Annotated in this window: 92 protein-coding genes, 1 tRNA gene, 2 pseudogenes and 1 riboswitch; of the genes and pseudogenes, 42 read left to right on the top strand and 53 right to left on the bottom strand. The window is 60.1% G+C overall.

The window, feature by feature from the left end; all coding sequences use genetic code 11:
• The first annotated feature begins 417 nt into the window (after positions 1 to 417).
• From ATY80_RS12970 to ATY80_RS13050, 17 genes are all read left to right on the top strand, one after another.
• The gene (locus ATY80_RS12970) at positions 418 to 753 is read left to right on the top strand and encodes a hypothetical protein (protein ID WP_088692827.1); all 336 of its coding nucleotides are present in this window, start codon (positions 418 to 420) and stop codon (positions 751 to 753) included.
• Positions 754 to 890: 137 nt separating this feature from the next.
• On the top strand, positions 891 to 1,097 hold the full coding sequence (locus tag ATY80_RS12975; protein ID WP_007787687.1) for a hypothetical protein: 207 nt from the start codon (positions 891 to 893) through the stop codon (positions 1,095 to 1,097).
• 180 nt (positions 1,098 to 1,277) lie between these two features.
• On the top strand, positions 1,278 to 2,084 hold the full coding sequence (locus tag ATY80_RS12980) for a pseudouridine synthase (protein ID WP_088692828.1): 807 nt from the start codon (positions 1,278 to 1,280) through the stop codon (positions 2,082 to 2,084).
• Positions 2,085 to 2,088: 4 nt separating this feature from the next.
• A complete protein-coding gene (locus ATY80_RS12985) occupies positions 2,089 to 2,784 on the top strand; it encodes a phosphoribosyltransferase (RefSeq protein WP_088692829.1) in 696 nt (231 codons plus the stop codon).
• 99 nt (positions 2,785 to 2,883) lie between these two features.
• A complete protein-coding gene (locus ATY80_RS12990; RefSeq protein ID WP_088692830.1) occupies positions 2,884 to 4,635 on the top strand; it encodes an SLC13 family permease in 1,752 nt (583 codons plus the stop codon).
• Between the two features lie 81 nt (positions 4,636 to 4,716).
• Positions 4,717 to 5,661, top strand: a complete 945-nt coding sequence (locus ATY80_RS12995; protein WP_088692900.1) for a phosphoribosylaminoimidazolesuccinocarboxamide synthase — start codon at positions 4,717 to 4,719, stop codon at positions 5,659 to 5,661.
• Between the two features lie 102 nt (positions 5,662 to 5,763).
• Positions 5,764 to 6,366: a TetR family transcriptional regulator gene (locus ATY80_RS13000; protein WP_088692831.1), complete on the top strand. Its 603-nt coding sequence runs from the start codon at positions 5,764 to 5,766 to the stop codon at positions 6,364 to 6,366.
• Positions 6,367 to 6,503: 137 nt separating this feature from the next.
• Entirely contained in the window at positions 6,504 to 7,721 is a 1,218-nt protein-coding gene (locus tag ATY80_RS13005; protein WP_088692832.1) for an efflux RND transporter periplasmic adaptor subunit, read from the top strand.
• 43 nt (positions 7,722 to 7,764) lie between these two features.
• Positions 7,765 to 10,860, top strand: a complete 3,096-nt coding sequence (locus tag ATY80_RS13010; protein ID WP_088692833.1) for an efflux RND transporter permease subunit — start codon at positions 7,765 to 7,767, stop codon at positions 10,858 to 10,860.
• 164 nt (positions 10,861 to 11,024) lie between these two features.
• Positions 11,025 to 12,449: an efflux transporter outer membrane subunit gene (locus tag ATY80_RS13015; RefSeq protein ID WP_088692834.1), complete on the top strand. Its 1,425-nt coding sequence runs from the start codon at positions 11,025 to 11,027 to the stop codon at positions 12,447 to 12,449.
• 157 nt (positions 12,450 to 12,606) lie between these two features.
• Entirely contained in the window at positions 12,607 to 13,632 is a 1,026-nt protein-coding gene (locus ATY80_RS13020) for a LacI family DNA-binding transcriptional regulator (protein ID WP_088692835.1), read from the top strand.
• A gap of 19 nt (positions 13,633 to 13,651) precedes the next feature.
• Entirely contained in the window at positions 13,652 to 14,674 is a 1,023-nt protein-coding gene (locus ATY80_RS13025) for an ABC transporter substrate-binding protein (RefSeq protein WP_088692836.1), read from the top strand.
• A gap of 60 nt (positions 14,675 to 14,734) precedes the next feature.
• Positions 14,735 to 15,562, top strand: a complete 828-nt coding sequence (locus ATY80_RS13030) for an ABC transporter permease (protein WP_088692837.1) — start codon at positions 14,735 to 14,737, stop codon at positions 15,560 to 15,562.
• Complete coding sequence (locus ATY80_RS13035) at positions 15,559 to 16,338, top strand: ABC transporter permease (protein WP_088692838.1); 780 nt, start codon at positions 15,559 to 15,561, stop codon at positions 16,336 to 16,338. Before ATY80_RS13030 ends, ATY80_RS13035 begins: the two co-directional genes overlap by 4 nt.
• Positions 16,331 to 17,356: an ABC transporter ATP-binding protein gene (locus ATY80_RS13040; protein ID WP_088692839.1), complete on the top strand. Its 1,026-nt coding sequence runs from the start codon at positions 16,331 to 16,333 to the stop codon at positions 17,354 to 17,356. The genes ATY80_RS13035 and ATY80_RS13040 overlap by 8 nt, the downstream gene beginning before the upstream one ends.
• 4 nt (positions 17,357 to 17,360) lie before the next feature.
• Positions 17,361 to 18,281, top strand: coding sequence for a nucleoside hydrolase (locus ATY80_RS13045; RefSeq protein WP_088692840.1), 921 nt, complete (start codon positions 17,361 to 17,363; stop codon positions 18,279 to 18,281).
• Positions 18,278 to 20,065 carry an adenine deaminase C-terminal domain-containing protein gene (locus tag ATY80_RS13050; protein WP_088692841.1) on the top strand — a complete coding sequence of 596 codons (1,788 nt, stop codon included), beginning with the start codon at positions 18,278 to 18,280 and terminating at the stop codon, positions 20,063 to 20,065. The genes ATY80_RS13045 and ATY80_RS13050 overlap by 4 nt, the downstream gene beginning before the upstream one ends.
• A 78-nt stretch (positions 20,066 to 20,143) precedes the next feature.
• On the opposite strand, the gene ATY80_RS13055 is transcribed toward ATY80_RS13050, so the two are convergent.
• The 6 genes from ATY80_RS13055 to ATY80_RS13080 all read right to left on the bottom strand — a co-directional run bounded on the left by ATY80_RS13055 (position 20,144) and on the right by ATY80_RS13080 (position 26,243).
• Positions 20,144 to 21,319 carry a M20 aminoacylase family protein gene (locus ATY80_RS13055; RefSeq protein ID WP_088692901.1) on the bottom strand — a complete coding sequence of 392 codons (1,176 nt, stop codon included), beginning with the start codon at positions 21,317 to 21,319 and terminating at the stop codon, positions 20,144 to 20,146.
• A 103-nt stretch (positions 21,320 to 21,422) separates the two neighbouring features.
• Positions 21,423 to 22,184 carry an SDR family oxidoreductase gene (locus ATY80_RS13060; RefSeq protein WP_088692842.1) on the bottom strand — a complete coding sequence of 254 codons (762 nt, stop codon included), beginning with the start codon at positions 22,182 to 22,184 and terminating at the stop codon, positions 21,423 to 21,425.
• A 12-nt stretch (positions 22,185 to 22,196) separates the two neighbouring features.
• Positions 22,197 to 23,006 carry an ABC transporter permease gene (locus ATY80_RS13065; RefSeq protein WP_088692843.1) on the bottom strand — a complete coding sequence of 270 codons (810 nt, stop codon included), beginning with the start codon at positions 23,004 to 23,006 and terminating at the stop codon, positions 22,197 to 22,199.
• A complete protein-coding gene (locus tag ATY80_RS13070) occupies positions 23,006 to 23,872 on the bottom strand; it encodes an ABC transporter permease (RefSeq protein ID WP_088692844.1) in 867 nt (288 codons plus the stop codon). Before ATY80_RS13070 ends, ATY80_RS13065 begins: the two co-directional genes overlap by 1 nt.
• 83 nt (positions 23,873 to 23,955) lie before the next feature.
• Positions 23,956 to 25,119, bottom strand: coding sequence for a spermidine/putrescine ABC transporter substrate-binding protein (locus ATY80_RS13075; protein ID WP_088692845.1), 1,164 nt, complete (start codon positions 25,117 to 25,119; stop codon positions 23,956 to 23,958).
• A 23-nt stretch (positions 25,120 to 25,142) separates the two neighbouring features.
• The gene (locus tag ATY80_RS13080; protein WP_088692846.1) at positions 25,143 to 26,243 is read right to left on the bottom strand and encodes an ABC transporter ATP-binding protein; all 1,101 of its coding nucleotides are present in this window, start codon (positions 26,241 to 26,243) and stop codon (positions 25,143 to 25,145) included.
• A 193-nt stretch (positions 26,244 to 26,436) separates the two neighbouring features.
• Here ATY80_RS13080 and ATY80_RS13085 point away from each other — a divergent pair, with 193 nt between their 5' ends.
• Positions 26,437 to 27,252, top strand: coding sequence for a LuxR C-terminal-related transcriptional regulator (locus ATY80_RS13085; RefSeq protein ID WP_088692847.1), 816 nt, complete (start codon positions 26,437 to 26,439; stop codon positions 27,250 to 27,252).
• A 60-nt stretch (positions 27,253 to 27,312) separates the two neighbouring features.
• On the opposite strand, the gene ATY80_RS13090 is transcribed toward ATY80_RS13085, so the two are convergent.
• A complete protein-coding gene (locus ATY80_RS13090; protein WP_088692848.1) occupies positions 27,313 to 28,284 on the bottom strand; it encodes a DMT family transporter in 972 nt (323 codons plus the stop codon).
• Between the two features lie 175 nt (positions 28,285 to 28,459).
• Between ATY80_RS13090 and ATY80_RS13095 the strand changes: the two genes are divergently transcribed.
• The 3 genes from ATY80_RS13095 to ATY80_RS13105 all read left to right on the top strand — a co-directional run bounded on the left by ATY80_RS13095 (position 28,460) and on the right by ATY80_RS13105 (position 30,850).
• Entirely contained in the window at positions 28,460 to 29,110 is a 651-nt protein-coding gene (locus tag ATY80_RS13095; protein WP_088692849.1) for a glutathione S-transferase family protein, read from the top strand.
• A 111-nt stretch (positions 29,111 to 29,221) separates the two neighbouring features.
• Complete coding sequence (locus ATY80_RS13100) at positions 29,222 to 29,884, top strand: sulfite oxidase-like oxidoreductase (RefSeq protein ID WP_088692850.1); 663 nt, start codon at positions 29,222 to 29,224, stop codon at positions 29,882 to 29,884.
• A gap of 276 nt (positions 29,885 to 30,160) precedes the next feature.
• A complete protein-coding gene (locus ATY80_RS13105) occupies positions 30,161 to 30,850 on the top strand; it encodes a helix-turn-helix transcriptional regulator (RefSeq protein ID WP_088692851.1) in 690 nt (229 codons plus the stop codon).
• On the opposite strand, the gene ATY80_RS13110 is transcribed toward ATY80_RS13105, so the two are convergent.
• Genes ATY80_RS13110 through ATY80_RS13120 form a run of 3 tightly spaced genes read right to left on the bottom strand, consistent with a single transcriptional unit; the run spans position 30,847 to position 32,469 of the window.
• Positions 30,847 to 31,458: a hypothetical protein gene (locus ATY80_RS13110; RefSeq protein WP_088692852.1), complete on the bottom strand. Its 612-nt coding sequence runs from the start codon at positions 31,456 to 31,458 to the stop codon at positions 30,847 to 30,849. The two genes, ATY80_RS13105 and ATY80_RS13110, sit on opposite strands and share 4 nt — an antisense overlap.
• Positions 31,459 to 31,501: 43 nt before the next feature.
• Complete coding sequence (locus ATY80_RS13115; protein ID WP_088692853.1) at positions 31,502 to 32,245, bottom strand: CbtA family protein; 744 nt, start codon at positions 32,243 to 32,245, stop codon at positions 31,502 to 31,504.
• Between the two features lie 14 nt (positions 32,246 to 32,259).
• Positions 32,260 to 32,469: a CbtB domain-containing protein gene (locus tag ATY80_RS13120; RefSeq protein ID WP_088692854.1), complete on the bottom strand. Its 210-nt coding sequence runs from the start codon at positions 32,467 to 32,469 to the stop codon at positions 32,260 to 32,262.
• A 28-nt stretch (positions 32,470 to 32,497) separates the two neighbouring features.
• Positions 32,498 to 32,649: riboswitch (cobalamin riboswitch) on the bottom strand.
• Between the two features lie 43 nt (positions 32,650 to 32,692).
• On the opposite strand from ATY80_RS13120, the gene ATY80_RS13125 reads away from it, so the two are divergent.
• From ATY80_RS13125 to ATY80_RS13135, 3 genes are all read left to right on the top strand, one after another.
• Positions 32,693 to 33,256, top strand: coding sequence for a histidine phosphatase family protein (locus ATY80_RS13125; protein ID WP_088692855.1), 564 nt, complete (start codon positions 32,693 to 32,695; stop codon positions 33,254 to 33,256).
• A 364-nt stretch (positions 33,257 to 33,620) separates the two neighbouring features.
• On the top strand, positions 33,621 to 35,186 hold the full coding sequence (locus tag ATY80_RS13130; RefSeq protein WP_088692856.1) for an EAL domain-containing protein: 1,566 nt from the start codon (positions 33,621 to 33,623) through the stop codon (positions 35,184 to 35,186).
• 212 nt (positions 35,187 to 35,398) lie between these two features.
• On the top strand, positions 35,399 to 36,022 hold the full coding sequence (locus ATY80_RS13135; protein WP_088692857.1) for an outer membrane protein: 624 nt from the start codon (positions 35,399 to 35,401) through the stop codon (positions 36,020 to 36,022).
• Positions 36,023 to 36,118: 96 nt separating this feature from the next.
• Here ATY80_RS13135 and ATY80_RS30015 read toward each other — a convergent pair whose 3' ends face one another.
• Positions 36,119 to 37,492 carry a hypothetical protein gene (locus ATY80_RS30015; RefSeq protein WP_189637145.1) on the bottom strand — a complete coding sequence of 458 codons (1,374 nt, stop codon included), beginning with the start codon at positions 37,490 to 37,492 and terminating at the stop codon, positions 36,119 to 36,121.
• A gap of 201 nt (positions 37,493 to 37,693) precedes the next feature.
• Between ATY80_RS30015 and ATY80_RS13150 the strand changes: the two genes are divergently transcribed.
• Positions 37,694 to 38,281 (top strand): transglutaminase-like cysteine peptidase, encoded by a 588-nt coding sequence (locus tag ATY80_RS13150; protein WP_088692902.1) that lies wholly within the window; start codon positions 37,694 to 37,696, stop codon positions 38,279 to 38,281.
• Between the two features lie 64 nt (positions 38,282 to 38,345).
• Here the strand turns inward: ATY80_RS13150 and ATY80_RS13155 are convergent, their stop codons facing one another.
• The gene (locus tag ATY80_RS13155) at positions 38,346 to 38,606 is read right to left on the bottom strand and encodes a hypothetical protein (RefSeq protein WP_007802691.1); all 261 of its coding nucleotides are present in this window, start codon (positions 38,604 to 38,606) and stop codon (positions 38,346 to 38,348) included.
• A gap of 681 nt (positions 38,607 to 39,287) precedes the next feature.
• Here ATY80_RS13155 and ATY80_RS13160 point away from each other — a divergent pair.
• A complete protein-coding gene (locus ATY80_RS13160) occupies positions 39,288 to 39,734 on the top strand; it encodes an acyltransferase (protein WP_088692903.1) in 447 nt (148 codons plus the stop codon).
• A 5-nt stretch (positions 39,735 to 39,739) separates the two neighbouring features.
• Here ATY80_RS13160 and ATY80_RS13165 read toward each other — a convergent pair whose 3' ends face one another.
• The 3 genes from ATY80_RS13165 to ATY80_RS28935 form a co-directional block, all read right to left on the bottom strand.
• Entirely contained in the window at positions 39,740 to 40,477 is a 738-nt protein-coding gene (locus tag ATY80_RS13165) for a membrane-anchored protein (protein ID WP_088692858.1), read from the bottom strand.
• A 1,085-nt stretch (positions 40,478 to 41,562) separates the two neighbouring features.
• The gene (locus ATY80_RS13175; protein WP_141105558.1) at positions 41,563 to 42,309 is read right to left on the bottom strand and encodes a hypothetical protein; all 747 of its coding nucleotides are present in this window, start codon (positions 42,307 to 42,309) and stop codon (positions 41,563 to 41,565) included.
• Positions 42,310 to 42,332: 23 nt separating this feature from the next.
• Positions 42,333 to 42,767 carry a hypothetical protein gene (locus ATY80_RS28935; RefSeq protein WP_189637146.1) on the bottom strand — a complete coding sequence of 145 codons (435 nt, stop codon included), beginning with the start codon at positions 42,765 to 42,767 and terminating at the stop codon, positions 42,333 to 42,335.
• A 684-nt stretch (positions 42,768 to 43,451) separates the two neighbouring features.
• On the opposite strand from ATY80_RS28935, the gene ATY80_RS13190 reads away from it, so the two are divergent.
• On the top strand, positions 43,452 to 43,766 hold the full coding sequence (locus ATY80_RS13190; RefSeq protein ID WP_245306840.1) for a DUF982 domain-containing protein: 315 nt from the start codon (positions 43,452 to 43,454) through the stop codon (positions 43,764 to 43,766).
• Between the two features lie 348 nt (positions 43,767 to 44,114).
• A complete protein-coding gene (locus tag ATY80_RS13195) occupies positions 44,115 to 44,393 on the top strand; it encodes a hypothetical protein (protein WP_088692904.1) in 279 nt (92 codons plus the stop codon).
• Between the two features lie 104 nt (positions 44,394 to 44,497).
• On the opposite strand, the gene ATY80_RS13200 is transcribed toward ATY80_RS13195, so the two are convergent.
• On the bottom strand, positions 44,498 to 44,794 hold the full coding sequence (locus ATY80_RS13200) for a hypothetical protein (RefSeq protein WP_245306841.1): 297 nt from the start codon (positions 44,792 to 44,794) through the stop codon (positions 44,498 to 44,500).
• Between the two features lie 646 nt (positions 44,795 to 45,440).
• Here ATY80_RS13200 and ATY80_RS13210 point away from each other — a divergent pair.
• A complete protein-coding gene (locus ATY80_RS13210; protein ID WP_189637147.1) occupies positions 45,441 to 45,947 on the top strand; it encodes a hypothetical protein in 507 nt (168 codons plus the stop codon).
• A gap of 12 nt (positions 45,948 to 45,959) precedes the next feature.
• On the opposite strand, the pseudogene ATY80_RS13215 reads toward ATY80_RS13210, so the two are convergent.
• The 5 genes and pseudogenes from ATY80_RS13215 to ATY80_RS13235 all read right to left on the bottom strand — a co-directional run.
• Positions 45,960 to 46,352, bottom strand: a pseudogene (locus tag ATY80_RS13215) (IS481 family transposase); the annotation flags it as partial.
• A gap of 12 nt (positions 46,353 to 46,364) precedes the next feature.
• Positions 46,365 to 46,441, bottom strand: a tRNA-Met gene (locus ATY80_RS13220).
• Between the two features lie 109 nt (positions 46,442 to 46,550).
• The gene (mnmA, locus tag ATY80_RS13225) at positions 46,551 to 47,750 is read right to left on the bottom strand and encodes a tRNA 2-thiouridine(34) synthase MnmA (RefSeq protein ID WP_088692866.1); all 1,200 of its coding nucleotides are present in this window, start codon (positions 47,748 to 47,750) and stop codon (positions 46,551 to 46,553) included.
• A gap of 179 nt (positions 47,751 to 47,929) precedes the next feature.
• On the bottom strand, positions 47,930 to 49,339 hold the full coding sequence (chrA, locus tag ATY80_RS13230) for a chromate efflux transporter (protein ID WP_088692867.1): 1,410 nt from the start codon (positions 49,337 to 49,339) through the stop codon (positions 47,930 to 47,932).
• 1 nt (position 49,340) lies between these two features.
• A complete protein-coding gene (locus tag ATY80_RS13235) occupies positions 49,341 to 50,156 on the bottom strand; it encodes a sulfurtransferase/chromate resistance protein (RefSeq protein ID WP_088692868.1) in 816 nt (271 codons plus the stop codon).
• A 321-nt stretch (positions 50,157 to 50,477) separates the two neighbouring features.
• Here ATY80_RS13235 and ATY80_RS13240 point away from each other — a divergent pair, with 321 nt between their 5' ends.
• Positions 50,478 to 51,686, top strand: a complete 1,209-nt coding sequence (locus ATY80_RS13240) for an MFS transporter (RefSeq protein WP_088692869.1) — start codon at positions 50,478 to 50,480, stop codon at positions 51,684 to 51,686.
• Positions 51,687 to 51,889: 203 nt separating this feature from the next.
• On the opposite strand, the pseudogene ATY80_RS30020 reads toward ATY80_RS13240, so the two are convergent.
• The 6 genes and pseudogenes from ATY80_RS30020 to ATY80_RS13250 form a co-directional block, all read right to left on the bottom strand.
• Positions 51,890 to 52,537 (bottom strand): annotated as a pseudogene (locus ATY80_RS30020) (EAL domain-containing protein); the annotation flags it as partial.
• Positions 52,538 to 52,549: 12 nt separating this feature from the next.
• Entirely contained in the window at positions 52,550 to 52,828 is a 279-nt protein-coding gene (locus ATY80_RS30025) for a diguanylate cyclase (RefSeq protein WP_280950681.1), read from the bottom strand.
• Positions 52,825 to 53,049, bottom strand: coding sequence for a GGDEF domain-containing protein (locus tag ATY80_RS30030; protein WP_348626634.1), 225 nt, complete (start codon positions 53,047 to 53,049; stop codon positions 52,825 to 52,827). Before ATY80_RS30030 ends, ATY80_RS30025 begins: the two co-directional genes overlap by 4 nt.
• Positions 52,986 to 53,243, bottom strand: a complete 258-nt coding sequence (locus ATY80_RS30035; RefSeq protein WP_280950682.1) for a diguanylate cyclase — start codon at positions 53,241 to 53,243, stop codon at positions 52,986 to 52,988. The genes ATY80_RS30030 and ATY80_RS30035 overlap by 64 nt, the downstream gene beginning before the upstream one ends.
• Positions 53,219 to 53,848 (bottom strand): PAS domain-containing protein, encoded by a 630-nt coding sequence (locus ATY80_RS30040; RefSeq protein ID WP_348626635.1) that lies wholly within the window; start codon positions 53,846 to 53,848, stop codon positions 53,219 to 53,221. The genes ATY80_RS30035 and ATY80_RS30040 overlap by 25 nt, the downstream gene beginning before the upstream one ends.
• 290 nt (positions 53,849 to 54,138) lie before the next feature.
• Complete coding sequence (locus ATY80_RS13250) at positions 54,139 to 54,561, bottom strand: helix-turn-helix domain-containing protein (protein WP_088692870.1); 423 nt, start codon at positions 54,559 to 54,561, stop codon at positions 54,139 to 54,141.
• A gap of 71 nt (positions 54,562 to 54,632) precedes the next feature.
• Between ATY80_RS13250 and ATY80_RS13255 the strand changes: the two genes are divergently transcribed.
• Positions 54,633 to 56,894, top strand: coding sequence for a heavy metal translocating P-type ATPase (locus tag ATY80_RS13255; RefSeq protein ID WP_088692871.1), 2,262 nt, complete (start codon positions 54,633 to 54,635; stop codon positions 56,892 to 56,894).
• Between the two features lie 34 nt (positions 56,895 to 56,928).
• On the opposite strand, the gene ATY80_RS13260 is transcribed toward ATY80_RS13255, so the two are convergent.
• Positions 56,929 to 58,107, bottom strand: coding sequence for a transporter substrate-binding domain-containing protein (locus tag ATY80_RS13260; RefSeq protein ID WP_088692905.1), 1,179 nt, complete (start codon positions 58,105 to 58,107; stop codon positions 56,929 to 56,931).
• A gap of 281 nt (positions 58,108 to 58,388) precedes the next feature.
• Here ATY80_RS13260 and ATY80_RS28940 point away from each other — a divergent pair, with 281 nt between their 5' ends.
• Positions 58,389 to 58,712 (top strand): hypothetical protein, encoded by a 324-nt coding sequence (locus ATY80_RS28940; protein WP_088692872.1) that lies wholly within the window; start codon positions 58,389 to 58,391, stop codon positions 58,710 to 58,712.
• Positions 58,713 to 58,773: 61 nt separating this feature from the next.
• Here the strand turns inward: ATY80_RS28940 and ATY80_RS13270 are convergent, their stop codons facing one another.
• From ATY80_RS13270 to ybgC, 15 genes are all read right to left on the bottom strand, one after another.
• Positions 58,774 to 58,932, bottom strand: coding sequence for an entericidin (locus ATY80_RS13270; RefSeq protein WP_088692873.1), 159 nt, complete (start codon positions 58,930 to 58,932; stop codon positions 58,774 to 58,776).
• 95 nt (positions 58,933 to 59,027) lie between these two features.
• Positions 59,028 to 60,623, bottom strand: a complete 1,596-nt coding sequence (gene serA / locus ATY80_RS13275) for a phosphoglycerate dehydrogenase (RefSeq protein WP_088692874.1) — start codon at positions 60,621 to 60,623, stop codon at positions 59,028 to 59,030.
• An 84-nt stretch (positions 60,624 to 60,707) separates the two neighbouring features.
• Positions 60,708 to 61,886 (bottom strand): phosphoserine transaminase, encoded by a 1,179-nt coding sequence (locus ATY80_RS13280; RefSeq protein WP_088692875.1) that lies wholly within the window; start codon positions 61,884 to 61,886, stop codon positions 60,708 to 60,710.
• Positions 61,887 to 62,026: 140 nt separating this feature from the next.
• Positions 62,027 to 62,839: an outer membrane protein gene (locus ATY80_RS13285; protein ID WP_088692876.1), complete on the bottom strand. Its 813-nt coding sequence runs from the start codon at positions 62,837 to 62,839 to the stop codon at positions 62,027 to 62,029.
• A 181-nt stretch (positions 62,840 to 63,020) separates the two neighbouring features.
• On the bottom strand, positions 63,021 to 63,788 hold the full coding sequence (locus ATY80_RS13290; RefSeq protein ID WP_088692877.1) for an outer membrane protein: 768 nt from the start codon (positions 63,786 to 63,788) through the stop codon (positions 63,021 to 63,023).
• Positions 63,789 to 63,966: 178 nt separating this feature from the next.
• Positions 63,967 to 65,319: a phosphoglucosamine mutase gene (gene glmM, locus ATY80_RS13295; protein WP_088692878.1), complete on the bottom strand. Its 1,353-nt coding sequence runs from the start codon at positions 65,317 to 65,319 to the stop codon at positions 63,967 to 63,969.
• A gap of 235 nt (positions 65,320 to 65,554) precedes the next feature.
• Positions 65,555 to 67,486, bottom strand: coding sequence for an ATP-dependent zinc metalloprotease FtsH (gene ftsH, locus ATY80_RS13300; protein WP_088692879.1), 1,932 nt, complete (start codon positions 67,484 to 67,486; stop codon positions 65,555 to 65,557).
• 98 nt (positions 67,487 to 67,584) lie between these two features.
• On the bottom strand, positions 67,585 to 68,910 hold the full coding sequence (gene tilS / locus ATY80_RS13305; protein WP_088692880.1) for a tRNA lysidine(34) synthetase TilS: 1,326 nt from the start codon (positions 68,908 to 68,910) through the stop codon (positions 67,585 to 67,587).
• A gap of 11 nt (positions 68,911 to 68,921) precedes the next feature.
• Positions 68,922 to 69,926, bottom strand: a complete 1,005-nt coding sequence (ybgF, locus tag ATY80_RS13310; RefSeq protein WP_088692906.1) for a tol-pal system protein YbgF — start codon at positions 69,924 to 69,926, stop codon at positions 68,922 to 68,924.
• A 160-nt stretch (positions 69,927 to 70,086) separates the two neighbouring features.
• Entirely contained in the window at positions 70,087 to 70,617 is a 531-nt protein-coding gene (gene pal / locus ATY80_RS13315; protein ID WP_007802639.1) for a peptidoglycan-associated lipoprotein Pal, read from the bottom strand.
• A 156-nt stretch (positions 70,618 to 70,773) separates the two neighbouring features.
• Positions 70,774 to 72,084, bottom strand: coding sequence for a Tol-Pal system beta propeller repeat protein TolB (gene tolB, locus ATY80_RS13320; RefSeq protein ID WP_088692881.1), 1,311 nt, complete (start codon positions 72,082 to 72,084; stop codon positions 70,774 to 70,776).
• 22 nt (positions 72,085 to 72,106) lie between these two features.
• Positions 72,107 to 73,243 (bottom strand): hypothetical protein, encoded by a 1,137-nt coding sequence (locus ATY80_RS13325; RefSeq protein ID WP_088692882.1) that lies wholly within the window; start codon positions 73,241 to 73,243, stop codon positions 72,107 to 72,109.
• An 8-nt stretch (positions 73,244 to 73,251) separates the two neighbouring features.
• Positions 73,252 to 73,707, bottom strand: coding sequence for a protein TolR (tolR, locus tag ATY80_RS13330; RefSeq protein WP_028749423.1), 456 nt, complete (start codon positions 73,705 to 73,707; stop codon positions 73,252 to 73,254).
• A gap of 29 nt (positions 73,708 to 73,736) precedes the next feature.
• Entirely contained in the window at positions 73,737 to 74,456 is a 720-nt protein-coding gene (tolQ, locus tag ATY80_RS13335) for a protein TolQ (protein WP_016557208.1), read from the bottom strand.
• A gap of 426 nt (positions 74,457 to 74,882) precedes the next feature.
• Entirely contained in the window at positions 74,883 to 75,347 is a 465-nt protein-coding gene (gene ybgC, locus ATY80_RS13340; protein ID WP_016557207.1) for a tol-pal system-associated acyl-CoA thioesterase, read from the bottom strand.
• A gap of 119 nt (positions 75,348 to 75,466) precedes the next feature.
• Here ybgC and ATY80_RS13345 point away from each other — a divergent pair, with 119 nt between their 5' ends.
• The 7 genes from ATY80_RS13345 (at position 75,467) to ATY80_RS13375 (ending at position 81,661) form a co-directional block, all read left to right on the top strand.
• Positions 75,467 to 76,687, top strand: coding sequence for an NAD-dependent epimerase/dehydratase family protein (locus tag ATY80_RS13345; RefSeq protein ID WP_088692883.1), 1,221 nt, complete (start codon positions 75,467 to 75,469; stop codon positions 76,685 to 76,687).
• A complete protein-coding gene (locus ATY80_RS13350) occupies positions 76,684 to 77,505 on the top strand; it encodes a glycosyltransferase (RefSeq protein WP_088692884.1) in 822 nt (273 codons plus the stop codon). Before ATY80_RS13345 ends, ATY80_RS13350 begins: the two co-directional genes overlap by 4 nt.
• Entirely contained in the window at positions 77,502 to 78,386 is an 885-nt protein-coding gene (locus ATY80_RS13355) for an NAD(P)-dependent oxidoreductase (protein WP_088692885.1), read from the top strand. The genes ATY80_RS13350 and ATY80_RS13355 overlap by 4 nt, the downstream gene beginning before the upstream one ends.
• A gap of 76 nt (positions 78,387 to 78,462) precedes the next feature.
• Positions 78,463 to 79,194, top strand: a complete 732-nt coding sequence (locus ATY80_RS13360; protein WP_088692886.1) for a hypothetical protein — start codon at positions 78,463 to 78,465, stop codon at positions 79,192 to 79,194.
• Between the two features lie 96 nt (positions 79,195 to 79,290).
• Positions 79,291 to 79,878, top strand: a complete 588-nt coding sequence (locus ATY80_RS13365; protein WP_189637148.1) for a 5-formyltetrahydrofolate cyclo-ligase — start codon at positions 79,291 to 79,293, stop codon at positions 79,876 to 79,878.
• A gap of 2 nt (positions 79,879 to 79,880) precedes the next feature.
• Entirely contained in the window at positions 79,881 to 80,705 is an 825-nt protein-coding gene (locus ATY80_RS13370) for a TIGR00282 family metallophosphoesterase (RefSeq protein WP_016557201.1), read from the top strand.
• 119 nt (positions 80,706 to 80,824) lie between these two features.
• Positions 80,825 to 81,661, top strand: a complete 837-nt coding sequence (locus ATY80_RS13375) for an MBL fold metallo-hydrolase (RefSeq protein WP_088692888.1) — start codon at positions 80,825 to 80,827, stop codon at positions 81,659 to 81,661.
• Positions 81,662 to 81,690: 29 nt separating this feature from the next.
• On the opposite strand, the gene ATY80_RS13380 is transcribed toward ATY80_RS13375, so the two are convergent.
• Entirely contained in the window at positions 81,691 to 82,194 is a 504-nt protein-coding gene (locus ATY80_RS13380; protein ID WP_088692889.1) for a pyridoxamine 5'-phosphate oxidase family protein, read from the bottom strand.
• Positions 82,195 to 82,367: 173 nt separating this feature from the next.
• On the opposite strand from ATY80_RS13380, the gene ATY80_RS13385 reads away from it, so the two are divergent.
• A complete protein-coding gene (locus tag ATY80_RS13385) occupies positions 82,368 to 83,114 on the top strand; it encodes a YebC/PmpR family DNA-binding transcriptional regulator (RefSeq protein ID WP_088692890.1) in 747 nt (248 codons plus the stop codon).
• A gap of 61 nt (positions 83,115 to 83,175) precedes the next feature.
• Here the strand turns inward: ATY80_RS13385 and ATY80_RS13390 are convergent, their stop codons facing one another.
• Positions 83,176 to 83,991: an anti-sigma factor gene (locus ATY80_RS13390; protein ID WP_088692891.1), complete on the bottom strand. Its 816-nt coding sequence runs from the start codon at positions 83,989 to 83,991 to the stop codon at positions 83,176 to 83,178.
• The gene (locus ATY80_RS13395; RefSeq protein ID WP_088692892.1) at positions 83,981 to 84,799 is read right to left on the bottom strand and encodes a sigma-70 family RNA polymerase sigma factor; all 819 of its coding nucleotides are present in this window, start codon (positions 84,797 to 84,799) and stop codon (positions 83,981 to 83,983) included. Before ATY80_RS13395 ends, ATY80_RS13390 begins: the two co-directional genes overlap by 11 nt.
• A gap of 208 nt (positions 84,800 to 85,007) precedes the next feature.
• Between ATY80_RS13395 and ATY80_RS13400 the strand changes: the two genes are divergently transcribed.
• Both ATY80_RS13400 and ATY80_RS13405 read left to right on the top strand, forming a co-directional pair.
• Positions 85,008 to 85,982 (top strand): MBL fold metallo-hydrolase, encoded by a 975-nt coding sequence (locus tag ATY80_RS13400; RefSeq protein WP_088692893.1) that lies wholly within the window; start codon positions 85,008 to 85,010, stop codon positions 85,980 to 85,982.
• 22 nt (positions 85,983 to 86,004) lie between these two features.
• On the top strand, positions 86,005 to 86,502 hold the full coding sequence (locus tag ATY80_RS13405; protein ID WP_088692894.1) for a tetratricopeptide repeat protein: 498 nt from the start codon (positions 86,005 to 86,007) through the stop codon (positions 86,500 to 86,502).
• Positions 86,503 to 86,560: 58 nt separating this feature from the next.
• Here the strand turns inward: ATY80_RS13405 and ATY80_RS13410 are convergent, their stop codons facing one another.
• The 7 genes from ATY80_RS13410 to ATY80_RS13440 all read right to left on the bottom strand — a co-directional run bounded on the left by ATY80_RS13410 (position 86,561) and on the right by ATY80_RS13440 (position 92,712).
• A complete protein-coding gene (locus ATY80_RS13410; RefSeq protein ID WP_024315402.1) occupies positions 86,561 to 86,896 on the bottom strand; it encodes a cytochrome C oxidase subunit IV family protein in 336 nt (111 codons plus the stop codon).
• A 9-nt stretch (positions 86,897 to 86,905) separates the two neighbouring features.
• Complete coding sequence (locus ATY80_RS13415) at positions 86,906 to 87,631, bottom strand: heme-copper oxidase subunit III family protein (RefSeq protein ID WP_088692895.1); 726 nt, start codon at positions 87,629 to 87,631, stop codon at positions 86,906 to 86,908.
• 10 nt (positions 87,632 to 87,641) lie between these two features.
• Positions 87,642 to 88,352, bottom strand: a complete 711-nt coding sequence (locus tag ATY80_RS13420; protein WP_088692896.1) for a cytochrome c oxidase subunit 3 — start codon at positions 88,350 to 88,352, stop codon at positions 87,642 to 87,644.
• Positions 88,349 to 90,124, bottom strand: a complete 1,776-nt coding sequence (ctaD, locus tag ATY80_RS13425; protein ID WP_088692897.1) for a cytochrome c oxidase subunit I — start codon at positions 90,122 to 90,124, stop codon at positions 88,349 to 88,351. The genes ATY80_RS13420 and ctaD overlap by 4 nt, the downstream gene beginning before the upstream one ends.
• Before the next feature lie 55 nt (positions 90,125 to 90,179).
• Positions 90,180 to 90,989: a cytochrome c oxidase subunit II gene (locus ATY80_RS13430; RefSeq protein WP_088692898.1), complete on the bottom strand. Its 810-nt coding sequence runs from the start codon at positions 90,987 to 90,989 to the stop codon at positions 90,180 to 90,182.
• Positions 90,990 to 91,134: 145 nt separating this feature from the next.
• Positions 91,135 to 91,521: a cytochrome c family protein gene (locus ATY80_RS13435; RefSeq protein ID WP_088692899.1), complete on the bottom strand. Its 387-nt coding sequence runs from the start codon at positions 91,519 to 91,521 to the stop codon at positions 91,135 to 91,137.
• A gap of 189 nt (positions 91,522 to 91,710) precedes the next feature.
• Positions 91,711 to 92,712, bottom strand: a complete 1,002-nt coding sequence (locus ATY80_RS13440) for an LLM class flavin-dependent oxidoreductase (RefSeq protein WP_088692907.1) — start codon at positions 92,710 to 92,712, stop codon at positions 91,711 to 91,713.
• Positions 92,713 to 92,944 lie beyond the last annotated feature (232 nt).

A 92,944-nucleotide genomic window follows, 5' to 3' on the forward strand; every position in this document is an offset into this window, starting at 1 on the left:
GCAACCAATCAGCATCTCAGCCAATCTTAAAAGAAACCTTAGAGCGAAGGACTTCGTCGCCAGCAGCGCCGCCGCCCTCGTCAGTGATCGGGCTTATAGACCCTGCCCCTTTTCTAAGTCAACACCGCCAAACAAAGTTTTTTGACATTTTTGTAACAGATTGAAATGAAAGAGGGATTTTCAAGAGTGGGTGCTTTGGCCGCGGAACCGCGCCCAGGCAGCCCTCGAGATTCCTTTATCAAACGGTCAAAATTCGGTGTTCCCGCCGTTTTTAGTCCGACCCAGACTGCGCAAAAGCGGTGTTTGAGGGTTGAAACCCGGCGAAAGAGGATCATTTGCCCCCTACGGCATCAAATCGCCCGGAACCTAACGCAGCTCTCTCGTGTTCTCGTTCGTGTAAAAGAAAGGAGAAAGGACATGGCTGCCAATACCGACGACATCAGAGCGTCCGTCAGCAAGGACATCGCTTCCCTCCAGCAGGAGGTGTCGCGCCTGCAGAAAATGATCTCGGCGCAGGGTGCTGAAGCCTACTATGAAGTGCGCGACCGTGCCGGCAAGGCATATGAAGATGCCCTCCCCCGCGCGAAGGGCGCCGTCGCCCATATCCGGGCAGAGGGCATGGCCGCGGCAGGTGCCGCCCGCGAGCACGCGGCTGCGACGACGACCGCGCTGGCGCTCGCCGGTGCGATCGGTTTTCTAGCCGGCTATCTCTTGAGCGGCAGCCAGCAGCCGCCACACCACTGGTGGCGCTGATACAGCTCCGGCGGAAACCCTCCGCTTTTATCGCGAGCCGCCTGATCCGAACGTCAATGCGGCTCGTAATACTTTGGTCTTAGAAAAACCAAGTTTAGTCGTTATGGCTGCGGCCAAAATGGGCGGGAGTACTATTCATGGAGAACCAGAAAGCGCATTTTATAGTCGAAGTCAGTGTTGATGGGGTCAACGGCCGCAAGGCAGTCGGTATCATGAACATGCGCCAAGCCCTTGAATTGCCTGAATTGCCTTGCCTGGCCTATACCCATCCGGACCCCGCCAAAGCAGCCGCGGGTGTCGTTATCAGCCGGCAGGAACTCGCCGGCTTCATGGCTTGCCACTAGGGCTTGCCGATCTCTCCCCGAATATGTGACGGCGCACAAAGCGCCGTCTGGCTTCTTGAGCTTCTTTGCTCTCCCCACCTTGAGCGTCTCATTTTTCCCCGCGTTTTGTCCGCGACTTGCTGGCATCGGGAAAGTGTTCGTGTCAGAACCTGCTCAACGGAACTGACGGGATGGAACAGAGTGAGGCAACGGCGCTCACCTCAGAGATCGCGCGAGCGCGCGAGACCGAACGGCGAAACGCCCAGCAAGCGGGTAACCCTGCCGCGTGCGCTGTCAAAGCTCGGCCATTGCTCGCGGACGCAGGCTGAACGGCTGATCCTGGAAGGTCGCGTCTCGGTCGATGGCCGCAAAGTCACCGACATCTCCGCATGGATAGACCTGGCATCGGCCAAGATCCGCGTCGACGGCACGGATGTGATCGCCGAGGCGAAGATCTACCTGATGCTGAACAAGCCGCGAGGGCTGGTAACGACGCGTGATGATCCGGAAGGCCGGCCAACCGTCTACGACTGTCTCAACGACTTTCAAGCGCCACATCTCTCGCCGGTCGGGCGATTGGACAAGGCGAGCGAGGGCTTGCTGCTCTTTACCAACGATACCCTCTTCGCCCAAGCACTGCTTGATCCCCTCACCCATGTCACCAAGACCTACCATGTCCAGGTCAACCGGATCATGGACAGCGAGATGCTGGCTGCGATGACTTATGGCGTCCGCCACGATGGCGAAGTCCTGAAGGCAACATCCGCGACGCTATTGAGGAGCGGCGACAAGAACGCCTGGATCGAGGTCGAACTCGATGAAGGCCGCAATCGCCAGATCCGCCGCATGCTGGAAGCGCTTGGTGTCGAATGCCTTCGCCTCGTGCGGGTTGCGATCGGTGGCCTGGCGCTCGGTGAGCTGCCGAAGGGCGCAGTGCGCGCGTTGACGGATGCGGAATTGAAGGAACTGCGCCGGAGCGCAGGTGTGGAAACGGCAAGACGGAATTGAGTGCATGACGGAACTGGCTGCGCACGAGTTTTGGCAGGAGATCCACACCGCGGGCACCTTTGAGCGCGATGGCGATTTCTCGACATCCTATGTCGCCGAGCTGGACGACGGGCGGCAGCTTCGCCTGCCCGTACGCATACTGGCAGACGGACAAGACGCACTGGCCTCTCTGATCATCAATCAGGCAAGCTTCGAGGTTCTCGATGTACTGGCTCGATCTCTGGCCGAGAGGCTCAAGCTTTTCCAGGTTGAGGTTGTCGCCGGTCTGCCGACACTTGGGCTGACGCTTGCCGCTGCAGTAGCGCAGAAACTGGGGCACACACGATATGTGCCGCTCGGGACGTCCCGAAAATTCTGGTACCGCGACGACCTGTCCGTGGCGCTCTCGTCGATTACCACCCCCACCAAGCAGAAGCGTCTCTATATAGATCCCCGCATGCTGCCGCTCCTGGAGGGGCGACGCGTGGCCCTGATTGACGATGTCATTTCCAGCGGTACCTCGATCGTTTCCGGGCTGCGGCTTCTTGCCGGCTGCGGCATCGAGCCTGTTGCGATCGGTGCCGCGATGCTGCAGTCACGCCGCTGGTGCGAGACCCTTGATGCTGCCGGATTGCAATGGCGGGAAAGAACAGTGGGCGTGTTTTCCACCCCGATGCTGGAGATGACCGAGACCGGCACCTGGCGCCGGTCTGCGGTCTGAGCGCAAGGTCGGCATGGAGCGCGGATTGCGACATTTCGCTCTATACAGCGCGAGCCGAACCGCTACAGTCTCGCGATGGACTGAGGTTTGGGGCAAACCATGACGTTCGAGCAAGCATCCTTGCTGATCCTCCTGCTCGCGATGCTGATCCTGTTTTCATTGGAGCGCTTCCGTATCGAGGTGGTTGCAATCGCTGGACTGCTCGCCGGCTATGCCCTTCACCTTTATTCCGCCGAACAGGTCTTCTCCGGCTTTGCCAGTCCTGTCGTTGTCACCGTCGTCGAGATTCTGCTCATCGTTCAAGTCCTTGCACGGGCGCAACTTTTCGATCAGCTCGCAGACTTTTTTGTACGGGCCAGGTTTTCCGATATCGCGGTCATCGCCACATTGTCGGGCGCGACCGGCTTTATCTCAATATTCATGAACGACATCGGCGCGTTTTCAATCGCCTTGCCGGCAACGCTGCGCGTGAGTGACGCGCTCGCGATCCCCAAACGACAGTTGATTATGCCAATCTCCTTTGCTGCGCTCTTGGGCGGGATCGTATCGCTGATCGGCACGCCAGCGAACATGCTCGTCAGCAACGCCTGGGCAGAGGCAAACGGCACCGGCTTTCGACTTTTCGACTTTGCCTATGTCGGTCTGCCGGTCGCCATCGTCGGCATCGTCATGACCGCATGGCTCGCGCCGTGGCTATTTCCGAAGACAGACGGAGAGGCGCTTTCCGCCGCACCTGTCTCCCCACCGAGACGACGGATCACGGAACGACATATCCCTGCGGGCTCCTTGCTAATCGGTGCCCGGCTCTCAGACTTGCCGGGCCGATTCTCGCTGCAGCCGCACACGCTCGTTCGCGACGACAAATTCATCTTTGGCACGCCCGACAAACTGGTTGTCGAGGCGGGTGACCTGCTGTTGGTCGAGGCGGACGAGACCGTATTTGACGGGCTTCAAGCATCCGGAACTTTGCTTCCGCAGCGAGATCCGAGCGCAGCCACTGCCGGCCCGGATTATGTCGAGGCCGTCGTCATGCCGGAAAGCACGTTGGTCGGCTCGCGACTGCGTTCGCTTGAGGTGTTCAGCAGCCGTGATGTCACGATCTCAGCCCTCTCCATGCGCTCACCGCGGATAGAAGGGCGCTTTGGCGATTTGCAGCTGTCGATTGGTGACATTCTGGTGTTGGAAGGCGAACAACGGGCGATCGCTGAAGCGCTTGAGGAGTGCGAGTGTCTGCCGCTGGCGTCGCAGCCGCCATCCCGAATGTCGGCATCATCTTGGCAGCCCTTTGCCATTTTCGCTGCAGGCGTCGCCACGACGGCCTTCGACCTCGTCACGCCTGACATTGCGTTTGCGGGCGTCGTGCTTGTCCTGGCACTCCTTGGTTACCTGAACATCCGCCAGGCAATGGCCGACCTCAACTGGCCAATTATTATCATGCTTAGCGCGATGATCCCGATCGGTTCCGCAGTCGCGACAACAGGCACCGCCCAGGTCATCGCGGCAGCGCTCGGTTCCATGGTGTCGTTGACCGAACCGACCGTGGGGGTCGCGCTTGTTCTATTTCTGTCGATGCTACTGACGCCTTTTGTCAACAACGCGACAGTCGCGATCGTGATGAGCCCCATCGCCGTCGCCTTCGCAGCAACCGGGCATCACTCTCCATCTACCTATCTGATCGCCGTCGCAGCAGGCGCCTCGCTGGATTTTCTGACACCCTTCGGCCACCACAACAATACTTTGGCCATGGGGATCGGAAGCTACCGCTTCAGTGACTTTCTGAAAGCCGGCGCACCGCTGACAGTGTTGAGCTATGGCCTTACCCTGATTCTTGTCTATCTCTTCTGGCTTTAGGAGCGGGTTTGCTTGACATCCCCGATGATGGAACTAGAGCAGGGGAAACTTCACGATCAATGCAGAAGGATGGTCGAGCCCGTGCGAATCCTCTCCGAAGCCCATTTCCCAGAGCTCCCAAATTATTACCGTGGCAAGGTTCGCGAGAACTATGACCTGCCGGACGGCCGCCGCATCATCATCAGCACAGACAGACTGAGCGCCTTCGACCGGATCCTCACCTGCATTCCCTACAAGGGCCAGGTCCTCACGCAGACGGCACGCTATTGGTTCGAGGCGACCAAGGACATCTGCCCCAATCACGTTCTCGACTATCCCGATCCGAACGTTGTCATCGGCAAGCGTCTCGATATCCTGCCCGTCGAGATCGTCGTTCGCGGTTACCTCGCCGGCACGACGGGAACCTCGATCCTCACTCTTTATAAGAAGGGTGAGCGCGAGATGTACGGCATGCAACTGCCGGACGGGATGCGCGACAACCAGAAACTTCCAACGGCGGTCATTACGCCCACCAGCAAGGAATTCGACGGCGGCCACGATGAGCCGCTGACGCCTGCCGAAATCATCGAACGCGGACTCTTGACCAAGGCGCAATGGGATACGCTTTCGCGTTACGCGCTGGCACTTTTCGCGCGCGGCCAGGAACTCGCGGCCCAGCGGGGGCTCATCCTCGTGGACACCAAATACGAGTTTGGCACGGACGAGAATGGCAACATCATTCTCGCGGACGAAATTCACACACCTGACAGCAGCCGCTACTGGCTCGCCGACAGCTACCAGCCAAGTTTCGAGGCAGGAACGCGCCCGACAAGCTTCGATAAGGACTTTGTTCGCGCTTGGGTCGCGGAGCGCTGCGATCCTTATAAGGACGAAATCCCAGAAATTCCCGTCGAGTTGATCCAACAGACCTCTGAGGTCTACATCAAGGCCTACGAGAGCATCACGGCGAAAAAGTTCGTTCCGGATGACAGCGGAGCAACGCCGGTCGAGCGCATCCGCAAAAATCTCTCCGCCTACTTCACTTAAGGTCGCCGGACAGGAAGCCTGCAACATTGGCTTGCAGGCTTTCAGTCGTTGGCGCTAGCATTCGCAAAACTAGGTGCCGGCCTCGGGCCGGCGGGGGAATGGATGGCACGTAGGCCAAGACGCAAGGCCGAAGAGACTCGCGAAGACATTCTGTCCATGGCAGAATTGTTGTTCCGCCAACGCGGTTTCGTCGCCGTTTCGATTGCCGACATTGCCGCCTCGCTCGGCATGTCGCCTGCCAACGTCTTCAAACATTTCCGTTCGAAAACCGCCCTCGTCGATGCGATCGCGGAACGCCATCTGGGTGACGTAGCAGATCGCTTCGCCGCCTTTGACGATGAGTTGCCGCCAAACGAGCAGCTGCTGCGCTTCGTGTTGCGCCTGCTCGACAGCCACCTGCAGGACATCCAGCAGAACCCCTACATCTTTGAAATGGTCCTGATGACGGTGCAGGCCAAGTTTGAGGCCGGCAATCGATACAGGGAGCGCATCATTCGGAAGCTGGACGAGATCATACGGGTGGGCATTGCCGAGGGGCGCTACCACTGCAGCAGCCCCGAAGATGCCGCCGGTACCGTTGCCGATGTCCTGGCGAGCGTCCTACATCCGGTTCTGATCGCCCGTGATGACAAGGACACACTTGTCCACCGCGCACAGCAGATCGTCATTTTCGTCGATGCCGCACTGCAAAATAGCGCTTGCTAAGTGACGATTCATAACTTACGTCACTTCGTAAAGTCTTTCTTAAATTCGGATCAGTGGCATTTGATTCTGGATCGATGAACGGCCTCGTTGTTGATGAAGGTCATCGGTTCGGACGCCACCGCACAAGGAATTCCATAATGATACGGCGCATCTTCCTCGTTTCTACCGCTCTTGCCATCGGCGGCGTGCTTGCCGCGTGCAGCGACAGCGGTAACAAGCAGGGCGCGGCCGGTGCAACAGGTGCAGCCGCTCAGCAGGCCGCCCCGGTTGGCGTCATATCGCTGGCAAAGGCGAGCTTCCCCGTCACCACGATCCTGCCGGGCCGCGCCGAAGCTTCGCAGATTGCCGACATTCGCCCGCAGGTGAGCGGCATCATCGAGGAGATCCCCTTCAAGGAAGGTGGCGAAGTCAAGAAGGGTGACGTTCTTTATCAGATCGAAGATGCCCCCTATCTGGCAACCGCTGCGCAGGCGCGCGCCGCCATCGCCAAGGCAGAAGCCAGCGTTCCGAGCGCGCAGAGCAATTTCGATCGCTATCAGCGCCTTGTCGGCTCAGGCGCGACGCAGATCGAGCTTGAGACGGCGCGCACCAACCTTCTGCAAGCGCAGGCCGAGGTCGAATCCGCAAAGGCGGCCCTGACCGCCGCCGAAATCGATGTCGACCACACGAAGATCATTGCACCATTCGATGGCGTAATCGACCAGACGGCATATAACGTTGGCAACGTCGTCGCGGCCAACCAGACGACGGCGCTCACGACCGTACGTCAGCTCGATCCCGTCTATATCCTGCTGACGGAGTCGAGTACCAACCTGCTACGGCTTCGCGACGCGATCAGAAGCGGAGAAGTCAAGGGCAATGCCGGCAACGCCGCCTTCCGTCTGATCCTGGAGAACGGCAAGGAATATGACCAGAAGGGCACGCTCGACATGTCGAAGTCCGTGGTCAGCGAGACGACCGGCACCTTTATTATCCGCGTGCGTTTCCCAAATCCCGACCATGTTATCCTGCCCGGCATGTACGTGCGCGCGACGCTCGAGCTCGGCGCAGAGGTCGGCTACGCGCTGCCGCAGCTTGCCACCAGCCGAAATGCAAATGGCGAGCTGACCGCGCAGTTCGTCTCCGCCGATGGCAAGGTCGAAACCCGCATCTTCGAAAATGCATCGCCTTCCAACAACGCATGGCTCGTGACCGACGGCATCAACGACGGCGACCAGCTGATCGTCAGCGGCCTGCAGTCGATTACGGCAGGCATGCCCGTTAAGCCAATGCCTATGAAAATCAATGATAAGGGCATCGTTGTGCCTGCTGATCAGGCCGCATCCGGTGAAGCACAGAAGCCCGCCGCGAAGTAATCGCGACGAACCGTGATCAGAGCCGCACAGGAACAGTAAGCCAATGGCCAAGTTTTTCATCCGACGCCCGATCTTTGCTTGGGTCATCGCGATCACGATCATGCTCGCGGGCTTGCTCGCAATCTTCACGCTGTCGATTTCGCAATACCCTGATATCGCGCCGACCACCGTGCGCATCAACGCGACCTATCGCGGGGCGAGCGCCGAAACCGTCGAAAAATCGGTGACGACCATCATCGAAGACGGCATGACCGGCCTCGACGACCTGACCTATATGACGTCGACCTCGTCGACCGGGTCTGCCAGCATCTCTCTGACGTTCGGCACCAGCGCCGACCCCGACATCGCGCAGGTTCAGGTCCAGAACAAGCTCCAGCTAGTCCAGTCCCAGCTGCCGAGCGACGTCATTGATGCCGGTATCAGCGTCACCCGCTCGACCTCGAGCATCCTGCTCGTCGGCTCACTCGTTTCGACAGACGGCAAGCGCAATTCCGTGGACCTCGGCAACATAATGTCGACGTCCATCGAAGATCAGATCCAGCGGCTGGAAGGCGTTGGCAGCATCAACATCTTCGGCTCCGGTTACGCCATGCGCGTCTGGCTCGATCCGTACAAGCTGCTCAAATACCAGCTTACAACCGGCGACGTTACCTCCGCAATCGAAGCGCAGAACACCCAGGTTTCAGTCGGATCGCTCGGGGCGCAGCCGTCAGTCGACGGTCAGCAGCTCAACGTGACCATCACCGCACAGAGCCAGCTCACCACCGTTTCCGACTTCGAGCACATCATTCTAAAGGTTGAAAAGGACGGTTCCACCGTCCGCCTCAGCGACGTAGCTCGCATCGAGATTGGCCAGGAAAGTTACGGCGGCTCCTCCCGCTACAACGGCCAGCCGTCGAGCGGCTTTGCCGTCAACCTCGCCATCGGCGCCAACGCCATCGATACGGCCGCCCGTGTGCGTTCAGCCCTCGACACGATCGGTCGCGGCCTGCCGGAAGGCGTGGAAATCACCTATCCGTACGACACGACACCGTTCGTCGAACTGTCGATCGAGAAGGTCGTTCACACGCTGATCGAAGCCATCGTTCTCGTCTTCATCGTATTGCTGGTCTTTCTGCAGAACCTTCGGGCGACGCTTATTCCAACAATCGCCGTGCCGGTGGTACTGCTGGGGACGTTCGGCATTCTCGCCATGGCTGGTTATTCGATCAACACGCTGACGATGTTCGCCATGGTCCTCGCGATCGGCCTTCTCGTCGACGACGCGATCGTCGTCGTCGAAAATGTCGAGCGCATCATGACGGAAGAGAAGCTGTCACCGCTGGAGGCGACAGAGAAGTCGATGGGCGAAATTACCGGCGCTATCGTTGGTATCGCGCTCGTCCTTACCGCCGTGTTCATCCCGATGGCGTTCTTTGGCGGTTCGACCGGCATTATCTATCGCCAGTTCTCCGTAACGATCGTCTCCGCGATGCTGCTTTCGGCCCTGGTCGCGATCGTCCTGACGCCGGCACTTTGCGCGACCATGCTGAAGCCGGTGACCGAACACAAGAAGCACCGGATCGGTGACTGGTTCAACCGTAACTTCACGCGCTCTACCAACGGCTATGTCCGGAGCATCGGCTATCTGCTGAAGCGGCCGATCCGTGTCATGCTGGTCTTCCTCCTGATCGGCGTCGGCTGCGCCTACTTGTTCAATCGCCTGCCAAGCTCCTTCCTTCCGCAGGAAGACCAGGGTGTGTTGCTGACGATCGTCACAACGCCTCCCGGCTCGACGACGCAGCAGACCCAGGCCGTCGTCGAAAAGGTCGAGAACTACTACCGCGAGAACGAGAAGGACGCCGTGCAGTCCGTCTTTGGCGCCCTTGGCTTTGGCTTCAACGGTTCTGGCCAGAACAGCGCCATCGTTTTCACGAAGCTCAAGGATTTCTCTGAGCGTACGGATCCGAACCTGCATGCGCAGGCTGTCGTGACGCGGGCGCTGAAGACCTTCTTCACCTTCCGTGAAGCCCAGGTCTTCGCGCTGCTGCCGCCCGCGATCCAGGGTCTCGGCGTCTCGAGCGGCTTTTCCATGTATCTCGTCGACACCGGCGGTCATGGCACCGACGCTCTGGACGCTGCTTCGAAGCGCTTGATCCAGGCCGCAAACTCCAGCGGCAAGGTCGTTGCACTGCGCAGCAACAACAAGGAAGTCGAGCCGCAGATGAAGATCGTCATCGACCAGGAGAAGATCGGCGCGATGGGCGTCGATATCTCCGCGGTCAACTCGATGCTTTCGGTCATCTTTACCGGCCGCGACGTCAATGACTTCACGCTGAATGGCGAGATCAAACCGGTCTACGTACAAGGTGACGCGCCGTTCCGCATGCAGCCGGATGATCTCGATCACTGGTATGCCCGTAACTCGAGCGGCGAAATGGTCCCCTTCTCTGCTTTCACCCGCACCGAATGGGTCAAGGGCGCCCCGACGCTGGCCCGCTTCAACGCAGTGAGCGCCATCCCGCTCGACGGCGCATCGGCGCCGGGCGTGAGTTCGGGTGACGCCATGAACGAAATGGAAGCTTTGACGGAACAGCTGGGCGGCGGCTATACCGTCGCCTGGCAGGGTATCTCCTACCAGGAGCGCCTGTCGGGTTCGCAGGCACCGATGCTTTATGCGATCTCCGTCCTCGTCGTCTTCCTTTGCCTTGCGGCGCTTTACGAGAGCTGGTCGATCCCGTTCTCGGTCATCATGGCCGTGCCGGTCGGTGTTCTCGGCGCCCTTGCCGCTGCAACGCTCTTCGGCCAGGCGAATGACGTCTACTTCAAGGTCGGCCTGCTCACAACCATAGGTCTCGCGGCGAAAAACGCGATCCTGATCGTGGAATTTGCGAAGGACCGAATGGAAACAGGCATGGGACTATTCGAGGCGACTCTTGAGGCGGCGCGCCTGCGTCTGCGCCCGATTATCATGACATCGCTTGCCTTCATTCTGGGTGTCGTGCCGCTGGCAATCGCAACCGGAGCAGGCTCTGCGGCGCAGAACGCAATCGGTATTGGTGTGCTCGGCGGCATGCTTGCAGCGACCGCTCTCGGCATTTTCTTCGTGCCCTCGTTCTTCGTTGTGATCCGCCGCGTCTTCTCGCGGGCCCAAAAATGAAGCGTGAGTGTTGTATAAATGCACTGTGAGAAAATGAGACTCGTTGTTACATTGCCGCCAACTGCTTCGGGATGGTGTTTCTCGTACGAGCGAAGCGCGGCCGATAGCGAAGCCATGAAGGCTTCTGACAAGAATAGATTTGGTCGAGTTACAGGAAGATTTTAATGGCATCTTTTCGCTTTGCCTCTCCGGCGCTTCTGCTTTTGCTCGCGGGCTGTGTCAGCGGCCCGGATCATGTACCTCCGGAGATGCCGCTTCCGGCGAAGTTCAGCGAGGGCGGCGCCAAGGACATTGGCGACGTGTCGACGGCGGCCTGGTGGACGGCTTATCGTGATACCAAACTGAACGGTCTGGTGGGCCAGGGGCTGAACGAGAACCTCTCGGTGCTGCAAGCGCTGGAACGCATCAATGCGGCCGCTGGCGACGTCACCGTAGCCGGCGCCGGTTCGCTGCCGAGCCTGCTGGTCGGCGCCAGCCAGACCACGAGCGGCAAGATGGGCGAGCTAAGCGCCTCTGGCGGCGCCACTAACGTCAGTGCCGGCGAAGCCAACGTCTCCTGGCTGCTCGATCTGTTCGGCCAGTACCGCCGCGCCAAGGAAAGCGCCCAGGCAAGCCTCGATGCCGCCTATTCCAGCGCCGACGTCGCCAAGCTCACCTATCTGCAGGATCTGGTGAACTCCTACATCGACCTGCGCTTCTACCAGGAGCGTCTGGCACTGTCGCGCGCCAACCTGAAGTCGCGCCAGGAAACCTACGAGCTGACCAAGTTCCAGCTCGAGGCCGGTGCTGCCTCACGCCTCGACGTCGTCCAGGCCGAAGGTCTGGTACAGTCGACGCAGGCTGAAATCCCCGGCCTGGAAACCAATATCCGCGTTGCCGCGCACCACATCGCCACGCTGCTTGGCCAGCCAGCCGGATCGCTGCTCGGCGAACTCTTGAAGGGTGCGCCGCAGCCGATCTTCCGCGGTGGCATCGCCTCGGGCGTCCCGGCTGACCTGATCCGCAACCGGCCCGACATTCGCGTCGCCGAGCGCAATCTCGCCGCCGCCACCGCTAACATCGGCGTTGCGATTTCGCAGCTTTACCCGACGATCACCCTGTCGGGTTCGATCTCGCCGACCTACACCAAGGTGGCCGGCGTCTCCGGCGGCAGCCTGACCAGTTGGTCCTTCGGCCCGACGCTGACGCTGCCGATTTTCGATGGCGGCCGCCTGCGCGCCAATGTCGATATCGCCAAGTCGGATGCCAAGACGCAGTATCTCGCCTGGAAGTCAACGGTGCTGGACGCCGTCGAAGAGGTCGAGAACGCGCTCACTGCGGTGCGCCGCGATGCCCAGACTGTGGAAGCGCTGCGCGCCCAGGTGAAGACGACGCAGGAAACCTTGGAGCTGTCGACCGCCAGCTACAAGGACGGCGCCTCTTCGCTCCTCGACGTGCTTGACGCGCAGCGCCAAGTGTCGCTCGCTCAGGCAAGTCTCGCCGCCTCCATCCAGCAGATGGCCAAGGACTACGTCTCGCTCAACGTCGCCATCGGCGGCGGCTACAATCCGGGCGCTCCCAAGACCACCGCGCCCCCCAAGGCAAGCTGAGCGACATGAGACAAGAAGCCCCGCTTTTGCGGGGCTTTTTTATTACTGTCACCGCTTCAATGCGGATAAGTGACCACGGTGGCAACTTTGGATTCGACAAGGTCAATGGCCTGATATACGCAATGATTAAACGATTAATCTACGCACGTCGGAAACCATGCCTCCAGCACGACCTGGACCGAATCTGAGCAGGATTGCAACGTCGCTTGGCGTCTCCGTCGCGACGGTGTCCAATGCGCTGTCAGGCAAGGGCCGTGTTTCCGAGCAGCTGGCGGAGAGGATCAAGGAACATGCGGCCGAACTCGGCTATGTTCCAAGCCAAGCCGGTCGCGCGCTGCGGACTGGTCGCAGCGGCGTCCTTGGGCTTGTTCTGCCAGATATCGCCAACCCGCTCTTCCCCAAGCTCGCGCAGGCCATCGAATTCGCCGCAAGCGCTGCCGGCTATGGCGTCCTGATCGCCGACTCCCGAGGCGACGTTACCACCCAGACCGAGGCGATCAATCGGCTGATCGAGCGCGGCGTCGAAGGCATGGTGATCGTACCGCGCCGCGCGACTCGAATTTCCGCCGCCGCCTGTCCGGTTGCTGTCATCGATACGGCCTCCACACCAGGCAACACGGTTGCTGCCGATCACATGCAAGGCGGCTGGGTGATCGCCAAACATTTGGCCGAGCTTGGACACCGACGTATCCTCATCATCGGCAATAATCCCGGTTCGAACGTGCAGAATGACCGAGCAAGCGGAATCCGTTCGGGTCTCCGTGCCGGGATGAGTTCTGCAACCCTCTGGATCGAGACGTTAGAGCGACAAAACGGCAGCGGATGCAGCCTCGGCCTCGCTGAGAAGGTGCGTGAGGGCTTTACGGCGTTTGCGGCGCTCTCCGACCTGCAAGCGCTGCGAGCCCTCACCGAATTGCAGCGAGACGGCATCGACGTGCCCGACATGGCAAGCGTTACCGGCTTCGATGACCTCATCTGGTCACCGGTCATCACCCCGCCATTGACCACGGTGGCGATGGACATGCACACGATCGCGGAAATTGCCATCTCGTCATTGCTGCGGACCATACAGACGCGCGGTAGCCGCGAGGGCGTGCTTGTTGCATCCGAGACCGACCGCGTTCCGATGCAATTGATCGTTCGCCAGTCCTCCGGACCGGCGGACCCGACAAGAATATCCTGACAGACGGAGAACAGCTGACATGAAGAATGCCCTTATCGCTGCGGCCGCGCTATTGGTGCTGTCGCCCCTCGCCGCAAAGGCAGAGGAGAAGACGCTGACGATTTCCGTCTATGCCTTCGCTCAGGATGACTTCAAGACCATCGTCTACGCCCCCTTCGAGGCGAAGTGCGGCTGCAAGCTGGTCGTCGAGACCGGCAACAGCGTCGAGCGTCTTGCCAAGATGGAGGCCAACAGGGCGAACCCCGTCATCGACATGGCAGTTGTCTCCATGGCCGATGCCCTGGCGGCCACCCGCAAGGATCTGATCGATAAGGTCGACACCTCGAAGCTCTCCAACTTCGGCAAGCTTTACGACCTCGCCAAGGACCCGAACGGCGACGGCATGAGCGTCGGCTACACCTTCTACGCCACCTCGATCGCCTATCGCTCCGACAAGATGAAGATCGAGTCCTGGGCCGACCTGTTGAAGCCGGAATATGTCGGCCACGTCGCCTTCCCGAACGTCACCACCAACCAGGGTCCGCCAGCGCTCTACATGCTCGGCCAGGCACTCGGCAACGACAGCCCGGATCTGAAGGCGCCGATCGAGGCGCTGGGCGAGAAGAAGGACGAGGTTGTCACCTTCTACGAGAAGTCCTCGCAGCTCGTGCAGCTGATGCAGCAGGAGGAAATCTGGGCGGCTCCGATCGGTCGCTTCTCCTGGGCGGGCTTCACCAAGCTCGACGTTCCCGTCGCATGGGCAACGCCCAAGGAAGGCCAGACCGGCGGCATGAACGTCATGGTCGTGACCAAGGGCTCGAAGAACCGCGATCTAGCCCTGCAGTTCATGGATTTCTGGCTCTCCACTGAAATCCAGACGAAGCTTGCTGAAAAGCTGGTCGACAGCCCGGCAAATAAAGAGGTCAAGCTCTCCGAGGAAGCCGCCAACAACCTGACCTATGGCGAAGAAACCGCCAAGAGCTTGAAGCTCATCCCCTCCGCAGCCGCGCTCGACAACCGCGCCGCCTGGCTGAAGGAATGGAACGAGAAGGTCGGCCAGTAATCTCCAGGCCGGCTCGGCAATTTGTCGGAGCCAGCCCTTCCATCCGTCGAAAGTCGCTTCATGTTTCAGAACCGCGCAGAAGCCCTGGCGCTTGCCCTGCCTGCAGCAGTTTTTGCCGTGCTGGTCTTCCTGCTGCCCGTCGTCATCCTTCTCTCCGAAGGATTCCACATCGATGGCAGCTGGACGCTTGGTGCCTACACCGGCTTCTTTTCCGAGTCGCTGAACCGCACCGTCTTTTTGCGGACCTTCCGCCTGGGGCTTGAGGTGACGGCGGTTTCGGCTGTCATCGGCTATGCCGCAGCCTTCGCAATCGTCAACCTGCCGCCGAAGGGCAAGGGCAGGATGATCGGCCTCATCACTCTGCCACTGATGATCTCGCCGGTCGCCCGCACCTATGCATGGATCGTCATCCTCGGCCGCACCGGCATCGTCAACCAGGCCATCACAGGCCTTGGCCTGAGCGATACACCGCTGCGCCTGCTGTTTACAGAAACCGCAATCTTCATCGGCCTGCTGCAACTTTTCCTGCCTCTGATGATCCTGTCGCTGATCAGCGCCCTCGAAAACATGCCGAAGGATGCCATTCCCGCCGCCCGCGTGCTCGGCGCCAACTGGCTCCAGGTGTTCTGGAAGGTGATTCTGCCACTCACCCGTGAGGGCCTCGTCGTCGGCGGCACGCTCGTCTTCACCGGATCACTGACAGCCTACATCACGCCTGCCGTGCTTGGTGGCTCGAAGGTGCTGATGCTGGAAACGCTGCTCTATCAGCAGGTATCTGTCGCCAACAATTTCGTCTCGGCAAGCGTCATCGCCTTCATTCTGATCGTCATGAGCTTTGCCGCCAATATCCTGCTCAAGCGCGTTGCCACCGCGAGGAACAAGAGATGACCGCGCGTATTCTATCTCCGCTTGTTCTTGCCCTGCTGCTGATCTTCTTGATCGGCCCGTTCCTGATCATCATCGCCGCATCGCTCTCGGCAGGCGACACGCTCGCCTTCCCGCCGCAGGGTCTTTCCCTGACATGGGTCGCCAAGGTCTTCACCATCGACAGCTTCCGCGAGAGCTTCGCCATGTCGATGTTCCTCGCCGTCGTCGGTACGCTGACGGCGCTCTTCCTCGGCATTCCCGCCGCCTATGCGCTGTCGCGCTACAAGCTGCCCTTAGGCGAAACCGTCCGCACCATCGTATCCCTGCCGATCATCGTGCCCGGCATCATCGTCGGTCTGGCGCTGCTGCGCTATCTCGTCGTGCCCTTCGGCTTCAACATCACGCTGGCCCTGTTCATGGCGCACACGGCGCTTGTGCTCCCCTACGCCGTGCGCGTGGTATCCGCCAGCCTCAACAACCTGCGCTCGGATATGGAGGAAGCAGCCGTCCTGCTCGGCTCGTCGCGAACAGGCGCCTTCTTCCGCGTCGTCATGCCGAATATTCGCGGCGGCATCCTGGCGGCCTTCATCCTCGGCTTCGTGACGAGCTTCAATCAGGTGCCGGTCTCGCTCTTCCTCTCCGGTCCCGGCGTGCGCACGCTGCCGATCGACATGCTGGGCTACATGGAGACCACCTACGATCCGTCGATCGCGGCACTCTCCTCGCTGCTCGCCTTCCTTTCCATCGGCATCGTCTTCCTTGCCGAACGCTTCCTGGGATTCTCTCGCTATGTCTGACGCCTATCTCAAACTCGACAAGCTGACGCTTGCCTACGGCGATACGGTCGCGGTGAAGGATCTCGACCTGTCGATCGCCAAGGGCGAGCTCGTCGCTTTGCTCGGCCCCTCCGGATGCGGCAAGACGACGACGATGCGCTCAGTCGCCGGCCTGCTTGCCCCCGCATCCGGCCGCATCACGCTCGATGGAGACGAGATCACCCGCGTTTCTCCCAACAAGCGCAATGTCGGCCTAGTCTTCCAGTCCTACGCCCTCTTCCCGCATCTGACGGTCTATGAAAACGTCGCCTTCGGCCTGCGCCTGAAGGGTATCGGCGGCAAGGATCTCGATGCAAAGGTCAGCGCCGGCATCAAATCCGTCGGCCTTGCCAAGTTTACTGATCGTAAGCCCGCCGAACTCTCTGGCGGCCAGCAGCAGCGTGTGGCCCTTGCCCGCTCCATGGTCATGGAGCCGAAGGTTCTCCTGCTGGATGAACCACTCTCCAACCTCGACGCCCGCCTGCGCCTCGAAATGCGTGCCGAGCTGCAGCGTGTCCAGAAGGAAACCGGCGTCACGATGATCTTCGTGACACACGATCAGATCGAAGCGCTCGCACTCGCCGACCGGATCGTCGTGATGCTGAACGGCGGCATCGAGCAGATCGGCACGCCGGAGGAAATCTATAACAAGCCCGTCTCGGCCTTCGTCGCCGATTTCGTCGGCTTTGAAAACGTCTTTGCGCTGGAGAACGGGAAGCTCGCGACATCCAACAATCTCGTCGAGCTTGCCGGTCCAGCGCCGCAGGCCGCAAAGGGCCTGGCCTGGCGTCCGCGCATGGTGAGCCTTGGTTCAGGTCCTTACCAAGGCACCGTGCGCGGCACCTCGTTTGCCGGGAACACCCGCGAATATCTGCTCGACACGCCGCTTGGCCCCATCAAGGCAGAGGTCGATGCCGAGCTGCCGACACATGCGATCGGCACGGCGCTTCCCTTCGACCTGCCGCTTGCCGCTGCAGCGCCCCTCTCACGTTACAGGTAACATCATGGGCGTCTGGATCGACACCGACATGGGCTTTGACGATATCGCCGCGATCCTCGTGGTGACCCACGCAAAGCTCGACATATCAGGCGTCTCGCTCGTCTTCGGCAATACGCCGTTGCCGCAGGTGCGCGTCAACGCAGCAGGCGCCGCCAAGGCCTTCGGCTGGACCTTCCCGATCCACAGCGGCCGCGCCATGCCCGTCCTCGGCTCGCTCGAGACCGCGCAGGCGATCCTCGGCGAAACAGGCATTCCGACCGCAGGCCAGGGTCTGCCCATCGCGCCTGCCTTGCCGGAGAGCGACGCGTTCACCGCGCTCTGCCGCTGGCTGGAAACCGAAGGTCCGCACCGGATCCTGGCGCTTGGCCCGTTGACAAACCTCGCCGCTCTCGCCCTGGCACGCCCGGACCTCGCAGCCCGCATTACAGAACTGACTTGGATGGGTGGCGGCGTCACTGCAGGCAATCACACGGCATCCGCCGAGTTCAACGCGCTGGCCGACCCGGAAGCGCTCGCCATCGTTCTCGCCCATAATCTGCCGCTGCGCATGGTCGACCTCGATCTCTGCCGCAAGGTCATCACAACGCCTGACGACGTTTGCCCGGTGCGAAACGCCGGTGGTGCCAATGCGACGCTGCTCGCCGATGTGCTCGACGGCTACATCGGCATCGGCACGAGCCGCGGCAGGCCCGGAATGGCGATCTACGACCCTTCCGCCGCCGTCGCCTTCGTCGCACCCGAGATCGTTAGCTTTCGACCTGCACGGATCGACGCGGAACTGCAGGGGCAGCACACCCGCGGTCGCACCGTTGTAGAGACGCGGGCCACGCATGCCGCATTCAATGCGGAATGCGCGGTCGACATCGACGTCGAGAAGGCTCACGCCATCATCTTCGACGCACTGATCAAGGAAGCCAGCCGATGAGCGCACTGGAGCCGATGGACCTCAACGACCCAGCGCTTCGCACCCGCGCCGTTGCCGCCGCGCGCGGTGATGCGCCTTTCGACCTGCTGATCTCGGGCGGCCGCCTGCTAGATGTCGTCACCGGACTGATCCGCGAGGCCGACATCGGCATCGTCGGAGCGCTGATTGCAAGCGTCCACGCGCCGGGTAGCCGCACCGACGCAGCCAAGATCGTCGATGCAGCAGGCAGCATCATTTCACCCGGCCTCATCGATACGCACATGCACATCGAAAGCTCGATGGTGACGCCCGCCGCCTATGCGGCAGCCGTCGTTCCACGCGGCGTCACGACTGTTGTCTGGGATCCGCACGAGTTCGGCAACGTGCATGGTCTCGACGGCGTGCGCTGGGCGATCGAAGCGTCTCGCTGCCTGCCGCTCCGCACGATCGTGCTTGCGCCTTCCTGCGTTCCTTCCGCTCCGGGGCTTGAAGTCGCCGGCGCCGATTTCGACGCATCGGTCATCGCCGAAATGCTGCTGTGGCGGGGCATTGGGGGCGTTGCGGAAGTGATGAACATGCGCGGCGTCATCGACGGCGATCCACGCATGACCGACATTGTGAATGCCGGCCTCGCTTCAGGAAAGCTGGTCTGCGGCCACGCGCGCGGACTCGAAGGCGCTGACCTGAACGCCTTCATGACGGCCGGTGTCAGCTCCGATCACGAACTGACCTCCAGCGCAGATCTGTTGCAAAAGCTGGCCGCCGGGCTGACGATTGAGCTGCGCGGCTCGCATGACCATTTGCTGCAGGAATTCGTAACCGCTCTCAGCGGCATCGGCCATCTGCCATCGACGGTCACACTCTGCACCGACGACGTCTTCCCGGATGAACTGAAGGACGGCGGTGGTCTCGACGACGTCATCCGCCGGCTCGTCCGCTATGGAATGAAGCCGGAATGGGCGTTGAGAGCCGCCACCTTCAATGCAGCGCAGCGATTGAAGCGCTCGGATCTTGGCTTGATTGCCGCCGGCCGACGCGCCGATATCGTGCTTTTCGAAGATCTCGTTGGCTTCGCCACGAAGGCCGTCATCGCCAACGGCGTGATCGTCTCGACATCAGGCGAAATGAACGCCCAGTTGCCCTCGTTCGAGACTGTGGCGCTGCAGAATTCGGTCAAGCTGACGGCCCTGACGGAAGATGACTTCAGGGTTCCCACCACCGGCAGGCGCGTTCGCGTCGCCACGATTGACTGTCCCCGTTTCACGCAATGGGGCGAGGCGGAGACCGACGTCAAAGACGGTTTCGTCGTACCTCCGGCCGAAAGCACCATGATCGCGGTCGCGCATCGGCACGGAAAGGCCGACTGCCGGCCGCGTGTCGGCTTCCTCACAGGTTGGGGAACATGGCGGGGGGCCTTCTGTACGACAGTATCCCACGACAGCCACAACCTCACCGTTTTCGGCGGCAACGCGGGCGACATGGCAGTCGCTGCCAATGCGGTGATCGCCGCGGGCGGCGGCATGGCCGTGGTGAGAAGCGGCCAGGTTGAAGCGCATCTGCCGCTGCCGGTATCCGGCCTCATCACCGAGGCCTCCTTGGAAGAAACAGCCGCCTCCTTCAAGGCGATCCGAAAGGCAATGGAGATGATCGTCGATTGGAAGCCGCCCTACCTCGTTTTCAAGGCCTGCTTTGGCGCAACGCTTGCCTGCAATGTCGGCCCGCATCAGACGGATCGCGGTATTGCGGACGTGACGACCGGAAAGGTGCTGGAAAACCCGGTGATCGAGATCCTCGAGCGCGAATAGTGGCCGCCGCCGCCGGGCGCCCTCGCCGCGGCTACGCTCGACTACACCGATAGATTATCAGGCCAGAAAGCCAGTGATTTACGGCGCAGCCTTCAGCTCGCGCTCGACCAGCGTTGTCCAAAAGGCCGCTCCGTAGCCGATCGCATTGTCGTTGAAATCATACGCGGTGTTGTGATGCAGGGCGCCATCGACAGCTGGCCCGTTCCCGAGCCAGACATAACAGCCAGGCGCATTTTGGCCGAAGAAGGCGAAATCATCGCCTGCCGTCGAGGGCGGGAAATTCGTGCGCACCTTCTTCCCGAAGACAGCACTCGCCGCCCCGAGCGCACGCGCGGTCGCGTCGCTACTGTTGACGACGGGCGGGATGCGCCGTTCGAACTGGTAGTCGACCGCAATGCCGAACATCGCCGCTGTGCCCTTCGCAAGCCGGCCGATTTCTTCCTCGAGCTGGTCGCGGACCTCAGGCGAATAGGCCCGGGCGGTCCCCCCGATTTCGACGATATCGGGTATGACGTTCAGCGCCTTGGGGTCACCGGCCTGCAGCGAACAGGCGCTGACGACCGCCGGCTGCAGAGGATCGACGACACGCCCGACGATCGTCTGCAACGACGCCAGGAACGTGCCGGCAGCCGTAATCGGATCCTTGCCGAGATGCGGCTTGGCGCCATGCGTTCCGACACCGCGAAAGGTCACGCGCCAACTGTCCGAGGATGCCAATTGGGGACCCTCGACGACGGCGATCTCATCGACGGCTAGGCCCGGCATGTTGTGAAGGCCGTAGACGGCATCGCACGCGAACAACTCGAACAGCCCCTCCTCGACCATCTTCCGCGCGCCGCCCCTGCCCTCTTCGGCTGGCTGGAAGATGAAATGCACGGTTCCGGAGAAGTCGCGTGTTGCCGCGAGATGCCGTGCTGCGCCAAGCAGCATCGTTGTATGCCCGTCATGTCCGCAGGCATGCATCTTGCCGGCAAATTTGGACTTATACGGACGATCCGGTGTCTCCGGCATCGCAAGCGCATCCATATCCGCCCGCAATCCGATCGTCCGTGTCCCGTTGCCGACCTGCAGCGTACCGACAACGCCGGTGCCACCGAGGCCGCGATGCACCTTGATACCTGCCTCTTCCAATAGCTGCGCGACGATGCCACTCGTACGCTCCTCCTCAAAGCCAAGCTCGGGATGGGCGTGCAGATCGCGACGCAGCTCGGTCAGGAAGCGTAGATCGTGCTCGATCCGGGCGGGAATGGGCATGAGCCAGGATGTCCTGTAAATGCAAGCGGGCGCCAGAACGGCGCCCGTCATAGTCCATCTGTTATTTAACAGTTGGCCCAAGAATTCAACCTTCTCAACCGGGTTAGACCACAGTCTCGCCGCCGTCGACGACCAGGATCTGACCCGTCATATAAGAGGAGCGGTCCGATACGAGGAAGAGGATCGGCTCGGCGATTTCCGACACGTCTGCCCAGCGCCCAAGCGGAACCTTCTCGGCAATATAGGCCTCGATCGCGTCACGCCCGCCCATCTGGGCAATAAAGGGTTCGTTGAAAGGCGTGTCCACCCAGCCGGGGCAAAGCGCATTCACACGGATGCCGAATTTGGCGTAATCGCCGGCTATCTGCCGTGTCATGGCGATAACGGCATGCTTTGTTGTCGTATAGGCGATCATCTCGCGATCGTAGAGAACGCCTGACGAGGATGAGGTGTTGAGGATGACCCCTTTGCCTGCCTTCCTCATGACGGGCATGACGAAGCGCGCCGCCATGAAGTGTGCACGGACATTCAGGCTCCAGGACTTGTCGAAACCGTCGATCGCCACTTGCTCCAGATCGCCGGCGACCTGCGCACCGGCATGGTTGTGCAGGATGTCGATGCGACCGTGACGCTCGACCACCCCGGCAATACCTGCCTCGAGGGCATTATCGTCGGTCACATCAAGCACAATGCCCTCAGCGCTGCCGCCAAGCCCACGTATCCGGCTGACGGTCTCCTCGGCATTCATGAAGTCGATGTCAGCGACGATGACATGGGCGCCCTCTTTCGCCATCACGAGCGCGCCGGCCTGACCGATGCCGGACCCTGCGCCGGTGACGATTGCAACACGGTTCTTGAGGATCATGGTATTTCCCACTTAGGCTGTTGTCCTTTCGCGCATCAGGAAACGCGCGATGAGAATGAGGGCAAGCGATGCGATGAGCACCATGGTGGCAATCGCGTTGATCTCCGGCGTCACGCCGCGGCGGATCGAGGCAAAGACGTAGATCGGCAGCGTCGTATTCGATCCGGCGACGAAGAACGCGATGATGAAGTCATCGAAGGAGAAGGTGAAAGCGAGCAGGAAACCCGCCAGGATCGACGGCAGGATCTGCGGCAGCACGATCTGGCGGAAGGTCGTCAGCGGCGTCGCGTAGAGATCGCTCGACGCTTCGACGATGTCGCGCCCGAGGCTGGCGATGCGCGCCTTTACGATCATTGTCACCAAAGCCATGGTGAAAAGCCCGTGTGCGGCGATGATCGAACCGTAGCCGAGCGTCAGCTTCGGCGGTTGGTCGCCGGGCCAGATCGCCGCCAGGGCCGGGTTGATGAAACCGAAGACTTCAACGAGGGCGACCAGCGTCGCGATGCCTATCACGACGCCCGGAACGACGATTGCAGTGGCAAACAGGCCATCGAATACGGCTCGCGTCCGGGCTCCAAGCCGCTCCATGCCGAGCGCGGCCATGGTGCCGAAGAGCGCCGCGAGCGCCGCGCTGGTGAGCGCGATGATAAGGCTGTTTTGCAGAGCCTCCATGAGGAAGGTGTTGGAGAGCGCCTTACCGTACCATTGCGTGGAAAAGCCCGTGAAATCCGACGCGTTGCGGCCAGCATTGAACGAGAACAAGACCACCAGCGCGATCGGGGTATAGAGAAACAGATAGACTGCCGTAACAAGCCCACGCATCAGACAAGATCCACCTGGCGGGTGCCCGCAACGCGCCAGGCAATGCGCATGGCGACGAGAAGCACGATGACGACGACGACAACGAGGGTGACGGCGATCGCGGAGCCGAACGGCCAGTTGCGCGATTGCAGGAAGAGGTCGACCAGTGCGTTGCCGATGAAGAACACCTTGCCGCCGCCCAGCAGCTGCGGGATCAAGTACTCGCCGAGCAACAGGATGGTGACCAGCGCCACGCCGGTCATCACGCCCGGCAACGACAGCGGCAGCGTTATGCCGAAGAAAGTCGATAGCGGTCTTGCTCCAAGGTCCGCAGAAGCTTCCAGCAACCGGCGGTCCAGCTTTTCCAGGCTGACATAGATCGGCATGATCATCAGCGGCAGGTAGCCATAGACGATGCCGAGAAGGACAGCGCCCGGCGTGTTCAGAAGCCGCACATTCTCAATGCCGACAAATTCCAGCAGATGCGGGATGCCGCGCGCGCCGAGGATATACATCCACGCATAGGTGCGAACGAGAAGACTGGTCCAGAAAGGCACCACGACGAGTGACACCAGTAACAGTCGATGCTGCGGGCTTGCCTTCACCGCCAGGTAATAGGCGACCGGATACGCGACCAACAGGCAGACGAAAGATCCAATCGGCGCAAGCACCAGCGTATTCTTGAAGGCGGCCGCACGGGATCCGAGATTGGCAAACTGGGCCAAGGTAAATGCCGCCTGGTAACCACCCTCCGGCGCCCGCTCGCCGAAGGAAAAGACAACGATTGCAATGAACGGCAAGACCAGGAACACGAACAGCCATGCGCTTGCCGGCGCGACGAGCGCTGTGGTGATCAGGCGTCTTCTGGTGTCCGGGGACAGAGCCATTCTGGAGGTTCGCTGGTTGGTGGCCACGAGGAGGCTTGCCTCCTCCCGGAACCGGGAAGAGGCATTGCATGACGACAGGCTGGTCACGCCGACTTGAACCGCGCCATCAGCTCGGCACGACCCGGATCGGTCAGGGTTACAGCGGCGCCGAACTCCAGCGGCGTCAACGATGCTTCATCCGGATAGACGATCTTGTTCGAGGTGATCTCCTTCGGCAGCAACGAAATGACGCGGCTGTCGGTGGTCGGCGCGCCGTTGGCGATATGCTCCTTCACCGCGTTCGCGGGATCCATCAGGTAGTTAAGAAGAGCATAGCCGGCCGCCTTGTTCGGAGCGTCCTTCGGGATCGCATAGTAGTCGGTCCAGATTTCGCCGCCGTCCGTCCCGAGGATGTAGGCAAGCTCCGGCATATCGCGGTTAAGCTGCGCACCGTCGTTCGTCCAGCACATCGTCATCCAGGCATCCGTCGCACGCATGGCCGGCTGATAGTCGGAATTGATGGCGAAGAGATGCGGCTTCACCTTGATCAGCAGTTCCTCGGCCTTCGCCAGTTCCTCCGGCTTGATCGAGTTGAAGCCGTAGCCCAGCGACACCAGCGCGCTGCCGATCGTCGTCAGCTGGTAGTCGTGCACCATCGCCCGACCATCGGCCTCCGTCTGAGCGATCTCGAAGAAATCCTTCCAGGTCGTAGGCTTCGACTTGATCTTGGAGGTGTTGACCGAGAATCCGGTCGTGCCCCAGTTCTTCGGCAAGGCGTAGGTCTTGCCGTCGATCTGGCCTTCCTTGGTAAAACGTGGGCTCTCCGTCGACTGGCTGAAATTGGCAATCTTCGAAAGGTCCAGTTCGTCAATCAGACCGAGCTTGTGGTAGGTCGAGATCGTGTAGTTGGTCGGCACGAAGAGCGACCAGCCGGAAGCGCCGGCCTGCAGCTTCGCTAGCATTTCCTCGTTCGAACCGAACACATTGACTTCGACGGCAACGCCAGTTGCCGCCTTGAAGTTCTCGAATGTCGCCGGATCATGGTAGTTCGGCCAGGTCGCGATCGACATCTGCGTGCCGAGGTCTTCGCCGGCATAGGCGGGTGTCGACAAGGCACCCGGGAAGCGTGACATCACGGCGGTCGCAAGACCGAGGCCGGTGATGCCGAGGAAGTGGCGGCGGCTGACAGAGCCACGCTTGAGCCGCATGAACTCGTCCATGAAGCCTTCGGCAGAAATGGGAAGATTATCCTTATAGTCTTTGCTCACGATGCTGTTCCCTTGTTTTGATTTTAGGCTGCACTTGATGCTGAGAAGACATGGGCCGCACTGGGATCAAAGCCGAGGTAGACGGCCTCGCCGGGCTCGACCAGATCGCTTTCATTCATGTTGCGGCGGTCGGCGGTCACCAGAAAGTCGCCGAGCCCAGGTACCGTGACGGCATATTCCGCCGACGAGCCTAGGAAGATACGGTGGGTTACCGTGCCCTTGAAGTTCGCCACATCAGGCGCCTGGGTGCGTGTCAGGCGGATCGATTCCGGGCGGATCGCGACGATTGCCTCACCGGTCGAAATACGCGTCCGGCCCCCCGCGGCGATTGCGGAACCGTCCGCAAGGCGCAGCGTCGCGCCGTCCGCTTCCATTGTCGCCTTCACCCGGTTGGTCTTGCCGACGAAATCTGCAACGAACAGATCGGCGGGGCGGTCATAGACCTCCTGCGGCGAGCCCAGCTGCCGAATCCGCCCTGCGCTCATCACGCAGACAATATCCGCCATCGAGAGCGCTTCTTCCTGATCATGGGTGACCAGAACAAAGGTGATGCCGAGTTCACGTTGTAATGTCTGCAATTCGATCTGCATGGCCGAGCGCAGCTTCTTGTCGAGGGCAGCCAACGGCTCGTCCAGGAGCAGCACCGACGGGCGGTTGACGATTGCGCGCGCCAACGCCACGCGCTGCTGCTGCCCACCGGACATTTCATGGATGCGGCGCTTGGCGAAGCCGCCGAGCCGCACCATTTCCAGCGCCTCTGCTACCCGCCGATCGATTTCGGCTGCCGCAAGCTTGGGCCGCATTTGCTTCAGACCATAGGCAACGTTCTGCCGGACATCGAAATGCGGAAACAAAGCATAATGCTGGAAGACCATGTTCACCGGACGCCGATAGGCCGGTACACCGTTCATCTCGCGCCCGTCGATCAGCACCGTGCCTTCGCTTGGCTGCTCGAAACCGCCGATCATGCGCAGGCAAGTGGTCTTGCCGCAGCCCGAGGGGCCAAGCAACGCGAGGAATGCGCCCTTCGGCACATTGAGGTTGATGTCCGTTACGGCGATCACCGGGCCATAATTCTTGGTGACCGAACGGAATTCGATATCGTTCGTCGAAGCGGATGCCACGTCTGTTCCCTGCGGTTGGTTTGGATTGGGCAGTCTAGCGCTGCCTTTTGCCACCGTCGTTACGGAAAGACTAAGCGCGCCCTTCCCTCGCGGTATATACCCCGAGAGAGGTATTTTAGCCATAAAGCCTTCGTGGAAGGTATATACACGGAGAGCGCAGATTTCCTCGCGAGGCGATCAGGAGGTTCCGGCAATGAGCACCGATTTGGAGGCGCTGTTTCAAGCCTTCAACGCCACCGTTGGCCGGCAGGCAATGGGCGACGCGGAATTCGGCGAGACCTTTCGGCAGATGATGGCGGCGCTAGTGCGCTTCGACTACGTCGTCGTCTTCGCCTATCGTGGCAAAGATCGGCCGATCGACCTCTACAGCACCTTCGACCCGAAGGAGCACATCATTTTCGTAACGCTCTACCAAGCCGGCCCATACCTGCTCGATCCCTTCTACCACACCGCTAACGAGCGGCGCGCCGGCGTGTTTCGCATGCGTGAGCTGGCGCCCGACCGGTTCTTCTCCAGCGAGTACTACCGGACCTATTATGTCCAGACAGGCCTTGCTGAGGAAATCGGCTTCTTCGTCACGGCCGATGACGATATCACCATCGTTCTTTCGCTCATGCGCAAGGAAAAGACCGGCCCCTTCCCGCCTGCGGAATTTGCCTTGCTGAAGAAAGCCGAGCCCTTGATCGCCAACATGGTCCGCCACTACTGGGCTGGGCTAGGAGCCCGTTTTGACGCACAACTGCATTCTCGAAATCGCGGTAGTCGCAGACGCGATGCTGGTGAAAGCTCCCTGCAGCCTGCCGAAGCGGTGTGGCGCGATCTCAATCTCACCAGCCGCGAAACCGCGATTGTCGATCTCGTCCTCCAAGGCCACTCCTCCGAGTCGATCGGCCTGAAGCTCAGTATCTCAACGGGAACCGTTAAGGTTCATCGGCGCAATGTCTATCGCAAATTAGGCATCTCCTCGCAGACGCAACTGCTGTCCCTCTATCTCAAGAATCTTTCGTGAAAGGCGTTCGGAAATTGTGGGCCGCTATCACCTGCGTTGTGCCGTCTCCAGCCGACGACCTCAGGCCCTCACGGGTTCCGCCCTCGCCTTCGGCTTCAACAGGATTATCAGCAGCAAGCCGGCGACGATGAGCGCCGCACCCTCGAGGTGGTATCGCTGCAATTGCTCGCCGAGGATGAAGTAGGCGAGCACCGCGATGAAGATCGTCTGGACGTAGAGGAGGACGCCTGCCCGGGCCGCGCCCAAAGCCTCGATACTGCGATTGAAGAGGTAATACATGATCGCCCCGCCGGGGATGGCGACATAGGCAAGTGCGATGAGCCCACTGCTGTTGAGCGTCGACCGTTCGTCGGAAACAAGCTCGAAGAGATAGAATGGCAGCGCCGTCAGCACCGCCGCACCGAGAAGCAGGACCAAAAGCGCAAGCCGGTTCCCATCAAATTTCGCCCGACGAAGCAGCACGGTATAGAGGCTAAAGCAAAACGCACCGGCGACGATCCATAGTTCGCCGGGATTGAGATCGAGACGCATCAGTGCGGCCGGGCTGCCCTTGATGATGATGACGACGATCCCGAGAAAGGCCAGGATCGATCCGATCACCTGCCAGCTTCCCATCGGCTCGGCCAGGAACAACCGGGCAAGGATCATGGTGATGATCGGGATCAGAGCAATGATGATGCCGGCAGTGGTGGCGTCGGCATGTTCGAGACCGACAAAAATCAGGCCCTGGCAGATCGCAAGCCCCATGCCGCCAATCACAAGCAGTTCAAGAGCGCGCGCCCGCACAAGCGCGACCATATCGCCAAAGTGCTTGTGCACGATCGGCATAAGGATCGCCCAGGCGATCAGCACGCGCCAAAAGCAGAGCGCCCAGGGCGGCATTTCCGAAGAAACCCATTTCGCGGCGATATAGACGCCGGCAGATAGCAGCCAGCAGAGAATGCCCACGGAATAGGCGCTTGCAAGCGAACCGCCCGCCGCCTGTTCCGTCCCGACCGTCTCGCGATGGACTGCCAAGACATGTATCGCCATCGGTTAGTTATGCCACAGTTCCCAAGCGCTGCACAGATGAGCCTGCTGCGGCGAGAACGAGGGGACGCATCCTTTCAGCGGTGGCTAAACTGACGACGAGGATTATCTCAAGCTGAAGTGTCGGAATCCCGTTTAGCCAGTCGTCTTCAAGGCAGACAAGCTATGGAGAGCAGCGATGACGATTACCATTACCGCCTTTGAACGCTCGCCCGATCGCGGCAGAGGTCTGGCGCGCGACATGCGCGTTCGCTGGGCGCTGGAAGAAGTGGGCCAGCCTTACGACGTTCGGCTTCTTTCGTTCAAAGCGATGAAGGAACCCGCCCACCTCGCGCTTCAGCCTTTCGGGCAGATTCCGACCTATGAAGAAGGCGATCTCGCCATATTCGAATCGGGGGCAATCGTGCTTCATATCGCGCAGCGCCATGCTGGCCTGCTGCCGGAGGACCCGAATGCCCGGGCACGCGCGATCACATGGGTATTCGCCGCGCTCACCACGATGGAGCAGCCGATGATCGATCGAGAAATCGCCAAATTCATGGAAGGCGACCAACCTTGGTACGAGCAGCGCCGGTCGATGATCGAGGAACGCATCCGTAAGCGGCTAAAGGAACTCGCCGTCCGGCTTGGCGATGCCGACTGGCTCGACGGCGAATTCAGCGCTGGTGACCTCGAGATGGTATCGGTGCTGCTGAGGGTGAAAGGATCGGGCATGCTCGACGATTATCCGAATCTCTCCGCCTATGTCGCGCGCGGCGAGGCACGGCCGGCGTACAAGCGTGCATTTGCCGCTCAGTTGGCGGTTTTCGCTGCGGCATCATCCGGCTGAGAACAGGCGCGCTCGGGGCGGCCTCCCCTCGCGGCACCTGCCAGCCAATGTCACGCTTGACAGTCCTCAAAGGCGAATGCCCTAATCGCCGCGACCGCGAAAGGGCCATCGATGAGCGACGATCAAACCCCGACAGACAGCAAGCTTACCACGTCGAAGCGCAGATGGGCCTCCGAAGGAAAATTCCTGACTGGCCGTATCAGTGGCCCGGAAACCGAGCGCTTGCCGCCTGGCCAACACCTCGTCAAGAATTGGCCGGTCCTCGATCTCGGCCAGCAGCCCATCATTTCCACCGACACCTGGCGCCTGGAAGTTCGTGGGCTTGTCGAAACCCCGCTTGATCTTACCTGGACGGCCTTCCTGGCCCTCGAGCAGAGTACCAAAATCACCGATATTCATTGCGTAACAACGTGGTCGCGCTACGACAACAAATGGAAAGGTGTTTCGACCCGCGACTTACTCGATCAGGCCATGCCGAAACCGGGAGCCCATTACGTCATGCTGACAAGCTATGATGGCTACACGACCAACCTGCCGCTCTCCGATTTCGCTACAGGGGATGCGATCCTTGCAACTTCCTGGGAAGGATTGCCGCTGACGCGCGATCACGGCGGTCCCATGCGGCTCGTCGTTCCGCATCTCTATTTCTGGAAAAGCGCGAAATGGTTGCGGCGCATTGAGCTTCAGGCGGCCGATGCAGCGGGCTTCTGGGAAAAGAACGGTTATCACATGTACGGCGATCCCTGGCGCGAGCAGCGATACTCGGAGGAGTGATACCAGTCGCGATTATTTCGGCGGCTGATGGCGGTGTCGCGACGGCGACCTGCCCGCTATAGTTTCACCAGCTAGCTTGCCGTCACCATCCACAGCCGACTAAAAGCCCGCTTAACGTGCAAATTTCACTGCGGCGGATTCACTTCAAAATAGATGCAAAAAGCGATATATTTTTCAAATTAATATCTTACGCCGATTTTGGCACGATCGCCTATTGAACCGACGCCCATTTTGGGTTGTTGTGACCCAACGATTCCAGATATCGCCTATGGGTTGATGAACAAGGACACTTCATTTCATACTGTCACGCAGAAGCTGCTGGACGCATGGTTGCATACCACATCGCAGACGCCCGCCGCGCCGGAAAACATTTATCGTGACGTCATCGACCTTCTGACGATCAGGATGAGGATGACACTTGTCGTTCTGGACGGTGAGGATCCACTACAATGGCAACTGAAAGTCGTGCGACCGTCCGGCTTCAGTTCACGCCTTCTGAACATCAATAAGCTCTTCGCCGATCAGCGCATCGGCGAATTCAAGGATCGCACCTACATGGAAACAGCCGTCATCCCGCGTTATCGCGAGGTGATCGCCACACAGAAACCATCGATGGAACTGGTCAAGACGAGGGTGCTTGGCGTCAACCTCGAATACGAGCGACTGGTCCTCCCGCAAAAGACAACAGCCCGGCGGCCATCCTGGCTCCTGACTATTTCGAACGGCCGCTTCATGTTCAACCCACCGCAGCAGCAGGCCCGCATGGATGCGACTGACGAAGCGGTGATCCAGCTCTTGACCGAAGGCGCGACGGCCAAGGAGATCGCCGCCGATCTTGGCATTTCGCACCGAACGGTCGAGCACCGCCTGGAGCGCATGAAGGAGCGCTACGGTGCGAAGAACACCGTCCACCTTGCAGCCATGCTGGTTGCAACGCACTTCGACCGCGATGTCGAGAAAAGCTAGGGCGTGATCCGCCGAACCAGGCACCGTCCGCAATAGACGAGCGCCAGAATTGCCGCCGCGAGCGCCGTCAACGTCGCCATGCTGGCAGGATGCAGCGGAACGTCCCGCCAAGCCGGGTGAACGATGTCCGCAGTATTGAACGCCTCACCACTGAATTGGCAGGTGATCAGCGCCAAGCCGCGTAGAACCATGCCGGCATCGATCGCCGAGACGATCGCCTCGGCTTCGGCAGCCTCGCCGCCCATGCCCCGCATCGATAGCAGCACGGCCTTTGTTGCCGCGAGATAGGCATGCGAGCACTCGTTGAACGGGCTCCCCTCATCCGTTACGCTGCCAGGCATTTTGCCCCAGAAGCAGTAGGCGTGCTGGATCTGTGCATAGTTCAGCACGCGTCGGAACGGCTCGTTCGTATCCGTGGCGCGTGCCGCGAGATCGATGATCCGATCGCGATACTCCGCGATCATGATCATTTCGCCGTGTGAGATTTCGGCGATCGCAATGCCGGTATGGGGACCGCTACCACTCCGCTGGTGTGCGTCGGCTGCCAGGGGCCAAAGCGGCAGCAACGCGATCATGGCGACAAGGAAAATGGAACGCCGGCTGGACATCGCGGGGGACAGGCTCCTGATTGCGCCGGAGCCTTCTCTCCAATCAATGAAAAGCCGGCGCGCGAGCACGTGGCTTTGGAGCGGCACCGAGCTTGCGCTCTGCGAGAATACCGAAGGCCAGGCCAAGAACGCCCCAGAGGATCACGTGCATACCGATCGAAGTCGTGCGGAAATGCCAGAGAACCACAGCGGAATAGTTCTCCGGCACCTCGTTGATCGGCGGCAGCAGATACTGAACGAGGCCGATGAAGACGACGTAGGCAAGACCCGCTGCGATTGCTGCATTCCAGACGCCGAACTGCGGGGTCAGGCGGCGGGCAAGCGCAATTGCCGCAACAAGCGCAGCGATCGATACGACGATCATCAGAAAGAACAGTTCAGTCCTGACGCCGATCGTGTCGGGATTGCCGACTGCCGGCGGATTGGCCGGATATTTGATGTTGGGCACGACAACCACGGCGACAAAGGCCGCAATGGCGATGACGGCAGAGGTCCCGCGGACGCCAAGATTGCTGAAGCGTCCCTGGACAAAAGCGAAGACGAGGGCAAACAAGCCGCCGACGGCAACGCTGTAGGCGATCACACCAGTCAGGAGGCCAAGGCCCGCTTGCGTGGCACGGCTGACGATTTCAGGCTCGCTGGTTTCACCCGCCGCTTGGGCCGCCGCTTCCTCAAACGCGATCGCTCGGTCGACGAGCGGCTCGCCGAAGGTATGGGCAAACGCGAAAACGAGGACGCCAGCAATCAGCCCCGCGAGCATTCCGCGAAGCAAAAGACTTCCAACCATGTCCGGAACTCCCCTTAGTGGCAGGGGAAGCCGAGGAGGTGCCGGCCGTCATGCACGAACTCGTGCACGTACATACTGTTGAAAAGCGCCATTGCGCCCTCTTCGGTGCCGACGAAATAGATGGCGATGAGCATCAGCAAACCGCCAAAGATCGCCCAAGGCAAAAGCTCGGCAACGGGAATCGGAGCAGGTGCGGCGACGGGCGCGAAAGTGGTGTCAGACATGAATTCCTCCTGGAATGACGCGTTCAGTCGAGAATTATTGCGTGGCAGGGTCTGACTTCCAGTCCGAGGTATCCTCATCCTGATCACAGTGGCGCGACCGCACCGGAATTTCACCGGTTTCCAAACCCACAACATAACCGTTATATCTGCGGCTTCGAACCTGTCAACGAGACTTCATGCAGCGACAGGCCACCTTCCCCGTTATCCGGAGACAACCAACGTGATGACGCGCCTCACTTGGATCTGCCATGGTTCGACTGCCGCCAACCGCGAAGCGCGGTTCCCGCAAGACGAGCCGCTGAACGAGAAGGCAATCCTTGCCACTCAGGCAATCGCCCCCCGCCTCGGGCGCGTCGACAGCGTCTTCGCCAGCCCGACATTGCGCGCGCGGCAGACGGCCGATGCACTTGGCCTGCAACCGGAATTCTCCGAGGCGCTCGCCGATTGCGATTTTGGCCGCTGGTCGGGACGCTCGATTGCCGAGATCCAGCAAGCCGAACCGGAAAATCTTGCCGCCTGGATGGCGCGGCCGGAGGAAGCACCGCACGGTGGTGAGGCAATCGCCGCCGTTTGCATGCGTGTAAACGCCTGGATGCACCAGCGCCTGCAGGCCGGTGGCCATATCGTCGCCATCACTCATGCCGCGGTCATCAGGGCAGCGATCATCAACACTCTGCAGGCGCCGGTATCCTCCTTCTGGATCGCCGATATCGAACCGCTGGCCATCGTTCACATGACCAGCAATGGCAATAGGTGGTCGCTGCGCGTCGAAGGCGCGGCCGCCTAATTTTCCGGGCGTTAATTTAGGCCAGCCTTACGCAAGCGAACCATGCCATAGGTTTCCGGCCCAACACGTTCGGGCCGTGTTCCTTGCCCAGGGAGGACCAAGCATGCCCTATGATTGGAGCGGCGCGCAGATGCGGCGCACGCGCCTGCTACGTATGACCGCCGCCGTTACCCTGCTTCTGCTCGTCATCGGCGCATCCCTAATGATCCGGCTTTGAGAACGACAGGCGGGCGGCCGCACCGCTCGCCTGTCGAACCGCCTCTCCGCTCTCGGCGGGCGCAGATACCAAGAATTCGCCCTTTGGTTTCAACAAACGCTTCAGACTTCAATGATACACCGGCGCTCAGGTGGAGATGGGTGAAGCATGCCGGTATTCTTCCAGAGCAGAGCCGGAAGGCAATGCCTTTTGGTCATGGCGTTGGGAGTAACGCTGTGGCTCTTCGGCGCGATCCTGGAATTGGATAACTGGCTCGTCGCTTTCGTCGGCGCTTACGAGAACTATGGCGCGGACAAGCTAGTCCTCGCGCTCGGCATCGGTGGCGCGATGAGCTTCGTCTATTCGATCCTGCGCATTGTCGACCTGCGTAAGGAGATGGAACTGCGGGCCAGTGCCCAGACCAAGGCCGACTGGACAGCAACCCACGACCACCTCACCAAACTTCCGAACCGCTATGCTTTCGAGCGGAAAGTCCTTCCCCGGAGGACGAAGACCGACGTCGAAGGCGACGAGTGGGAGCAGAACGTTACAATCTTCTCGATAGATCTCGATGGCTTCAAGAAGGTCAATGACCTTGTAGGCCACAATGGCGGTGACGCCCTTCTGGTCGAAGTGGCAAAGCGGATCTGCGCGATCGGAAACGCGGACTGCGTCTATCGTTTCGGCGGCGACGAGTTCGTCGTCGTTGCCCTTGGCCTCTCCTCCAAGCACGAGGAACGCTTTGCGCGTTTGCTCATTCAGGCCGTAACACGGCCCATCCATATCAACGGGTTCGCCGTCGAAGTCGGTGCAAGCGTCGGTTACGATCGCTGGGAGCAGGGTCGAGAAGCGCTTGAGGATGCGGCTCACCGAGCCGACCTCGCCATGTACGAGGCCAAATCACGCGGCCCCAACTACCACATGGTGTTCGAAGCCTCGATGCAGGACAAAGTCGCAAAGCGCGCAACATTGGAGTCCAAACTGCGCGTCGCAATTCAGCAGAAGGCCATCCGCCCCTTCTATCAGCCGTTGATCGATCTCAAGAGCGGTACGGTCTGCGGCTTCGAGGCGCTCGCCCGCTGGACAGACGAAGAAGGCATCGCCATTCCACCGCCGGTATTCATCGGGATTGCCGAAGAGACCGGACTGATCACCGAACTTTTTGAAGATCTTCTGGCGCAGGCCTGCAGGGACGCCTTGGCCTGGGACGACCACGTTACTCTCTCCTTCAACGTCTCTCCGGTGCAGATGGAGGACAAGCTGTTGGCCTCGCGCATCTTCAAGGTGCTCTCGGCGAACGGCCTTCCGCCGCACCGCCTGGAGATCGAGATCACCGAAAATGCACTGATCCAGGATCCGGCAATTGCCGCGATCATTCTGGATGAACTCCACGATGCCGGCGTCCAGATCGCTCTAGACGATTTCGGCACGGGCTATTCCAGTCTCGCCCAGCTCGCTCGCTATCGTTTTGACAAGATCAAGATCGACAAGAGCTTCATCGCGACTTGCCGCGATGATGAGCGCCAGGAAAAAATCATCCGCGCCATGCTTGGTCTTGGCCGCAGCCTCAACATACAGACCACAGCCGAAGGTATCGAAGAGCACCGCCAACTCGGCCACCTGCTTCGGCTCGGCTGCGATGTCGGACAGGGCTACCTGTTCGGCAAGGCGATGCCTGCCGAAGAGACGCGCTCCTTTATCCTCGATCGCGACGAAGTGTTGGCCAGCGCATAAGCGCCGCGAAAACGCAACTCTGCCGGCACCTCCACGCGTCAGAAATTCGTGATGGAACCCTTTCTGACGAGGCAACGTTAGCTCGTTGGTCCTGTGGGCGGACACTTACACTGAAAGTCTGTCTGCCCCCGCATGGGCCGCGATCATCGATCGGGCCTGGCCCGATCGGCGCGCAAACCGAGTGGACCCCTATCATAGGAGAGGGATTTATCATGTATTCTCGTATCCTTGCTGCCTCGGCGGCCTTTATTGGTCTTGCAGGGGCGGCGTTGGCCGCTGATCTTGTGGGCGAGCCGCCGGCAGCCCCGGTTGCACAAGCGGCACCGGTTTTCACTTGGAACGGCTTTTATATCGGCCTGCAAGGTGGCAGCGCCTGGGGAAATGGTGACTTCTCCGGCATCGGCGACGCAAACCTCAATGGCGGCCTCATCAGCGGCTTCACCGGATACAACTGGCGGCTCGATAACAATATCGTGCTCGGCGTCGAAGGCGACGTTTCCTACAATTGGAACGAGGAAACCGTCGGTAGCAATGAATACAAGTTCGACACGACAGGCTCGGTCCGCGCCCGCGTCGGCTACGCCCTCGATCACGCGCTATTCTATGGAGCGGCCGGCTGGACCGGCGCGAGGGGCCATGTGAACACCCCTATCGGCGACGACGACGCCACGTTCTCGGGCTGGACCGTTGGAGCCGGCCTGGACTATGCCTTCACCGACAACATTTTCGGGCTGGTCGAATATCGCTACAACGACTACGGCAGCAAGGACTTGCTCGGCGTGGATACCGACTTCAATCAGAACGTCGTCACCGTTGGCGTTGGTTTCAAATTCTGAGACTGCTCGACCGAGTGGCCTGCATGAAATGACCAAGCCCGGACAGACGCCCGGGCTTTGCTTCTCTGACCTGATGCTGGTCGCCGTGTGAGAGCCTTAGTGGTTTCCGCCGTGGCCGCCGCCCTGGTTGCCGCCACTCTCGTTGCCGCCGCCCTGGTTGCCGCCGCCCTCGTTGCCACCACCCTGATTGCCGCCGCCCTCGTTGCCGCCACCCTGGTTGCCGCCACCCTGGTTGCCGCCGCCCTGGTTGCCGCCGCCCTCGTTGCCGCCACCCTGATTGCCGCCACCCTGGTTGCCGCCACCCTCATTGCCGCCACCCTGGTTGCCGCCACCCTGATTGCCACCACCCTGATTGCCGCCGCCCTGGTTGCCGCCACCCTGATTGCCGCCACCCTGGTTGCCGCCACCCTGATTGCCGCCGCCCTGGTTGCCACCACCCTGATTGCCGCCGCCCTGGTTGCCGCCACCCTGATTGCCGCCACCCTGGTTGCCGCCACCCTGATTGCCGCCGCCCTGGTTGCCGCCACCCTGGTTGCCGCCACCCTGGTTGCCGCCGCCCTGGTTGCCGCCACCCTGGTTGCCGCCGCCCTGGTTGCCGCCACCCTGATTGCCGCCGCCCTGGTTGCCGCCACCCTGGTTGCCGCCACCCTGGTTGCCGCCGCCCTGGTTGCCGCCACCCTGGTTGCCGCCGCCCTGGTTGCCGCCGCCGTGGTTGCCACCACCGTGGTTGCCACCACCGTGGTTGCCACCACCGTGGTTGCCACCGCCGTGGTTGCCACCACCGTGGTTGCCGCCGCCGTGGTTGCCGCCACCGCCGTGGTTGCCACCACCGTGGTTGCCGCCGCCGCCGTGGTTGCCACCACCGTGGTTGCCGCCGCCGTGGTTGCCACCACCGTGGTTGCCGCCGCCGTGGTTGCCGCCACCTTCGTTACCGCCACCCTGGTTGCCGCCGCCTTCGGTACCGCCACCCTGGTTGCCGCCGCCTTCGTTACCGCCACCCTGATTGCCGCCGCTTTCGGTACCGCCACCCTGGTTGCCGCCGCCTTCGGTACCGCCACCCTGGTTGCCGCCGCCTTCGTTACCGCCACCCTGATTGCCGCCGCCTTCGGTACCGCCACCCTGGTTGCCGCCACCCTGGTTGCTCCCACCCTGGTTGCTGCCGTCTCCGCGGCTGCTGCTATTGCCTGTACTGCTGGTCGTGCCGTTGTTGCTGCCACTGCCAGAACCGCTTCCCCCTCCGCCTGAGGAGTTGCGTGCTGCGCGCGTGCCGCTCGCGAATTGGTCGCTGTGGTGATCCGGATCGGCGAACTTATTGACTTTGATGGACGCAACCGGGCCGCATAATCTTGCTTCGATTGTGCCTGGCTTTACCGTCCGACAATTGACCCGTTGGCTCTGTGCGCTGGCAAGGCTTGTTCCCGCAAGAAGAAACACCATGCCGGCAGAAATTATCAGCAATTCTTTACGCATAGTTACTCACTCCCACAGTTAACAGAGCGTTAACGTCGAGATTTATACAGCGCTAATAAAGTAAAAAGAAGAATAACTTTCGAAAACCGAGCATAGAACGTTAGTATATGGTTAACCTTTAAAATATAAAATTCTAATTAAGCGCAACAGCTTAAAAGTGTATAATTAACCGTCCAATACTCAGCCGAAAGGATGTTTTCGATGCGGGCCTTGGCAGCTTTCGCAGCGTTCACACTTGTTTTCACAGCGTTTGCTGGTGAGAGCTATGCAGGGTCCACCCTTCGCGCATCACGCTCGATCGGAGCGCCGATTGGCTTTCCCTCGGCATGCGCGCGCTATGCCTGGCTTTGCCATGGCGGCGGCGGTCACGAGATGACCGACGAAGAGGCTATGCCTTTGCTTCAAAAGGTGAATCGGCAGGTCAACGCCGGCGTCGCACCAGCGACGGACGCACAGACATCAGGAAAATCCGAGTACTGGTCGCTACCCGTTAACAACAAAGGCGACTGCGAAGATTATGCTCTGCTGAAACTGAAAACGCTGCTCGGCGCCGGCTTTGCGTCGAACAAATTGGCGCTTTCCGTCGTCATCGACCGCGGCGGCAACAACCATGTCGTCCTGCTGGCGCGGCTGAGGTCCGGCGACTATGTCCTTGACAATCTGGCAGGAAAAGTAAAACCTTGGGAAAGCACAGGATATACTTTCTTGGCGAGCCAGAACTTTAAAAATAGGAGTGCCTGGCAAGTAACGCTGGCCGGCCCGAGGGCGGGCCAATTTTCCGGAACGTGAGAGCACCGGTCGCAACTCATCATTTGTCCTGTCGGACACGCGCCTTCACGCGACGAAGCAAGGCCTAATGGACCGACGGGTCCTCTTCTTCCAGAAAAGTTCTGATCCCTTCGCGAGCGACCGTCGCCAGAAACTCGTCAAACGCCTCGCGATCAGTAGCAAAAGGCTCCTCCCATTCGATGAGGTCCTCGTGCTGAGTCACCACTTCCATTTTCCAGTCACCATTCGTGCCGGCCGGGCGGAAGATATCGACGAGTACCGTCACGCCATCATCGGTAAATTCACCAGCGAGGTCGGAATGCTCCAGCTTCGGCTTCTTCGCCATTCTCAAATCCGATCCGTGATTTCGACGAGCAGTGTACGCGGCAACGATGACACGCTTGCAGGCCACTATCGTGCATAGCGTAAGCAACAGAGAAAGACCCGAAGCCGAAGTTTATGAGAAGTTCCACAGAAGAAAATGTGTCATTTGACTGGTAGCGAAGCCCGTTCAACGCATCTCCGGGATCACGCTGCGCCGTGTCGCTTCTACGTGAGGCCATGCGCAACCTCTTAGCATTCTCCTCCCAAAGGATGCGGGTGGCCTGGCGGTCGTGCTAAGACTCCGCAATATCCAGGCAACCCGTCGACCGCTTGTGAACCGAGGTTTTAGCTTCCCTTGATGCAGGCGCCATCGATTCCGGCTTGGCTCGATCTTGACTTTGCAAATACTCGTCGTCCACCTTCAGCAGCGGCTAATTCAAGGGAGAAGATTGGTGGCGGAACGTTCGGTCTGTATCGGGTGGGATTCCCGCGAAGACATCGCCTACCCAGTGAAGGGCGTCACATCAACGACGCCCCTTGGCTCAAGAACTGGCCGGATGTCGCGTACACCCCAAGGCGGCTCGACAAGCCGCTCGCGATCAATCCTCAGTTCGTGACGGTATAAGCAGTGAACCTTGGCAAACTCGTCAAATTCTACGCGATTTTCTGCGGCGGGCGCCTCACGATCGGAGCGAAACCCAAAATGCTTTATTGGCCGCGCTTCAGGTGGCGGAGAGGAACAATAGCGATTGGCGACCGTGTCTCGATGCGCTACGGCGTCGTGATTGATGCCCAGAGCGGACGCGTCGAGATCGGCAACAATGTTTCGCTCAACGACTTTACGGTCCTGCTCGGCCACGGGGGCATCCGCATTGGAAACGGCGTACGGATCGCAGCTCAGTGCGCTATTGTTTCTTTCGAGCACGGCTTCGATGATCCGGTGACCCCCATAAAGGATCAGCCGCTACGGAAAGCACCGGTCGTGATCGAGGATGACGTCTGGATCGGCGCCGGTGCAAAGATATTGGCCGGCGCCCATATTGGTCGCGGTTGTGTGATCGGAGCCAATAGCGTCGTCAGGGGAACCACGGTTCCAGACGGCATCTATGTCGGCGCGCCGGCTCGGCTGATCAGACTTCGCGGACGTTGAAGTCCTTAGGTCCCCCGAGGAGGCCAAAGTGCCAGCTTCGTCGACTGAGCGACATGCGGGTCGGCCGTGAAGATCGGAAGCCTTTGCTCACTGAATATCTGAAGCGCTTGCAGATCGGTTTCCTGATGCATGCGAAAAAGGTTGAGCGAATTGTATTGGTGCCCCTTCGAGAGCGGATCGATGCCGGTGAGAATCACATTCGCCGCGCCGCTGGCGAGTGCCAGGGCCGCGCCAACGACGCCATTGGACCATTTCGCCTCGCCCTCCAATTCCAGGTTCAGTCTCCCTGTCATCTTATGCATCAGGGCGATGCGCTCATGACGGCTGATCAGCCTCAATTCGTCATAGCGATAGTCGAAGGCATGAAGTCCTCTTACCAGCCGTTCGAGCTCGTGCCGCCAATTGAGAACGCAAAGCAGTCCTGTTTTCTTATGCTCGAGCACTTTACGAACTTCGACCGCGGCCGGATTGAGCCCTTCAATCTGATTGAACTGCATCAATGTCACGTCGGGCGCTTGGGGCAACCAACCCTGGGCCGCCACCTGGGAGGCGTTTATCGTCAATACGCGAAACGAATCGTTCCAGCCTTGTGGCTTCGTGGAAAAGGGCGCAGAGCCGGCAACAACGACGGTTTTTCCGAGAAAGAGGCCGTCCAACTTCGGAACGCGCGGAGCAGCCAAGCGATATCTTAACCAGCGATTCCAATAACGCTTAGCGCGTATCAGCTCTTCGAAGTACGACATGCCCTGCTGTCCCCTCCCTGGCGCTTTTCCCGGTCTGTAAAACTCAACGATGATCACGATCGCGAAATACAATGCCGTCGCAAGAACAAGCACTGGGCCCAGCCTGAGCGTGCAGCCGCCGTCTTGCACTCGTTGCGAGTGTAATGGCGGGTTGGCTATTGCGCAAGGAGCGCCTCACAAACGTAGCCACAGCGTTTCCATAGACGCCGCTGGCGAATATCGCTATTTCACCACGTGCTCGGGTCGGAGCGGGCTTTTTCAATGACCGTCTTGGGAATCAGTCGTACAATGTGCTGTTGGACCCGATGCACGGGACGGTCCGACCAAGAGCGTCCACGCGCTCTTGGCGTTACGAGGGAACGCCACCATGCAATTCCCTACGTTCACATTGGAGAATGGAGAAGTTGAAGTCCTCACGTCCGTCATCCAAGCCTGGTGCCAAGCAAACCAAATAGACCCGGAAAGCGAGTGCGCTCGGGCGGTAATCGTCACGGCACTTGACCTGATCGAAGCCGGTTTCCGGACACGTGAGAGCCTATCAATCGCGCTTGCCAATGCCTTAGCGCCTGATGCCTTTAACATCAGTGGCGAGTAGCGGAGTGAGCGTATCTCCCTAGGGCTGCGCCTCGAAGGTAAAGCGTACACCTTCTTCGAGCAACTTGGCGTGGGTCTCGGGCCCCAGTTTACGGGACCGGCCAAAGTCCGTGTCAAAATTCCGAGAATTTGCGTCCGGTTGCACTAACGATCGGCGGCGGCAGTTCACTATATCGATTTGGAGCAGAGGACCTTCAAACCATCGACAACCCGTACGGCACGAGCTTGTCACCATGTCTTAGAGGCAAACTGTTACTTATGTCTTCGGTGAGGACAAAGAGACGAGTGGTAGCGGAGGTCCGTTGTGGTCACGACAGCCGACAGGGTGAACGGACCGAGATCAGCTTAGGAACATGGCAAATTGCGTTGAAACGAGCTATCGCTAATTATCTGAAGACAAGGCGGAAATGTGCTCCTGAGCCAGCGAACGCCGTCGTCGGAAACGGGAGTCAACGCCCCGTCGACCGGGGCGCTTCGCCGTCACGCAATCGCTAAGCGGCTCGCACTACGGGCTGCCGAGGCTTCTTGCACTTCCTGAACCACGTAATCGCCAACGCCCTCCAGAACTGAACCTTATGGGTAGCCGCGAATAGCTTGGCCTCGTCCTCCGCTGTAAACAACAGATCGACTATGGAATCGGTCACGTCTTCCGGAGTGATTTTGTCGCAATACTCGGGATCGGTCATCAGCAGTTCGACAGCCTTGATCTGAGGTGCTGTCAGCGGCCCGCGTTCCGCGTTGGCAAGCACCTCAGGGATTTCGCGAGCAACGATCGGGCCGCGTCTGTTGATGAGCGCTTCTACCTGCTTGATGGCTATCGTCTGTCGTGTGCCGGTACCCGTGTATGCGTTCGTCGTCTTCAGAACTTTGACGTTCGCCCGAGAGCAAACCAATTCCAAGGTTTGCGCATCCTCGTCGGCTGCGGCCAACGCCGCCTGGTGCAGCTGAAGAGTGGTTACACCAACGCGGTCGATGTTCTGACCTATGAACGCCTTCGCTTGGGCAACAGTGTCATCCGCCTCGACGATCATCACCGGGATCATGCGCACGTGTGGATTTGACGCAGCGGCTATCGCCGTGTGCTGGCCATCTAGTACCTTCAGTATCGTTTTTCCGTCGCACTCGGCGTACGCGCAGATCGGCGGCTTAAACTTCGCCCAATCGAACCCCTCGATTATTCTCCGGATTTGGCGCATCCCCCTTCTCACCAACGTTTCGTTGATAGGCCGGGTCGACATGGAGTGTCGTTGGATCGACCACCTCACAGATAGGCATCCCAGTTTCCGGTGATTTTGGCGTTAAGCCGGCAACACTGATTGGCGCAATCGGTCTGATATTGTCCTGCATGGTTCTCCCTCGTGATGAGAGGAGCTTCGGAGAGGTAACGGCCGAAAGATATGCGACTTGCGGGGTAGCGTTTCGCAATCGCTAAGGTCCACAGGTAGCCGCACTGTTTTGGCGCAGGCAGTGGATAAGCTTCGAGTGCAATCACACCCGAAGGCTGTGTTAACGATGTACCAACATGCAATTTGACGTAGCAGAAATTTCTGCGATGCTCGCCCCGGGCAATTAAGGGGTCTACTGTGAAAATGACTGTTTGGGCTCGGCGCATCAACGCCGCAGCGATTTCGCTCGCGCTGGCGAGCTGCACTACGACACAAGCTGAATTCAACAAGAAACCATCCGCGGTCAGCAAGGCGCACTCTGCAAGACGGTGCTCGAAACACAAGACCCACTGTTCCAGCAGCAGCTCGTAACCGAGCTAAATAGGCGAGGCCTCAGTATTCCTGAATGTCAGCAGATGGTTCTGCAGCAGAAGCAAGCAGCTGCGGCGCTGGTGGCCGTTGCACTCGTCGGAACGGCTGTAGCCGTCTGCGCAAACGGCAACTGCGGGGGCGGCAATTATTACGCCCCACCATCCTACTACAGAGGGAATTGCCAGTACGACTGGCAGTATGATTCAGCCGGCCACCGCTGCGGCCATCGAAGCGCTTGGTCGCGACCAGGCGGGTCGTGATTTTCGAACTGCAAGGAAGCCACGCCGGTTGACGCGGCTTGCGAACATCGCCATCTGTCATGATGCCCGGGCGGGGGCAGATTTCCAAACCATCGACATGCGGCGGTCGATCCTTACGAGGAGACGCTCATGCGATTCATCAATTCAAATTGGAACCCCGGCTGCATTCACTACGTCCCGCACCACGTGGACATCGTGGCCAAGTGCCATGCCTGCGGAGCGGAACGCCGGTTCGATCGTGGCAGTCTGCCACCAAGCTTGCGGCACGCCTATATCGACGAAATCCAACCTCGGCTAAAGTGTCAGACGTGCGGTGCGAAGGGCGGAGAGATGATGTTCGGGAGCGTGGAGGAGTAGCGTGCCGTGCCGGCACCTACAGACATGCTGATCAGAGCGCTCGGGATAGCGATCGACGTTCGCCCCGGTGTCTATCGCGTGGTGACCACCGTCGAGGGCATGGCCGAGATTCTGACGCAGCGATGGCCGGAGGAGCAGCAGGGAGACGCGTGGCGGGGAGCCCTTGAGGCTTGCCTGAGAGCATTGGAAACGCAGACCAATGCAGAGGCGGCACGGGCAGCCTTCATCATGGCGGCCAAAGATGCTGGCATCCCCGTTAACGGGAATCCGGAACTGTTCGAGCCTCCCCCAAGGCGAGAGAGGCCGAAGAAGCGGCGCTGAAGCGTAAAAAAAGGCCGGGGCGAACCGCACCGACCTTCCTCACATCGCCATTCACACCAGTGCCAGTACATCCGTGGTCAAAAGCGGAAAGCAATTTCGACATTTGCGAGCGGCAGACGTTTTCCAGCGCTCATCAGCAATGCCGATGGGGCCGATATAGACGCTTCTTGCCCTGACCGCAACCTCAATCTTTAGTTTTGTTAACAATCTCGAATAAAAATAAAACTTGCATGAATTCGATTGCGCGCGGAGGGCAGGTCGTGCATGGTCCACCGGCCAGCAGCCTATGATACGGGCGCTGCTGCCTTAGGGCTGAAGGCCCTGCCCCAAATGCGAAGGAGGACCGAGATGTCTTCCGAATTACACGCGGTCTTGAAGTCTAAAGACCTCCTCATGTTGCAAGGCGTGTTGGATGCGGCTGGATATTCTTCAGCCAGTAGCATTAAGCATCCTGAACGATACAATGTCGCGGCGAAACTGCTTGTCGAACGTTTGCAAGGCGGGATGACCTCGGCGGACGACCTCGCCAAGGAACTGGAAAAGCACTTTGGCTCAGTGCTTTCGTCAATCTCTCCACCAAGCTTCGAGCGCACACGCGCCTCCATTCAAGGTCGACCTCTCCGATAGCTATTTCGGAGAACTGCAAACTTCTTGCCTTCCAGATAGCGAGCGAACGGCGCGTAAGACGGTATCCCGGCCGGGAGGGTGGACGCACGACGCTGAAGCCTGAGCTACCACCTGTTGGAATCGCGCTCACGCTCCTCGACTGCCCGGCGCATGGCGTCCTCACGACCGCACTCGTATTTTTCCATATGGTAGCGGATCAATGACTGGCGGCGCCCTTCATCCATGATGGCGAAAACGCTTCGGAAGCGTCGCTCGATGTCTGATTTGGCTGCATCGGATCGTTGGCGAGCGGCCATCAGTTTCGAAATTACATGGTACGCCAGTAACCCTACCAGTACGCCCACCACAAGGCTAAGAACGGATTCCCGACTAACCAGAGCTCCAAGATCGATGTACGCCATGTCATCCCCCTGCATCGGAGCATGAAGGGGACCGGTGTTTGTGTCTATTACACCGTTTAGGCGACCCCAAGACAGCTTGACTCTCGCGTGCACCCCCTGTCACGCTGCACCAATGGAGAGTGGAGGCACAGCATGTTCCCAGGGAGCGGTAAGGTCCATGACGACACGCTTTGCCGCGCTGATCAGCATCTGCGTCATGCTATCGGGATGCTGGGGATGCGATCGCCACCTGCCTCCGTTGCTGCGCGATTTGAGGGCTGTCTACGAAGGGGACATGTTCAGTGACGGATGCGGACCTCCCGAAGGGAAGAAACAGGCCTTTACACCCGAGTTTACAAGGCGCTTGCAGGCACTGTTTCCCGCCGGCAGTGATGCGGCTGGTATAGAGCGGGCCTTCAATCGATGGGGTTCAAGGTTGTTTCACCTTGTCCTAAGTACAATCCGAATGTTCGTCTGGCCCAGTTTGTCCAAAAAGGGTGTCTAACCCCGATGGACGCCAAGGTAAGATGGCTTATCAATCGTCGGCGCCGATCGATCGGGACCACGTGTCGTTTGCAGCACGCATAAGGAATCCGGCAGCTGTGATAATAATGGCCGATATTATGTAGAGAAGATCGAGCGAGACGTAATCGAGCGCCTACGCGGGATGTTTGCCGATACCGCCGTCATCGACGCCTATGTCGAGGAATACAAGGCCGAGAGCAAGCGAATTGCCATGGAACGCCGCAACAGCCGGGGTGCGAAGGAAACCGCGCTGGCGGACGTGCAGGGACAGATTGCGCGCGTGCTAGAACAGGTGGCAAAAGGAACGATCGACGAAGACGACGTTCTGGCAATTCTGCCTGGGCTCAAATCCGAACGCAGCCGGTTGAAGGCAGATCTTGAGGCGGAGGAACCGCCAACGAACATCATCGAGATCAAGCCAAAGGCGGTCGAGAAGTTCAGGGAAGATTTGGAGAGCCTTGCGGAAATCCTGAGGGTGCGAGGCGCGGAGCCAAGCCTTGCAATGGCGAAGGCGTTCAGGGAGGTCGTTTCCGCTGTGGTCGTCTACCCGCGCAAAGCTGGCGAACAATATCAGTACGAAATCAAGGGATGGCTATCTGGAATCGCCGGACCGGAATTGTCGGCTGTGCCCGACCTGAGACATAGGTAACAGATCGTACCTCTAAGACATGGGTGACAAGCTCGTGCCGAACGGGTTGTCGATGGTTTGCAAGGTCCTCTGCTCCAGGTCGATATATCCGAGATCATAGTGCATGAAGCTGACGAGCCAAATACCGTCGTCGACTTCCTTGATGCCGAGTTTCTGTCCGGCCAGCACGGTGGAGATATTGATCTTCTTGCGGTGCATGCAGATGCGGCCGCAATTGGTCACCAGTGCGTCACGGTCGTGGAACGGATAATCGATCTCCGGTAGCCCGTTATATCGGCGCGCCGATGGCGTGTAGAGATCGACCGGCACCTTCATCGCCAGGGCTTCATGCGGCCGTTCGGTATTGAATTCGCTGACGAATGCATCGAAGCGGGCCTGCTGCTGCAGGATATTTCTGCCGGGTGGACACTGTTTTAATGGTAGCGGAGGAGGGATTTGAACCCCCGACACAAGGATTATGATTCCTCTGCTCTGACCTACTGAGCTACTCCGCCACTGGTCAACGGTGCCGTTCGCGATGCGGAGGCCCGTGGGATGAGCGGCTTATAAGGTGCGCCTCGGCTTTATGTCAAGCGCATGATCGAGAAAATACCACGGGCTTTTTCAGGCTGCGACTGGGCTGGCCAGCAGCGCCTTTAGCGAGGCTTCCGCCGCCGGTTCGCGCTCAGAGCGTTCGATGAAACCACCACCATAAACCCGCGCGTCGTCGCCGGGCGCCGAATAGAGTGCACAGGCCTGGCCCGGCGCAACGCCGGCTTCCCCGATTGCGAGGTCGACATAGATACCGGTCGCATCGGCATGCAGGACAGCGGGTGTCGGTGCACGCGTCGAGCGGACCTTGGCAAAGCAAGCGAAGCCCTCGCCAGAGGCCGCCTCGGCAAGCGGCTCGTCGCCCAGCCAGTTGACATCGCGCAGATAGACACGGTGCGTTTCCAGCGCTTCTTTCGGCCCGACGATAACCCGACGCGAGCGAGCATCGAGATAGACGACGTAGAGCGGCTCGCCGGTGGCAATCCCGATGCCGCGGCGCTGGCCGATGGTGTAATGCAGGATGCCTTCATGCTGGCCCAGCACGCGGCCGTCGAGGTGGACGATCTCGCCGGCGAGGGCCGCATTCGGCTTCAGCTTGTTGATGATGTCGGAGTATTTGCCCTGCGGCACGAAACAGATGTCCTGGCTGTCAGCCTTCTTGGCGACCACCAGACCCATTTCTTCGGCAAGCTTGCGGGTTTCGGCCTTGGGCAGACCGCCAAGCGGGAAGCGCAGATAATCGATCTGCTCCTGTGTCGTCGCGAACAGGAAGTAGCTTTGGTCGCGATCGGCATCGGCCGGGCGATAAAGCGCGCGGCGACCGGGATTGCCGGGAGCCGGATTGGGCCGCGAGCGAATGTAGTGACCGGTCGCCAGTGCGTCGGCGCCGAGCTCCTTGGCGGTTGCCAGGAGATCCGCGAACTTGACGGTCTGATTGCACGAGACGCAGGGGATTGGCGTCTCTCCGGCCACATAGCTTTCCATGAAGGGGTTGATCACCGTGTCGCGGAACCGCTTCTCGTAGTCCAAGACATAGTGCGGGATGCCGAGCGTCTCGCAAACGCGACGGGCATCGTCAATATCCTGGCCGGCACAGCAGGAACCGGCGCGGTGAACGGCCGCACCGTGGTCGTAAAGCTGCAGCGTGATGCCGATCACGTCATAGCCCTGACGTTTGAGAATGCCTGCCACCACGGAGCTGTCAACGCCGCCGGACATGGCGACGACAACGCGGGTATCTTCCGGCTTCTTGTCAAAATCCAGTGTGTTCACGGGTGGCTGCCAATTCTAAGCTTGTTGCAATCCGCCCATCAGAGCCGGCGGATTTCAGGTGTCCGCGCGGGATCGGCCGCCGGACTTTCGTTGGCGAGGATATAGAAAGGATTGGGTTCCGGCGCAAGAGGCGGACAATTTGCGGGCATCTCCGAAAGCGGATTCCCCCCGCAATCGCTTCAGAGTGTCCCGAACAGCCTCCAGGCCATTCCGGCCACTGCACATGCGAGCAGCGTCGGAATAACCGACATTCTGAACCGGAAGATTGCAATGGCGGCGGCGACGCTAAGAACGAGCGACGGCAGGGCCAGCGACGACCATACGGGCAGCTCGATCCAAATAGGACCAAACCGGTGGATGCTGGTCTCGGTAAACAGGAAGTGCAGACCGAACCAGATGGCGAGGTTCAGGATGACGCCCACGACGGCAGCGGTGATAGCCGACATCGCGCTCGCCAGCGTCGCATTGCCCCGGAGCTTTTCAATGAAAGGCGCACCGAGGAAAATCCAGAGGAAGCATGGCACGAACGTCACCCAGGTCGTAAGCATCGCTGCCAGCGTCGCTGATGTGATCGGATCGAGGTTACCGGGATCGCGGTAGGCGCCCATGAACCCCACGAATTGTAGAACCATGATCAGTGGCCCCGGCGTGGTCTCGGCCATGCCGAGACCGTCGAGCATCTCCGTCGGGCGCAGCCAGCCATAGTGCTGCACCGCCTCCTGCGCGACATAGGCAAGCACGGCATATGCGCCGCCAAAGGTAACGACGGCCATCTTGCTGAAGAAGACACCAATCTGCGTGAACACATCATCGCCGCCGCGAAAAACATAGAGCAGCAGAAGCGGCCCGAGCCAGAGCGCCAGCAGCACAGCCGAAATCTTAAGCGACCACACCAGGTTCGGCCGCGCATGGATCGGCGTTTCCTCGCCAAGTGCGGAATCCGCATCTGCAAGGGCGTGACCGGCAGCGGCTTTGTGGCCGTTGCCGGCCTGGAAAAGCCGCGAGCCGGACTTCGAACCCACGAAACCTGTGATCGCCGCGATCAGAATGATCAGCGGGAACGGCACGTGAAGAACAAAGATGCCCACGAAGGCCGCGGCCGCGATGGCGACCATCGCGGGATTCCTGAGCGCCCTGCCCCCGATCCGAATGACGGCTTGCACAACGACCGCAAGCACGGCGGCCTTGAGGCCGAAGAACATCCCCTCGACGGCGTCGAGGTTTCCAAACACCACGTAGACGTAGCTGAGGGCAAGGATGGACAGGAAGCCGGGCAGGACGAAAAGGATACCAGCCACAAGCCCTCCCGCCGTCCTATGCATGAGCCAACCGATGTAGATGGCGAGTTGCTGCGCCTCGGGCCCGGGCAACAGCATGCAGTAGTTGAGGGCATGCAGAAACCGATGTTCGCCGATCCACTTCTTTTCGTCGACGACAATCCTGTGCATGACGGCGATCTGCCCGGCTGGGCCACCGAAGCTCAACGCCGCCACGCGCAGCCAGACACGAAACGCCTCGCCAAAGGGGATGCCGTGGCTCGTCCGACCCGCCGTCTTGTCGGCGGGCGTATCCGTCACAAGGTTGGCCATCTCAGTTTCCTTTTTTCGCAGAGGGCCAATTGTGTGTCTCGTCGGTCGCATCGCGGCACCATCGATAGAAGGCATCGTACAAGGTCATACCCGCCTGCAATTGCTCGAGGTCGTCGGCAAACATCCGCGAAAGTCCGAGCGAGGCCGCCAGCAATCCCGCCGCTTCGGGCGCGAGATCGAGCCTCGCAGTGTCGGCGGCCCTGACGATCGTCGCCAGCCTGAGGAGCGGCTGGGATTGAAGAGCGAACTCCTCGACCATGACGTCAAAGGAGCATCGATCGCCGCGGTGGCTCCAGAAGACGTCCTCGATATCGAAAGCTGTTGCCCCGAAACGGTCGGCCACCATCAGCACCTCAGGGGTAGGAACGAACAGGAAAACGGCCGCCGGATCCACGAAACGGCGGATCAACCAGGGGCACGCGATGCGATCGATCTTCGGGCGGCCACGAGTGACCCAAACAGTCCTCCCCTTCGCGTCGCGAGGCGGCAGCTTATCCTCGGGCACTGCGAGACCGCCTGCCTTGATCCATGCCTCGAACCCGCCTTCGAGTGTTTCGGCCTGCACACCCATGACCCGAAGATGCGCGGCAACGCCGTGGCTGAGCTTGGCGCCATGGTGGCAGACGATGACGGCCGGGCTTCGGATTTCAGCGCCCCACAACTCCACATCCTTGAATGGCCTGCGCACCGATCCGGGAATGAGACGGGGATCGGCGGAAAAGTCCTCGTCATTGCGCACATCGATCAAGGCAGGCGCACCTGGCGTCCCGATGAGGCGGTTCAGTTTATCGGTTGAGATTTCGGTAAATGACGGCATCGCGCGTCCTCCGTTCTAGCGGCTTTGTTGGACGCGACTCTTCGGCTGGCGCCTCGTGGGGTGATCGCGACCCCATGAGCCATATGATCCACGGTGGATGAGCTATGTCAACACTTTCCAACAGCCTGCTATGTCGGCAAGCAATTGAGATGTAAGGATTGATGCCGCAGCGGCCAGGCGGAAGCAATGCTGCTCCGAAGACTGCGCGAGGAAAACCGCGAAACGTGTCAGCGCGCTCCGGACCGGTAACGGCTCTTCAGGTCGCCGTCAGATTTTGAAAGCAGAAGACCCGTCGCGGGCAGTTGTGAAAGGTAGTTCGATATGGTCGACGTTGCCGGCTCAAGACCTGCTGCACTACGGGCAATCCCGAAAGGCGTCTGGGCTCTCGGCTTCGTCTCGCTATTCATGGACATCTCCTCGGAGATGATCCACGCTCTCCTGCCGGTCTACATGGTTGCCGTCCTCGGCACCTCGGCGTTTGCGGTCGGCCTGATCGAAGGCATTGCCGAAGCGACCGCCGCCATCACCAAGGTATTTTCCGGAGCATTGAGCGATTGGCTTGGCAAGCGAAAGCTGCTTGTAGCCCTGGGCTACGGCATGGCTGCGTTGACAAAGCCTATCTTCCCATTGGCACCTTCGCTGGGCTGGCTGGTGGCTGCGCGTTTCGTGGACCGCGTCGGAAAGGGTATCAGAGGTGCACCACGCGACGCCCTGATCGCCGACATCAGCCCAAAGGAGATCCGTGGCGCCAGCTTCGGGCTGCGTCAGTCGCTTGACACGGTTGGCGCGTTCCTCGGGCCAGCGCTGGCTTTGGGTTTGATGTGGTGGACCGCCAACCACTATTCGACAGTGTTCTGGATCGCTGTCATCCCGGCGTTCTGCTCCGTCGCAATTATCATCTTTGTCGTCAAGGAACCGCCGCACGCAGACCAACGGCGCGCCCGGATACCGCTCCGAACCTCGGAGCTCGTTCGGTTGCCTGCGATCTACTGGCTGGTCGTCGCCGTCTCTGCGGTCTTCACGCTTGCACGGTTCAGCGAGGCTTTCCTGATCCTCGACGCCCAGCGAATGGGACTTCCCGTCATGTTCGTTCCGATCGTCCTGATCGTCATGAACATTGCCTATGGGTTCTCGGCCTATCCGGTGGGCGTCATGGCGGATCGTCTCGACCGGATCACCCTGTTGATTGTCGGGCTCGGGCTTCTCGTTCTCGCCGACCTCAGCCTTGCGTTTCTTCCCGGGCTGGCGGGCCTCGGGATCGGAGTATTGCTGTGGGGTCTTCACATGGGATTTACTCAAGGGCTGTTGGCGACCCTCGTTGCGGATGCCGCACCCGCCGAGCTGCGCGGAACCGCCTTCGGCATCTTCAATCTCGTTGCGGGCATCGCCCTCCTTGCCGCAAGCGTGTTTGCCGGTGCGCTTTGGGATTGGGGCGGGCACCAGATGACATTCCTCGCTGGTGCGGTTTTCGCGTTGCTCGCCGGCCTCTCGCTGCTGCCCCTGAAGAAGCGACTAAGAAGTGGTTCGTAAGGCCAGAAGTGGCCATCCGGCCGTTCGCCAGGTACAGCATGCCAACCACCACAAGCCGTGGACCAGAACGGAATTGCGCCGGCTACGATGCCCAGACCGTTGGCGACCAGCAGACAAACGTCAGGCCCTGCCGGCACTTCATCCCGCTGAGGCAACAGGAACATCGTCGCAACAAGGCTGCCAGCACTTGCGACGCAATGATTTCAACGGCCGACCGCAGCGAACAAGGGGGATGCGCCGCCTTCGATCAAGGCCTCCGCTTCCGCTTGCAGCATCGGCCTGCCAAGCAGGAAACCTTGCACCTCGCCAAAGCCTTCGGCACGCAACTTCTGCAATTGTTCCTCAGTCTCGATCCCTTCGGCAAGCGTCGTTGCATTGAAGCCTGAGCCCATGCCGACGACCGCGCGCACAATGGCCAGATTGCCGGGATCCGTTTCGATACCGGAGACGAAGCTGCGGTCGAGCTTGATCTTGTCGAAGGCGAATGCCCGCAAATAGCTGAAGGACGAATAGCCTGTGCCGAAATCGTCAATGGCGATGCGGATGCCGAGTTCCTTCAATGCCCGCAAGAGTGGCAGGCTTTGCTCGACGTCGGCGAGGAAGACGGATTCGGTGATCTCGATTTCCAGGCGCTCTGGACGCAGGCCGGTCTCATCCAGTGCGGCGACAACAGTCGCAAGCAGGCTGGTATGCCGGAACTGGCACACGGAGAGATTGACCGCGATCTTTAAATGATTGGGCCAGCCCGCCGCCACGCGGCAGGCTTCGCGTAACACCCACTCGCCAATCTGAACGATGAGGCCGGTTTCTTCTGCGATGGGTATGAATTCCATCGGTGGGATCAGACCTCGGACGGGATGGCGTCAGCGGATCAACGCTTCGAAACCCGCAAGGCCGTCGTCATCAAGTTGCACGATCGGCTGGCAGTGAAGTTCGAACTGGCTCTTTAGCAGCGCCTCGTGAAGGTCGGCCATGAGCATGTGCCTGCGCTCTACTTCCAGGCGCATTTCCGGCAGATAGAAGCGGTAGGTCGAGCGACCGCTTTCCTTCGCCGCATAAAGCGCGAGGTCCGCATGCCGCATCAGCACATCGTCATCCTTGGCGTGGTCGGGAGCAAGTGCGATGCCGATACTACAGGTCACGTGTTCGTTGACACCGTCGAGATCGAAGGTGCCGACAGCGACTTGGGCAGACGTTCGGCAAAGCGCTCAATATTCTCGCGCCGCTCCAGACGCAGAAGCAGGGCAAACTCATCGCCGCCGAGGCGTGCGACGAGGTCTCCGTCGGCCACCAGTTGCATCAAACGGGCGGCCACCTGACAGAGCAGCGCGTCGCCCGCGGCATGCCCTTTGCTGTCGTTGATGTGCTTGAAGTGGTCGAGTCAAGGTAAAGCAGTGCCAACGGCTTTTCCGCCGTGGCGATCGCTGCCTCCCGCTGGATGTGATCGGCGAAAGACGCGCGGTTCGGAAGGCCGGTCAGCGCATCGTGCATTGCCATGTAAGCGAGACGGGCCTCAACCGATCGCTCCTCGGTCACGTCCTGGGAAATGCCGAGCACGTAGCGCGGCGCTCCGCCGTCAGGGGCCGGCAGTGCACGCCTGACAGTCCGCAGAATTCGCGGCGTCCCATCGGCGCGCTGCATTGTCTCTTCAAAGCTGATCGCTGCTCCCGCGCCAGCGCCCTGGAATCCTGCTCGCAAAAGATGGCCATCTGCTTCTCATCGAAAATGATGCGATCACTCTGGCCGATAATGTCTTCAGGGTCGTGCCCGGCAATTACACCGCACGCTTCGTTGAAAAGGATGTAGCGTCCGTCTTCTTCCATATCCTTCACGAAGACGCCGACGGGCAGGTTGTCGAGCATCGAGCGCGTATCGTTGACCTGACGCTGGGCGGCATTGACCTCGGTCCGGTCCTGCACGATTGCGAGGATCGCGTCCCGGCCGTCGAAGCGAACGGCCCGTCCATAGGTCAGCACCTCCAGCGTTTCACCATTGGCCTTCAAATGTGTCCAACGCTCGGCACACTCCATGTCCGTGGGGGCCTGCACGGCCTCGAGCATTCGCTTGCACTCACGCTCGGGCCTGATATCGAGGACCGTCATGCGCTCATAATCCTGACGCGAATAGCCATAGAGATCGATCGCGGCGTTGTTGACGATCAGAAAGCGAAGGCTGCCGGGATCCTAGACCCACATGGGTGACGGATGAGTGGCGAACAGCGACTGAAAATCGTCGTTCGGCGCATCGATCGGAACAAATGCTCTTTGGAGACCGGTCATAAGGAAGTCACAATGAAATAACGGCAACGAGCGGACAGGTTATAGACAGAAAAGCTAAATAAAATCAGAATCATAGTCCGCACAAACTTTGGGCGGAACGCCTTAGTATTGTGCAACGCAGTATATCTTGCGGCTCTATTTTGGGTTCTTTGGACCCCGGCTGCAATCGACCGTCAATGACGGGCGTGACTGCACTGGCCGTGATCCGCCAATACCTCGATGACACGGCACTGGTCAACGCGACCATGACCGCAGCCTTCCACCATCAGCTCCAGCTCTGCCTTCAGCGCCATCAGGCTTCGTATCCTCTGCTCGACTTCGATCAGGCGGGCCTTGGCGATTGCGTCGGCAGAAGCACACGACTGATGTGGATCGTCCTGCAGCGTCAGCAGGGTGCGGATGGCTTCCACCTCGAAGCCAAGCTCGCGAGCATGACGGATGAAGGCGAGCCTGCGCAGATCCGCCGGCTCGTAAGCGCGTTGATTGCCCTCGCTGCGGTTCGGTTCCGGGAGGAGGCCGATACTCTCGTAATAGCGGATCGTTGGCACCTTGACGCCGCTTGTCCGCGAGGCTTCGCCGATCGTGATCTTTTTCATGATTTTCCTCTTGCACCTCTAGTCGCTAGAGGATGTAGGAAAGATGCTTCTGTCTGACAAGGAAGCGGATCATGGGTGAAACGGTCGAGAAACGGTATAGGGTTGGCGGCATGGATTGCGCCAGCTGCGCTGCCAAGATTGACACTGCTGTCCGACGCATCCCGGGCGTCGAAGACGTTTCTGTCTCGGTGACCGCTGGAACGATGACTGTGCGTCACGACGGCAGCAGTGATCTGGCCGCCATCGAGAAGAAGGTGACGAGCCTCGGCTATTCCGTTTCGCAGGTCGCTGGAAGGTTGCCGGTGGAAACACCACCGCCAGATCATTCACACCACGACCACAGTGACCATGATCACGCCGGCCACGATCACCAAGGGCACGCTCACGAGGGGCACAATTACGAGGGTCATAAACACTCTGGGGAAAAGGCTATGGACTCTCTGGGGCTTCACGGTCACGACGCCCCGATGGCCGGACCTTGGTGGCAAACCAAGAAGGGTCGCCTGACAATCCTCTCCGGCGCAGCCCTCGTTATTGCCTATATCATCGGCCACCTCGTGCCGGCGATAGCGTCCTATGCATTCATCGTGGCAGTGCTCGTCGGGCTTGTTCCAATCGCTCGACGCGCCGTCGCCGCCGCCTTTGCGGGCACACCCTTTTCGATCGAGATGCTGATGACGATTGCGGCGGTTGGCGCGGTAATCATCCATGCCGGCGAGGAAGCCGCGACCGTGGTCTTCCTGTTCCTGGTTGGCGAACTGCTGGAAGGCGTCGCCGCCGGCAAGGCGCGCGCAAGCATCCAATCTCTGACGACCCTAGTCCCAAAACGGGCTTTCCTTGAAGAAAATGGCACGACTCGGGAAGTGTCGGCCGAGAGCCTCGCCGTCGGTTCGACAATTCTGATTCGTCCGGGTGACCGCATCGCGGCGGATGGCACCATTTTGTCGGGCGAGAGCGCAGTCGACGAAGCCCCGGTCACCGGCGAAAGCACGCCGGTGCGCAAAGGTGTAGGCGACACGGTTTTTGCGGGCACTGTCAACGGTGACGCCGCCCTTCGCGTCAAAGTGACGGCAGCCGCCGCCGACAACACGATTGCACGCGTCGTCCGGCTGGTAGAGGAGGCGCAGGAATCCAAGGCACCGACAGAGCGCTTCATCGATCGTTTCTCTCGATACTATACGCCTGGCGTGGTCGTCGTTGCTGCCCTCGTCGCAATCCTGCCACCACTTCTCGCAGGCGGCGCCTGGGACGAATGGATCTACAAGGGCCTCGCCATATTGCTGATCGGTTGCCCCTGTGCCCTGGTGATTTCGACGCCTGCCGCGATCGCCGCCTCGCTTTCTTCGGGAGCGCGCCGTGGCCTGCTGCTGAAAGGCGGCGCGGTCCTTGAGAACCTTGGCAAAGTCACCGCCGTTGCCCTCGACAAGACAGGCACTCTGACGGAAGGCAAGCCTCAGGTGACCGACGTAATCGCTTTCGGAAAGAACGAAGCCGAAGTCCTGAAGTATGCTGCTGCGCTTGAGACAGGGTCGAGCCATCCGCTGGCGCTCGCGATCCTGGCACGGGCTGCAGCCGCAGAGATCCCTCTCCCCGCGGCGACCGATGCCAAGGCTCTGGGAGGAAAAGGCATGACCGGGGTGGTCGCGGGGCAGCCGGTCTTCTTCGGATCTCCCAAGGCCGCCGGCGAACAAATTCCTCTGTCATCCGATCAGACCGCGCGCATCACTGCACTCAACGACGACGGAAAAACAGTCTCCGTGCTGATCGTCGGCGACACGCTGGCAGGTGCCATCGCCATGCGCGACGAACCCCGCGACGACGCCAAGTCCGGCCTTGAGGCATTGACCGAGGCTGGTATCAAGACCGTGATGCTCACGGGTGACAACCACCGCACCGCGGAGGCCATCGGCAGGCAGCTCGGCATTGAAGTATGCGCCGAGTTGATGCCTGAGGACAAGCAGCGCATCGTGAACGAGTTGAAGCGTGGCGGCTTGATTGTTGCCAAGGTTGGCGACGGCATCAACGACGCCCCTGCCCTTGCGACTGCAGATGTCGGTATCGCTATGGGCGGCGGCGCCGATGTGGCGCTCGAAACCGCTGACGCCGCGATCCTGCATGGCCGAGTCACCGATGTTGCGGCAATGATCGCGCTCTCGAAGCGCACGATGCGCAACATTATCGAAAATATCACCATCGCACTCGGCCTGAAGGCCGTGTTCCTGGTGACAACCATCGCCGGCATCACCGGCCTCTGGCCCGCTATCCTGGCCGACACCGGCGCCACCGTATTGGTTACGATCAATGCGCTGAGACTGCTGAAGCCGGCCAAGTAACAGGTCGGCAAAATCCGATCACGCGGCACCGCTCTTACCGTTTCTCCCCGAGGGACTGAAAGAGCGTTGCCTTCCATCGCTGATCGTGAGTTGCCTGAAGGACCGCAACGTCGATTGCCTTGCGATAGGGCCGACCGAGCGGCATGGCGAGCCCGTAGCTTTGCGGCTCGAAGTCGACATCCAAGACCTGCACGGTGCACGAGAAATGCTGTTCCACGGTCCAGGCGAGAAGGGGCTTGTCATAAACGAAGGCATCGATTGATCCGGCTTCGAGTGCCCTGAGCCCGTCGGCAACCTGGACAAACGTGCGATGCTTGATGCGCTCGCCATCCAGGAAGCCAATCGTCGCCGAATTGGCAAGTGTCCCAACACGCACGCTGGGCAAGTCCTCGACGCCATTGACCAGCCCACGCATCTGCCTCGTCGTCAAGGCGGAGGTGACGCTGGCGGTAAACACGGCAATCGTAATGATCGAGACAACCATCCAGATGATCGCGAGCGCCCTGCCCGCGATCGTGATCGGCCCGCGGTGACCTGTACTTGCCTGCGTCATGGCCTCGGCCGACCACCAGATGCTCGCCCCTAGTCCGCGTCCCAGTGGTCCTCCGAAGTCGTCGTTGTGACGCCGCTCGAACAACCATACCAACGCACCGACAAGCAGCGAGATACCGATCAAAGCACCTGCCGCCTGCAGGAAGCCGGCGGAAATCATCGTCCGGACAATCTCGCGCCACACCGACACGCTGTTGACCGAGACCGCAATCCCGAGCCCGGTATCATAGAAGGGCTGGCTGAAATCCACGCTGCCTTCGCGATCAGCTGTGATTGTGATCGCCGCGACGGAAACATCGTAATCGCCCCGCGACGTGGCTTCGATGAGTTTCTGGACATTGGGCTCTTCGGCGAGTCGAAACTTCAGCCCGAGCCACTGCGCGACCTCGCGCCAGAGGTCGATGGAAATGCCGCTCCAGTTGCCGTCGGCATCCTTCATCGCAAAGGGCGGCGCCTCCTTGGTGCCGATCACGAGTTCACGCTGGGGAAAGTCTTCCCCATCCGCCTGCTGCTGCTGCGGCATCTGAGCGTAGGTGTTTTCGCCGCCGATGGCGGTAAGGAGCGCAAAGACGACGAATGCGTAACGCCCTTTGCGAAATACGGCATGCAGCCACGCCGGTCCACGGCTCGCCAGGAGAGCCACAAAAGGGACTGCCATCATGCTCGTTCGCACTTGGCCCTCCAACATAGAAAAGATTCTCCGCAACAAGGCTGACGAACCGGTCGCAGCCTCTCGCCCCCATAAAGGTTCAGGCACACCCGAAGAGGTGGGTACGAAGCGAGACACGAGCTGGCGTAGCGTGGAACGGCACATGGAAGGCCCTCGCGAGCTTCCCTCGCCAAGGGCGCATCGTACCGGCAGCCTCACAGGGCGTTCACGGAGACTTGCGCGTATTGGAACATTTTACGCGCCAAGGAGTTAACGTTTAGAGGAGGAGTAACATGACAAATGACTTCAACAAACCAAACCCGATGAATACGTCGGCGTCCAAGAGTAAAACCATCTGGATTGTTCTGGCAGCGATCGTCGTCATCGTGGCCCTGGCAGCCACCTACTGGCCGAGGTCACAGAGTTCGTCGACAGCGACGGCACCCACCGCGCCAGCTCCGACGGCTTCCGAACCGGCTTCGCCACCGCCTGCATCGACCGCGCCGGCAACGCCAGCGACGCCGCCAGCAGCGAACGCACCCGCTGAAGCTCCAGCAACCCCTACGGCTCCTGCCGCTCCAGCCCCGGCTGCTCCGGCTCCGGCGACGCCGCAGTGATCGCGAGCCCGCTTGGTCTGGCGGGCTATGCTACGTGGACGCAAACGGCCGGCGGCGCGATTTAGTTCGCGCCGGCCTTGAGGATACGATGGGTGCTGGCATCCAGCGCACTGCTCGCCTCCCTACCGTCCTTGGCAAGGCCGTTCGCCGTGTTTGCGCATGACGAGAGGCTGATAAGCGATGCCAGCGCAATGGCGATAGCGACGGCTGACTTTGTCATGGAAGCTCCTGAATTGACAATCGATTGAGAAGCAAAACGAGAAAACCCGGCGCAGGTTCCCACGCCGGGTCTTCTCATTGCCTTGGGAGCAAAACTCAATCGACGGCGAAAACCAGCGGCTTCGCCTGGCGGATCGCCGGGTTCGCCATCAGCTTGGCGAGAACCTCGTCGCCAATCGGACCGTCGACGTAAAGCAGCGCGATCGCATCGCCGCCCTGCTTGTCACGGCCAAGCTGGAAGTTCGCGATGTTGACGCCGGCGGCACCAAGCGTCGTGCCGATGAAGCCGATCATGCCGGGCACGTCTGTGTTGGTGATGTAGACCATGTGCGAACCGACATCGGCATCGAGGTTGATGCCCTTGATCTGGATGAAGCGCGGCTTGCCATCCGAAAACACCGTGCCGGCGACCGAGCGCGTCATCGTGTCGGTCTTGACGGTGAGCTTGATGTAGCCGTCGAAAACGCCGGTCTTGTCGCGCTTGACCTCGGAAAGGACGATGCCCTTTTCCTTGATCATAACAGGCGCCGAGACCATGTTCACGTCGGCGACCTGCGGGCGGATCAGGCCGGCAAGCAGGGCGCTCGTCAGCGCTCGCGTGTTCATCGTGGCGGTTGCGCCATCAAAGAGAATCTCGATTTCCTTGATCGGCTCTTCCGTAACCTGGCCGACGAAGGCGCCAAGCACGTCGGCGAGCCGGATGAATGGCTTCAGGATCGGTGCTTCTTCGGCAGTGATCGAGGGCATGTTGATGGCGTTGGAAACGGCACCCTTGACGAGGTAATCCGACATCTGCTCGGCGACCTGGAGAGCAACGTTTTCCTGCGCTTCCGTGGTCGACGCACCGAGATGCGGCGTGCAGACAACATTCGGCAGGCCGAACAGAGGGCTTTCCTTGGCGGGTTCGACCTCGAATACGTCGAAACCGGCACCGGCAACATGGCCGGACTTGATGGCTTCGGCAAGAGCTGCCTCATCGACCAGGCCGCCGCGGGCGCAGTTGATGATGCGAACGCCGGGCTTGGTCTTGGCGAGGTTCTCCCTGCCGAGAATGCCGCGGGTCTTGTCGGTCATCGGTACGTGCAGGGTAATGAAGTCGGCCTTGGCCAGAAGCTCGTCGAGCTCGACCTTGGTGACGCCCATTTCCTGGCCGCGCTCGGCCGACAGGAAGGGATCGTAGGCCAGAACATGCATGCCGAGGCCGATCGCCTTCTTGCAGACGATGCCGCCAATATTACCGGCACCGATGACGCCCAGCGTCTTGCCGGTGATTTCGACACCCATGAACTTCGACTTTTCCCATTTGCCGGCCTGCGTCGATGCATCGGCCTGCGGCAGCTGGCGAGCAACGGCGAACATCAGGGCGATGGCGTGTTCGGCTGTTGTGATCGAGTTGCCGAACGGCGTGTTCATGACGATGATACCGCGGCGCGATGCGGCCGGGATATCGACGTTGTCGACGCCGATGCCGGCGCGGCCGATAACCTTCAGATTGGTCGCCGAGGCGATCAGCTTCTCAGTCGCCTTGGTGGCGGAGCGGATGGCGAGGCCATCGTAGTTGCCGATAATTTCGGCAAGCTTGTCCTTGTCCTTGCCAAGCTGCGGCTGGAAATCGACTTCGACGCCGCGATCACGGAAGATCTGGACGGCGGTTTCCGACAGTTCGTCGGATACGAGAACGCGAGGTGCCATTGGGGCTTCCTTCAAAAAGTTCAGCGATGGATGAAATCAGGGATGCGAGGCTCCGCCCGGCGAGCGGAGCCGGATGCGATCAACTCAGGCAGCAGCCTGCGAAAGCGTCGCCTTCTGCGTTTCGAAGGCCCAAGACAGCCATGGCATCAGCTTCTGCATGTCAGCCGTTTCGATCGTGGCGCCGGCCCAGATGCGAAGACCTGATGGAGCATCGCGATAATGGCCGATGTCGTAGGCGACACCTTCCTTGTCGAGCAGGCTGACGATGCCCTTGGCGAAATTCGCCTGGCCGTCAGCGTCGAGTGCCAGCACGTCCTTGTCGACGATTTTCAGGCAGACGGAGGTATTGGAGGCGGTTTCCGGCTTGACCGCCAGATTAGCGATCCAGTCGTTGGCAGCCACGAAGTCTGCTATGACCTTGGCGTTCGCATCAGCGCGCGCCATCAGGCCCTTGAGGCCGCCGACCTCTTTCGACCACAGCAGCGCATCGATGTAGTCCTCGACGCAGAGCATCGACGGAGTATTGATGGTTTCGCCGCTGAAGATGCCTTCGATCAGCTTGCCGCCCGAGGTCAGGCGGAAGATTTTCGGCAACGGCCATGCCGGGGCGTAGCTAAGCAGACGCTCGACAGCACGCGGCGAGAGAATGATGACGCCATGTGCGCCCTCGCCGCCGAGAACTTTCTGCCAGGAGAAGGTGACGACATCGAGCTTGGCGAAATCAAGGTTCTGCGCGAAGGCAGCAGACGTCGCGTCGCAGATCGTCAAACCTTTGCGATCGGCAGGGATGAAATCGGCGTTCGGAACGCGGACGCCAGAGGTCGTGCCGTTCCAGGTGAAGACCACGTCGCGGTCAAAATCGATCGTGGAGAGATCGGGCAGCTCGCCGTATCCGGCTTCGATCTTCCGGACGTCCTTGAGCTTCAGCTGCTTGACGACGTCGGTGACCCAACCTGCGCCGAAGCTTTCCCAGGCGACCATGTCGGCGCCACGCTCACCGAGCAGCGACCAGAGCGCCATTTCAACGGCGCCGGTATCGGAGGCCGGAACGATGCCGATGCGGTAATCCGCCGGTACTTCCAGAACGTCTCGGGTAAGATCAATAGCCTGCTTCAGCTTTGTCTTTCCGATCTTCGCGCGGTGCGAACGGCCAAGAGCCGAGTCGGAAAGGGCTTCGAGCGACCAACCGGGGCGCTTCGAGCAAGGGCCAGAAGAAAAATGAGTATTTTGCGGACGTACGTCCGGCTTTGCGGTCTTCGCCATGCGCTATCCTTCCAGATAGATAGCTCCTCGTTGGGGAGGAGTGTCCCGCCGCCGTGGTTATAGAGCAGTGAGATCGAAGTCAAGCAGCCGGCGTCGCTGTGAGAGAACTTTTTGGCTTATGCGCGTCATTGCGTCGCTGACTACCAACCGGCGATGCGCAAGCCGATACGGATTTCATGCCGCGCCAATCCGTCGTCGCGGCCGCTTATCCCGGAGGAACCTGCGAACATGCTACCCCCGGCAACATCGGAAAAGCGATAACCGAAATCGATCTTGATGTGATCGTTGATTTCATAGCTGAGGCCGGCCATCAACGCATAGGTGAACCGCCAACTGTTCTCGCCATTGAAATCTTGCCGGGAGAACGTCGCCCCCGAACAGGTCGAACCACTATCCACGCACTCGGGTTGCGAATGCACGTTCCCCCATCTGACGTTGGTTATCCCGATACCCGCGCCAACATAGGGGGTGAAGCCGGCAATCGTCGCGAGGTCGGCATAGCCGTTTGTCATAACGCCATAGGCGCGAAGATCGGCGTGCACACCCGAGGCACAGCCGGTCCCGGTGGGAGCGGATGCAGCACAAGGCAAATCGGTACGGGCGTTGCCGGTAAAGTCGCTCTTGAAGAAATCCCCTGTGAGGTCGGCGCGCCAAATGTCGGTGAATTGATAGCCGATCCCGGCGCTGCCGGAGATCGGTCTGGAGAAGCGTGCCGAATCGAATTCGCCACCAACGGAGGCGCCGCCAGTGTCATCGAAGCGGTAGGCCGGAGCCTCGTCACCCGTCCACGGCGTATAGCCAAGATCACCACGAAGATACCAGCCCATCGCCGATGTATCGCTGGCAATACTGACTTCGGGTACCTCTGTAATCGGGAGATCCTCCGCCATTGCCGGACCGCCGAACAGAGCGAGGCTTGCCGCGGTGACGAGGATTATGGCGGACAATTTCATTGCAATTCCCGATCGGGCAATGCAGTGCCCGCATGACTGACCAATACGGGCATTATTTCAGCGAGATGCTAACGTGTAGTTAACTATGTTTGTTAACCTCGAGCGAGTTCGAGGCATACGAAAAAGGCCGCCATGGCGGCGGCCCTGAAGTCGAGGCTCTCACAGCAAGGAACGAAACCGGTTATTGCAGCGAGTAACGCAGGCCGAGTTTGAAATCGTGCGAGGTAATGTTATTGAAGTGCATAGGGCCGGTATCTACGGTGTTGTCATAAGAGTGAATCCGGCCGGTCTGTGCATCGCCTAGGTTGAGGTAGGTATAACCGAAGTCGACCGTGAGACGGTCTGTCACCTGATAACCGAGACCAGCATGCAGCGCCCAGGCAAAGTTCCAGGTGGAATCGCTGTCAGCATAAGCAACGCCTTGAGTCGGGACATTGACGTCTCTGAAACTAGAGATGGTGTTGCGTGAGGTACCGATACCGGCCCCGACATAAGGCGTGATGCCATACCAAGTGCCGATATCGACGTAGGCGTTGGCCATCACCAGCCATTCTGACTTGGCGCCGTCATAGTCATTCGTGGCATCCCAGACAGCCGCCCCCGTCGCGTCGGTGTGACCATAACGATCGAGCGCGGAAAAATCGGTCTTGCCGCGATACTGGACAATCGCATCAGCACGCAGCCACTGATTGAATTGATAGCCGATGCCCAAGTCGCCAAGCGGCCCGCTGTCAAAGCCGCCGTCGTCGAGAAATTCGTGGAGCTCCACGTCGTCAAACAATTCGTGCTGCAACCCACCAAGACGCTGGTTGGTCATACCTATATCGCCGCGCAGATACCATCCGCCGAAGGTCGGGACGGGTGCCGGTGGGTCAACATAGAGATCAGCGGCGAGAACGGGGCCGCCGCCCACCAGCGCCGCAGCCACGGCAATCAAAAATCTCTTCATAGTATTCTCCAAGAAAAAACCAACACCCGGCGCGCATAGATCGACCACGCCCGGCTTTATTCATCCTGGAGTCTTACAAACTAGAGTTAATGTCAGATTAAATTTACAGGATCTTTATCATGATTTCGCGTGCTGGACCGGACGCCGAACAACGCCCGGCACGCAATGCATACGGACGTCACGCGGCGTCGCGCACACCACCAATTATGCCTACCAGGTCATTGACGATGCGTTCGATCTGGCTGCGGTCATCGCCTTCAGCCATGACCCGGATCAGCGGTTCAGTGCCGGAAGGACGGATGACAAGGCGGCCGCCATGGCCAAGCTCCGCTTCGGCATCGGCAATTGCCTTCAGCACACGGCCATCTTCAAGCGGCTTGCCGCCAGAAATGCGGACATTGCGGAGCAACTGCGGCACCGGATCGAAACGACGGCAAACTTCGCTCACCGTCTTGCCGGTGCGCTTGACCGCAGCAAGGATCTGCAGTGCCGCCACCAGACCGTCGCCCGTCGTGCCGTAGTCGGACAATACGATGTGTCCAGACTGCTCGCCGCCGACATTGTAGTTTTGCTGGCGCATATGCTCGACCACGTAGCGGTCGCCGACCATCGTGCGCACAAGGCCTAGTCCCTTGTCTTCCAGGAAGCGTTCCAGTCCGAGATTCGACATCACTGTCGCAACGATACCGCCGCCGCGAAGCTGTTGGCTTTCGGCAAAGCTTTCAGCGATGACAGCCATCAGCTGATCGCCATCGACGACCGCGCCATTCTCATCGATGATGATCACCCGGTCGGCGTCGCCGTCGAGCGCAATGCCGATATCAGCCCGTACTTCATCGACCTTCTTCTGCAGAGCGACCGGGCTCGTGGAGCCGCAATTGAGATTGATGTTCGTACCGTTAGGCTCATTGCCAATGGTGACGACGTCAGCGCCGAGCTCCCAGAGAACCGCGGGGGCCACCTTGTAGGCTGCCCCGTTTGCGCAGTCGATCGCGATCCTCAAGCCCTGCAGCGTGACGTCGCGCGGTAGTGTGCGCTTGGCATGCTCGATATAGCGGTCATGGACGCCGTCAACGCGCTTGGCGCGGCCGATGTCGTCGGCCTTGGCAAGCTGCGTCGAGAGATCCTTTTCGAGCAGATCCTCGATCTGCATTTCCAGATCATCCGACAGTTTGTAGCCATCTGGCCCAAAGAGCTTGATACCGTTGTCCTGATAGGGATTGTGGGAGGCAGAGATCATCACGCCGATGTCGGCGCGCAAAGACCGCGTCAGCATGGCTACGGCTGGCGTCGGGATAGGACCGAGAACGAACGCGTCGACGCCAGCGGCAGTAAAGCCTGCGACCATCGCATTCTCGAGCATGTAGCCAGAAAGGCGCGTATCCTTGCCAATAACAACTCGGTGACGGTGGTTACCACGGCGAAAAATAGTTCCGACTGCAATCCCAACCCGCATTGCAAGGTCTGGCGTCATCGGGAACACGTTGGATTGACCGCGAATGCCGTCCGTACCGAAATAGCGTCTTTTCATATGCACCCCTGTGCCTTGGCGCGCCTACAGGCTGCGCAGTATTACTTGCAAAATCACACCGCCACGGGCGGAATGTCGCTACAAGAGCCTCGAATGAGGCCTCCCTATGTCACCGGCATGACATAAATTGCCGTCACCATCACGTAAATTAGCAAGAAAACCCATTACATCGCGTTACCGACACAAAAGGCCGGAGTCCATAGGACCCCGGCCTTTCGTGCATTTTCAAGAGAAATCAATGCGGCTGTGGCTCCAAGCCGGCTTCCGGCTCGTCACCCTTGGTCGCCGGGCGCGTACCGGTCTTCGGCACGGCCGAACCGCGGCTGGGAGGCGCATCGTCGCCAAGATCGCGCGAAGGCTTCTCGCCACGAATCAACGCCTTGATTTCCTCGCCCGTCAGGGTCTCGTATTCAAGCAGCCCTTCCGCAAGCGCAACGAACTCGTCGTGCTTGTCCGTCAGGATGTCACGAGCCTGGGTATAGGCTTCATCGATCAGGCGGCGCACTTCGTTGTCAATCTTCTGGGCCGTCGCCTCGGAGACATTCTTCGACTGTGAAACAGAGTGGCCGAGGAAGACCTCCTGCTGGTTCTCGCCGTAGGCGACCTGACCGAGCTCGTCGGAGAAGCCCCACTGCGTGACCATCGCGCGGGCAAGCTTGGTTGCCTGCTCAATGTCAGAGGACGCACCGGAAGTGATATTCTCCTTGCCGAACGTCAGTTCCTCGGCAACGCGGCCGCCCATCATGATGCAGAGGCGCGAAACCATCCACTTGTAGCTCATCGAATAGCGATCGCCCTCCGGCAGCTGCATGACCATGCCAAGCGCGCGGCCGCGCGGGATGATCGTTGCCTTGTGCAACGGATCGGCGACAGCGACGTTGAGTGCCGTGATCGCGTGGCCGGCTTCGTGATAGGCGGTGAGCTTCTTTTCCGCTTCGGTCATCGCCGAAGAACGGCGCTCGGCGCCCATCATGATCTTGTCCTTGGCGTCTTCGAATTCCTGCATGGTGACGACGCGCTTGTTACGGCGTGCGGCCATCAGGGCAGCTTCGTTGACGAGGTTCATCAGATCAGCACCGGAGAAGCCGGGCGTACCGCGAGCCAGAACCTTGAGATCGACATTCGGTGCCAGCGGCACGTTGCGGGCGTGCACCTTCAGGATGCGCTCGCGGCCAACGATATCAGGATTCGGAACGACGACCTGACGGTCGAAGCGGCCCGGACGCAAAAGCGCCGGATCGAGAACGTCGGGACGGTTGGTCGCTGCGATCAGGATGATGCCCTCGTTTGCTTCGAAGCCATCCATCTCGACCAGCAGCTGGTTCAGCGTCTGCTCGCGTTCATCGTTGCCGCCGCCGAGGCCGGCGCCGCGATGGCGACCGACAGCATCGATTTCGTCGATGAAGATGATGCAAGGCGCATTCTTCTTGGCCTGCTCGAACATGTCGCGGACACGGCTCGCACCGACGCCGACGAACATTTCAACGAAGTCGGAACCCGAGATCGTGAAGAACGGAACGTTCGCTTCGCCTGCAACAGAGCGGGCGAGCAGCGTCTTACCGGTACCGGGAGGGCCAACGAGCAGCACGCCGCGCGGAATCTTGCCGCCGAGACGCTGGAACTTCTGCGGGTCGCGCAGGAATTCAACAATTTCCTCAAGGTCTTGCTTGGCTTCGTCAACACCCGCGACGTCATCGAAGGTCACGCGGCCATGCGCTTCGGTCAGAAGCTTGGCCTTGGACTTGCCAAAGCCCATCGCGCCGCGCGAGCCGCCTTGCATCTGCCGCATGAAGAACAGCCAGACGCCAAGGATCAGCAGCATCGGCAGCAACGTACCGATATAACTCAGGAAGCCCGACGAACCATCGGTTTCCGGGCGCGCCGAAACGAGGACGTTCTTCTGCTGCAAACGGTCGAGCAGGCTGCCGTCGACGACAGGCGTATAGGTCTGGAAGGTGGTGCCGTTTTCAACATAGCTACCGGTGACGCGGTTACCGGTGACGACGACTTCCTTGACGCGGCCCGCATCCACTTCACGCAGGAACTGCGAGTAAGGGATTTCGCGGGAGCTGGTCTGCGCCGGCGACGTCTGGAACATGCTGAACAGGGCAATCAGCAGGAGTGCTATGATTGCCCACAAGGCGAAATTACGTAAGTTAGGGTTCATCGAACTCCCCAGCACTGGAACAGCGGCCTCATGGCAACCGTCTTATTTGGTCTCTAACATAGGATTGCCTTAGGTGAATGCCAAGGAAAACTGGACTGTTAGATAGATTTTCCGTCAATAAGACCTAAAGGCGGTTTTGGATAGGGGCGTGTTCCAAAGGCAGCCGCAAGGCTCTCCGCAAAGATGAAATCAAATCGTGTCAAAAAACGGTCGAAGGGCGAAAAATAGGGTGTGATGCCGACTTTCTGGGCAGCACTGACGGAAGCATCGTTTCCTGCCACATCAACGATACGCGGCGCCGCTGCCAAGGCTCGCCTGACAACGCCTCTAGGTAGTTGAGCGCGTTGCGTCTCGGATCGGCCAGCAGCAATGCCGATTTCCAACGAGGTTCCGTTTTCAACTAGATAGCGGCCGTCCCAAACACCACGCCCGCCGGGTGCTAGCGTCAACGGCAAGATGCCGCGGTTTTCCCGAACGAGAAAGAGCCCATCGCGCCTGAGGTCGAACACCACCCGGCTCGCGGTCATCCGCCCCAGATCACCCTTTTCGATCAGAGCCAGCACGTCGTCCATCTGCTTGCGCCCGAGCGCGAACGCTTGACCGCCGAACACTGCCGCAAGACGTGCGACGGCATAACTAAGGATCTCGCGATCGACGGTCAGCCCGGCCGGCATCACCTGGCCGATACACGGAGGGTGGAGAACGAAATGCTGATCCAACCATAGCGCAGCTGCAGCGGCGGCGCCCGCGCGCAAATCGCCAACCGCATCCGCAGCCGGAATGGCGTCTGCCTTGTCGGCGAAGCCCGACCGTACGCGCACACGTTCGTATTTCGGATCATCATTGCTTGGATCGTCGATCCAGCCGACCCGTCGTGCACGAAGGCAATCACGGATCACTTCCCGTCGGCAACCGAGCAACGGGCGAGCAATCCACAAGCGGCGATCAAAAAGGACGAGATCGGCAATGCCAGTGCTTGGCTGCTCCGAACGTTCCCGTCGCATGGCAAGCGTCTCACGCTGATCATCAGCCGTGTGCGCGGTCACAACAATGTCCGCATTCATGTTTTCGGCGGCATCGGAAAGCAGCGCATAGCGAGCGTCGCGTGCTGCCGCCATGATGCCGGCTTTTGGCTTCTCGCCCTTCCAAACCTTGATCAAGTGGGGAATTTCAAGCGACCTGCAGAAGGCTGCAACCTCGTGAGCTTCCTCGGCGGATTCTGTCCGCAACGCATGGTCGACGGTTACGGCACAAAGCGAGATTCCAGAATTGGGAGTGGCCTTGAGAGCTTCGACGAGCGCCAGAAGCAGGCCAGTTGAATCGCTACCACCCGAAATCGCAACAAGGATGCGTGAGGGCTTGATCAGCGAGTCAAGGAAACGGCGTACCGCCGTCTCGGGTAGAAGGGGGCCGCCCGGACGCAAAGCCGGAGGACCTAGCAGGCGAGACGCTTTTGCTCGCTGGCAACCTTGGTTATGACAGCACGTGAAGCCTTGGGGTAACGCTTCGAGACTTCACGCAGCGTCGCGCATGCGGTTTCGGTATTGTCGAGCGCCGCAAGCGACATGCCGAGCTTGAGAAGCATTTCCGGCGCCTTTTCAGAGCTGCCATACTTCTTATGCGCGTCGAGGAACGTCTTGGCGGCCTCGTTGTACTTGCCCTGCGAGTATAGCGCTTCGCCAAGCCAGAAATTGGCATCGGCTGCGCGAGCGCTGCTCGGATACTGAGCGATATACTGGGTGAATTCCTGTTCGGCCGTCGAGTAGTCGCCGGAGAGCACGTGGCCGTAGGCGGCCTTGTACTGGTCGGCTTCGCTGCCGAGCGATGCGGTCTGCGACGAACGGCCGGAATCGACGCCCGGAAGCGGGCCGGATCCAACTGAGGCGCCCTCGTTGACCGAGCCACCGATCGGGTTGCCGTTCTGGTCGAACTGCATCGAACCGAGCTGCTTCGGCGGCTGGCCGAGGCCATCGTTCGCCGGGACATCGGTCGAGGGAGCCGTTTCGGCTCCCTGCGGTGCTTGGATAACACGAGCGACATCATCGCCGCCGCCCTGACCTTGAACCGGAGGAGGCGCGTCGGCCTCGCTCTTCTTCATCGTCTTGGAGCTGCCACCGGCACTGCCGCCGCCACCGCCCTTCTCCAGCTGCTGGAAGCGGAATTCGTTGTCTTCCTGCGCCTTGCGGATCGTTTCCTGCATCTGCAGGAGCTGGAAGCTCATCTCCTCAATGCGGCCATTCAGCTGACGCAGCTGCTCTTCGAGCTGCTGGATACGAACTTCGGCGCCCCCGGCCTGCACGTTTACAACCGGTGCCTGCGGCTGCCGATCCGCGGCCTTGCCGCCAATCTGCCAGCCAAAAAGCGACGTCGCATTCGCCGATTGGCCCGCCCCGGCCACGGCCGCGAGGCACAGCATGCCCGCAACGACAAGTTTTTTCATATGGTTCGTCCTGTCCCAGTGATTCTTCGCGCCCTTTGGCACGAACAGGAGATTTTTCCAATTACTTTCAAAAAGCAACGGAAACTGGCCAAAGTGTGTTCAAAAAGAAAAGGCGGCCCGCAATGGAGCCGCCTTTCGAAATTGTAATATTTCCCGGCAATTACATGCCGGCGCCACCGAGAACGGTAACGGCGCGGCGGTTCTGCGACCAGCAGGAAATATCGTCGCAGACGGCAACCGGGCGTTCCTTGCCGTAAGAGATCGTCTTCATGCGCTGCGCCGGAACGCCACGCGAAGCAAGGTAATCCTTGGTGGCGGCGGCACGGCGAGCACCGAGAGCGAGGTTGTATTCGCGCGTGCCGCGTTCGTCGGCGTGGCCTTCGATGGTGATCGCGTACTTCGGATAGCGGGCGAGCCACTGAGCCTGACGATCGAGCGTCTGGGAAGCGTCCGCGCGGATCGAAGTGGAGTCGGTGTCGAAGAAGATGCGGTCGCCGACGTTGACGGTAAAGTCCTGGGCGGAGCCAGGCGTTGCGGCACCGGCACCAAGGCCGAGATCGCCGGCGCTGTTGGCCATGTTCTTCTTGTTGGCGCAACCGGCCAGAGCGAGACCGGCGACAAGCGCGATCATGACAGGGTTGCGGGCAAAATTCTGCATGCGGCTCATTGCCGGGGTGTGAATTCGGCTCATGGCCGGTCTCCTTGCGACTTGATTAAGGTTGCCGGACTGTAACCTCGTTGGGTTAATCGGCATTCAAGAATTATGGTTAACAGATCGTTGATTTGGCCCTCAGTCGCCCCAATCAGGGATTTTTGCGGCGACAAAAAGGCACATCCACAGGCTTTCCTACTCGAGAAGTGGAGACCAGGCCGGGTCCGAAGCGAAGGTCGGAGTCTTGATGAGCTGCTCGTTGTAGCCCGTCAGATCGATCGAATAGAGCTGCGGACCACCGGCACCTGCCGCCTGGCGGAAGAACATAATGACGCGGCCATTCGGTGCCCAGGTCGGGCCCTCATTGTGGAAGCCCGTCGTCAGGATACGCTCGCCCGAACCGTCCGGCTTCATCACGCCGATCGAGAACTTGCCACCAGACTGCTTGGTGAAGGCGATCAGATCGCCGCGGGGAGACCAGACCGGCGTGGAGTAGTTGCCGTCACCGAAGGAGATGCGCGTCTGGCCGGAGCCGTCAGCGTTCATGACATAAATCTGCTGGTGACCACCGCGGTCGCTTTCGAAGACGATCCGGTTGCCATCGGGCGAATAGGACGGCGAAGTATCGATCGCAGCAGTGGACGTCAGGCGCGTCGTGGTGCGCGAACGCAGGTCCATCGTGTAGATGTTCGCGTTGCCTTCCTGTTGAAGGCTCATGACGACCTTCTGACCGTCGGGCGAAAAGCGTGGCGAGAAGGTCATGCCGGGGAAGTTGCCGACCACCTCGCGCTGTCCCGTCTCAAGCTGCAGCAGGTAAACCCGCGGCTGCTGGTTGGCGAAGGACATATAGGTGACTTCCTGACGGTTCGGCGAAAAGCGCGGTGTCAGAACGAGGTCGCTGCCGTTCGTCAACATGCGGACGTTGTAGCCGTCCTGATCCATGATGGCGAGCTGGCGCTTGCGCTCCTGCTTGGTGCCGGACTCCGAGACGAACACGACACGGGTATCGAAGTAGCCTTCCTCGCCGGTGATCTGCTTGTAGATCGCATCGGCGATGATGTGGGCAACACGGCGCCAGTTCTCCGGCTGGGTGTAGAACTGCTGCCCGGTCATCTGCGTGCCAGCAAACGTGTCCCACAGCCGGAACTCGGCGCGAAGGCGCCCGTCGCTTTCCTGCGTCACGCGACCGGTGACGAGTGCTTGCGCATTGATGACCTTCCAGTCCTCGAAGCGCGGAGCGGCATCCGGGTTCGAGATCTTCTCGATGAAGGCGTTCTTGTCGATCGGCTTGAAAAGACCGGAGCGCTGAAGGTCGGCGGCGACCACCTGTGACACCTGCGCGCCCATGTCGCCCTGCAGGAAGTCGGTGATCGCGATCGGAAGTGGCTCGACATTGCCCTTGTTGATGTTGATTTCGACAAGCGCGTTGGCCGGCGTGGCGACAACCGCAGTGGTTATCATGCCAACGGCGACCATCAAGGCGCGAATGAGGGAACACTTGGTCATGAGGGGCAAGCCTTTCAGCATTTTAAAGGGCTAGATCGCTAGGATCGAAGTTGACGACGACCTCATTCCAGGCGTCGTATTTATCTTTCGGCAGGTTCGAGAATGGGGCCGACTTCATGATGGCGCGATAGGCCCCGCCCTTGAGAGCCTGGCGAGTCGAATCGTTGGTGCCGCCGGTGGCTTCGACCTCCGGCTCGCCGATGATGTTGCCATCCCGGTCCAATTTCATGCTGACCTTGATGCGCACGTCAGCGGCGCCTTCCATCCCAGGGATGACAGACCAATTGCCGGCAATGGCGCTCTTAAGCGCATCCATCTCGCTCATCGAGAGCTTGGAGCCATTGGACGCCTTTTTCGATCCGAGCGAGGCAACTTCCGTCGAGCGCTTGGCGCCACCGGACGACGGATCCTGCTTGTTCAACAAAGCGGCAATATCGTCGGCGTTGAAGTCGCTCTGTTTCGAAGAAGCGGATTTCGCCTTCTCCTGCTTCTTGTCAGCCTTCTTCTTGTCCGTCGGCTTTTCGTCTGCGTTCGCCTGATCCTCGGTCTTTTTTTCCGGGGGCTTTTCGGCCGGCTTCTGTTCCGGCGGCTTCGGCTGCGGCTTCACGACAGGAGTCGGGACCTTGTCCGGCAGCGCTTCGGCGTCCGGCTTCGGTGGCTCGGGCTGTTCCTGGGGCGTTTCCTCGGGCTTCGGCGGAGTTGGGGTCGGCGGTGTGATCTCGGGCTTTGGCGGTGTGATGGAAGCGACCTGCTTCGGCTCGACATCCGTCTCCTCCTTCACAATCTCCTTCACCTCGTTCGGCACCGGATCATTCTGCGGAAGAGGCTTTTCGGCAGCCTTCGGGGCAGCAGCGCTCTCGTTGTTGCTGGGCTTGGCGTTCGGAACAGGCGGCGTCTTGAGGTCGACCTTGTTATCGCCCATGTTCTCGGCGTTTTCGACTTCGGTCGGCCTTGTTGTTGGCCTTGGAGCTGGCTTTTCGCTCGGCTTGGCCGTCTTGTCGCCCTGCTGCATCTGCGTCATTTCTTCGACAGGCACGAGGTCAACGGGCATCGCCTCGAAATCCTCGACCTTGAACTGCTCCGGGGAGCCGATCGAAATCAGCGCCCAGGCAAGCAGTGCACAGTGCAGAGCCGCAGATGTGACGATACTGGCCTTCATAGCGTTCGCTATTGGTCCTTCTTCTGCTGCGTCACGAGACCGATGTTCTTGTAGCCGGCACCCTGGATGCGGGCCATGACGTCGGCGATCACGCCGTAAGGCGCGGTCGCGTCGCCGCGAACGAAGATGCGTTCATTGTAGCCGGTCGTTGCGATCGCCTCGAGCTTCGCGGCGATTTCATCGACCGGGATCGGTGTTTCCTGCAGGAACACCTGGCCGTCGTTCTTGACCGAGATCGTGATCGGCTGCGTTTCGGAATTCAGCGCCTTGGCCTGTGTTTCCGGCAGGTCGACCGGCACGCCGACCGTCATCATCGGTGCTGCGACCATGAAGATGATCAAAAGCACGAGCATGACGTCGACGAGCGGCGTTACGTTGATTTCGGAGATCGCGCCACCTCTGTGGCCACCACGACGACGACCACCGCGGCCACCGCCACTACCGCCACCGCTTGGAGCACCCATACCCATATCGTTGACTCCGTTCCCGTCGATTACTGCGCGGCCTGGCGCGGCTGCAGTTTCTCGTCGATCTGGCGCGAAAGGATGGCGGAGAATTCATCCGCAAAACCTTCCATGCGACCAGAAAGCTTGCCGGCATCGGCAGTGAACTTGTTGTAGGCGATAACGGCCGGGATAGCGGCAACAAGGCCGATTGCGGTTGCAAGCAGCGCTTCCGCGATACCGGGAGCAACCACCGCGAGGTTCGTCGACTTCGAGCCGGCGATCGCCTGGAATGAAGTCATGATACCGACGACCGTACCGAAGAGGCCAATGAACGGCCCGGCGGAACCGATCGTTGCCAGCGAGCCGAGGCGGGCTGAGAGGAATTCGGATTCACGCGCCAGCGTAACGTCCATGGCGCGGTCGATACGCATCTGCAGACCGATCGGGGAGCGCGCACCGCGCTCGAACGACTTCTTCCATTCGCGCATCGCCGCAACGAAGATCGCGGCAAGGCCGGTATTGTTGCGCTCCGACAGCGTGCGATAAAGCTCTTCCAGCGACTGGCCCGACCAGAATACCTGCTCGAACTTCTCGAACTGGCGCCGTGCGCGACCATACGCCAGGTACTTGTCGATGACGATCGCCCAGGTCCAGACCGAGGCTGCGATGAGCCCGAGCATGACCAGCTTGACGACGAGACCTGCCTGCATAAACAGCGACCAGAGGCTGACGTCGGCCGTTGCTGCTGCCAATCCTACTTGTTCCATTGATCCAAAATCCCCGAATCCAAACGCCCGGCACTTGACCGGGCGGCACAAAGTGATCTCGCAAGAAGTGTCTGGCGGCCGCCGCCCAAAGCCCTGGTCAAGCTTCCAAGCTCTTATCCGCCTTCCTTGCCGTCAAATTTGGTCAAAGGAAGGCGTGCACCGCACAAACTCTGACAATCCGAGTAAGACACTATTATGGTTAACAGTTCGTTAGCGCCGGATCATGACAGCGAAACTATCGGCGAAAGATTTATCCCTTGGATTACTTGGTCAGATCTAGGTCGATGATCACAACAGCGCTTATCTTCCAGCGCGCGAATTCCTTCACACAAAACTCATGTTTATGCAAGGCCGGAATCCCGCGTCTTTTCAGCGTTCGCGATCAACCCAGGCGAATCGCCGCACACAAAGGGTGGCGGCAAGGGCTCAGGGCCCGCGGAGCGGCTTGCTGCCTTCGAGAAATTTCTCGGCAAGCGTTTCCGGCAGGCGTCGCGGCCTGGCATTAGCATTGATGACGGCGATGATCACCTTGGCGGCGATCAGCAGCGTTTCGCCGCGCCGGATCTCCTGATTGAGGACCATCTTGGCGCCACCTGCTTTTTCGGTGTGCGTCAGCACGGTCAGGATGTCATCCATCCGCGCAGGCTGCTTGAAGTCGATCTCCATGCGGTGGACGACGAAGACAAGTCCCTCCTCGTCCGCATTGATAAGCTCTCGCTGCTCGACGCCGAGGCACCGCAAATAGTCGGTGCGACCGCGCTCGAGGAAGTGCAGATAGCGGGCGTGGTAGACGAGGCCGGAAAAATCGGTGTCCTCGTAATAAACTCGTTGCAGGAGCCGGTGACCCGTTTCCGTGAGTTCACCCGAAATCGAAAAACCGTTGTCCGCCATAATTTTCTCCAAAGTCACGCGCCCTCTTTGGCGGAAGACTTTCCGCCTTGCAAGCATTGAACAATTGTCACGCTTCCTAAGTAATTTTTGACAGAAACAATCAAGCAGGAGACGACGCGATGAAGATTGCAGTGATGGGCGGAGACGGATTCATCGGTTGGCCGACATCATTGCATCTCTCCGACGCGGGGCACGAGATCCATATTCTCGACAACCTCTCGCGACGGTGGATCGACACCGAACTCGGGGTCCAGTCGCTGACGCCGATGGACTCGATCCAGGAGCGCACGCGCATCTGGCACGCGGAAACTGGTCGACGCATCCATTTCAACCTGATCGACCTCGCCAAGGATTACGAGCTCCTCAAGAAGTGGCTCGCCGAGAACCGTCCGGACGCCGTCATTCATTTCGCCGAGCAGCGTGCCGCCCCCTACTCGATGAAGAGCGACCGCCACAAGAACTACACCGTCAACAACAACGTCAATGCCACTCATAACCTCCTGAATGCGCTCGTTGAACTCCAGCTCGACGCGCATCTGATCCACCTCGGGACGATGGGCGTCTACGGCTATTCGACGGTCGGAGCGGCGATCCCCGAGGGATATCTGCCGGTTGGCATAGAGACGGCGGACGGCGAGACCATCAGCCAGGAAATCCTCTACCCTTCCAATCCCGGCTCGATCTATCACATGACCAAATGCCTGGATCAGTTGCTCTTCCATTTCTACGCCAAGAACGACCGCCTTCGCATAACCGACCTACACCAGGGGATCGTTTGGGGGACGCATACCGAGCAGACCCGCCGGCACCCGCAACTCGTCAATCGCTTCGATTACGACGGCGACTACGGCACCGTGCTGAACCGCTTCCTCATCCAGGCGGCGATCGGATATCCGTTGACCGTCCATGGCACCGGCGGCCAGACCCGCGCCTTCATCCACATCCAGGACTCCGTGCGCTGCATCGAGCTTGCCTTGAACAACCCGCCTGCCCGCGGCGCCCGTGTCGAAATCTTCAACCAGATGACGGAAACGCATCGGGTGCGCGATCTGGCGGAAATGATCGCCAAGATGAGCGGTGCTGAAATCGCCTGGCTGCCGAACCCGCGCAAGGAAGCGCCGGAGAACGAGCTGATCGTCAAAAACGAGAAATTCCGCAATCTCGGCCTCGATCCGATCACCCTGCAGACGGGGCTTCTCAGTGAAATCGTCGACGTCGCCAAGAAATTTGCCTATCGCGTCGATCGGTCGCGCGTGCCCGCCGTGTCCGCCTGGACGAAAGACATTGCCGTCACGATCAATCATGATCCGGAAGGCAAGAGGCTGAAGTCCGTTTCATGAGTGAGCCTCGACAAGCCTACATCACTCTCGTCACCAACGACGATTACGCCATGGGCGCCAAGGCGCTCACAGCATCGTTGCGCCGAACCGGCACTTCGGCTGATATCGTCGTCCTCCACACGGAGGGTGTTGACGACGCCAGCCTTGCCCCGCTCCTGCAATACGGTTGTCGCCTGGTGCCGGTCGAGCATCTGCCGCTGTCAGCCGAGTTCAATGAACGTCATGCTCGATCCAGTCTGCACGCCGCCGCCCCCTTCACGAAGGGACGCAAGCCGGCATTTCACTCGCCGCTTGACAATTTCTGCAAGCTGCGCCTCTGGCAGTTGACCGAATATACCAGCTGCGTCTTCATCGACGCCGACGCGCTCGTGCTGCGAAACATCGACAAGCTCTTCCGCTATCCCGAGTTTTCCGCCGCCCCGAACGTCTATGAATCCCTTGCGGATTTTCACCGGCTGAACTCCGGCGTCTTCGTCGCTCAACCGTCCGAGAAGACATTCCAACGCATGCTCGAACGGCTGGATCAGCCGGGTGTGTTCTGGAAGCGGACGGACCAGACCTTCCTGCAGGAATTTTTCCCGGATTGGCACGGCCTGCCGGTCTATTTCAATATGCTCCAGTATGTATGGTTCACCATGCCGCGGCTTTGGGACTGGCAGAGCATTTCCGTCCTGCACTACCAGTACGAGAAGCCATGGGAGACGAATCATCCGAAGGCCGATAAACTGCGACCGCTGATCGACCTGTGGCATGCATTCTATGCCGGCGCTGACCTGCCGGATCTATCGACCATGGCAAACCCTGAAGAGACAGCATGAAGGTACTGGTATCAGGCGGAACAGGTCTCGTCGGGCGCTATATCGTCGAAGAACTGCTTGCCGCCGGCCATACCGTGATCATCGGCGGCCGCCACGCGCCATTGCCTCGATTCTTTTCACGTCCGGTGGAGTTCGCCGCGCTCTCGCTCGATCCGGCACACGATCATCGCGAGGCCTTCGACGATGCCTATTTCTTCGTGCACGCCGCCTTCCACCACCTGCCCGGTAAATACCGCGGCGGCGAGGGCGACGACCCGGAGACGTTCAGGCGCTTCAATCTCGACGGCAGCGTCCGGCTTTTCGAAGCCGCGAAACGCGCCGGCACGCGCCGCTGCGTCTTCATTTCCAGCCGCGCCGCCTACGGCGAACACGCACCCGGAACCACGCTGAAAGAAGGTATGCAAGACAAGCCCGAGACCCTTTACGGCCAGGTCAAGCTTGATGCCGAGCGCAGTCTCGCACACCTTGCGGCGCCCGGCTTCGCAACGGCCAGCCTGCGATTGACCGGCGTCTATGGCGACCTTCGGCCGAACAAATGGGATAAGTTGATCGAGGATTACCTCGCCGGCCGTCCCTTGCCTTCGCGTGCCGGAACCGAAGTCCACGGAAGAGACGTCGGCAAAGCCGTGCGGCTGATGCTTGAGGCAGACGCCGCACGCATCTCCGGCGAGACCTTCAACGTCTCCGATGTCACGCTCGATACCTGGGACATTCTCGAACACATTCGCTGGGAGCGCGATTGCCTGAACAGGCTGCCGCTTCCTGCCGACAAATCACAGCTGACGCCGATGGACACGGCGAAAATCCGCGCTCTCGGCTGGTCGCCAGGCGGCATGCCGTTGTTCAATGAAACGATCCGTACGCTTGCTACGGGCACATAGGTGGAGCGGATAACGCACAGGCCCACGCAAGCCTGAAGTTGCAGACTGCCGCGGATAGTGCAATCCGGAGGATAGTATGCAGGTCGGTTCCGCATCAGCGCTCAACATCCTACGCAACAGCTACTCGACCGACAATCTCAGTACCACGGCCGACGGCACCAACGCGCGATTGAAGATATTGCAGAATGCAGCAAAGGCGCAGGAAAGCTTGCGAGAGAGCATGGCGACCTCTGCCGAAGCCACCAAGGCCCGCGCGGCACGAAAGCTTGAGGAAGCCAAGCAGCAACTCGAAATGCTGAAGAGCGGCGGCTACCCGCCAGAGGTCGTCGCCCGATTGGCGGCCGAACTTGCCCACAAGATCAGCGCCGCCGCAGCGGAATTTGCATCGGCTGTTGCTGCCAGCGCGACAAGCGCGGTATCCACCGCCAATGCAGCCGCCACAGCCACCGATACCGGAGCGGCGACGGCAGACGCCACAACCGACGCATCGGCCACAAACGCAACGACGTCTTCGTATAGCTCTGACGCGAGCGCGGCTCAAGCCGACGAGCCGGACGGCACAACCGCGGCACGCAATGCCTACCAGAGCATCGTCGAAGACGGAAAGCAGGCATCAGCAGGTATCTCCACCGAAGATCGCAAGACGATGGAAGAGTTCAAGGCCATGCTGCGGGAGGTCCGGCAGCTCATGGACAAGGCCATGCGCGACTTGCGCGGAAGAACCGGTCAACAGACCTCCGGCGCGAACGCCTATTCGTTTGAGGCACAGTCCAACGCCTTGGCCAGACCAACCAGCATCACGATTTGACCTGATCGGCTCAGGCAGGCGGTCAAAGGTCGCATTGTTCCGTTGAAATGATCGGCCAGACCATTATCGTCTGCTGAAAACAACGTGATGGACCGCATGACCCCGAAAGAACTGAAAGCCGAAATGCGTACCGGCCGGCTCGCACTGCGCGACGCGATCCCGGAAGACACTCGCATCGAGATGAGCCTGGCCATGGCCGAGCATGCGGGCGAGGCGGTCGCATTCGAACCTGGTACAATCGTGTCCGGGTTCCTGCCGATCCGCTCCGAGGCCGACATCCGGCCGCTTATGGCGCGGTTCCAGGCTCGTGGAGCGCGGCTTTGCGTGCCCGCCATCCTCGACAAGCAGACGATCGCCTTTCGCGAGCTCGTGCGCGGCGTGCCGTTGGTCAGCACAGGCTTCGGCACGTCGGGTCCGCCGGCGGACGCCGCCGTACTCAATCCCGAAATCATGCTGGTGCCCCTCTCCGCTTTTGACAATCGCGGCCACCGCATCGGTTATGGCGCCGGCTATTACGACCGCGCCATCGAGCGTTTGCGGCAAAAAGGCCTGCATCCCAAGCTGATCGGCATTGCATTCGACTGCCAGGAAGTGGCACATGTGCCCGACGAGCCGCACGATGTCAGCCTGGACGCCCTTCTGACGGAAAGCGGGCTGCGCTTTTTTGCCTCTTGGATTGGATAGCAATGCGACTGCTTTTTCTGGGCGACATGGTGGGTAAGACCGGACGCACTGCCGTCTGGAACCGCCTCCCCGGCCTTATTTCTGACCTGAAGCTCGATTTCGTCGTGGTCAACGGCGAGAACGCCGCCGGCGGTTTCGGCATCACCGAGGATATCTTCCTCGAAACGATCAACGCCGGTGCCGATGTCGTCACGACGGGCAATCACGTCTGGGATCAGAAGGAAGCGGTCGCGTTCGCTGGACGTCACGACCAGTTCCTGCGACCGGCCAACTACCCGCAGGGCACACCGGGCCGCGGCTCGGGGCTTTTCTATGCCCGTAACGGTGCGCGCGTGCTGGTCGCAAATGTCATGGGCCGCGTCTTCATGCATCCCGAACTCGACGACCCGTTCAAATCCGCCGAAGCGATCCTCGATGCCTGCCCGCTCAAGGAACAGGCGGATGCGATCATCTTCGACTTCCATGCCGAAGCGACCAGCGAGAAACAGTGTTTCGGCCATTTCGTCGACGGCCGCGCCAGCTTCGTCGTCGGCACACATACCCATGTCCCGACGGCTGATCATCAGATCCTGAACGGCGGCACCGCCTACATGTCGGACGCCGGCATGTGCGGCGACTACGACTCCTCGCTCGGCATGGACAAGGAAGAGCCGCTGAACCGCTTCATCTCCAAGATGCCGAAAGGTCGTATGGAGGCGGCGACCGGTCCCGCCACAATCTGTGGCGTAGGCGTCGAGATATCCGATGCGACCGGGCTCGCTGAAAAGATCGCTCCGCTGCGCCTCGGTCCCCGGCTTGCCGAAACCATCCCGGAGTTCTGGCGCTAGTTCAGGCACTTCCCCGGCATGACGCAAAAGTGAGCAGCGGCTCCGGATTTCAACTGGACCGCTGTGGCGCCTTGCCCCATCCTCCCGAGCTTACCCGTGAGAGCGCTGGAGGAAGTGGCATGAAGCCGCGTTTTCTTGTCTTCGCAATCGCCTGCCTGATAGTCTTGGTCGCCGCGGAGGCGGCTGTCGCCCAGGAGGAGCGAAAAAACGTCAGCCAGTGCCAGGCCATCGCCCAATCGATCCCGCAAGCAACCTTTGCCAGTTTCACAGGTCCAGCGCCGATCATTGGCGCCGGCGTCACCGACCAGTCGGTCACGCTGACCTACATCGGACATTCCACCTTCCTCATTGAGACGCCGGGCGGCGTAACGATCGCAACCGACTACAGCGGCTGGTACTCGCCGCCACAGGTGCCAATGGTCGTGACCATGAACCGCGCTCACTCATCGCACTATAGTTTGGTGACCGACCCGGCCATCAAATATGTGCTGCATGGATGGAGCGACGTACCGGGCGAGAAGGCCAAGATCGATCTCGTCGTTGGCGATACCTACATCCGCAATGTCACCACGGATATCAGGGGCGGCTTCGGCGCGCCGCAGCGGGATGGGAACTCGATCTTCATTTTCGAGGTGGCCGGTCTCTGCATCGGTCACCTCGGCCATCTGCATTACGAATTGACGGACGCCCACTACACCGAGATCGGCAGGCTGGATGTCGTGATGGTTCCGGTGGATGGTGGCCTGACGATGGGCTCCGACAGCATGAGCCGCGTCATCAAGCGGCTGCGTGCCTCGCTGATCCTCCCGATGCATCAGCCGCGGCCGCTGCAAAGCTTCCTGTCGATGTTCGGACCTGATTTCGATATCAGCTACGCGCCGACGAACACGATTTCGGTATCACTGCGCACCTTGCCGAAAAAGCCGTTGATCTATGTCGCGAAGGGAATGCGGTAAAAACCCGGAGCGTGCCGGGTCAGCTATTCTCAAGCGAACTGCAGGTGCTGCCTGATGCCGACATCGGGAATCTTGTCATCGTCGAGATTGGCTTTGGCAATCTCCCAGCCGAACTTGAGCTTGTTGCTCGTCGAAACCCAGATCTCGGCGTCGTCGACATGCATTGCAAGCATCGTCAGCTTCGGGTCCTTTTTGCCATCTTCGTACCAAGCGGCGACAATGGAGTTCCAATACTCATCGATCTTGGATGAGTCGGGACGCACTTCGATCTTACCGGCAAGGCAGGCGTGATAGTCGTGCTCCTTGCCAACGACGCAGAAATGCGCCCGCGTGCCCGGCTTGATCGCACGCGCAATCCCTGCATCGGACTTCGTGTAGAACCAGATCGTGTTGGTCTTCGGGTCGGGATGTGGGGCCATCGGCTGCATATGCATATCCACGCCGTCTATCCCCAACATACCGGCCTGAATGTCGTTCACCTGATCCCAGAGTTGGCGTGCCGGATGTTCCCGCGCCTCGTTGAAACTAGCCATGGCACTTCCTTCCGTTTCGAGGGTTCGTAGTTTGAAACGTCAACTTTCAGGCTTTGTTCCGCACTTCCGGATACATGAGCAAGAGGCGGAACGAAGCCGTTTTCCCTTGAATGCGGCCGATTTCACTCTTATAAGGCGGCCCATTCCGACAATAAGACGTGAACAGGGGTGCCATGGCTGGCCATTCACAGTTTAAAAACATCATGCATCGCAAGGGCCGTCAGGATGCCGTGCGGTCGAAAATGTTCTCCAAACTCGCGCGCGAAATCACCGTTGCCGCCAAGGCGGGTCTGCCCGATCCTTCGATGAACGCCCGCCTGCGCCTGGCGATCCAGAACGCCAAGGCACAGTCCATGCCGAAGGACAACATCGACCGCGCCATCAAGAAGGCAGCCGGCGCCGACAGCGAGAATTACGATGAGGTCCGCTACGAAGGTTACGGCCCGGGCGGCACGGCGATCATCGTCGAAGCCCTGACCGACAACCGCAACCGTACCGCGTCGAACGTCCGTTCGATCTTTACGAAGGCAGGCGGCGCACTCGGCGAAACCGGCTCGGTTTCCTTCTCCTTCGATCACGTCGGCGAAATCACCTACAAGGTTGCCGCCGGCGATGCAGACAAGGTGATGGAAGCTGCGATCGAGGCCGGCGCCGACGACGTCGAAACCGATGAAGAAGGCCACTACATCACGACCGCCTTCGAATCTCTCGGTGAAGTCGCCAAAGCCCTCGAAGGCTCGCTAGGCGAAGCCGAGACCGTCAAGGCCGTCTGGCGTGCACAGAACAACGTGCCGGTCGACGAGGAGAAGGCGCTGTCGCTGATGAAGCTCATCGACAGTCTGGAAGACGATGACGACGTCCAGAACGTCTATTCCAATTTCGAAGTGGACGAAGAGGTTCTGGCCAAGCTTTCGGCCTGATGCCTGCAAAGGAAGTATCGTGTTAGGCGTCGGCCGGATCGCTCCTGCCGGCGCTTTCGTTTCAGGGACGCTCCTTTTCGGGCGCCAAGCCGGCTCGCGCGGTGAAATTCTTGCGGAATACGGCAAGATCTTCGGCACTGGCATCGGATATCGCCCAGAAGACCAGTCCGCCATTCGACCATTCGCTGATATTGTATCCCTCGCGTTCCGCGCTGCCCTGTGCCGTCGACGCACCCGGCCATATGAACAGATTGATCACGTGGCCGCGGAGCCGGTAGATAAGCGCCACGACGACCCTTCCGCCGATGTAATCGACCCTGCCCCCGATCAGGGGGAATCCTTGCGCCGCCAGATCGACGACCGGCGGCGAGAAGTCGACCTTGCCGTTGAACCAGGGCTTGACCGTGTGCCGATCCGAGGTCTGCACATCAGCCAGATGATCGGCAAGCAATGAGTGGACATGGCTGGCAACGATCTGATCTTCGATATCTACCCCACGCGGCAGATTGACGAAAAGGAAGACGCTTGCTGCCAGCGCGGCAAGCGACGGCACAAGGCTCCATTGCCGGATGAATGGGAAAATCTGCGCCCAGATGCCGTCTTCAGCCGCAACCAACTTCTCCGAGTTCGCGGCATTCTCCAGTGACAGGCTGTCCAGAACTCGCGAACGCGCCTCTTCCGGCATCCGCCATTTGACCCCGCCTTCGCCGATGACCTCCCGCATCGCGGTCACCCTTTCCAGCGCGGCGCTGCATGAGGCGCAGCCGGCAAGATGCGCCTCGAATTGCGCCGAATGGATCGAATCGAGCTCGCCATCGACGAAACCATGCAGCATGTCGCTCCACTCGGGGCAGCCTTTTTGGCTTTCATCGCTCATGGCGCGCCACCCCGCCCTTCTCCATGGTCATCCAGGCCTTGCCGAACTCCTCCCGCGCCCGCGCAAGCCTGGACATGACGGTGCCGATCGGCGCGTCGATGACTTCGGCGATCTGCCGGTAGGGAAGGCCTTCGAGCTCCCGCAGCACCAACACCTCCCGCATCGGATCGGAAAGATCGCTGATGACCTGCCGGACGCGTTCCGACTCGCTCTTACGGATGACGGACGTTTCCGGCGTGTCATCGTCGGATGCAATCTGGCAAGTCGCGGAATCCGCTTCGCCGGCCCAGGCGTCCTCGGCCATCGGCACCTCGAAACGGGCCTTCTGGCGGTCGTCGAGCAGCCAGGCGCGGTAGCAGTTCCTGACGATCGAAAATATCCAGGCGCGCGGATCACCACCACGATAGCCCTTGAAGTTCCGATAGGCGCGCAGGAAAGCTTCCTGGACGATATCGCCCGCGGCATCGGCATCGCGGCTGAGGAAACGAGCAAAATTATAGGCGTCGTCAAGCTGCGGGAGGATGGTTTTCTGAAAGCGCTGCATTGTATCGGCAGGCGTGCGCGCCGCCGCCGCATCCAGCAGCGGCCGCGTCATCTCCAACGACATACCAATCATGGCGGACAGGGCTTTCAGAAAAGGCACCATTCGCGCGGCACGGGCAATCACCCAACCACCGCCCCATGCAGGGCGCCGGCTCTCGAATGAACGGAAATCCGCGATCTCAGCCTCTGTCATCGTCTTCCTCGGTGTTCGGCCGACCGCATCGGACCGCTCGCTTGCCTCAAGATAGATCGCTCCGGTCGTCATTTTATTCCGTCGCGCCGCCGTTTTTTTTTTGCAGGCAACGTCCACGGAAAGCGTGTATCCAAAAAATCTCCCATCCGTTTCAGCGACTTATGGCGATCTCTCCGTATACCGGGAATAACCGCGGGCGGCCTCCGATCTTGTCTGATAGCGGCCGCACCCATTGCCCTGCCGCCGCCAGCGCACACAACGCGACAAGAGGAGACTTGCGATGTTCACCATGACACGCCGTACCGTCCTTGGCACCGCCACCACGGGCGCGGCTTTCGGCCTTGCTTCGAAACTCCAATTCGTTTGGCCGGCCTTTGCCGAAACGGCCGACGAGCCGACCGTCGGTTTTTACAGATATGGGGTCGGATCGGTCGAGGTCACCGCCATCTATGACGGCATCTGGCGAAAGCCGCACGACCCGGCCTTTATCAAGAATGCCTCCATCGAAGACACTAAGGAGGCTCTCGCCAAGGCCGGCCTGCCAACCGCGTTCATGCCGATCCCGCTCACCGTTGTCGTCCTCAGAATGGGCGACCGGCTGATCATGATGGATGCCGGCTCGGGTGTCGGCCAGTGGCAGGCGAATGCCACGCACCTACCCGCCAACATGGCGGCGGCAGGCATCGACTACAGGAAGATCAACACGATCATGATCTCGCACTTCCATCCCGACCACGTCTGGGGCCTGATGGAGAAAGGCACCAATGCGGCCGTCTTTACCGATGCCGAACTGATCGTCAACGCAACGGAGTATAACTGGTGGACGGAACCAGGCCGCGTCGAAAAGCTTGCCGAAAGCAGGAAGGCCGCCGGACAGCGCATCGCTAACGTGTTCCCGAAATGGCAGAACTGGAAACTCGTCGAGGACGGCGCCGAGGTAGCGCCCGGCATCCGCATCTTGTCGGCGCCGGGACATACGCCCGGTCACTCCGCCTATCTAGTGGACGGCGGAAACGAACAGCTGATGGTGTCCGCCGACATCATGTATGTGCCCGCCCTGCTCGCCCCGCACCCGGAATGGCAGGGGGCCTACGACCAGGACGGGCCGATGGCGATCGACACACGCCGCAAGCTCATCGACCGTGTCATTACAGACAGGATCGCGATCTGCGGCTCGCACTTTCCATTTCCGGGCTCCGGCACCTTCGTCAAGGACGGCAACGCTTACGGCTTCACGCCCACCATCCAGGCCTGAGAGGCTAAAGGAGGCTATCGCCATGAAAAGACATATCGCCAACTTCGCCGTTCTCGGCGTCATGGGCTTGTACGCACTCTCCGCCGCTGGTTCCGCGATCTCTGCACTGACCGCCGCTCCGGCCTTCGCCATCGACAATATCGAATCCACCAATGCGCCAGATTTGACGCAGGCGCGCGCCAAGATCGCTGCGGGAGACTATCAGGGGGCGCGAGACGAGCTTCGCGGCCTTGCGGAGAATACGCAGCAGGCAGACGTCTATAATCTGCTTGGCTTTACTCTGCGCAAGACCGGCGACTACAGGACCTCGCTGACCTATTACACGAAGGCGCTGGAGCTCGAGCCCGATCACAAGGCGGCCCGGGAATATCTGGGCGAGCTTTACGTCGAGACCGGCGATATGGCCAAGGCAAACGAGCAGCTCGCACGGCTGACGACGCTTTGCCCGAACGGCTGCGAGGAGCGCGACGATCTCGCCAAGGCGATCGCTGTAAAGATGGCGTGGAAGGCAGGTAACTGATGATCAAAGGGAGCAGGCAGAATACCTCCTGCTCCCCTAGGCAAAGCAGGAGGCCATGTCAGGAACCGGCCCCACCGAGGAAGGCAAGTCGGGTGAAGATCGTGTAGTGCGACTCGGATGCCATCATCGCCACGAAAACGAGAACGAGCAGCGGCGGGAGCAATATCGCGTAGACGAGCGCCAGCCGCTCCCACGCCATATGCATGAAGATCGCAACGATCAGCCCGGCTTTTAGCATCATGAAGACAATGATGAGCGTCCAGCGCAGGTAGCCCTGAATGCCGAGATAATCGACGAGATAGGAGAAGGTGCTGAGGACGAACAGTAATCCCCAAACGACGAGATAGAGCCGGATCGGATGCTGTTGGCCGGAATGCGCTTGTGCCTGTGCCATATTGCGACCTCACCACAGATAGAAGAAGGCGAAGATGAAAACCCAGACGAGGTCGACGAAGTGCCAATAGAGGCCCATGATCTCGACGATCTCATAGTTGCCCTTGCGGCTCGTGAAGAAGCCGCGCCGACCGGTATCGAAGTCCCCGCGCCATACCTTGCGCGCCGTAATCAAAAGGAAGATCACGCCAAAGGTTACGTGCGTCCCGTGAAAACCGGTGATCATGAAGAAGGATGATCCGAACTGCGCCGCACCCCACGGATTTCCCCAGGGACGCACGCCTTCGGTGATGAGCTTCGTCCACTCGAACGCCTGCATCCCGACGAAGGTGGCACCGAGCGCGGCGGTGAGAAGCATCAAGGCAGCCGTCTTGCCGCGCTCGCGGCGATAACCAAAGTTAACGGCCATGGCCATCGTGCCGCTGCTGCTGATCAGAATGAAGGTCATGATCGCGATCAGGATCAGCGGGATCTTCTGTCCGCCGATATTGAGCGCAAAGACCTCGCTCGGATTGGGCCATGGAACCGGCGTCGACATACGGGCTGTCATGTAGGCCAGCAGGAAGCAGCCGAAGATGAAGGTGTCGCTAAGGAGGAAGATCCACATCATGGCCTTGCCCCAGGAGACATTCTTGAACGCCCGCTGGTCCGAGGCAAAGTCGACCGCCACTCCACGCAGACCGGCGGGCGGCCCCATGGTTACGTCGTCAGTTTCCATTCGGGTCAATTCAGCCATCGTCCACACCTTAAGAAACGAGTTGACGGCAGAGGTCGACGAAGTCGTTTGCCCAGCCGGCGAAGAGCGCGAAGAGTAGCAGCCAGACGACGAGCATGAAGTGCCAGTAGGTGGCGCAGAGTTCGATGCCGAGGCGCAGCCTGGCGGACGGAACAGAGCCGCCCGCGAGCAATCTCACCCGGGTTCGCGTCAGCACCACAAGCCCGCCGAGAATGTGGAGGCCATGCAGTCCGGTCAGCATGTAAAAGAAGCTGTTTGCCGGGTTATCGGCGAGCACATACCCGGCTGCAACGAGCTGCAGCCAGGCGACGATCTGCCCCGAAAGAAACAGCACCGCGGTCGCTAGTGCCGCGTCGAGCCCCAGTCGCACACCATCATCCGCACCGCGCCGCGCTTGAACCACAGACCACTGAAGCGCCGCACAGCTGGCAATCAGGACCGCCGTGTTCGCCCAAAGAAGGCGGGGAATGGGGATCGCCCACCAATCGGCGCCTCCCATCCGCGACAGATACGCGCTGGCCAACAGCGAAAAGAGCGCGCCAACCACCGCGAGGAAAATGCCGAGGCCGATCTTGGCAGTGGGGATCGGCGGTTTCGCCTGCCCCTCGATGTCATCAAGGGTGCCGACCTCCATCCACGGCTTCGACATCAGCCTTTGCCCGGACATCCACCAGATGACGATCGCAGCTATTCCCGCGAGAAAGACGAGAACCACACTCATGCCGGCGCCCTCGACAATCCGGCCATTGACGGTTGGTTCTGGGGTATGAAGTCTTCGGGAGCGCCAGGTACGCTGTAGTCATAGGCCCAGCGATAGACGACGGGGAGGTCCTTGCCCCAATTGCCATGGGGAGGCGGCGTCTGAGGCGTCTGCCATTCGAGGGTCGTCGCCCGCCACGGATTGCCGCCGGCCAGGCGACCATGGAATAGGCTCCAGACGACATTGAACAGGAACACCAGTTGCGCCGCGCCGACGACAAGCGCTGCCACCGAAATGAACATGTTCAGAGTATGCACCGACGGCGGAATGAAAACCGTGTCGCCAAGCTCGAAGTAGCGGCGCGGCACGCCAACCAGTCCCACGTAGTGCATGGGGAAGAAGATCGCGTAGGCGCCGACAAACGTAATCCAGAAATGGATCCGTCCGAGAACCTCGTCGAGCATCCGCCCGGTAACCTTCGGGTACCAGTGATAAATTGCGCCGAAGACCACCATAATGGGCGCGACACCCATGACCATGTGGAAGTGTGCAACCACGAACATCGTATCGGACAGCGGCACATCCACCACGACATTGCCGAGGAAGAGCCCGGTCAGCCCACCATTGACGAAGGTCACGATGAAGCCGATGGCAAACAGCATCGGCAAGGTCAGGTGGATATCACCCCGCCACAGCGTCAATACCCAATTATAGACCTTGATCGCCGTCGGCACGGCGATGATCAATGTTGTCGTGGCGAAGAAGAACCCGAAGTTCGGGTTCATGCCGCTGACATACATGTGGTGTGCCCAAACGACGAAGCTCAGCGCCCCGATGATCACGATCGCCCAGACCATCATGCGGTAGCCGAAGATATTCTTGCGTGCATGGGTGCTGATGAGATCGGAGACGATGCCGAATGCCGGAAGCGCGACGATGTAGACTTCCGGATGGCCGAAGAACCAGAAGAGATGCTGAAACAAGATCGGGCTACCGCCATCGGATTTCAGCTGTTCCCCCATTTCGACAATCGCAGGCATGAAGAAGCTGGTGCCGAGCAGCCTGTCGAACAACAGCATGACGGCTGCGACGAAGAGTGCCGGGAAAGCAAGCAATGCCATGACGGTAGCGGTGAAAATGCCCCAGACGGTCAACGGCATCCGCATCAGCGTCATGCCCCGTGCCCGTCCCTGCAAGACGGTGACGACATAGTTCAATCCACCCATTGTGAAGCCGATGATGAAGATGATCAGCGAAGACAACATCAGGATGATGCCCCAGTCGCGCCCGCCCGGCGTGCCTGATGTCAATGCCTGCGGCGGATAGAGCGTCCAGCCGGCGCCCGTCGGTCCGCCTGGCGCAAAAAAACCCGAGATAAGCACGATGACGGCGAGCAAATAGAGCCAGTAGCTCAGCATGTTCGCGTAGGGGAACACCATGTCGCGCGCGCCGACCATCAGCGGAATGAGGTAATTGCCGAAGCCGCCGAGGAAGAGCGCGGTCAGCAGATAGATCACCATGATCATCCCGTGCATGGTGATGAACTGATAGTAGTGATCGGCGTCGATAAAGGAAAAATAGCCGGGGAAGCCAAGCTGCAGGCGTATCAGCCACGACAGGACCAGTGCCACGAAGCCGATCGCGAACGCCGTCATGGAATATTGGATGGCAATGATCTTGGCATCCTGGCTGAAGACGTATTTCGTCCACCAGCTCTTGGGATGATAGAGTTCGACATCCGCCACTTCGGCAGGCGGGATAACGTCGCCGGCACTGGTTGGAATATCAACCATCGCATGCCTTCCTTCCTCCTCCCATTACGGCCGCTCCCCCGGCCGTAACGCCGGCCTACTTGGCCGGTTCAACTGCTGCCATCAGCTGCGAGAACGTCTGTTGCTGCGAAAGCCACGCCTGATAGGCGTCTGCCTCATCGACCACGACTGTTCCTCGCATCTGTGGATGTCCAACACCGCAGAGCTCAGCGCACAGCACTTCGAACGTGCCCGTGCGTGTCGGCGTGAACCAGAAATAGGTGACCGAACCGGGGATCATGTCCATCTTCGCCCGGAACTCCGGAACGTAGAAATCATGCAGCACATCGACCGAGCGCAGGTGAACACGGACCGGCTTGCCGACCGGCAAATGCAGTTCACCGCCTGAAATGATGATGTCGTCGAGTCCTGCCGGATCGTTCCTGATCACGCCGAGTGGATTGTCGGCTGTCACCGCGCGATTGTCCGCCCTACCGAGCTTGCCATCGGCGCCCGGCAACCGGAAATTCCACAACCACTGCTGCCCGACGACCTCTATTTCGCCGGCATCTGCCGGAACCGTCACGAACTGGTGCCACACAACGAGACCAGGCGCGAGCATCGCACCCACACCGAGGGCGGTGCTGCCCGCAAGCCACCATTCGAGGCGCTTGTTCTCCGGCTCATAAGCCGCCCTGCTGCCGGGACGATGACGGAAGCGATAAATGCAATAGGCCAGGAACGAAATCACCGCGACGAAGACAGTGCCGGTGATCCAAAACGTGATGATGATGGTGTGGTCGATATAGGTCCAGTTCGAAGCGATCGGCGTCCACCACCACGGACTGAACAGGTGGAATGCCACCGAGCCGACAACGACCAAAACGAGAACCAGCACGACAACCATGCGTTCCTCCCAAGCGCTCTACGGCTGCAGAAATTACCCGCAATCCGTTGGCACTTACGTTAGGACTATCTCACAAACAAAGCGTCACGGCAATGGCACGAACTCGATCTCACCGGACGGTCAGTGAGGCTTTAATAAACTGATTTCATTTCGAGAATTGCTTGAGATAAGCGATCAAATTGGTGATATCGGCGTCGTCCTTCAGCCCGACGAACACCATCTTCGTACCCTTAACCTTCAACTTTGGGTCGTGAAGATAATCGCGCAAAGTCGCTTCGTCCCAGACCAATCCAGCAGTGCCCGCCGCCTTCATCGCCGGCGAATACGCAAAGTCCGGATGCGTCCCGGCTGTTCGGCCGAACACGTGGTTCAGCGACGGTCCGACCTTGTTCTTGTCGGTATCGGCAATGTGACAGACGGCACACTTCTTGAATACGGTTTCCCCGGCCGCAACATCGCCCTCTTGGGCAACAGCAGCCGAGGTGGGAAGACAGATCAGTGAAATCAAAACAGCAAGATCACGGTAGTGCATAGCAAGCCTCATCCTCCAAAGGTTGCTCGAAACCGGCCGCGCGCGATTTGCGGCGTGCGCCGTCCATCACACTCGTATCGCGCAACGCCGCCAAAACGACATGCGTGATCAAGCAAACCTATGGCTCGGCTGCATTAAGTCAATTCGCACAAACGGCTATGGGGCCCCATGCCCCCGGGGCTCGCGGCATTAGGCCGCGGCGCGGAGGAAGTTCCCAAGCCCCGCAAAAAGCTCGACCGATTTCAATCTCGCTTCGATATCGTGGATCGGCATGGAGATGATGACCTCGTCCGCTTCCGTCTCGGCCAGGAACTCCGTGAGTTTTGCTTCGGCCGTCTTCTGTGAACCGACGACGGCATAGCGCAAGGTATGCTCCACCGTCAGTTTTTCCATCGGTGACCAGAAGCTCTCCATATCCTCGACCGGCCGAGGAAACTGACCGCGCACATTGCGGCGCAGATTGACGAATTGCTGCTGGGCAGAGGTGAAATGATACTGTGCCTCCTCGTCCGTCCCGGCGACGGACCCCATGACGCCGACCATGACATAGGGCTTGTCGAGCACGGCGGATGGCTTGAAGCGGCTGCGATAGATGTCGATGGCATCGAGCAATGAATCCGGCGCGAAGTGTGAGGCGAAGGCATAGGGCAACCCCAGCATCGCGGCGAGCTGGGCGCTATAAAGACTGGAGCCCAGCAACCAGATCGGCACGTTGGCATTCATGCCGGGAACCGCGAGGATCGCCTGGTTCTCAACCGGCGCGCCAAGCAGCTGCTGCAATTCAACCACGTCATTCGGAAAGCTCTGTGCCCCGGCATCCAAATTGCGCCGCAGCGCCTGTGCCGTCCGCATGTCGGTGCCCGGCGCCCGGCCAAGACCGAGATCGACCCGCCCCGGAAACAATGCTTCCAGTGTTCCGAACTGTTCGGCAATGACCAGCGGCGAATGGTTCGGCAGCATGATGCCGCCCGAGCCGATACGAATGCGCTTGGTCGCCGCACCGATATGGCCGATCACCACAGCCGTCGCTGCGCTGGCAATCCCCGGCATGCCATGATGTTCTGCCAGCCAGAAGCGGTTGTACCCGAATTCTTCGGCCTTCTGCGCCATGCGCGCCGAACTCTCGAGCGACTGGCGGATCGTGCCGCCCTCTGGAACAGGAGAAAGATCGAGAATGGAGAAGGGAACCATGGCGAAGCCTGTCGGTGGTTGGAAGGACAGGTTTATGTAAGTGTGAGCTCCGCCCATTCCAAACGAGCCAGAAAAGAAAAAGGGCCGGCAACCGCCCGTCAGACTGCTGACAAACCCCTGGCGTTTGCCGGGGGTTTTTGATTCACTGGGTTATGTTGAAGAAACCCGCTGCCGAACAGACTGCGCTCGAGATGGTGACGCTCGATAGCCTGGTTCCGAAGGATCACCTGCT

This window comes from Rhizobium sp. R711 (assembly GCF_002211365.1).
Classification (GTDB): Bacteria; Pseudomonadota; Alphaproteobacteria; order Rhizobiales; family Rhizobiaceae; genus Rhizobium.

What these genes read in the sequence shown, in the direction of transcription:
- ATY80_RS13405 (WP_088692894.1), top strand. Translation starts at nt 86,005, where the DNA reads ATGAAAAGACATATCGCCAACTTCGCCGTTCTCGGCGTCATGGGCTTG.
- ATY80_RS13365 (WP_189637148.1), top strand. Translation starts at nt 79,291, where the DNA reads ATGACCCCGAAAGAACTGAAAGCCGAAATGCGTACCGGCCGGCTCGCA.
- tolR (WP_028749423.1), bottom strand. Translation starts at nt 73,707, where the DNA reads ATGGGTGCTCCAAGCGGTGGCGGTAGTGGCGGTGGCCGCGGTGGTCGT.
- ATY80_RS13195 (WP_088692904.1), top strand. Translation starts at nt 44,115, where the DNA reads ATGTCTTCCGAATTACACGCGGTCTTGAAGTCTAAAGACCTCCTCATG.
- ATY80_RS13400 (WP_088692893.1), top strand. Translation starts at nt 85,008, where the DNA reads ATGTTCACCATGACACGCCGTACCGTCCTTGGCACCGCCACCACGGGC.
- ATY80_RS13210 (WP_189637147.1), top strand. Translation starts at nt 45,441, where the DNA reads ATGTTTGCCGATACCGCCGTCATCGACGCCTATGTCGAGGAATACAAG.
- ATY80_RS13355 (WP_088692885.1), top strand. Translation starts at nt 77,502, where the DNA reads ATGAAGGTACTGGTATCAGGCGGAACAGGTCTCGTCGGGCGCTATATC.
- ybgC (WP_016557207.1), bottom strand. Translation starts at nt 75,347, where the DNA reads ATGGCGGACAACGGTTTTTCGATTTCGGGTGAACTCACGGAAACGGGT.
- ATY80_RS13415 (WP_088692895.1), bottom strand. Translation starts at nt 87,631, where the DNA reads ATGGCTGAATTGACCCGAATGGAAACTGACGACGTAACCATGGGGCCG.
- ATY80_RS13430 (WP_088692898.1), bottom strand. Translation starts at nt 90,989, where the DNA reads ATGGTTGTCGTGCTGGTTCTCGTTTTGGTCGTTGTCGGCTCGGTGGCA.
- ctaD (WP_088692897.1), bottom strand. Translation starts at nt 90,124, where the DNA reads ATGGTTGATATTCCAACCAGTGCCGGCGACGTTATCCCGCCTGCCGAA.
- ATY80_RS13040 (WP_088692839.1), top strand. Translation starts at nt 16,331, where the DNA reads ATGTCTGACGCCTATCTCAAACTCGACAAGCTGACGCTTGCCTACGGC.
- ATY80_RS13085 (WP_088692847.1), top strand. Translation starts at nt 26,437, where the DNA reads ATGAGCACCGATTTGGAGGCGCTGTTTCAAGCCTTCAACGCCACCGTT.
- ATY80_RS13395 (WP_088692892.1), bottom strand. Translation starts at nt 84,799, where the DNA reads ATGACGACCGGAGCGATCTATCTTGAGGCAAGCGAGCGGTCCGATGCG.
- ATY80_RS13130 (WP_088692856.1), top strand. Translation starts at nt 33,621, where the DNA reads ATGCCGGTATTCTTCCAGAGCAGAGCCGGAAGGCAATGCCTTTTGGTC.
- ATY80_RS28940 (WP_088692872.1), top strand. Translation starts at nt 58,389, where the DNA reads ATGACAAATGACTTCAACAAACCAAACCCGATGAATACGTCGGCGTCC.
- chrA (WP_088692867.1), bottom strand. Translation starts at nt 49,339, where the DNA reads ATGGCCAACCTTGTGACGGATACGCCCGCCGACAAGACGGCGGGTCGG.
- ATY80_RS13285 (WP_088692876.1), bottom strand. Translation starts at nt 62,839, where the DNA reads ATGAAATTGTCCGCCATAATCCTCGTCACCGCGGCAAGCCTCGCTCTG.
- ATY80_RS13045 (WP_088692840.1), top strand. Translation starts at nt 17,361, where the DNA reads ATGGGCGTCTGGATCGACACCGACATGGGCTTTGACGATATCGCCGCG.
- tolB (WP_088692881.1), bottom strand. Translation starts at nt 72,084, where the DNA reads ATGACCAAGTGTTCCCTCATTCGCGCCTTGATGGTCGCCGTTGGCATG.
- ATY80_RS30015 (WP_189637145.1), bottom strand. Translation starts at nt 37,492, where the DNA reads ATGCGTAAAGAATTGCTGATAATTTCTGCCGGCATGGTGTTTCTTCTT.
- ATY80_RS13100 (WP_088692850.1), top strand. Translation starts at nt 29,222, where the DNA reads ATGAGCGACGATCAAACCCCGACAGACAGCAAGCTTACCACGTCGAAG.
- ATY80_RS13260 (WP_088692905.1), bottom strand. Translation starts at nt 58,107, where the DNA reads ATGATGGCAGTCCCTTTTGTGGCTCTCCTGGCGAGCCGTGGACCGGCG.
- ATY80_RS13200 (WP_245306841.1), bottom strand. Translation starts at nt 44,794, where the DNA reads ATGGCGTACATCGATCTTGGAGCTCTGGTTAGTCGGGAATCCGTTCTT.
- ftsH (WP_088692879.1), bottom strand. Translation starts at nt 67,486, where the DNA reads ATGAACCCTAACTTACGTAATTTCGCCTTGTGGGCAATCATAGCACTC.
- tolQ (WP_016557208.1), bottom strand. Translation starts at nt 74,456, where the DNA reads ATGGAACAAGTAGGATTGGCAGCAGCAACGGCCGACGTCAGCCTCTGG.
- ATY80_RS13380 (WP_088692889.1), bottom strand. Translation starts at nt 82,194, where the DNA reads ATGGCTAGTTTCAACGAGGCGCGGGAACATCCGGCACGCCAACTCTGG.
- ATY80_RS13385 (WP_088692890.1), top strand. Translation starts at nt 82,368, where the DNA reads ATGGCTGGCCATTCACAGTTTAAAAACATCATGCATCGCAAGGGCCGT.
- ATY80_RS13370 (WP_016557201.1), top strand. Translation starts at nt 79,881, where the DNA reads ATGCGACTGCTTTTTCTGGGCGACATGGTGGGTAAGACCGGACGCACT.
- ATY80_RS13055 (WP_088692901.1), bottom strand. Translation starts at nt 21,319, where the DNA reads ATGCCCATTCCCGCCCGGATCGAGCACGATCTACGCTTCCTGACCGAG.
- ATY80_RS13435 (WP_088692899.1), bottom strand. Translation starts at nt 91,521, where the DNA reads ATGCACTACCGTGATCTTGCTGTTTTGATTTCACTGATCTGTCTTCCC.
- ATY80_RS13015 (WP_088692834.1), top strand. Translation starts at nt 11,025, where the DNA reads ATGGCATCTTTTCGCTTTGCCTCTCCGGCGCTTCTGCTTTTGCTCGCG.
- ATY80_RS13150 (WP_088692902.1), top strand. Translation starts at nt 37,694, where the DNA reads ATGCGGGCCTTGGCAGCTTTCGCAGCGTTCACACTTGTTTTCACAGCG.
- ATY80_RS12975 (WP_007787687.1), top strand. Translation starts at nt 891, where the DNA reads ATGGAGAACCAGAAAGCGCATTTTATAGTCGAAGTCAGTGTTGATGGG.
- ATY80_RS13155 (WP_007802691.1), bottom strand. Translation starts at nt 38,606, where the DNA reads ATGGCGAAGAAGCCGAAGCTGGAGCATTCCGACCTCGCTGGTGAATTT.
- ATY80_RS13035 (WP_088692838.1), top strand. Translation starts at nt 15,559, where the DNA reads ATGACCGCGCGTATTCTATCTCCGCTTGTTCTTGCCCTGCTGCTGATC.
- ATY80_RS13025 (WP_088692836.1), top strand. Translation starts at nt 13,652, where the DNA reads ATGAAGAATGCCCTTATCGCTGCGGCCGCGCTATTGGTGCTGTCGCCC.
- ATY80_RS13345 (WP_088692883.1), top strand. Translation starts at nt 75,467, where the DNA reads ATGAAGATTGCAGTGATGGGCGGAGACGGATTCATCGGTTGGCCGACA.
- ATY80_RS13065 (WP_088692843.1), bottom strand. Translation starts at nt 23,006, where the DNA reads ATGCGTGGGCTTGTTACGGCAGTCTATCTGTTTCTCTATACCCCGATC.
- ATY80_RS13235 (WP_088692868.1), bottom strand. Translation starts at nt 50,156, where the DNA reads ATGCCGTCATTTACCGAAATCTCAACCGATAAACTGAACCGCCTCATC.
- ATY80_RS13120 (WP_088692854.1), bottom strand. Translation starts at nt 32,469, where the DNA reads ATGTCTGACACCACTTTCGCGCCCGTCGCCGCACCTGCTCCGATTCCC.
- ATY80_RS13270 (WP_088692873.1), bottom strand. Translation starts at nt 58,932, where the DNA reads ATGACAAAGTCAGCCGTCGCTATCGCCATTGCGCTGGCATCGCTTATC.
- ATY80_RS13165 (WP_088692858.1), bottom strand. Translation starts at nt 40,477, where the DNA reads ATGTCGTACTTCGAAGAGCTGATACGCGCTAAGCGTTATTGGAATCGC.
- ATY80_RS13125 (WP_088692855.1), top strand. Translation starts at nt 32,693, where the DNA reads ATGACGCGCCTCACTTGGATCTGCCATGGTTCGACTGCCGCCAACCGC.
- ybgF (WP_088692906.1), bottom strand. Translation starts at nt 69,926, where the DNA reads ATGAAAAAACTTGTCGTTGCGGGCATGCTGTGCCTCGCGGCCGTGGCC.
- ATY80_RS13020 (WP_088692835.1), top strand. Translation starts at nt 12,607, where the DNA reads ATGCCTCCAGCACGACCTGGACCGAATCTGAGCAGGATTGCAACGTCG.
- ATY80_RS13115 (WP_088692853.1), bottom strand. Translation starts at nt 32,245, where the DNA reads ATGGTTGGAAGTCTTTTGCTTCGCGGAATGCTCGCGGGGCTGATTGCT.
- ATY80_RS13110 (WP_088692852.1), bottom strand. Translation starts at nt 31,458, where the DNA reads ATGTCCAGCCGGCGTTCCATTTTCCTTGTCGCCATGATCGCGTTGCTG.
- ATY80_RS13325 (WP_088692882.1), bottom strand. Translation starts at nt 73,243, where the DNA reads ATGAAGGCCAGTATCGTCACATCTGCGGCTCTGCACTGTGCACTGCTT.
- glmM (WP_088692878.1), bottom strand. Translation starts at nt 65,319, where the DNA reads ATGAAAAGACGCTATTTCGGTACGGACGGCATTCGCGGTCAATCCAAC.
- ATY80_RS12985 (WP_088692829.1), top strand. Translation starts at nt 2,089, where the DNA reads ATGACGGAACTGGCTGCGCACGAGTTTTGGCAGGAGATCCACACCGCG.
- ATY80_RS13240 (WP_088692869.1), top strand. Translation starts at nt 50,478, where the DNA reads ATGGTCGACGTTGCCGGCTCAAGACCTGCTGCACTACGGGCAATCCCG.
- ATY80_RS12990 (WP_088692830.1), top strand. Translation starts at nt 2,884, where the DNA reads ATGACGTTCGAGCAAGCATCCTTGCTGATCCTCCTGCTCGCGATGCTG.
- ATY80_RS13175 (WP_141105558.1), bottom strand. Translation starts at nt 42,309, where the DNA reads ATGTCGACCCGGCCTATCAACGAAACGTTGGTGAGAAGGGGGATGCGC.
- ATY80_RS13010 (WP_088692833.1), top strand. Translation starts at nt 7,765, where the DNA reads ATGGCCAAGTTTTTCATCCGACGCCCGATCTTTGCTTGGGTCATCGCG.
- ATY80_RS13390 (WP_088692891.1), bottom strand. Translation starts at nt 83,991, where the DNA reads ATGAGCGATGAAAGCCAAAAAGGCTGCCCCGAGTGGAGCGACATGCTG.
- ATY80_RS13350 (WP_088692884.1), top strand. Translation starts at nt 76,684, where the DNA reads ATGAGTGAGCCTCGACAAGCCTACATCACTCTCGTCACCAACGACGAT.
- ATY80_RS13255 (WP_088692871.1), top strand. Translation starts at nt 54,633, where the DNA reads ATGGGTGAAACGGTCGAGAAACGGTATAGGGTTGGCGGCATGGATTGC.
- ATY80_RS13290 (WP_088692877.1), bottom strand. Translation starts at nt 63,788, where the DNA reads ATGAAGAGATTTTTGATTGCCGTGGCTGCGGCGCTGGTGGGCGGCGGC.
- ATY80_RS13095 (WP_088692849.1), top strand. Translation starts at nt 28,460, where the DNA reads ATGACGATTACCATTACCGCCTTTGAACGCTCGCCCGATCGCGGCAGA.
- ATY80_RS13030 (WP_088692837.1), top strand. Translation starts at nt 14,735, where the DNA reads ATGTTTCAGAACCGCGCAGAAGCCCTGGCGCTTGCCCTGCCTGCAGCA.
- ATY80_RS13375 (WP_088692888.1), top strand. Translation starts at nt 80,825, where the DNA reads ATGAAGCCGCGTTTTCTTGTCTTCGCAATCGCCTGCCTGATAGTCTTG.
- ATY80_RS13105 (WP_088692851.1), top strand. Translation starts at nt 30,161, where the DNA reads ATGAACAAGGACACTTCATTTCATACTGTCACGCAGAAGCTGCTGGAC.
- ATY80_RS13420 (WP_088692896.1), bottom strand. Translation starts at nt 88,352, where the DNA reads ATGAGTGTGGTTCTCGTCTTTCTCGCGGGAATAGCTGCGATCGTCATC.
- pal (WP_007802639.1), bottom strand. Translation starts at nt 70,617, where the DNA reads ATGAGCCGAATTCACACCCCGGCAATGAGCCGCATGCAGAATTTTGCC.
- ATY80_RS13000 (WP_088692831.1), top strand. Translation starts at nt 5,764, where the DNA reads ATGGCACGTAGGCCAAGACGCAAGGCCGAAGAGACTCGCGAAGACATT.
- ATY80_RS13135 (WP_088692857.1), top strand. Translation starts at nt 35,399, where the DNA reads ATGTATTCTCGTATCCTTGCTGCCTCGGCGGCCTTTATTGGTCTTGCA.
- ATY80_RS13060 (WP_088692842.1), bottom strand. Translation starts at nt 22,184, where the DNA reads ATGATCCTCAAGAACCGTGTTGCAATCGTCACCGGCGCAGGGTCCGGC.
- ATY80_RS13160 (WP_088692903.1), top strand. Translation starts at nt 39,288, where the DNA reads ATGCTTTATTGGCCGCGCTTCAGGTGGCGGAGAGGAACAATAGCGATT.
- ATY80_RS13070 (WP_088692844.1), bottom strand. Translation starts at nt 23,872, where the DNA reads ATGGCTCTGTCCCCGGACACCAGAAGACGCCTGATCACCACAGCGCTC.
- ATY80_RS13280 (WP_088692875.1), bottom strand. Translation starts at nt 61,886, where the DNA reads ATGGCGAAGACCGCAAAGCCGGACGTACGTCCGCAAAATACTCATTTT.
- ATY80_RS13050 (WP_088692841.1), top strand. Translation starts at nt 18,278, where the DNA reads ATGAGCGCACTGGAGCCGATGGACCTCAACGACCCAGCGCTTCGCACC.
- ATY80_RS13005 (WP_088692832.1), top strand. Translation starts at nt 6,504, where the DNA reads ATGATACGGCGCATCTTCCTCGTTTCTACCGCTCTTGCCATCGGCGGC.
- ATY80_RS13250 (WP_088692870.1), bottom strand. Translation starts at nt 54,561, where the DNA reads ATGAAAAAGATCACGATCGGCGAAGCCTCGCGGACAAGCGGCGTCAAG.
- ATY80_RS13440 (WP_088692907.1), bottom strand. Translation starts at nt 92,712, where the DNA reads ATGGTTCCCTTCTCCATTCTCGATCTTTCTCCTGTTCCAGAGGGCGGC.
- ATY80_RS13090 (WP_088692848.1), bottom strand. Translation starts at nt 28,284, where the DNA reads ATGGCGATACATGTCTTGGCAGTCCATCGCGAGACGGTCGGGACGGAA.
- ATY80_RS13360 (WP_088692886.1), top strand. Translation starts at nt 78,463, where the DNA reads ATGCAGGTCGGTTCCGCATCAGCGCTCAACATCCTACGCAACAGCTAC.
- serA (WP_088692874.1), bottom strand. Translation starts at nt 60,623, where the DNA reads ATGGCACCTCGCGTTCTCGTATCCGACGAACTGTCGGAAACCGCCGTC.
- ATY80_RS13410 (WP_024315402.1), bottom strand. Translation starts at nt 86,896, where the DNA reads ATGGCACAGGCACAAGCGCATTCCGGCCAACAGCATCCGATCCGGCTC.
- ATY80_RS12970 (WP_088692827.1), top strand. Translation starts at nt 418, where the DNA reads ATGGCTGCCAATACCGACGACATCAGAGCGTCCGTCAGCAAGGACATC.